Here is a 106,596-nt window from a genome sequence, read left to right as displayed (position 1 = left end):
CCGGATTGAGGTTCTTCGGGCAGGTGTTGGCGCAGTTCATGATCGTGTGGCAGCGGTAGAGCCGGAACGGGTCGTGCAGCCCGTCGAGGCGCTCGCCGGTATTCTCGTCGCGGCTGTCGATCAGCCAGCGATAGGCCTGGAGCAGGGCTGCCGGACCGAGGAACTTGTCGCCGTTCCACCAGTAGCTCGGGCAGCTCGTGGTGCAGCAGGCGCACAGGATGCACTCGTAGAGGCCGTCGAGCCGGGCGCGGTCCTCGGGCGTCTGCTTCCACTCCTTCTCGGGGGCGGGCGTTTCGGTCTGGAGCCAGGGCTCGATCGCCGCGTGCTGCGCGTAGAAGTTGGTCAGGTCCGGCACGAGATCCTTGAGCACCGGCATGTGCGGCAGCGGATAGATCCGCACCGCCCCGTCCTTGTCCTTGCGGGTCAGGAACGGCAGGGCGTTGTCGGGGGTCTTGCACTCGTCGATGCCCATGGTGCAGGCGAGCGCGTTCTGGCCCTCGATGTTCATGGCGCAGGAGCCGCAGATGCCCTCTCGGCAGGAGCGGCGGAAGACGAGCGTCGGATCGACCTTGTTCTTGATCCAGAGCAGGGCGTCGAGGACCATCGGGCCGCAATCGTCGCGATCGACCCGGTAGGTGTCGATGCGCGGGTTCTTCCCGTCATCCGGGTTCCAGCGATAGATCCGGAACACCTGGACGTTCTTGGCGCCGTCCGGTGCGGGCCAGGACTTGCCCTCGGTGACCTGCGAATTCTTGGGAAGGTTGAACTGGGCCATGTCTTGTCCCTGTGCCTTTGGGTGCGGCGGCCTGCGGCGCGCTCCGAGCTTCTGGAAAATCCTATTGCCGGCCGAGCCAGACGGTCATGAACCGTTCGGCCTCCGCCCGCGGCGGCTGCTTCGCGGCCGGACCGGACAGGCGGAACTTCACGAACTTCCCGCGCAGGCCGGTGAGGCAGAGCAGACTCTCGGTGGGGCCGAGGGCCGGGTGATCGATGGTGAAGCCGCGGCAGGCGAGCCGCGCTCCGGCAGGGCCGGGCACCCGCACCGCGCCGCGATCCTCGCTTCCGCGGTAGACGCCCTGCGCCACCGCCGTTCCGATGTCGGTGGCCGCCTGCGCGAGTTGCCCGGTCACCGTCGGCGAGGACGGCCCGTCGGGGATGTTCGCAACGCTGCCGTCGTAGACGTAGATGTCCGCCTTCCAGCGGCCGTTGGTGTAGACCACAGAGTAGCCGAGGCCCGGCGCGCGGGCCTCGTAATCCGTGCGCGGACCGCGGGCGAAGCCGGCGACCTCCGCGGGGAAGTCGAAGTCCGGCCCCCGCGCCGCCGCCGGCAGGGCGAGCAGCAGCGTGGCGAAGGCAGCGAGGGCGATGCGGGCGGGGGCAAAGTGCCGTGAGCCCACCCGACCGGCCGGATGAAGAGATCGGATCATCGTCTAATCGTCTGCGAGGGAACGAAGCCGCAGGCGCCCCGTCTCGACCGTCAAGAGTGCGCCGGTGACAAGTTCGTCTTCCATGCGGGCGATGGCCTGCGCGACGAGTGGTCCGACATGGCTGGACAGGGTGATGTCCGTCCGGAGTTGGACGACGCTCGGCTTCGAGGCTCCGGTACTCACGAGCAAGGTTCCGAAATCGAGATCGTTCGTCAGGATCGTGCGATCCTCGACGCGGGCCCACTCGGCGATGTCCTCGTCGGGCGCGTCCTGTGGACCGACGCTCGACCAGTGAACGGCGTCGTGACCCAATCCCTGCAGGTAAGTCACCCAATCCGTCGACAGGTTCATGTCGATCACGAGCCTCACGCGGCGGATTCGAGTTCGAGTTCGCGCGACTGGGCGAGCCATGCGCCGTATCGCATCGCTTCGAGGACATCCTCCCGTTCGAGGTAGGGATAGCCCTGAAGCAATTCCTCGATGCTCGTTCCTCCGCCGAGATTGCCGAGAATCATGCCGACGGTCACGCGCATCCCGCGGATGCAGGGTTTGCCGCCCATCACCGCAGGATTGACCGTAATCCGCGGAAAGCCCTTGAAGGTCCGTGTCATGAGATCATCCCGCTCAGATATGATCAGGCGGCCTCGTCACCTGCTTCCGATCAGTACACCCGCGCCTTCGGTTCGATATACTGGATGTCGTTCGACATCGTGTAGGTGTGGACGGGGCGGTAATCGATCTCGACGCCGTGCTTGGACTGGTCGAGCCACGCCAGGGTGTGCTTCATCCACTCCTTGTCGTCGCGGTCGGGGAAGTCCTCGCGGGCATGCGCCCCGCGGCTCTCCTTGCGGTTGACCGCCGATTCCATCGTCACGACCGCCTGACCGATCAGGTTGTCGAATTCGAGCGTCTCGAGCAGGTCGGTGTTCCAGACGAGCGAGCGGTCGGTGATCTTGATGTCCGAGACGCCGCGCCAGACGTCGTGGATCAGGCCCTTGCCCTCCTCCAGCACCTCGCCGGTGCGGAAGACCGCGCAGTTGTTCTGCATGGTCCGCTGCATCCGGTCGCGCAGCTGCGCGGTCGGGGTGGAGCCGTCGGCGTAGCGGAAGCGGTCGAGGCGCGAGAGCGCCTTGCCGGCCGAGTCCTTCGGCAGTTCCGGCTGGCGGGCATCGGCCTCGACGATGTCGGCGCAGCGCAGGCCCGCGGCGCGGCCGAACACCACGAGGTCGATCAGCGAGTTCGAGCCGAGACGGTTGGCGCCGTGCACCGAGACGCAGGCCGCCTCGCCCAGCGCCATCAGGCCCGGCACGACGGTGTCGGGGTCGCCGTTCTTGAGGGTCAGAACCTCGCCGTGGAAGTTCGTCGGGATGCCGCCCATGTTGTAGTGGACCGTCGGCAGGACCGGGATCGGCTCCTTGGTCACGTCCACGCCGGCGAAGATCTTGGCCGATTCCGAGATGCCGGGCAGGCGCTCGTGCAGGATCTTCGGGTCGAGATGGTCGAGGTGCAGGAAGATGTGGTCCCCTTCCTTGCCGACGCCGCGGCCGTCGCGGATCTCCATGGTCATGGAGCGGGAGACCACGTCGCGGGAGGCGAGATCCTTGGCCGACGGCGCGTAGCGCTCCATGAAGCGCTCGCCCTCGGAATTCGTCAGGTAGCCGCCCTCGCCCCGCGCGCCCTCGGTGATGAGGCAGCCGGCGCCGTAGATGCCGGTCGGGTGGAACTGCACGAATTCCATGTCCTGCAGCGGCAGGCCGGCGCGCAGCACCATGGCGTTGCCGTCGCCGGTGCAGGTATGGGCCGAGGTTGCCGAGAAGTAGGCGCGGCCGTAGCCGCCGGTGGCCAGGATCGTCTGCTGGGCGCGGAAGCGGTGGATCTCGCCGGTGGCCTGATCTATGGCGATGACGCCGCGGCAGCGGCCCTCCTCGTCCATGATCAGATCGAGGGCGAAATACTCGATGAAGAACTGGGTCTTGTTCTTCACCGCCTGCCCGTAGAGCGTGTGGAGCATGGCGTGGCCGGTGCGGTCGGCCGCGGCGCAGGTGCGCTGCGCGGTGCCCTTGCCGTAATCGGTGGTCATGCCGCCGAACGGGCGCTGGTAGATCTTGCCCTCTTCCGTGCGGGAGAAGGGCACGCCCCAGTGCTCCAGCTCGTACACGGCCGCGGGGGCGTTGCGCACGAGGTACTCGATCGCGTCCTGGTCGCCGAGCCAGTCCGAGCCCTTCACGGTGTCGTACATGTGCCAGCGCCAGTCGTCCGGCCCCATATTGCCGAGCGAGGCGGAGATGCCGCCCTGGGCCGCAACGGTGTGCGACCGGGTCGGGAACACCTTGGTGATGCAGGCGGTGCGAAGCCCGGCCTGCGAGCAGCCGACCGTGGCGCGCAGGCCCGCGCCGCCGGCGCCGACGATCACCACGTCGAAGGTGTGGTCGATGATGGAATAGGCGGGTGCGCCGCCGCTCGTTCCGTTGGAAGCCATGAGCGATGAATCCTCGGTTTCCGTGCCGGCGATCAGGCGAGGCCGCCCAGGCTCACGCGGATGATCGCGTAGAGGCAGGCGGCGGCCACCGCGACCGCGTAGAAGGTGTTGGCGATGAGCGCCGCGAACTTGAGGCCGTGGCTGTGCACGTAGTCCTCGATCACGGTCTGCATCCCGAGACGCATGTGGATCGTCACCGACACCACGGCGAGGATCAGGATGATTGCAACGAGCGGGTGCGACACCAGCGCGACCGCCTGCGGATAGGTCCGCCCGGCCATCAGCGCGATGATCACGACGAAGGCGAGCATCAGCAGCGCGTTCGAGGCGCCGGTCAGGCGCTGCAGCCAGAAATGGCCGGCGCCGTGGCCCGAAGCGCCAAGGCCCTTCACCCGGGCGCGGGGCGTGCGCATCGAGAGCGCGGTGTTCTGGCGGTTGTCGACCTGGGACATGGGTGAGCCTCTCAGCGCACGAGCAGGGCGACCGCCCAGATCACGACGGTCAGGGTGATGGAGCCGATCAGCGTCGCGCGGGCGAGCCCGAGGCGCCGGTCACGGTCGAAGCCGTAGCCGGCATCCCAGATGAAGTGGCGGAGGCCGCCGAGCATGTGGTGCATCAGCACCCAGGTGTAGGCGAACAGGATGGCGCGCCCGATCAGCGAGCCGAAGAACCACGCCACCGTATCGTAGGCGCGCGGACCGGAGGCGAGCGCTACCAGCCAGACCGCGACGAGGAAGGTGCCGCCGTAGAGCGCCGTGCCGGTGATGCGGTGGAACACCGACATCGCCATGGTCCAGGTCCAGCGGTAGATCTGGAGATGGGGCGAGAGCGGCTGGGCGACCGTGGGTCTGACGGTAGGGTTCATCGCGGCTCACGATCCTCGCGTCGAAGACTGGATAAATTCCAGGGAAGGGTTAGGGCGGCGGGCTCCAGCCGGCAATGGCGGTGCTGCAGTGCAGCATTGGTCAAGCTGACGATCGCGCGGATCTGTCTCACGGGCTCTCCTCACGCGAGCCGCCCGATCAACCGAAACCAGAGATAGGCGAGCGGGGTCGCGACGAGGAGCGACGCGACGCCCGTGGCGAGTGTCAGCTTCGTCGCGTCGGCGAGCGACAGGCGTCCGAGATCCATCGTCATGATGATGGGCGGCGCCTGATAGGGCAGGAACAGGGTCGAGTAGCCGACGACCTGCACCATCAGCACGCTCATGAGATCGAAGCCGCTGGCGCGGGAAAACTCCTCCGCCAGCGCCGTATAGAGGGCGGGCGCGCCGTTGGCGGTGGCGGTGAACAGGAAGCCGATCGACAGGCCGGTGAGCGTCGCGAAGTTCTTGGCTGGCGCGCCGGGCTCCAGCGGGGCGACCGAGAGGAGCGCGTGGCCGAGATCGGCGCCGAGCCCGGTCTCGTTGACTACCGCCGTCAGCCCGAACAGGGCGGCGACGTAGAAGCAGGTCCGCAGCGGGATCTCACCGAAACTCTGGGACGACAGGACGCCGATGCGCGGCAGCAGGCAGATCACCGCCGCGGCGAGGCCGATCCAGGCGGGCGGGATGCCGTGCCAGCCGTCGGTGAGCCAGAGCGCCAGCATCACCGCGAGGATCACCGAGAGGCGCCGCTCTGCGCCCGAGGGCGGCGGCAGCGGGGCCAGCTCGGGCCGCTTCCCGTCGAGACGGTCGGGGAAGATCAGCACCGTGCAGGCGACGAGGATCGCGCCCTTCACGAAGCCCAGAACGGGGGCGTGCAGAAAGAGATAGGGCAGATAGTTGAGATGGATCCCGAACAGCGTCTCGGCGGTGCCGGCCATGACGAGGTTCGGCACGTTGGCGGGCAGGATCGCCGCCGAGAGCATCGGCGTCGCCACGCCGAAGGCGAGCAAGGCCCCCGTCCGGCCCGGACGCCCGGCCTCCAGCCCGAAGGCGTCGCAGAGCGCGATCACCACCGGCACCATCAGGGCGATGCGCCCGAGATTGGACGGCATCACGAAGGCGAGGGCGAAGGAGAAGGCGACGAGCCCAGCGACGAAGCCGGGATAGGAGGCCGGCAGCCGGACGGCCAGCGCGCGCGCCAGCCGGTCGCCCAGGCCGGTGCGGTTCATGGCGAGCCCGACCACCATGCCCCCCGTCACCAGCCAGAAGGCGGAGGAGGCAAATCCCGAAAAGACCGTCTGCGCCGGCGCGAGCTTGAGCAGCATGGCGAGCGCGAAGAACATCAGCGCCGTGACGATCTCGGCGACGAGGCCGGTCGCCCACAGCCCCATGCACAGCACGAGCAGGCCCCCGGCCGCGACGACCGTGCCCTGTCCCCCGATGATGCTGGCGGCTGCGGCTCCCATGGGCGCGCTTCAAACGCGAATTGGAACGGTTCGCAATTCGGCTTTGGTGGTGGGTGCCTTCGCCGTTGGCGAAGGCTGGTGCCGTGCTCACGAGGGCGTGATAGGCTGTGCGGCCGGCTCTGGCTCCACGGCGCGCGAAAGCACGTACCTGAGGTTCGAAATCGGGCTCACCCCATGATGCGCTTCGATCTCGTCGATCTGAACCTGTTCCGCCACATCGTCGAGGCGGGCTCGATCACCCACGGGGCGGAGCGGGCGAACCTTGCGCTCGCCGCCGCCTCGGCAAGGGTGCGGGCAATGGAGGAGTCGCTCGGCGCCGCGCTGCTGCTGCGCGGGCGCCAGGGGGTGACGCCGACGCCCGCCGGCCGCGCCCTGCTGGCCCATGCCCGCGAGATTCTGGGCCAGATCGAGCGGCTTCAGGGCGACCTGTCCGTGTTTGCCGGCGGCGCCGTCGGGCAGATCCGGGTCCTGTCGAACACCAACGCGCTCACCGAATTCCTGCCCGAGGCGCTCTCCGCCTATCTGGCGCTCCACACCGGGATCAGCGTCGATATCGAGGAGCGCACCTCCGACGAGATCGTCGGCATGGTGGCCGATGGGGCGGCCGATCTCGGCATCGTCGCGGGCACCGTCGATACCGGCACGCTCCAGACCTTCCCCTTCCGCCACGACCGCTTCGTCGTGGTGGTCGCGACCGGCCACGCGCTGGCCCGCCGCAAGAGCGTCGGCTTCGCCGAGGTGCTGGAGCACGACCTCGTCGGCCTCGACCGGCCAAGCGCGCTGACCCGCTTCCTCGCCGAGAAGGCCTCCCGCATCGGCCGGCCGATGCGGCTGCGGGTGCAGCTGCGCAGCTTCGACGCGGTCTGCCGCCTCGTGGAGTGCGGCGTCGGCCTCGGCATCGTGCCGGAGACCACGGCGCGGCGGGCATGGCGGACGATGGCGATCGCCCTCGTGCCGCTGGAAGATTCTTGGGCCGCACGCGACCTCAAGCTCTGCCTGCGCGATCTCGCGGGCCTGCCGCCCTTCGCGCAGGATTTCGTGACGCATCTGCGCGCCGCCGAGGCATGAGGCGCGGCCGTCAGGCGCCGGTGAGCGTGTCGATCAACAGCTTCACGTTCAGGGTCACGATGATGGCGGCGATCACCCAGGACAGCCCCTTCAGCCAGCCCGGGATCACGAAGGCGCCCATCAGCCGCCGGTCCGAGACGAAGTGCACCAGCGGGATCACTGCGAAGGGCAGCTGCATCGAGAGCACGACCTGGCTCAGCACGAGGAGCCGGGCCGTGCCCTGCTCGCCGTAGAGGGCGGTGACGATCACCACCGGCACGATGGCGATGCCCCGCGTCACCAGCCGCCGGGCGAAGGGCGGCAGGCGCAGCCGCAGGAAGCCCTCCATCACGATCTGGCCGGCGAGCGTCGCCGTCACCGTCGAGTTGAGGCCCGACGCCAGCAGCGCCACGGCGAACAGGGTCGAGGCGAGGCCGACGCCGAGCAGCGGCGAGAGCAGCTCGTAGGCCTGCTCGATCTCCTCGACATCGGTGCGCCCGCCCGCGTGGAACACGGACGCGGCCATGATCAGGATCGCGGCGTTGACGAACAGCGCCAGCATCAGCGCCACGGTTGAATCGGTGACGGCGAAGCGCAGCGCCTCGCGGCGGCCCTCGTCGGTGCGGGGATAGGCCCGCGTCTGCACGATCGAGGAGTGGAGGTAGAGGTTGTGCGGCATCACGGTGGCGCCGATGATGCCGATGGCGATGTAGAGCGCGGCCGGGTTGGTCACGATCTCCCGCGAGGGCACGAAGCCGCCGAGCACCGCCTGGATCGGCGGCGCGGCCATCGCGATCTGCAGGCCGAAGCAGACGAAGATGATCGTCAGGAGGCCGATCACGAAGGCCTCCAGCGCCCGGAATCCCCGGCGCAGGAGCAGCAGCACCACGAACACGTCGAGCGCGGTGATGATGGCGCCCAGCGTCAGCGGGATGCCGAACAGCAGCTTGAGGGCGATCGCCGTGCCGATCACCTCGGCGAGGTCGCAGGCGATGATCGCCGCCTCGCAGATCAGCCACAGGGCGATGCTGACGGGCCGCGAGGTGCGCTCGCGGCAGGCCTGGGCGAGGTCGAGGCCGGTGGCGATGCCGAGCCGTGCGGCGAGTGCCTGCAGCACGATCGCCATCAGGTTCGAGAGCAGGATGACGGAGAGCAGGGTGTAGCCGAACTGGGCGCCGCCGGCGATGTCGGTGGCCCAGTTGCCCGGGTCCATGTAGCCGACCGAGATCATGTAGCCTGGCCCGAGGAAGGCGAAGAGCCGCCACAGCCAGGATCCGCCCGCCCGCACCGGCACGCTGGCGTTGAGCGCGCCGAGGCTCGGCTCCGCGGAGGCTTGTCCGGGCGGGGCCGGCCGAACCTGATCCATCACCGCTTCCATTCGCATCGAGGTGCCCGTTTCCCCCGGCTCCGGTCCGCCGCTCCCCCAGGAGGGCCGACGGGACGGCGCGGCGCGGGAGGTGCGCCCGCTCCCCCGCGCCGGTCGGGACGATACAGTCTTATAGCTTTAGCTATAAAGCTGTGCCGAAGCTGTGATCAAGAGGATCCGGGACCGGGTTCCCGCGCGCGGTGCGCATAGGTTAAACAGGTCGCCACGAACGACCCGCGACACCCGGCGGATCGCCCGCCGGCGCCGCAGCGTGATCCGTGGCGCGTCGCCCGTGCGGCGCGTGTTTCGTGAACCATGTCGATCAGGTGGGGCGCGGGCCAGCCGGGCCGCGCCCGGGAACGGAGGAGCCCGCCGCCTCATGCAGGACGCGTCGCGAGATATGGGGCGAGAGATGAGGCAGAAGCCGGCACCGGAATCGCACCGTGCGGGCGCGGACGCGCCGCTCGTCGATGCGGAGGTCCATGTCGAGAGCTTCCGTCAGGCCCGCGAGGCGCGCCGTCTCGAACTCGTGGAGGATTACGTCGAGCTGATCGCCGACCTGATCGGCGATGGTGGCGAGGCGCGGCAGGTCGACATCGCCGCCCGCCTCGGCGTGGCCCAGCCGACGGTCGCCAAGATGCTCAAGCGCCTCGCCGAGGACGGCCTCGTGCAGCAGCGGCCCTATCGCGGCGTGTTTCTCACCGCGGCCGGGCAGGCCCTGGCCGAGCAGTCGCGGGAGCGTCACCGCATCGTCGAGCGCTTCCTGCGCGCCGTGGGCGTCAGTGCCGAGACGGCGCGGCGCGACGCGGAGGGCATCGAGCACCATGTGAGCGCCGAGACGCTGGAGGCGTTCCGCCGCTTCGCCGACGCGAAGTCGTGAGCGGCGATTCCGACCGCAGGCGCGTTCCGAGGACCCGATACCGATGGACCAGACCCAGCAACTCGCCGCGCTCGCCGCCGTCAGTGCGCGCCACGATGCGGCGGTGACGAACCTCGCCGAGGGGCTCGCCGAACTCGGCGCCAAGCAGGTGGCCCACCAGATGGCGGTGGGCTTCCTGGCAAGCGTGCTGCGTTCGATCGATTCCGACCATTACGACGAGCGCCTCGAGGGCTACCTCGCCATGCTGCGTGACGTGCTGTTCCGAGACGATCCGGACGCGGCGCTCGCCAAGACCGTTCTGGAGACGATCGAGCGCTCCCTGCGCCCCTCGCAGGCCGAGGACGAGGCTTGAGGGACGAGGCCTGAAGGCCGCCCGTCCGCTGCCCGTCCGCCGCGGGCCCGGGGAGGCGCCCGAGGATCGGCGGCAGGCAGCCGGCCGCAAGCAAATGTGAGCCGTTCACGGTGCCGCCGCGCCTTGGTGGAGGTCGAGGGGCATGGCACGATGTCCGGATGCCTGACCGGAACGACCACCCCTACTCCATCGACGTGCGCCCGTGCTGGCGGCGTCCCGGTCGCTTCGTCTGCTCCATCGTCGAGAAGGGCGCGCCCCGGCGCTACGGCCCGCAGAGCTACGGAACCTTCGACGAGGCTCGCCGCGCCGCCCAGGCGCGGCTGCGCCAACTCGTATTCGAGTGGCAGCTCGTCGGCTCCTGATCCCGCCGCCGCACAGACGGGCCGGACGGCCCGAACTTGCGGGGTCAGACCTGGTCGGCGTCGGCGGTCTGGGCGTACTGAACCAGGGCGGCCATCTGGGCCGGCGCCCGGAACACCCGTCCGTCGGTGGTCTCCACGTAGACGTCCGAGGCGCCCATGCTTGCGAAGGTCATGGCCCGCTCGGCGGCCCTCGCTCCGAGCGCGTGCGGCTCCCTCGAAGGGCCTGAAGGCGCGGTCCAATGAACGGTATAGTGCATGGCGTTCTCCTGTTGGGGCTCTCAGCATAGGGCAGCCGGCCGCCGATCGCGAGGGGCCGCCGGAGGTTCGGGGCGACGCCGCCATGCGACCGACGCCGGTGCGGGAAGCGCATTCAGCAACCGCGGACACCTGCGATCCCGTTTCCGGCGACGAGAGGCGCCCCCGCCCCGGCCTCATCAATTCTGCATCATACTGCCGATCAGGCGGCGCCTTGTGGGTTCGCCACGCGTTCTCCGGGCTCGGGGCGCTTTTGCTTCGCGCATGGGAGAACGACATGAGGAAGCCGGAAAAGCCTGGCACGGAGGCCGGCAAGACGCAGGAGGGTGGTGCGCTCGGGAACATCGACGAGCAGACCGGGCATCCCGGCAAGGGCACGCCGGGGGCGACGGTCAAGCCCGACGACAATCCCGACCCTTCGAAGGACCCCAAACCGGAAATGCCGGAAGATCGGAGGCCGAAACGCTGACCGCCCGGCCCTGCCGGTGATGCGGGCGCCGCCGCGATCCGGCGACGCGCTCGACCGAGCGCTCGCCGGCCGAGCCACGTTCGGTGGTGTCCGCACCACGTTGCCGGTCCCGCGGTCGCCTGAGCGAACAGGGCCTCCGACCGGTTTCCCCGGCTCCGCAGGACTTGCCGCAGGGCCCCGCCCCGGCTACTCACGGACGAGCTCTCAACCGTCGTTTCGCGCGCCCGCTCCGGTGCCGGACACCAGCCGGGGGTGAAGTCTGTGACGGATGAGCCGGAGGGCCTGTAGCTCAATGGTTAGAGCCGACCGCTCATAACGGCCGGTTTTTCTATTTTCTTCAATAAAATCAACGACGACTGACGCGCATTATCACGGAACGTTCGTGATCGGTTCACGCCAATCTGTAGCGTTTCTGTGTAGCGCCCATCGCGGACACCGCGGCGCCCATATGATCCGGGTGGTGGTGCGCATAGTGGCGGCGCAGGACCGCCTCCCCCATGCCCGCGAACCCGGCTACCTCCCAGGTCGGCACGCCCTGCTGCATCAGGTGTGTCACGGCCGAATGGCGCAGCGTGTGTGGCGAGACCCCCTCCCCCAGACCGGCGAGCTTCACCGCATTGGCGAAGCCGACCTTCACACGTGACACCGGCTGGCCGCGCCACTCCACGACGAAACCGCTCTCGCTGTTCGTCAGGCGCCGCCACCGGCGCAGGTGAGCCAGGATTGAGCGCGGCAGCCGCACCGGAGGCTGACGCTTGTTCGTCTCGCGCGCGCCCTCGCGCAGCCGGTAGAAGACGCCCTTGTCGAGGTCGATGTAGGAGCGGCCGGCGGCGGCTTCCCAGCTCGCCGTCAGCACGGCGCCGGGCCGGCTCGCCGTTGAGTAGGCGAGCAGCACGAAGCGCGCGAGGTGGTGCATCGTGTGCCGCCCCTCAGTGGTATTGCCGGCCTTCCCGTCCGCCCGGCTGCCCTCGCGGGCCCGCCACATCGTCCAGACCAGCCGGGCGACTTCGGAGCGGGACAGCCAGCGGTCGCGGGCCTCGCCGCGTTTCGGGAGGGCCACCTTCACGATCTCGCGGTGGTAGCCCTCGCGGTGGTGGTGGCCGATCGCGGCCGAGAGGTCCTGCAGATCGCGCCGCGCGCCGCCGGCGTTGCCCCGGTGCGTCGCGTAAGCGCGGCAGGTGGCGCCCGTGACCTGGGCGAGGGTCTTCGGCCCCCACCAGTCCAAGAGCCGGTTCAGGCGCTGCGCGATGCGGTGCCGGTCGGGATGCTGCGCGACGTGGTCGGTCGCGTAAATGTTCAGGACATCCGCGAGCGAGATGTCATCGAGACCACGTTGGCTCCGCGCCGGCCGGTGCGCGGCGCGGAGGTAGTCGGCGAGGGCTTGATGAGCGCCTGCAACGTCGCTTTCGCTGCATCCTGTGCTGAGCATTTTGGCGCCGTCCCGGATGACCCATCGAGAGGCGGTGACGATGCGGCCCTCGGCGTTGCGGCGGGCAGCGACGAGGTAGAGACGGGGGCCTTTGGCTGCGCGCGGCATAGCGTCCTCATGCGCTCGATCGCGGCGAGCGTGGTGTATTCCTTCCCCGCGACGACTTCGGTGACAAGCCGCCCGCGGTCGCGCTCGCGTCGGAGCCCTGAGGCTGTCATCCCGCCATTCGGGAAGGCCAGGGCAGCGGCGTCTGCGAGGCGCAGCGGGGTCGTGCGGGTGATCTCGGGCGCGCCCGGTGCGCTGGCGCTCAGGGCGACGCCGCCCCTCTCTCTACCCACGATCCTCTCTCCCCTTGTCTTCGGTGGTGGGGGTGGGTTGGGATAGGGCGGCGCGCGACTTCATCGAAGCCGAGCTCCTGCGGTAGGAGGAGCGACGCAGATACGTCTGGAGTTCATGCCATGGCCCGCCCTGCGGTCAGCCTCTACCAAGCCGGTGTCTTCGTGCTCGGCTGCATGGTGATCCACGGACTGCGCGCTTACGCCAGGTGGCTGACCCCGGTGCTGATCGTCGTGGTGATAGTTCTGGCCGGCATCTTGGCCGTAGACTGGCTCTCGACCGTCCCGAACGTGTCCGATCCTGACTCTCCCGAGGTCCGGGCGATCACCGGGTTCGAGTGAGGCCAAGTCCGCGCCCTGGTGGGTGGTGGTGGACATGGCGTCAGGCTCCGGGGGTGAGGGTGGAAGCCTGGACCAGCACACCTTCGCGGCGGCCGATCTCCATGAACTTTGCGATCTTCTGGGCTTTGGCCTCCACGACGGCGTTGATCGGATACGGATTGGGGATCACGCCCATGTCGCTCAGGATCGCGGCGACAGAGATCAGGTCGTGAAGCTCGTGCGTGATGCGTGCGGCGTTGCTGTGCGGCTGGCCGGGCTGAACCTCGTCCAAGCCGAAGCGCAGGGCCTTCATGACGCGCTGGCCCACCTCGTCGCATTCCTCCGCGAGGCACAGCAGAAGGTGTTCGGTCTCGGTCATCGCTAGGCTTCCTTCGCGGGAGGGTTGACGGGGGAGAGGGTGCGGGGCTCGTCGGCGGTGAGCCGTTCTCGCCAGCCCTTGGGGGGAGGCCACGGCACGCCCCAGGCCGCGAGTTGCGCCTTCGTCCAGCCGCCCTGAGGGGTACGTGCGGCGAGGACTTGCTCGGCAGAGACCTTCAAGACCGCCCCCCCTTCAGCGAGACCGCCAGGGGTCGGAACAGATCGTTCCGTACCCGTTGCCCCGCCGTTCGCGCTCTGCCCTTCGGAAATGGAAAGGGACACGTTTTGTCCGGAAAGGTCTTTCCGGTCGGGTGCAGTTGGGGCGTCGGATGGGGCGAGGATGGCACGCGCGATGCAGCCGGCAACGACCTCCATCATCTCGGGGGGATTGCTGTCGCCCAGGGCCTCGATCCGCTCGCGCCTCAGCCGGCTCTCGGATCGCTCCATCTCGCCGGCAGAGCGAGCATCCACTCGTAGAGCGCGCAGGACACTCGGGTTCCAAGCACCTCGGGCATCTGCTGCCCGCGCGACGCGCTCAATCTCGGATGGTCCCGCCGACCAGGCGATCTCCAGTCGCGGCAGGCTGGAGCTGGCCAGGATGAACACGCGCCGACGCTCGAAAGGCGCGCCAACGTTTCGAGCCTCAAACTCAAGTCGGGCAGTGTGGTAGCCAGCACCTGCGAGATCGCCAGCGACGTCGGCTTCCCATCGCGCGTTGCCCGGAGGCTGCTCCACGACAACCCATTCCGGGCGAACGTCGAGGCAGATCCGGAGCATGTCGGGCCAGAGGGTGGTGCCTGTCCGGTATCCGTGAACAGCGGCAGCGACGCTGGTGCCCTGGCAGGGCGGCCCGCCGACGATGATGTCGGCTTCGCCTCGCTGTCCGGCATAGGTGCGCACGTCGTCATGGATCGGGATACCCGGGAAGCGGCGCGCGAGGACATCGCGGCGCACGGGGTTGGCCTCCACGAAGGCGGCCGTCTGGAAGCCCGCGCGGTGGAAGCCGATCGCGTGGCAGCCGATGCAGGAGAAAAGGTCGAGCACGCACAAAGGCTCTCTCGCCCCCACAGGCGCTCGTGTCTCGGAGGCGAGGGAGACGGTCATGCTGGGGCTCCGTCATCGAGTGCGGCTGAAAGAATGGAAAATTGTTTTAGCTGCCCGGAGCGCCTGATACCGGCACTTACCTGGCCACATGCATCGTATTTTAATGATCTTGGCATGATGTCGTTAAACGGCCGCACTACAACTTGTTTCACAACAAGAACAGCAGCGGTCGAAGAAATGGATAGGCAAAACATTGACTCTGCCAGATCTGGAGATATCGGCCTGATACTTCCGCATTCTGGAAAAAATATATGGTGCCGCGTAGAAGATCGCGCAGAATTCAGCGCCCGCCTGTCTGTAAACAGCGTCCTCGGGGTTCCTGAGCGGTTCGTGCTCGTTATCGTCGATACCGGCGAACGCTTTTTGGCTGAGACAGTGCGGAAGGAGGCATGGAAACTGTCTGTCCGCCTGCGGGCTGCTCCACTGTTCGGCAGCGGGGTGCCTGAACGAGCGCCGGCCTCGGAAACAATCCATTGAGGCACGGCGCGGCCAGCGAAGCTGTCGACGGTGATGTCGCCGGTCATGCGGCCCCTCCATTGCGAGAGGACGTGAGGGCGGCGAAGGCGCGGGCGATGAGGTTGCGGGCCGAGGGGCTGCGCGCCTCGGTGTGGCTCTCCACCGGCGCCGGCCGGCCGCTCTGCTCATCGCGGGCGAGCCGCCGGACCAGCGCCAGCGCGTGCGCCGTCTGAGCGAGCAACGCCGACTCCCGATCCATCTCGCCGAGATCTTCCTCGACGGCGGGGAAGTCGTGCGGGGCGATGCGGTGCTCACCCTCGGCGACCGGGGCGAAGCGCTGCTGCAGCATCCGCTCGCCCTGGCGCGAGGCCAGCGCCCGGCGGGCGGACAGCGCCAAGAGGCCAGTGGATAGCTTGTCCCAATCGGTGGAGGCGAGATCGGAGGGGTTCAGCATGACGCACGCCTCCCGGCGGTGCGGCGCAGGCCCAGGAGATCACGGATCGCGGCGCGCTCGCTCGGCGGCAGGCTGTGGTAGCCGTCGAGGACACGGCGATCCTCACTGGTGAGTTCGACGGGCGCGGGGTCGCTCAGGCGTGCGGGATCGATGCCGAGCGCTTCGGCGACTTCCTCGCGCCGCTCGAAGGGCATGGGCTCGCGGCCCCGCTCCCATCGGGAGACCGTCGCGGTGGATACGCCCACCTGCCGGGCCACATCGGATAGATGCAGGCCCTTCTTGCGGCGCTCGTAGCGGATCGCAGCGCCCGCGTGCGTCGGGGCTTCTCGGCGGGACACCGGCATGGATCAGCGCTCCACGTAGAGTTGGCGGGGAGGAAGGCGGAGCTTGTCGAGCGGCTTGGAGGCCCGCCGCTGCGGCTCGGCCTTCGGAAAAGGGGGGCTTTGGATCTGACGCCGTGGCGCGGCCCAGATGCCGCGGTGTCTATCTTCGCGGCGCTGCGCCTTCGCGCGGTCGGCCGCGTCCTGCCGGGTCTTGGCCTTGTGGCAGGGGTCGCAGAGCACCTGACAATTCGACAAGATCGGCTCACCGCCCATCCAATCGGGAATGCGGTGGTCGTAGTCGAACTTGCCGGTGGTCAGCTTGCAGCCGCAGCCGTCGCCCTCGCAGCGGCCAGCGGCGCGCACGAAAGCATCGCGGCGAACCTTCTTCGAGAATTCCGTGCGGCTCATGGCGGCCTCAGAGCCACCCATTGATGCGCAGGCAGGCCACGAGGCTCACGCCGCTTCCGAGCAGCAGCACAGCCATGCCGACGGCGACCGAGATGGCGTTGATGTCGAGCGGCTCAGCGGCCGGGCGCTGCGAGGGCATGGCGTGCCTGTTGTCGTTGGAGGATGAGGGAAGGGTCTGCGTCGGCGGCGCGAGGCGCTGGCACCGGCCGAGAAACAGGCGGATGCCGAGGGCGTAGAGGGCGACCGCAACCCCGGCCGCGAGGAAGTCCTGGGCCAGGGCGATCACGGTGGATCAGGCCGCAGCGGGAGAGACGAAGCCGGCCTCGTGCGCAGCGGCATCGACCCGGCGCATCGCGGTGCGATTGATGTTGCGATTGTTCTGCTCGAGGCGGTGCGCCTGTGCCTCCGCGAGATCACTCTCGCTGGCGTAGGTGCCCGACGTGCCGGTGAGCGCATTCCGATGCACCGCCCGCAGGGCGATCACCGCCTCCTCAAACCTGAGGCGGGCCATGTGAGCCGTGTGGCCGCCGCGGGCGCCGAGCTGCGCGCTCGTGGCGTCGTCAATGGCGATCTTGCCGACGATGGCGCTGTAGGCCCGCGCCATCAGGCACAGGTGCTCGACCGCGTCGGCGAGGTCGAGAGACGAGATGGCAGGCTCGGGCTGGTCGGCCTGGCTGAACGGCGCGCACATGGGTGGCCTCGTCGGGCTGGTGTTGCGGGAAGGCGAAAGGGGCGCGCCGAAGCGCGGCGGGCTCAGGCGGCGTGGTCGCTCGGCGGCAGGGCCGGCGCGAGATCGGCGACCACGGCGGCGCGCTCGGACGCGGCATCGGCAAGGCGGTGAATGTGAAACTCGGAGGCGCCCGACGCCTGGGCCAGACGGACCCAAGCCACCGCGTCGGCGGCGGTCTCGATGCTGGCGACGTCAATGGGGGAAGCGAGGCCGGCCTCGTCGCGGCGCACCGCGATCACGACAGCAGGCGCGGCCTCGAGGGCATCGGCCGAACCGACGTCATGGACGCCGACGACGTAGCGCTGAGCAGAGCGGCCGCGCCACGCCGACAAAGCCACTGACGGGCTGCCGCTCATGCCCGCCATCGAGCGCAAACGCTCCTCGCGAACTTCAGGCGGAGCGGCGCGCTCGCCCCGCATCTCGGCGTGCCAGCGCGAGAACGAAGGGGGTGGCTTGTTGGACATCGGCGGCGGCTCCATCGCGGGGTGGCGATGAAGAAACGCTACATGCGGTAGCGATTGTCGTCAATACATGGTGTAGCGATTTTCGCGCGCGGTCTGACCGCGATCACTCGGCCGGATATCCACAGCCATCCACAGGCAACAATTTTGTACTTGTTTCGTTCTAATCGCGGCCTCACGTTGGCGCATCGACTCATGGAGCAAATAGATGCCCTCGACGCCCAGGTACGCAGTGCAAACGTATGTTAAAGATCGTCGAGGCAAGATTTCGGCAAGGCGAGCTATGGCCTGTAAGAATGCTGACGAGGCAAGGTCTCGAGCGCAGCGCCATTGCGAGGGCAAGACAAACGTCGGCGCCGCCGCGTTTCTACTGCACGGGGACGAGCACTTGGGCGATACCGACCCGCCTGAGGCGATCGCAATATTTGGACACGTCCCGCCCGAAGTGGACGAGTCGCTCCCGTTCTGATCGTCACGGATTTGGCGCTGACGCCGCCTTAGAAAGCTGGCGCCAGTGCCGCGCATGGACCGTGCTGATGATGCCAGAGGCCCACCGAAGGCGCGCATCGAGTAGCAGCGGGGCGTTGAAACTTTCCAGGTGGTAGAGGCCCTTTTTGGACCCCTGCAGGATGCGCTTCAGGTAGCGGTCTCCGGCCTTCGTCACAACAGCAGCGTAGGCTCCAACGAGGCGCTCCGGGTTCTCTCCGTGCTTAGAGCACAGGATCACGTCGTCCTCGTCGTATTTCGGGTATCCAGAGTTTCCGGTCACCCGAAAGGCAATAACGCCCTCTTCGACCGGGAAGGGCACTGCGATCTCATAGAGATTGTCGCCCTCGGCGATTTGCTCTGACGCTGTCTCAATGACCCCGCCGGCCGCGATAAGGCCCTTAACGCCGACGGTGCTGGTGCCCGAAACTACTTGCTCGGGTGCGTCGGTGTCGCCGAAGAGAATGCCGCGAGCCGTGACGTCGACCCCATCAAAGCGAAAACGGGAGGCATAGCGCTCCGCATCGTCCTGCCCGATCGTGCGCGTGCCGCCTTCGTGGGCGCGGTATGTGCTCTCCGGCCATTCGTTCTGGAGCGCGGCGTCACGGGCTGACCTATAGCCGGCCGCCTTGCGCGCTGCCTTCAACCTCAGGCCCTGCGCCTGCTTCAGCTTATCGTCTGACATGCTACGCAGTGTAGCGGTCAGAACGCTACGTGCTGTGTTGACAGTTGTCGCTACCTCTTGTAGCGATTGTGGCATGAAGTCATTCGCCGAAGTCATAGACCGGCTCGGGATTGGGCCAACCGCCGAAGCGATCGGCCTGAAGGACAGTCATGTCCGAACGCTGAAGGCTCGCGACAGCATCCCGCCTGCCTACTTCGAGGCTCTGGTTGTCTCTGACGCCGGGAAGAAGCTCGGCCTGACCTACGAGCTTTTGCATCAGCTTTATCGCGGCTGCCGGCGGCCGAAGACTGCCTGCGCTGAGCGCCGGCTGTCGGCATGACCCACGGCTCCCTCCGTCTCTGCGCCATCCTCGGCGCAACCGGCTTGGCCGCGATCACCTGCGCGGCAGTCATGATCGGCGGCGCTGTCTGGCAGGCCGCCCGCCGTGGCGCCCTTGTTACGATGCCGTGGAGCCCGTCATCGCCTCTGCGCTTTGTCGCTGCGGCTGATGTCGCCACCCGTTTCGCAGCAGGCTTTCCAGCCGCTCAAGCGCCTGCGCGTAGTGGTCCCGCGCCTCGGGATCTCGCTGCGCATCTCCCGCTGTCGCGTGGAGGGCGTTGAGAATGGCCTGCGCGTCCCTCATCCGCAGCCGCTCGATCATGACGCCGAGCACCGTCTCGATGGCGGCCAGCCGCGCCTCGGTGGCCTCGTCCTTGTGCGTGTCCATCGCTCGCCCCCCTTCACCCTTCCTGCAGCCAGACGGCATCCTGGCTGCCGGAACCCGCCCGATCCTGTCCTTTGTTCCCGCGTCTGGATCGGGCGCGCCTCAATTCAGCGCCGCCAGCATCGGCCGGGTGCCGATGACGCGGGCGACGACGCTGCTCGCCTCGTGCGCCGCTTCGGCGAGCGCCGGATCCACCTGCACCACGCCGAGCATCGCCTCGACCATGTGTCGGGTGAGGTCGCCGCGCTCGATTTCCCGCCGCACCAGCCACGTCACCATGGCGTGCATCGCCAGGATGGTCGCGGCGCCGTCGGTCTCCGGTGTGTGCTCGTGCATCTTGTTCTCCGTTTCGCGCTTCGGCGCGTCCGTTGCCCCGCTGCGGGGCCTGCCCTCCTTGGGCGTTTCCTCCCAGCACTGCCGGGGCCTTCGTGCCCCGGCCTTTTCTTCCTCGCGCTTCCGCCCATGCCGCCAAGCTCGCGGCGGTCGCGCGTCGATCCGTAGTGTTGCGTCCTCCGCCTCAAGTCTTCGTCCGGCCCCTGGCCTTCCCGAGGTGCAATTCAGCATGTCGGAGTGCTCAGATGCGGACAATTTTTGCCCGGAAACGGACAATGCAGACCGCCGCTAACCTCGCCAATCCGCTGGTCGATGCCCTGGTGCGCCATGCCGAGCGCCGCACAGGCTCGCGGATGCTGGCTTACGAGGCTGTCGGCCGGACGATCGGCACGACCGCGTCCTGGGTGCGCAAGTTCGTCGGCAACCAGCCGGTGCGGCTGGACGCGGACACCTTCCTGCGGATCCGCGCGACCTACCAAGCCAACTGTGACCGCTGGGACGCCCAGGCGGACGAAGATCGAGCCGCGTTCTTCGCGCTCGGAGGGGGAGACGATGCAATGGATCAGGGCACGGGCGCGCGCCTGGAAATGGAAGAAGGCGCGAGCGCTGCGCGAGGCCGGCAGGCCCCTGCCCTGGTGGCTCCGCTGGTGGATCAGAGCGCGCAGTGACTGAGCCTGCTCGCCCCTCGCTGGGCTGAGCAGCACCGCATCCGCTGCCGGGCGGTCTCCGGCACCCCGAACGATGGAGGCGCCTGTGATCGCAGTGCGCGCAAGCAGCGTGTTGCCGACAGGGAAGCATGTGCGCCTCAAGCCCGAGGAGCGCCCGGTCTACGCGCAGCGCCGGATCGTGCCCTTGGTCGAGATCCGCTTTCCGCTCCCGCCGAGCACGAACAGCCTGTTCGCCAACGTCGTCGGCCGCGGGCGCATCAAGACGCCGGCCTATCGTCGGTGGCGCAACAACGCCGTGCTGGCGATCTGCACAGCTCGCCCGGTCCCCGGCCGCATGGCCGGCCCCTGCGATGTTGCGATCTACCTGCCGCCCTTCCGCGGCGACATCGACAACCGGGTGAAGCCCTGTCTCGACGTGGCAGTGGCCGCCGGGATCATCGCCGACGACGGCCAGCGCTACCTGCGCCGCCATCCCACCGTCGAAATCGACAGCGCCGCCACCGACGTCCGCATGGTCTTCACCATGCCGTCGGTCGAAGAGCAGGACCGCGCCGAAATTGAGGTCCGCGCCCGCGAAGGCCAGAGCGTCGCGCACATCGCCGCCGCGCTCGGCCTCGACGAGGGCCACATCCGCACCGTGCTCGCGGAGATCGGACGATGATCGCCGCTCCTGAGCACGATGGACCGACCGTCGAGGAAGAAATCCTCGAACTCTGGTTCGACGGCTTCGACACCGCCGAGATCGCCGCCGGCATGCAGGACGACGCGCCCGGCCTGACGGAGGCCAGGATTGCCAATCTGATCGCCCGGGAGATGGACCGTCGCCACGCCGCGCGCCTGCAGGGAGGCGCCCGTGCCTGATCCCTATCTCGTCGGCAACGGCCGCTGGTGCTCGACCTGCTTCCCGGCCGGCGCACCCCGCTCGTTCATCAACCTGCGCCGCACGCGCAAGGCCCGCGCTGGCTGCAACGAGTGCGCCGGCGCCGGCCGCATACGCTTCACCGCAGAGGAGATCGTCGCCTCGACGGTCGCCGAGGTTCGGGCGCATCGGGAGCGCGCAGCATGAGCCTGTTCGCTGGCCTGCCCCAGCGCCACTACGGCGCCGTCGTCATCGACCCGCCCTGGCGTTTCTCCGCCGGCACCAAGAGCCGGCCGCAGCACTATGACCGCATGACGCTCGCCGAGGTGAAGGCGCTGCCGGTGCGCGGCCTGCTGCGCCCCGAGGGCGGTCGCGTGTTCCTCTGGATTACGGCGCCTCTTCTGCACCGCATCCCGGAGATCGCGAAGGCGTGGCGGCTCCGCTACTCGTCGGCGATCCCCTGGATCAAGCTCTGGCCGTCGGGCGATCCGCTGTTCTTCCATCGCCTCTCGATCGCGCGCGGCACCGGCTTCGAGGTCGCGGGCAACGCCGAGTACGTGGTGATCCTGAAGGCCGGTCGCCCGCACAGCATTAAGGGCAACCCGTTCTCGGGTGTCTGGATTGAGCCTCGGCGCGAGCACAGCCGCAAGCCCCCGAACCTGCACGAGGAGATCGAGGCACGGATTCCCGGTCCGTATCTTGAGGTCTTTGCCCGCGCCTCCCGGCTAGGCTGGGACGTCTGCGGCAACCAGACGACGAAGTTCGATCTGCCGGCCTCGCCGGCCCCAGCCCTCGAAGCCGCGGAGTAGGTGCAGAGATGACCGACAAGTCCGACGGCTACGCAAATTTGGTCCGCCAGACCCTGGAATATGTCTCTGCGGAGATGGGCTACGTGCGCGATTTCGCGGGCGATCATCTCGTTAAGGCCGAGAGCCCCATCGAGGACCTTCTGTTCTCCGCCCTCGTGACGCTCGTACGGTTCTGCGACTGCGAATATCACCACGTCGCGGTGCCGTCGCCGACATGGCCGCTCGGCAAGCTCATGGCGCGCCCCGAACTGCTGACGCTCATTGTCGAGCCTCAGGCGCAGCTTGAGGGCTGGCGAGTCGATTTCCTTGTGCACGCTTGGGAGACGGGCCGCATCAGCGGCAGGGAGCAGTGGCGCCGCCTCATCGTCGAGTGCGACGGCCATGCCTTCCATGAGCGCACGAAGGAGCAGGCGGCCCGTGATCGGTCACGCGATCGGGAGTTCCAGTTGCGGGGCTATACGGTCCTGCGCTTCACGGGCTCTGAGATCCACAACGACCCGCTCGGCTGCGCCCGGCAGATCTCCGATTGGGGGTCGCTTGGATGGTGATCACCCCGGAACTACTGGACGCCATGCTCGCCAACGGCTTGAGCCGTGAGCAAATCGTCGGCCTGATGAAGGCCAGCGTTGAGGCTGACCAGGCACAGGAAGAGGCGAAGAAGGCCGCGCGCCGGGCGAACCAGAACGAGCGGCAGCAGCGTCGTCGTCGTCTTATGTCACACGTTGTCACGCATCAGACGTGTGACAACGTGTGTGACGGCGTGACGGAGCGTGACACCCCCGCCCCCTCCCTTGATGGTCGCCCCCCTTCCCCTGCACCCCAACCCCCCACCCTTTATCCCTCCCCCGCCCCGGGTTCCGATGCTGCCGCATCGGCCGTCGCTGCCGCGCCGCCGGTCGAGCTTTCGGTTTCGGATCGGATCTGGACGAAGTTCCCCGACCTGCTTGTCGGCATGTCGAGCAAATCGGACCGCAGCGTGCGGACTTGGATCGGCAAGCTGCTCTCGAAGTACCGGGCTGAGGACGTGCTGCCCGCCCTGCAGGCCGCGATCGACGCCAGGACCGGCGATCCGTTCGGCTACGCGACCCGCGTCCTGAACCCCGCTCCGACAAAGCAGGCACTGAGGGCGCGTCCGCCATCCGCGCAGGATCTCTGGGCCGCCGACGCCTTCGATGCCTATGAAACCGAACTGAGAGGCCGCGATGAGCACCGCCCTTTCGACCGTGACGGATCAGGATCAGAGACTGCCGGCGATCCGGGATGGCATCCCGCCGGCGCCCCGGCGCACCGCGGCGGTGATCGGCTACCTGAACAACAACTTGGAGCCGATCCCCGGGAACTTCCGCCGCTACGCCTTGTCGGGGGCGGTCGCGCCCACGGATGAGCAGCGCGGGCTGCTGCTGAGCCGCCGGGCGGAGATCGACGCGGGTCTCGTCGGATCTGACCAGACCACGATCCGGAAGAACGTCGGCATCCTTCGGTCGAGCATGGCGACGGCGCAGCTCGGGCCCGAGGCGGTGCAGCTGGCAAAGGAAGGCTTCATCCTCGTGCTCGGGCAGTACCCAGCATGGGCCGTCGCCGAGGCCACCATGCGCTTCCTCAGCGGCAAAGTCGGAAACAAGGTCTATGCGCCTACCGCCGCGGAGATGGCCGAGGTCTGCCGGTCGCTGATTTCCGAGCCCCTGGCCGAGCGGGCGCGCATCAATGCCATCCTCGATGCCGAGGTCTACCACGTCGCGGGCGAGGCCGAGCGCGCTCAGATCGCGGCCATGCACGCCGAGTTCGTGGCCGAGACGACGCGCCGGGCCGCGCCGCCCAAGAGCACTGCGCCGGAGCCGGTGAGCGAGATGCGCGACCCGAACCTCGCAGGGGACCTCGATGTGCGTCGGAAGCGGCGAGAGGCTGCGGAGCGCGAGGCCGCGGCTGCGCAGGAGCAAGCGCCGTGATCTGCCCGAAGTGCAGCGCCGACACCCGCGTCGTGAATAGCCGGCCGCATGCGGAGGATGCCACGGTCATCGTGCGTCGCCGGCAGTGTACCGGCTGCGCGCGCCGCTTCGACACCTTCGAGAGCACTCGGAACGTGGTGAAGCTTCGCAAGAACTCGCGCGCTAGCAAGGCGCAGTGGATCGCAGAGACGCCGCCGGATGTGCTGGCGGAAAAGCGCCGCCTGTATGGCCTGCGCCGAGAGGCCAAGGCCGAGGCCAAGGAGACCGGCCGGCCCGTTACCGACGTCATGCACGCTTGGGGCATCGAGCCGACGGCGGGGCGACGCCCCCTCAAGCTCACCCCGCCGCCTCCCCCAACCCCTCGCCGCAACGAGGGATCGGCGGCCACCCCGAAGCTGGAGACAACGAGATGACCGAGAGCCGCGATAGCATCGTCCTAGCTGAGGCTGCGCACACATACGACGTTGCCATTGTCGAACATGACGGTGACGCGCGACATCACCGAGATGAAGCCGTTCTGGATGGTCTACGGGCTCGGCCAGCGCGAATCGACCTACCAGCACGGCACCGAGGCCCGAGCCCTGCGCGAGGCCGAGGTCCGGCACGGCGTCACCTTCGTGGTGCTCGAAGCAACGCAGGCTGTCCGAACGCGCCGGCTCGACCACTTCGATCTACGAACTGCGCCCCACACAGATGACCGCCGCACTCGACATGATGTCTCAGAAGACGACATACCGTTCTGAGGTTCGTCGACCACAATTCGGCGGGCCCGTTCCCTTTCAGGAGACACTATGCCCGACGACAACTTCGAAGATGCCCCTAGGAATGGCACTGACATCATCGATCTGACGATCGCCATCACGGCAGCCTACGTTGCGAAGAACACGCTGCCGGCGAGAGATCTTCCTGGGCTGGTTACCAGCGTGCATGCTGCGCTTGCCGGTTTGGGTAGCCCCGTCGCCGCTCCTGCCGAGGAAGTGATCGAGAAGCCGACTTCCGCGCAGATCCGCAAGTCCGTCACCCCGGACGCGATCATCAGCTTCATCGACGGCAAGCCCTACAAGACGCTCAAGCGCCATCTGGGCGCCAACGGGCTCGATGCCTACTCGTACCGCGAGCGCTACGGCCTGCCGAGCGATTACCCCATGGTCGCGCCGAACTACGCCGCGCGGCGTTCCGCGTTGGCCAGGTCGGCTGGCCTGGGCCGCGCTGGTGGTCGAACCGACCAAGCTGCCAAGTGATAGGCGCGCCTCCCCTCTGATGTCCGAGTGGTCGGTGCCGAAGTCCCGTTCGGACCGGCACCGACCGCCTCCAAACTCCTCTTGTAGCGTACCGAGGAACAGCCGCCATGCCACGAGGCCAGTTCGGCAAGGGCTACAACACCGCCCAGGCCACGCCCCAACACAACAGCACGATCGCCCAGGACGTGCCGCTGCCGCCCGAGCGCCGTAACAAGGTGCCGAACCTCTATGTGTCGGCTTTGAAGTGGTACGTCTGCACGACGGCGCCGAGCCGGGAGTTGTCGGCGGCAGCCAGCGTCCGACAAGCTCAGCTTCGCGGCCGGCGCGAGGGCGAGACCCCGTTTGCCGCCTACGTCCCGTGCGAGTTCTTCTGGCACCGGGCTGTGCGCTCGAACCTTCGGGTGCCGCGGCGGGAGATCCAGCGCCCCATCCTCCGCCACTACATCATCGTCGGCGTGCTCGGCGGTCTCTGCGATGACACTCTGGCAGCGTTGCGGGAGCGCGACCGCGAAGGCCGGAACGTGCATGGCCTGCTCGGCATCCTCGGTGTGTCCGGGCTCGGCCCCCGGCCCATGAGCGGCGAGGGGCTGCGGTGGCTCCGAACGCAGGGGGCAGACGAGATCGCGGGCGCTACGAACCGGTCAGCCTCCGGCATCATCCAGCCGGGCGAGGACGTCCGGGCCGGCTCTGGCGTGTTCTCTGGGTTCTTAGGCAAGTTCATCGGCACCGCTGAGGGCGGCACGGTCGGGGTCATTGCGCTGGACATGCGCAGCACCAGCTGCGAGGTGCGCCTGCCGATCGAGGACGTGCACAGGGCTGCGTAACTGCCGCCCGCCCCTCAGTCTAAGCGTTTAGGGTCAAAACCCAATTAGCTTGACCATGTGAGGGTCGGCTTGCGACCCTGGCTGTGTCAAAACTCCCATGATGGTATCTTTCTCCGGGTCGACCGGAGGCTGGCATGGGACGGTTTGTTGTCGGTGCCGAGCGTGATCAGACGACGCTGTTTCCGCCGTGTCTTGAAGACTGGATCGCCGAGGACAATCCGGTCCGCGTGGTCGATGCCTTCGTGGATGCGCTGGATCTTGGGGCGCTCGGCTTCGCGGGCGTCGATGCGGCACGGACGGGGCGACCGGGCTACCATCCGGCCGCTCTCCTGAAGCTCTACGTCTACGGATACCTCAACCGGGTCCCGTCGAGCCGGCGTCTGGAGCGTGAAGCGGGCCGCAACGTCGAGGTCATGTGGCTGACGGGTCAGCTGTCGCCCGATCACAAGACCATTGCTGAGTTCCGCCGTCAGAACGGACCGGCCATCGGGCGCGTCTGTGCCCGCTTCGTCGGTTTGTGCCGCGAGATGGGCCTGCTGACCGGCACACGCGTCGCGATCGACGGCTCGAAGTTCAAGGCGGTCAACAACCGCGACCGCAACTTCACGCAAGGCAAGCTCGACCGGCGCCGCCAGCAGATCGAGGAGAGCGTGTCGCGCTACCTCTCGCAGCTCGACACGGCCGATCGTCAGGATCCCACACCCGAACTGGCCGCCAAGGTGGTGCGGCTGAAGGAGAAGATCGCCCGCCTCGGGCAGGAGATGGAGCGGTTGGCCGGCCTGGAGGAGCAGATGAAGGCGGCGCCCGACCGGCAGATCTCGCTGACCGATCCCGACGCGCGATCGATGGCAACCAGCGGGCGCGGGTCGGGCGTGGTGGGCTACAACGTCCAGGTGGCGGTCGAGACCGAGCATCATCTGATCGTGGCGCACGCGGTGACCAATGCCGGCTCGGACCGGGCGCAGCTCCGTGGTATGGCAGTACGGGCCAAGCAGGCTCTGGAGACGGACACGCTCGATGCGGTGGCCGACCGGGGCTATTATTCCGGTGAACAGATTCTGGCTTGCGAACGCGCCGGCATCTCGGTCACGCTGCCCCGGCCGATGACCTCGGGCGCCAAGGCCGCCGGCCGCTTCGGCAAGGAGGATTTTCTCTATCGCCCTCAGGAGAATGCCTACCTGTGCCCGGCGGGCGAGACGCTGCCCCACCGATGCACCACGGTGGAGAACGGCCTGACGCTGCATCGGTACTGGACGAACGTGTGCTCGGCCTGCCCGATGAAGGCGGAATGCACGACGGGCAAGGAGCGCCGGGTGACACGTTGGGAGCACGAGGATGTGCTGGAGACGGTGCAGCGCCGATTGGACGCCGATCCGCTGGCCATGCGGGTCCGGCGTGAGACGGTCGAGCATCCTTTCGGTACGCTGAAGGCGCGGATGGGGGCCACGCACTTCCTCACCAAGACCCTGCCGCGCGTCTCGACCGAGATGGCGCTCCATGTCCTCGCCTACAATCTGACGCGGGTTCTCAACATCCTGGGAAGCCGGAAGCTCCTGGCGGCGATCCCCACCTGAGCGGGAGCATGGATCGCTCGCCGAAGAGGCCGGGAAACCGTCCAGGAGGCGCTTTCAATCAAAAACTGGTCGTCTCCCGACCGCAAAAACCCGTTCGACGCGATGAACAGCCCATTCTCAAGAGACCGGGACGTCACCCGACCGCAAAGTCCCAATCCCAGAGTTTTGACACGGCCTGGACCCTCAGCAGACCCTCAGCAGACCCTCAGCAGACCCTCAGCAGACCCTCAGCGTATCGGGCACGAGGGTCCGCTACTGAATGTTTGGGATGTGTTTGTTCGCAGCAGCTCTAACAGGATTTTTTCTTATAGATATTTCAAGGATGGAAATCCTGCAGCGCCGATGAAAACAACATAGCCAGAGCGCTTTCAGCCTGGATCTTTAGCTTGTTGCACGAGCCTTAGCTTCGCCCAGGCTGCATACGTTCCACTAGAACAAGCATTGCAAGTTGCGTCTCCGTCATCTCTGAGCCGGCGGCATCGGTGATCGTGAACTCGTTGGTTCTCGCATCCCGCAGATCGTAGATCGCCAGCATCGTATCGCTGGCCGTCTCGTGTAGGGAGATCACCGTTCCCCCCGGACCGTCACTGCTGACCCTGTACATGGAGGCTCGAGCTTTCTGTACGCTACCGTACCTAACGCACCTCCATGCCGTTGGTGCCTCTCGGCACGCATTAACCTACAGCAGCTGGACTGATGCGATGGATTGTCCGCTTCCAGACGGTTCGCCCGGTTTGCGCACAATCTTGTCGCCTTCAGCCGCCAATTCTTTATTCGACAGACACCCGTCCCGCCCAGCTCTCGACCGCGCCATTGCCGACCCTATCGTCCTACCAGAACCGTCTGTTGGCCAGCCTGTCAGAGGATGATCGTGCGCTCCTGCGCCCTCATCTTGAGCCAGTCAGCTTGCCCCTTGGGACGGTGCTGATCGAGCCGGGTCGCCCGATCTCCCATGCCCACTTTCCCGAGGATGGCCTCTGCTCCGTCATCGCAAGCTCGCACGACGGCGGCCGGATCGAGATCGGCCTTTTCGGCCGCGATGGGCTAGCCGGCGTGGCGCTGGCGCTCGACTCCGATCAGATCCCCCACCAAATCTTCATGCAAGTCGCCGGACGCTCCCACCGCATCGGCGCCGACGCCCTGCGGCGGGCGATCAACGCCAGCGACTCACTGCGCACCTTGCTCCTACGTTATGCGCAGACGTTTCTGATCCAGACCGCTCAGACGGCCCTTGCCAATGCCAGTGCGCCTGCCGAGGAGCGGCTCGCCCGCTGGCTCGTGATGTACCACGACCGGCTGGACGGTGATGATCTCTCGGTCACCCACGAGTTCTTGTCGATGATGCTGGGTGTGCGTCGGCCCACCGTCACGGTGGCCCTGCAGATGCTCGAAGGCGCAGGCCTCATAAAGGCACGACGCGGTCGCATCGTCGTCCTCAACCGCTCAGGGCTCATCGAGGCCGCGGGTGAAGCTTACGGTCCGGCGGAGGCCGAGTACGAGCGTCTTATCGCACCTCTCCGGCAGACGGCTCAGAGCTCCTCTGCATAGGGCACCTCGATCAGTACCGCTCCGCTCTCATCTGTGATGACGAACACGTTGCGCTGCCACTCGCGCGGTGGGCCGTAGACGTGGGGCAAACGCCGCATCTCACGCAGCGTTTCATGCGCCAGGGCACGTGCTGCCTCGACATCGGCCAGTTCGTCGCCTTCCTCATCGCGGATCAGCACGCCGTTGCGGCGGATGTTGAGGTAGAAGCGCGGCAGGTTCAGCTCTCCCCGAGCAGGCGCTCATACTCGGCTTCGGCCGGTCCGTAGGTGTCGCCCGCCAGCTCCATCAGTTTCTCGCGGTCGAGCACGGTGATCCGACCTCGCTTTGCTCGGATCATCCCCGCTCCCTCAAGGATGTGCACGGCCGTGGTCACGCCGGGGCGACGCACGCTGAGCATCAGCGACAGGAAGTCGTGCGTCAGCGGCAGTTCGTCCCGCTGCAAGCGATCGTCCGTCATGAGGATCCAGCGGGCGAGCCGCGCCTCCAGGTTGGCGTCAGCGTTGGCATAGACGGTCTGCCCCACCTGCACGATCAGGCTCTGCACGTAACGTCCGAACACGTTGCGCAGTGCCGGGCTGACTTGCAGTGCCTCCTGCAATTCTGCCGCGGCAATGCGAAGTGCCGTTCCCTCCGCTTGCATCATTGCCGAATGCGGGCTGCGATCGGTACCGAGCAGGAGCGGAACACCGACAAGGCCGTCATGGCCGACCATGCCGATCTCGACCCGCCCATCGGACGTGTCGGCGATCAGCGAGCACAGGCCGTCCTCGATGAACACGGCGTGGGTGATCGGCTCGTTGGCGGCGATCACAACCTCACGCATGCCGAGTGGCACCGCCTCGAGGGCCGGGGCCAGGCGACTGAAATCGTCCTTGGCCAGAGCTCTGAGCAGCCGGTTGCAAATGGTGGTTTGCTGAAGCTGAGGCATGGCCCTGCTCCCATCCTGGGGCAAGAGCGCACGCTGTCTCCTAGCCGTCCGCGCCCGAACAAGTCGGCAGTCGATATCTTCGATATAAGTGCTGCGTGCATAAAGTACACGGGGGCTTCACGCGGAATGTACGATCCCGGACAGAGGCCACTCTGGTTCGAGAGTACGCTACTGGACCAAGCGTGCCGGCGCTATTCCGTCCGCAGTGTCAACGAGATAGGGTTCATAGATGGTGCATCTGGATCCCATTCAAGCGCGGCCGAACATACGTCTGGGGTCGTCAGGCGAAACCGGTATCGGTCCGCTCTTGCTCCTGATCGAACCGGATCCGGTCGTCGGCCTCGATTTGGCTGATGCGCTTAAGGGGGCTGGTCTACGTGTATTCGGCCCCTTGCCAGATGCGGCATCTGGACTGACATTGCTCCCGCACGTGTCACCTGACTACGTCGTGATCGGACTGCTGCAGGGCGATGAGGCGGGCGCGAATCTGATCGTGTCACTGCGGCTGCGTAGCATCCCTTTCGTCGCTCACGGTTCGCCGGACGCCACAGGCGGGGTGCCGGTGGACGTACTTCTTTACGAGCCGGTCCTAGCACAAGACGTCGTTGCGTCTGTGCTGGCATTGCCGGATGGAAGGGCAGCGTGATGAGCAGCCTGCAGAGCCTGATCAGCGCACCGCTACATCGCTCGTCACCGGAATACGATGGCGCCATCGATCCGTTTGCGGCCCGTCTCACGGCTTTTGCGTCGCTGTCGGGCAACGATCGTGCCGCCTTGGCTGAACTCGTCAGCCGCGCTGCGGCAGTTGCCTCCCACACAGACCTTGTGCGTGACGGCGAGGTGGCGGACGTTGCTTTCCTCGTGCTGGACGGGATCGCCTGCCGGTATTTGCAGAAGGCCTCAGGCGCTCGGCAGATCCTCGCCCTGCTGCTACCGGGAGACCTGTGCGACTCGGACCTGATCCATCTGGAGCGCTGGGATCATGGCATCGCCACTCTTTCGTCCTGCCGAGTGGCGCGAGTGCCGCGCGCGATGCTGGAGGATCTGACCAACACGCATCCCACCATTGAGCTGGCGTTGCGCCGAGCCAGGCTTGAAGCCGAAGCCCGCAGCCGAGGCTGGCTGGCGGCGCTTGGGGTCTGCTCGGCCACCGAGCGTCTAGCACGCCTGTTTTACGAAATTGCTGAACGGCTGCACGCTGTCGGGCATGGGGAGCGACATGCCTGCACATTACGGCTGACGCAACTCGATCTGGCCGAGTGCATCGGTGTGACCACCGTCCATGTCAGCCGCGTTCTGCGGGAACTGCGCCAGTCGGGCGTGATCGAGTTCAAAGGTGGGCAACTACGCCTTCTCGACCGTGCAGGGCTCGCGGCGTTGGCAGCGTCCTAGAGGACCATTTCCAAGTGTGACGCCGAGCCGAGGTAAGAAGCTTCTAAGGCAGCTTCTGATGCGGCAGAGTTGCAAAATGACGGCCTGGATAGGTTAACGACGCCGGCGGTGGAGCGGGGCAGAGTGGCGTCTACGAGACTTGAGGCTGCCATGCTCTTCTACATCGACGTCACTGACGCTGACAGGTTTATGCGTGACGAGGACGGGTTTGAGTTCAGCGACTTAAAAGATGCTTGTGAGGCCGCCGTGGCCCTGCTCCCTGAGCTTGCGCGCGAGGCTTTGCACGGGCCGACTCGCCTCTCTGCGATGATGCAGGCGCGGGAGCGGCACATCGCGGCACAGGTTCGGGATGAGGCTGGGAAGATACATTTCCGTACACGACTGCGGCTCGACATGGAATGACCGGCACCGCGAGGGTCCTGACCTGCACGAGGCCAATCGTTCTGCGGAGCAGCCCACGTGGGCTTACGTCCAGACGCTCGTGCTGTCATTGGCGAACAGCCGCTCCCCACCCTCAGCGGTCTTTCACTGCCCGCTGGTACGCCGTCGGGGTCAGCGAGGATGCGCATAGAGCCGGGCGATACCTATCGCGCCGTTGACTTAGGATAGGCAGCCGCTATTGTTCTGCCTGCGCCAGTCGACGAAGAATATGCACGGGCTGAGCGCGAGAACGGACGTGAGGCCGCCATAGGCCCTGCCGCTTCTCACGATTGGAAAGATGCGCCCCGAGCGGATGACCCGCTGCGGGGCTTTCTCACCAAACTGCTTAGCGGCCCGATCCGCCACCGCCGCCGGTGCTCGTGTTGCCGCCGCCAGCGTTGCTCGGGTTTCCACCGCGCCTCCCATTGTCCTGAGCCAGAGCGGCACCGGTCATAAGGGCGATCGCCAGCGCCGCCGTGATGATCTTCGACATGCTATTCTCCATTTGCCGCAGTCTGGGAGGCGCGGCTTGTGTTGATTTCAGTTCGCCTCTGAGCGGTTAGCGACCGCCACCCGTCCCGCCAGCACCGCTGGTGCCTGCACTACCGCTGGCTCCCATGCTTCCGCCGGCGGTCCCGCCGGCAGCACCCGGAGCCGCCGGCGCCATCTTGTTTCCAGTCGCGGCGCCGGTAGCTGAACCGGTCGAGCGCTCCATGGCCTTCTCGGAATTGCTCTTCACGCTGCCGGGGTTGTTCATGTTGCCTTCGGCGCTCCCTCCGCCGGAAGGCGTCTGAGCTAGAGCGGCACCCGAGAGGGCAAGCGTCAGCGCGGCGGCAAGCGCCAATGTCTTCGATTGCATGACCGTTTCCATCCCTGTTCGTCGTTGAGCAGGAGCAACGCAGGGCTGTCAGCTTCGTTCAGACCACTGACCGTAGCGCCCTAGTGAGCATTCGGCGGAGACGTAGACGGAGTGGTTGGCGCTGCGCATCACCGTGAGGATTGGAATTCCTGCCAATCAGCGGAGGGTGGGAGACTCATCGGGCTTGAGCGGACGATCCTCGCCGTCAGGACCACCGGTCGAGACGTGAGAATTCAGCCGGTCCAAGTGCTCGAAGACGTGCTCCAATGCCCGCGTCACAGCCGTCTCGAAAGACCCGTCCTGTGTGCCCTGAGCAGCCTTCACAGCGCTGAGGAGTTTGTGATGCTTATGGGTGTCGCTCGACATGGCAGACCTCTCTGCCGGCCTCGCGCCGGCTCAAGGAGCCAAGTTTCAGCGTTAAATCCGGTTCCTGACGCGGTCTCTCCTTGAAGTCCCGCCACGGTTGCCGGCGCCGAAGACGCTTCTAAGCACAGACCAAGTCGACGGGCTCAGACCTTGATCGCCTCTTAGCCGGCGCCCGTCTGCTCGATCGAGCCGTTCGACCTCGTAGGCACACCGCTGAAGCGCGTACTCAGCGCCACCTCTCGCCTGCCCCCGCCCCCTGCTCCCCTCCATCTCGAAGCGGAGGCAGGATGCGAGGTCGGCCTTGAGATTGTCGAAGGGAGCGGCCTCGGAGGTCGAGGAGAGGGCCAAGAGAAGCAAGGTGGCACGGACATACACGGGGACGGCTCCTTGGTAGTTGCGCAGCCCCTGACAACGCGTTGATGCGATCTACCGGCTCCCGAAGCCAGTCTGTTCGCGCTCGATGGCCTTCAAGGCGCTCTCATAGGCCTTAGCCTCGCTGGTGAAGGAGCGGTCGGAGCGTTCGGTCAGCTTGCCGTGCTTCCTGAGGGCCCAGCCGAACTGGCCTTCTGGTTTCTTCAGCGGCTCGACCGTGACGGAATAGGGGTGTGGCACTTCGTTGTTCATGGCGCGGTATGGCACGCTAGTTGTCGGGTCACCAACAGCCTCTAGGCGAGGTTTCTAAGGCTGCGGGATCAGCAACTCAGCCCAGACTCCGCTTGTAGGTGTGCTTCGACCTTCCGGATCACGCCGCAAGGATCGTGACCTTTCGCTTCGGCCAAGAGCATCAGGTCAGTGACGAGATCGACGATGTCACACTCTCCGATGACGTCCGACTCTCGTGGATGGCACCAACGTCGGATACCGGAGTGCTCTTGCAGGTAGGCGTCGAGAGCCTTTTGAGCGAGCTCGGCGCGCTTGGCTTTGTCGGGCATGGGTTTTTGCCTCCCATCCCCTGGCGCCGGGCCCGAGGCGAGACGGCCGGCGGGTAGGCCGTTAACTGCAGAATACTGCTTCTGTTCAATCTCAGAGCAGAGAGTGCGCGGGCTGAAGAGCAGTGCTCCGACCCGCGAGCACTCTAGCCCCTACTCCTTTCGGGGGACCCTGAGACGCCCAAATCTATACGGGTGGTCGGGGCCCCGTTCATTTCTAGCGCCAGGGTCCGAAAACCCGTGAACGGTGAACGGTGAACGCAGGGGTGAACGCTTGCCGACCGTGATGAGCCAAGCCGAGTTCGCCCGGCACCGCGGCGTGTCCAAGGCGATCGTCACGAAGTGGAAGGGGCAGGGTCTCCTCTCGCTGACCGATGACGGCAAGGTCGACGTAGACGCCACCGAGTGGAACCTCGACCAGCGTCCGGCGACCTACCGCGGCGGCACCACGCACCGTCCGGTGCGGGCCATTCCGCAAGACGAGGAGCCGGTTGGAAAGCCCGCTCGCCCCGCCGCAGCGCCGCGCCCGGCCCCGGCCGCGCCGCAACCGGTGAACGACGAGGCCGGGTCCGATCCGGTCGAGTTCGATCCGGAGAACCCGAACCTGCCGCTGGCCCAGGCCGCGCAGCGGAAGGAGAACTACCTCGGCCTGCTCCGCAAGCAGGAGCACGCGGTCAAGCAAGGCCTGCTCGTCGACCGCGCCGCCGCCGAGGCCGCGTTCTTCGACGAGGCGCGGGCCATTCGGGACGCCTGGATCGCGTGGCCGGCCCGCGTGGCGATCGAGATGGCCGATGAACTCAAGATCGACGCCCGCGAGCTGACGCAGGTGCTGAGCGACTATGTCAACAAGCACCTCGCCGAACTCGGCGAGCCCACCGACCTCGACCTATCTCGACACCAGCAGTCTTAGGCGTTCCTGGCGCCGGGGCGCGACCCCGCCGCCGAACCTCGACGTGGTGCAGTGGGCCGAGAAGTACCGGCGCCTGAGCAAGGAAAGCTCGAACGGCGGCAAGTTCATCACCGCGAAGGTCGAGGTGGCGCGCGGGCCGATGCTGTGGGCGACCGAGCCCGGCGTCAGCAAGATGACGCTGATGGCGTGCACGCAGTTGCTGAAGACGACCGTGATCGAGAACATCACCGGCCGGTTCATCCACCTCGATCCGTGCCCGATTCTGGCGGTGCTGCCGAAGGACGACGCGGCCGAGACCTTCTCGAAGGACCGGCTGGCGCCGATGATCCGCGACACGAAGGTGCTCCTCGAACTGTTCGGCGAGGCCAAGTTGTTCGCCGGTTCGCGTCAGCTCGTGATGGACAAGGTGGCGAGCACCGCGATCGCCCGCATCGCCTTTGCCATCGCAGGGCGGACCTGGGGGGACATCGCTCAGCGCTCGCTCACCTACACACCCACCGGCGGGCAGACGACGACCGTCGAGACGCTGGCCGTGCGCGCCTTTTCGGACGGCACCACGCCGACCGATGCGCTGCTGTTCGATCTCAGCAACGGCACGGGCGACCTGCGCGCAGGCTCGGCCACGATGGCGTCGGGCACCAGCGTCGATCTCGGCTCGGCGCCAATGAAAAAGGTCGCGATTACAGGCGGGGCCGGGGTCGTCATCAACTCGTTCGGCCCTGGCCGGCACCTGGAGCGCATCGTGCGCTTCACCGACGCCGGCGCGACGCTCGTCCACAGTGCGACGAGCCTTGATCTGCCGGGCGGCGCCAACATCGTCGTGCGCGCCGGCGACCGTCTGCTTGCAACCTCGGACGGGTCGGGCAACTGGCGCGTCGTCGCGTACTGCCGCGCCGATGGGAAGGCGCTTGTGTCTCCGACGCCCGCCGAGGCGGGGGCACAGCCGGCGCTGGGCTTCACGCCCGTGCAACAGGGCGGCGGCCCCGGCCAGCTCTCCAACAAGATTTATGTCGGGTGGAGCGGAGATGCACTTAAAGGCTCAGTCGATGGCGTCGATCTGGGAAATATATGGTCCGACTTCCTTTCTGTAAAAAACTTCACCACAAACGGGTATATCAAGTTTCCGAGCGGATTTATCGTCCAGTGGGGGCGGGCTGTGCCGACGGTTAGCGATTATCTTCAAGTGCTCAACACCAATTATCCGGGCTCTATCCTGGGGGCTATAGCCTACATGGAAGGGGGTACACCGGGAGATCGCGTGTATCTCGTCACTACTGACCAGTTCGGTAACAGCGGCTTTGCCGTCAGAACGCGAATTGCGATCAACGGGGGGACGGTGGCGGCCAACGCCAATCAACCTGTCCGCTGGATCTCGTGGGGGTACTGAAATGAAGTACGGTTTGTTTGACTCCGATGGGTTTCCGGTCGGGTTCTTTGCTGCGGATATTCATGGCCCGCTGATGCTGCCCATCTATGGGCCGGCTCCCGAGCCAAGCGAGGACAATCCTCAGCCGGTTGCCCCCGTCGTCGGAGAGAGGCGAAACCCAGCGATCCCAGATGGTGTGGTCGCAATCACCGACGAGCAGTGGGGCGAGTTCATCAACAACTCTGGCCGGCGACGCTGGAACGGAAAGGGGGTCATTGCCTATGAGCCACCGGTCGGTCCCCCGCCCGTCCCGTCTGTAATCTCGGACCGGCAGTTCGCACAGGCGCTCGCGCTCGCCGGCACCATCACCGAAGCCGAGGCCCTGGCCTGGGCGGCTCGGGGCGAGCTTCCGCAGGCGATGGAGGATGCACTCGACCAGATCCCCGACACGGACGGTCAGCGTTTCGGCGCGCGCATGATGCTGGCAGCCGCCACCTCCTACGAGCGCCACCTCCCGCTCACCGAACAGCTTGGTGCGCTGCTGACGAATCCGGCCACCGGAGATCCCTACGACCCCGCGGCGCTCGATGCGCTGTGGAGCCGCGCTGCTGCCCTCTGAGGAGACCCCGCACATGCTGACCTTCACCAAGGCCGTCACGACGACGGAGACGACGACGCTGGAGACGGCGGCCGACATCGCCAACTACGTGCAAGCCGAGTTCCTGCGGCGCACCGGGGCGGCGCCGTTCAAGGTCGGCGACCGGGTGCGCATCACCCGCCGCGACGGCATCCCGCCCGAGTTCATGGCCGGCGACGTCGGCACGGTGATGTTGTGCGATCCCGAGTTCTCGCCGCTCACGACGCTGATGGGCGTGAACGCCTCCGGCATGACGATCCAGTTCCCGGTGCAGACGGCCAACCTCGAACTCGCCTGATCCCGACCCGCTCGCCGCGCCACCCGGCCCGAGCCCGACAGCTTCCTCAACCGGAGAAGCACTGATGTCCGACACCCGCATTTCCGCGGCCGATCTTCTGCGCCTTGCCGCCATCGCCTCTGTCTCGCCGGAGGGCACCGCCGACGAGGTCGTGGCGATCCTGCAGCGCACCGGGCCCGCCGAGGCATCCGAGGCCCCGGCCGATCCGCCGGGAACGAAGCTGTTCGGCACTGCCGCTGAGGGCGACGACGCCCGTCCCGCGGCCGACACCGCCGATTCCGACAAGCTCGCCAAGCCGGAGTGACCCGCGATGACCGTCCCCGCACCCGCCAAGCGGCTCCTCGACTTCATCGGCTCAAAGGAGGCTCCCCGCGGCTACGACACCGTGTTCGGCAACCGCATGGATCGCATGCCGAAGCCTCTCACCACCATGACGGTCGATGAGGTGATCGCGCAGGGCAAGTGGCGCACCGACACCTTCGGCTCGAGCGCCGCCGGCCGCTACCAGTTCATGCGCAACACCCTGGCGAGCTTGAAGCAGACCGAGCGGCTGACCGGCCGCGAGGTGATGACGCCTGCCCTGCAGGATCGGCTCGGCTATGCCCTGCTACTGCGGCGCGGCTACGCCAAGTTCATGGCCGGGCAACTCTCCGTCGCCGGCTTCGGCCTCGCGCTCGCGCAGGAATGGGCGTCGTTCCCGGTCCTGGCAGCGACGAAGGGCGCGCACCGGCAGGTCCAGCGCGGGCAGACCTACTACCTCGGCGACGGCCTCAACAAGGTGCTGGCGACCGCAGGTGAGGTCGAGGCAGTGCTGAACCAGATGCGGGCGATGCCGGCCGTGGCCGTAGCTGATGCGCCGGTGGTGACCATTCCCGCGCCAACCCTGCCGCAGGTGCAGGATCTCGTCATCCCGGACGAGTCGCGCCTGTCGAAGTGGCTGCGCTGGCTCGGTAAGAAGCCGTCTGCGGCGGCGGTGCCCGCTTCCCGGCCCGGTCTGAAGTCGTCCGGCAGTCCGCAGCTTTCGGACGTGCAGAAGGCGCTCCGCGACCGCGCTTACTACACGAAGGGCTTCCTCGACGGACTGGACGGGCCGTTGACGCAGGAGGCCGTCGCCCAGGCGCGCAAGGACAATGGCCTCGGCGACGGCGGGATCGACGGCGCCTTCATGGCGGCGCTGCCGGCCATGCCGCACCGACCGGTGGCCGCGGAGCGCGCGAAGGTCTCGCTCGGCAAAGCCGCGCAGCACGCGCCCGAGCTGTTCGGGCCGGCGAAGTGGCTCGGCACCTTCGGGGCCGGGCTCCTCGGCCTGGGCGGCGCGGACGGGGCCGGCCTGCTCGACAACGTGCAGGGCACCTTCGTGCGGATCAACGACACCGCCGACAAGGTGCAGACCGGCCTCGGCTACGTGACGTTGATCGTCGGCTTCCTCGTCGAGCACAAGACGCTCGTGTTCATTGGCCTCGGGCTGTTCCTTGTCGTGAAGGCGGCGGGATACGTGCTCGATGCCTGGATCAAAGTGCGGACCGCGTTCTTCTGATGCCGCACAGCCCCTACACGGCCCGCAATCCGAGGCGCGGCAGTCGCATGTTGGTCTATGACCCGGATCCGGACATCAACGACCGGATCCGCCGGGCCGTGCGGTACGGCCAAACCCGCTGGGCGGAGATCTGGCTCTCGCTAATCGCCGTCGGCGTCGGACTGGTGCTGATCGCGCCAACCGAGACCTTCAGCAACGAGAGCTTCCGCGTCATCGCCACCGTCATCAGCGAGTGGAAGGCCGGGGCCCTGTGCCTGTTCTTCGGTTCCGTGCGCCTCCTGGCGCTGTGGGTGAACGGCCGGCGCGGGCGCGAGACCTCGCTCATCCGCACGCTCGGCTGCCTGGGCGGCTTCGCGTTCTGGCTCGCGATCGCCCTTGGCTTCCTGCTCACGGCCCCGCCGATCAGCACCGGCGTCGCCGTCTACACGATCCTCGCCCTCGCCGAGCTGCACGCCTCCGGGCGCGCGGCCAGCGACATGGCGGCGGAAGACACGTTCGGGTTTAGGGCGCGCAGGAGGCAGAACGGTGGCGGCAGTTCCCGATCCTCTTCCGCAGCTTGATTCCTGGCCCGCCATCATCATCGCGGTCAGCGCCGCGGCCGCCGCGCTCCTCGTTCCGCTCACGAGCTTCCTGAAGACCTTCTTCGATTACCGCATCGAGACGCAGAAGGCGGAGGCGCTGAAGCCGGAGGTGGCGCGTGACGTGGCGCAGGTGGGCGGCACGGTGCTGTTCGACAGCATGGCGGTGGCCGATCTCACTTCAGCGATCAAGGATCTGACCGTGGCGATCCGGGCGGACACGGCCTCGGAGGAGGCGCAGCACGCCAGCCAGTTCGCGCAGGTGCTCCAGCGGCTCACCGAGGTGCTGGACACGCACGACCACGACCACGGCCCTCCACCGCGGCGAGGGCGCTGATGCCGGCGCCCTGCTTCATCGCGGTCACCCTGGCCGGCCTGCTCGCCAGCGGGAAGCCAGCCAAGGACGCCCGCGCCTACCTGTTCATCGGGCCGAGCACACGCATCAGCCCGGTGATCAGCGCGCCGGGTGAGCGCCCGCATGCACGGTCCGAGATCACCATTGGGCCGATCGTGACGTTCGCCCGGGAGACGCCAGAGGAGGTGGTGCGGGCGCCGTGCGTAGACCGTTGATCACGCTCTACATCAAAAGCCTAGGGCACGTCTCGCGCCTTCGCCTCTTGATGAAAGTCAAAAATCTGAAGTTTTTTGTTATAGCTAAGAAGAATAGTTTCGCCGCAACTGAGACATCGATACTTAGGCACTGTTGCAAACCATTTGCCGCTCTTCTCATGAATTGCCCCGCAAGCGGGACAATCGCAGCGCATCATGTCTTTATACAAGCCCGGCGACAGTCTCATGGCATCCACCAAATTGATCCGAGAAGTCGAGCGGCGCGGGCTTAGTCAACCAAAAGTAGGAATGGTCGAATTGAATTTTTACCTCAGCACAAGTAGATTAAATTAACAAGCTGACACTCCATAGGTTAGGCACTGTCAGAGCAAGCGTAGCTCGGCAATCAAGCTGTCGCCTCCGTATCATGTGTTGCTGCTCCTCCAGAGAGATGGGACACGCAGGGGTGGCGCCGAGTGAACGGCGTGAGGTGGATCGTCATAGCCTCGGCCCTGTCCGGCTTCACCGACGGACCACACCTCCAGTCCCGCCCGGTCCTGAGGCGATGAGCTTTTAGTTTGCGTGCAATCGATAAGTCTCTTCGATTCTGAGCAGATACGCAGATCAAGTTGCCGAGTTTTAACATAATACTACGATGTTCATGCGCTGTTCTGTTGAACAAATGTGCTTCTTAGGATGATTGCTTAGTCGTATCGTGATCGAAGGACGTCGAATTAGGCTTGCAGGAGGGCCAGCATGCCTCGCTTCTACATAGACACGCACGACCATATCTCTGTCGTTGATGAGGATGGCTACGATCTGCCGAATGAGGCCGCTGTGCGTGCACTCGTTCAGCGCTCGTTGGTGGGGATGGCTGCAGAGGCAGCCCTTGCCCGCTCCGCGTCCCGCATCCGCGCCGATGTCCGCGATGAGACCGGCCAGCGGGTCATGTCCGCAACCGTCTCCGTTGCTATCGAATGGGCAGAGGAGGCAGGAGACGGCAACGGCGTCTTGGAGTGATCCCTGCCCTCTTCTCAAGCTGCGTGCGCGATCGCGCAAACCAGTTGCCTTGGTCGATAGGGCTTCTGAACGAATTGCCCGTCGTCGGGCAGTTGATCGTTGGTGAAGCCCTGCCGCCCCGAGGTCACGACAAGGCGGATGTGCGGCCAGCGCTGTGCGACGTGAGATGCTAAAGTCAGCCCATCCATCTTCCCAGGCATGTTGATGTCGGTGAAGAGCACTGTGATGTCGCCGCGGCTTTCTAGGATCGACAGGGCCTCTTCGGCTGTGGCTGCCGCCAGCACTGTCAATCCCTCATCCTCCAGGATGTCCGTGGCGAGCATTCGCAGAAGCGGTTCGTCCTCGACAACGAGCACGACCAGGGAAAGGGAGGACGGAAGCAGGCTCATGGCCTGCTAACCAGGCCCTTCGCGGCTCAGTTTCGCACCTGCATCCTCACCAGAGATGCGGGACCCTACAGGTTGGCCTGAGGCGGCCCTTTGCAGCCCGGCCTTGCTCTGAGAGTGGTCATTCTACCCACGAACCGTACGATTTCCGACCAAGCCAGAACCGGCCCGCCGAAACGGCGTTCCTCAGGGACTAGCCGTTTGATGAGCGTGAACTTGCCCCGCCGGCACCCGCCGCGCGGGGCTTTTCGTTTCAGCCCTCACGCGCCGCCGCGAGCATCCGCTTCCGCACCTCGGCCATTCGGCCGTCATCGCTGGCGCCGGATGGTTGCGCATCTTCGTTCCGGCTCCCGTGGCGTTTTTCGTTTCAGCGCTCGAAGCTCTTGAGGTGCAGATAGGTTGGGTCGAACTCGGCTGCATCGTAGAGACGCGGCCAGTCATGGATGACCAACTGGCGACGCTCGAAGGTGATGAGCTTGTCGTCGCGCAGCGCTTTCAGCACCCGACTGATATGCACCGTCGTGAGACCCGTTGCGTCAGCGAGATCAGTTCCCCGCAAAGGCATCGGGCATTGAAGATCGGCGGCGAGGCCGACCGCTTCCTGCCGCAGATACAACTCGCAGAACAGGTGCGCGATCCGGCCATAAGCCAAGCGGCGCCCCATCGACGTGATCCAAGTCCGGAAGATCCCGGCATCGACCAGCGTCTCCCGCCAAAGCAGAGCGGCCACGTTGGGGAAAGCCGCCGTCAGCCGCCGCAGGTTCTCGTGCGGAACGAGAGCGAAGGTGCAAGGCGTCAGGGCTCCCACGCCATGGTCGAGCGTGCCCAGATGGAGGCTTTGTAGATCCGGTGTGTCACCCGCGACGTGAAAGGACAGGATCTGCCGGCGTCCTTCGGCCAGCAGCTTGTAGCGGTATGACCAGCCCTCCACGAGAAGGCCGCAGTGTGCCGGTCGCTCGCCGTCCTCTACGAGATCCTGGCTGGGATTGATGTGCCGGATAGTGGCCGGCAGCCGCCGGATCGCTTGCCGCTCCTCCTCCGTGAGGACCGACGTACTCACCAGCTTGCGGATCAGAGCTTCGAGAGCTTCGGCGGAGGCGGACATAACCAGTGTTCTGTGTCCGCGATCTCGATAGTCAAGGAACCCATCCGCTCGTAAGCGTCAGCGCGGCTTCATAGATCCGCTTGCCGGTCTCATCGCGTACGTTCGCCCTGAAGGTATGGTTGTTGCCGTCCGGCAGCTTATCGTTGGCAAGCTGGGCGAGCGTCGCGATCGCCTCCTTCCGGGCATGCTCCCGATCATCGAGAATGACGCCCTCATTGTCGCGCAGATCTTGCACGCCATCATCGATGTCGAAAAAGTAACGAGGCACAGCGTTCTCCCTGGAGTGGTTTAGAAACCCCAAGAGGAACGGGCCGGTTCGTTGCCCGGGTTAGAGATCAATGGTCAGTCTCGTGGATCAGCCTCGTCCAGGCCGAGCCCGCGGGCAAAGCCGAGGAGGCCGCGCAGCTTGGCGGCGGATCGGTCGGTGTCGTTGCTATTCATGCTGCTACCGTACTGCGATCGTGCGCTCGCCAACCACCACCTTCGCCGACTCGGTCGGATGCCGCTCCACGATGCGCTTGATCCCGTAGGGCCGCAGCTTGTCCCAGGCCGCATCACTGCCTGACATCAAGGCGCGGGCGAGCAGGGCGGCCGCCTCCTGCCCGCCGTCCCTGACGGCCGTCGCCCTGTCGTTGTTGATCTCGACGATGGTCCGCATGGTCACGCCGCCTGCAGGCTCTCGGCGAAGTCGTCCGGCACCTCGCCGTACTGGCCGAGGATCGTCGCGCTCTCCAGTTCGCCCGTCTCGTCGTCGGCCACGATCTGGATGGCGGCCGTGCCCAGCATCCGCGCAGCCATCGCCTCGGCCCGCTTCATCGCACCGTTGCTGGACGGTGAGACCTGCCAATCGCTGGAGATGAGCCGCTTCTGCTTCAGCACGAAGGTAACGTTGACCTTGCCGGGGACGGGTGCTCGGTTACGGTTTCGGGCGGTGGGTCGTTGATGTGGTCCGAGATGGCTTTCGTGGCGGCAGACTGTCGGCGCCACAAAACCGAGACATGCCGGCCAGAGCCAGGTTCACACTCAGCTAAGGCACTTCAGTCATCCTGAGCCGGAGCCGCGTTGCGTATTGGCTCTTCGTCGTGTTGACACTACACGTCATGCCCCGCCAGCCCGTGAGCAGATCGGGCGGCGGGGCTGCTCATTGATTGTTAACCATACCGCCCCCATCTCAGGAGTATGCCGATCGCGATCCTATCGCTTGATCGGACGCGGCCACGATGCCGGGATTGGGGTGACGCCGGATGTACGCGCACCCTCGTTCCAGCACCCGTGGCCGTTCGTTTTTCCGACCACCTTAGAAGGCAGCGGCCTGCTTCACCCGGTCATCGGTGGCCGGGACCTTCCACTGGACGGCGCCGGGAAGGGCATAGCCGCCCTGGCGGTGCACCGAGCCGATGTTGGTGGCGAGGCCCTGAGTCTCCAGGGTGAGGGCGCCGACTGTCTTGGTGTTATCGATGCTGCCCGGCTCGCCTGCGAGGGCGGAGGTGGTGAGAAGGGCCAGCGTCAGGCCGGTGACAGCGCGCGAGATGATCTGCTTGGACATCGTGTTCAGCCTCTTCGTCGTTCTTGCGGCGGGTCGCCGTCGCTTCGTGAAGAGGAATGTGCTGGCGCGGGCATCATGAATCAAATGGGCCGATTTCATAATGTGCATCGATGACGTGCATTTCGCTTGTCTCGATCTCAATCTGATCGTGGCGCCAGACGTGACGCAGCCGATAAGATCCTTCTGGCGTTGATGGAGGCTATCCCAGATCGCGGCGGTTGAGCCTCAAGGCTCCCGACCGCGAGCGCGCCGGCTGCCGCGTTCACCCCGTTCGTGAGTGGCCGGCGCGTCCTCTTCAATCCGAGACGCCAATGCGGGGCTCAGCGCTGGCGTTGGACGCGATCGATCTCAGCCTCTTGCAGCCGCGTCAGCGTGCCGATCGACGTTCTCAGCCTCAAAGGGGGACTTGGGAGAAGCGCCGTCAGCGGCCGCCATGAGACGGTGATCCAGATCGGACGCTCGGGGGCTTCGCCGGGCTCTTGATCAACCCAGGTCATTTCGAAGACCCGCATTTCCCCGGGGCCGATCGGTAGCAGGCGCCGAGGATGCGCGTTGCGTCCTACGTCGTCGGATAGAGCCATGCTCCCTTCGCGAACACCGCGAAACTGGACTGCGCCGATCCCTATGGTCCGAGAGCCGGGGTTGTGGATCCGTAAGCAAATCGGGCCATCAACCATCGGCACGCCCACCGGCCGAGCAATCGGGCTGATCGCAATGTGCGGCTCCACCCAGGACCGGGCGCGGAACGCGCGGTCCCATAGCGTGAAGCCGGCCGTTGCCAAGCCTGCGATGCCACCGACCAGCTTGATGCTCTCGACCAGGGCGCTGTCCATCGTTGTTGGTCCAGATCAGGAGTAGGGGCCGCGGAACAGGTCGCCCAGCGCTCGCCGCCGGAACAGCGTCAGCCAGCGTCGGCGGCGGTGCTCGGGCCGGTCGTGCACCATGTGGCAGCGCTGGCAGAAGGCCGCGAGATTGGTCGGGGCATTGTCGGCCGTGTCGTGGTTCCGGTGGGCGGTGGCGAGCACCACCCGCGTCGTCCGCGCTGCCCCGAGCACATCGTCGACATCGACCGCGAGGCAGACGATCTGCCCCGCCCCGTTGCGCCAGGAGGCGGCTTCCTCGTCCCACCAGCGGCCGTCACCGAGGTGGATCACCGTCCGCCCGTGCGGCCGCCCGCAGCCCTCGCGCCGGCCCTTTGGCGCGGCCAAAGCGGATCACCGCCGAGAGCTGCGGCCAGTCGATCGGGTAGAAGAAGCGGTGTTCGCGCCGGATCGGCATGACAGGGCATCAAGGCCAATGGCTACGCTTCTGCGTAGGCGACAAATGGAAAAATGTCATGCAGGATAGGGCTGTTCTGCCAGATTATCGTAACCGCATCCGGAAGACCGTTTCATGATCTGGGTCACTGATCACAAAGGAAATTGCACCTATCTCTCTCCAGAGTGGTACGATCTGACAGGCCAAAAACTTGACGAGGCGCTCGGAGCAGGCTGGACCGAAGCGATACATCCGGACGACAGAGTGGCGATTGTTGATGGCTTCGCTCAAGCCTGCGCTCGTCAGGTCGAGTTCATGCTGCGCTATCGCCTGAGACGCGGCGACGGCAGCTACATCTGGATCCTTGATGCCGCCTCGCCCTCGTTCACGCCGCTAACTCACGAGTTCGTCGGCTTCCTTGGTCTCATCAGCCGGTACAAGGATGATGAGGCGCAGGATCTCACCGCCAAGGCCGAGATCGGCACGTTCAGACCTGGTCGGGCACAGGGTGAGTTTGCTCCACGCAACAAGCTTGACATCGCCGCCGACTACCTCATCGCGGCACGAGCGGTGACTGTAGAGTACGGGGACGAAGTCGCAGCAGCTATCGACAACGCTCTCTATGCGCTCGCCCAGGCACTCAGGCGCGATCGTTCGGAGAAGGGGTCAGCGGACACGCATCATTGACCGACCGGCCCTCGGACGCCTGACACCACATGGCATAGGCATGCTCGCGCACCTCGAAAGCGGTGCGCAGCAGCGTATCTGGCTCGCCGCGCGCCTCCGGCAGCAGGATGAGCCCGAGGTCGTTGGGCTTGCAGTTGAGCACCTTAGCGGCCTCGCACCGCCATGTCGCATCGGCGGCGACGAAGAGAAGTTCAAGCCCGGACATATACATCTGGCTCACCGATGCCTCGCACCACGATAGAACATTATACAGAGTGCGATTTATGATTGTGCGCAATCGATCTGCGAGAGGTAAATCGCGCGAACTCGGCTGTTTGTCGAGATGGCAGGTTCGGCAAAGCGCCGGGCTCACCGCCTTTTGAATGCATTATCCAACAGGGCTTATCCTACATCGCGCCGGGCAGGAACGCCGCCCTACACTTGAATGCATGATATACACGGTGCGTAGAAAATTGTTGTCCGGAAACCACTGCATCATAGCAAATTCTGCCTAGCAAAAGTGAAAAACACTTTTTCATCGATAGGCAGCTAGTGCTACAATTCTGTGTTGTTTTTGACCTGCTTGAGTAAGCAGTTTTCCGCTACCTGCAAGGATCTGGAGCCCCGGTGGCGGCTCTGATGGGTGCAACAGGGAGGCTTGCCCCGGCTGTCGGAAGATCCCCTCACGGCGCGAAGAGGGGTTCCAGAGACCTAGCGGTCAAAAAAGTTCTCAAGATGACGGTCAGGAGCGCGCGACAGACATATGCCAAATGCACAGATGCTGCGTGACATGGCCCTCTTCGTCGAGGTGGCCAAACAGAAAAGCTTCAGCAAAGCCGCGGTCACTCTGGGCATGCCGATCTCGTCGCTGTCGCGGCGGATTTCTCACTTCGAACAGATGGTGGGCCTGCGCCTGCTCGACCGCACCACCCGGCGCCTTGTCCTGACGCCTTACGGTGAAGCCTATCTCGCTCAGGCAGGCCGCCTCGTCGACGAGGCGCAGCAGGCCCTCGACGATCTCGTGGCCGAGGCGAAGGGGCCGAGCGGCTTGCTCAAGATCGCCGCGCCGCCAGACTTCTGGGTGCTGCATCACCTCTCGCGGTTCATCACGGAATTCTCCGCTGCGTACGAGCACATCCGCGTGCATGTCGATCTGAAGCCCAGCGCCATCGATCTCCTGGGCGACAACTACGATCTGGCGGTGACCATCGAGGAGCCGCGCGAAACCTCGCTGATCATGCGCAAGGTCGCCGAAATCGGAAACGGCCTGTTTGCCGCGCCGGCCTACCTCGACGAACGGGGATGGCCCGCAAAGCCTCACGAGCTGACGGATCACAGCGCCATCGTCTCCAGCCCGGGCGCCGGCACGACGTGGTCTCTCGATCGCAACGGCGAGGTCGTCTCCGTCGCCGTGGGCGGGGCGCTCTCCTGCAACTCACCGAACCTTGCTCGCAAGTTCGCGCTGGCAGGCCAGGGCATCATCAGCACGCACCGCCTCAGCGTCGAGCGTGATGTGGCCAATGGCCGACTGGAGCAGGTGCTGCCGGAGTGGGACCTGCCGCCGACGCCGGTCTACATCGTCACGACCTCACGCCTGCTGCCGGCCAAGACGCGTCGCTTCATCGAGTTCGCGATGCAGCAGCTGCCCAGCATGCTGGCGGCGGGAACCGGTGGTGAGGCATGGAGCAAGTTGAGGACGGACCATACGGGTGTCAGGCTCATTTCACCCTGAGAGGTGAGCGACTCAGTTCCCGATAGGCAGACAGGCAGGACCTACGATCGTTTTCGACATCGCGTATCCCGCGTCACACCTAGCGGTTGGATACAGGACCTGCACCAGCGCGACGATCAGGACGACGGCAATGGCCGCCATAACCTGCTTCGTCCCCAAGCTCACCGTGTATCCGTACCTTTCGCTTCAGTGCCGACCCGACGGCTTACGAGCACTGGCTCTGCCGGATCCACGTCGGCGAGCTGTGGGGCGTCGGTCGTGCCTCGCTGCCAAAACTGAAGGTGATGGGCATCGACACTGTGGCAGACCTGCGCGACATCGATCCGCGGCCAGTACGAAAAGCGCTGACGGTGGTCGGCGAGCGCATGATCCACGAGCTGCGCGGCGTGTCCTGCCTCGGGCTCGAACTGGTGCCGGCGCGGCGCAAGGGCTGCGCGGTGACGCGCTCGTTCTCCGGCCGAGTGACGGAGCGGGCCGAACTGGAGCAGGCGGTAGCCGCGCACGCGACGCGGCTCGGCGAGAAGCTGCTGCGCGAAGGCCTCGGCACCGACCACATCACCGTCTTCTACCACACGAGCGAGCATGACCGCGGCGAGCCGATGCGCTCGGTCTCTACGGTGGTGACGCTGCCGGAGGCGACCAACGACACGTTGGCGCTGATCCCGGCGGCGCTGCACGGCGTAGCCCGCACCTGGCGCGAGCAAGGAAGCCCGCCCTGGCGCTACTCGAAGGCGGGCGTGCGTGGTGACGGTCGACCTCGTGCCGCTGGCCGCCTCGCAGCGGGCGCTGATCGGCCGGCTCGACCGCGACAGGGCCGGCCGGCTCATGGACGCGATGGACGCCTGCAACGCCCGCTTCGGCCGCGGCAGCGTGGTGCCGGCGCGGGCCGGGCTGGCGCAGCAGCGTCGAGCCTGGACGACGAAGTTCGAGATGCGGACGCCGCGCTACACGACACAGGTCGATGAACTGCCGACGGCGCACGCCTGACGTCCTTGATCACTTTCTGAGCGCGAACTCCCAGATCGGGATGCCGACCGGCGCCCCGGGCACGTTCCGGTAGCCGGTCAGATTGCCGAACGGGATTCGGTCCGAGGTGATGCCGATCGCCTTGCGCCCGCCGATCATCATCACCCCGCACCAGTCGACCCGCAACGTGCCGTGCTCCGGGTGGACCCCGAAGAGCTGCGGTGCCGTCCAGCCCAGGCGCACGGCATCGGCGCCGAATCGCTCGATGAAATCGGTGCAGGCCTCGTGGATGTTCGTCCAGGCCGTAGGGTTGAGGTAGCGGCAGGGCGGGCTGGTAGGGCGGAGTTTGCTGAAGGCATTGCGCCACTCGGCGGCTTCGGGCGGGAGCGGATCGGACGCGACTTCGGGAAGGAGCATTGCGGCTGCCGGCTGATGACGGGGCCGACGGCATAGAGGGGCCGGGTTGCCTCAGGCTTACCGGCTGGTCGCTCTCACGCCTTCTCCGCGCGCGCCAGCAGCACCGCCGTCCGAACCGCGTTTCGCCGCGCGCCGGGCTTGCTTGTCTCGTCGGCCAGGACAGAGGTTGCGAACAGGCTCGCCTTCACGGCCGCAGCGACGTCGAGCGCGTAGCCCTCGGCGAGTTCGGCCCGCTCGTCGAGCTTCCCAGCGAGCACCGCATCGACCAGGGCACTCACCTGCTCGTCGGTGACGGCCTTGGCCTTGAAGAGTTCGCCGACGCTGGGGGAGGGATCAGCCATGGCGCAAGCCTATCCCGAGGGCTCGCCGTGAGCCAGGGCGGTGGCCTGCCACACTTGCCGGAAACCCCCTCCCCGGCTACTCAGATCGAGGGTTTCTGTGGGGATTTCTGTAGAGCAATCTGTTGCAGAGGCCCGGAGGCAAGTCTAAGTATCTGACCGGAAACGGTTAGGGCCTGTAGCTCAATGGTTAGAGCCGACCGCTCATAACGGTCTGGTTGCAGGTTCGAGTCCTGCCGGGCCCACCACTCCTTCTCGCGCAAAGTCTCGGCCTGGAACGCGCCTCGATGCGATGGCCTGCGGCCGGTGCCACGGATACCCGGTTGAGGCATGGTAATGTCACCGGGGGCAGGCGTGGTCGTCGCGCGTGCGAAGGCGTCCCCTTGCCGGCACTCGACGGCGCGCCGCACTTGCCAGGCGATCCGAGTCGACGCACTCTCAGCTTAGCAGTTCGAAGAGCGGGTGCGTGCCGGGGCCTCTCGCCATCCGGCTGCGGGATAGGGAAAGCCCAGACTCATGAAGATGGATGGTGGGCGCGCCGGGATCGGCGGCTCCGACGAGACCGCTCTGCACGGGTGCCGGGCCCGGGTTCTCGACCGCCGCTCGTTTCTGTTCGGCTCGGCGGCCGCCATGGGTGCGCTCGGGCTCGGCGGCTGCGTCACGTCCGACGGGACGCTGCTCGCCGAGGCGGCGAAGGTCTATGGGCCGATGCCGGACGAACGGTTTCCGATCCCGGCGGTCGATATCAGCAAGGTCGATCCGAAGTATTACCGTCGGACGGTTCGGTACGAGACGAGGGAGGCGCCCGGAACCATCGTCGTCGATCCGCGCAACTACTATGTCTACCGCGTCGAGGGCGACGGTTCCGCCACCCGCTACGGCGCCAATGTCGGACGCGACGGGTTCCTGTGGAGCGGTGACGCTTATGTCGGCCGGAAGTCCGAGTGGGCCACTTGGACGCCGCCCAAAGAGATGATCCGGCGGCAGCCCGAGGCCGCCAAATACGCCCGTGGGATGCCGGGTGGCCTCGACAATCCGCTCGGCGCCCGCACTCTGCATCTCTACCAGAACGGCGCCTATACGCTCTACACGATCTACGCCAGCAGCGACCCCGAATCGATCGGCAGCGGCATCACGAGTGGCTGCGTCGGCCTGCTCAGTCAGGACATGATCCACCTCTACGCCCGCACCCCGGTCAAGACGAAGGTGGTGGTCCTCCCGGCATAGCCCGGCGGCCGCGATACCGCTCCACGCGGGTTCGCCGCGGCGTGGTTCGCGCGTCGCCGGAAACAGGCCTCCTTCGCCTGCTGCGAGCGCCAAGGTTCACCGCGAGCGTCGGAACGAAGGCCGGGGCGGCCCTGACGGCGTCCTAGGCGGATGACGGGCCGGTGCCGTGCTCTACGATCTCCAGGGCGCGCAGGATGGCCATGGCGGTCGCATCGGCATCGACCCGCCCCTCGTCGGTCGGTGGCATCACGGCCACGGCTTCGACCACATTCCGAGCGGCTGAGCCGACCACCACCTTGAGAGCGCGTCCTTCCGGTCCGCGCGTGTCCTCCATCAGCGCCACAACGTGGCCGGCCGCCGTTCCGTACAGATGGAGCGGCTGCGAGGCGTCGCCATCGCTTGTCGATTCGGGCGCTTCGGCGTCCCGGCGACGGCCGCCGAAATCCGGGCGGATGATGTTCGTCATGCGGGGCAGTCTACCACGCTTCGAGCAGGCGGCCGATGTGCCACATCGCGTCGCGCCGCCCGGAGGATCGGGCTGTTTGGCGAGGGCCTATCGGGATGGCCGAACAGGTTTGCCGAAAATACCCGGTCAGAATTGCCGAATTTGCTGACAAAGCGTTGGGGGCAAATGCAATTTGTTGCCCGCGGGCCACGGCGTTTTGAAATGAATCATTCTTCCGGTGTCTCCCGGATTAAAGCGCCATGAGAACCGTTGTGCCGGTCTTCTCGATTGCGCACAGGATTGGGGCCCTGCCCTTCGGCGGCAGCAAGAAACTCGAACGCGGGTCTGGACATTCGATGCGAGCGCTTCGCAGCGGCCTCGTTGCCTCGGTCGCCCTTCTGCCTGGCAGCGCGTTCGCGCAGGAGGCCGTGAGTCTGGATGAAATCAGCGTCGTTGCGACCACGCCCGTCGGCGCGGCCGGCTCCGGTGCACGTCGGGGCGCGCCGTCCTTCGGTGCGGTGCCGTCCGGTGTCGCGGCACCACGCCTGCGGGGCGGCGACCAACCGCTCTTCAAGATCCCCAGCACCGTCGAGACGGTCACGGCGGCCGATCTCGACGTCGACCGGGGCACCTTCAACGCGGTCGCGACCCTGGCCCGCCGGGTCCCCGGCTTGAACCTGAGCGACTCGCAGGGCAGCGCGGGTCGCGTCGACATCACCTATCGCGGTTTCACCGCCTCGCCGGTCCAGGGCGTGCCGCAGGGGCTCGCCGTCTACCAGAACGGCGTGCGCATCAACGAGGCGTTCGGCGACGTCGTCAATTTCGACCTGATCCCGCCGGTCGCGATCCAGCGCATCGACGTCGTGACCGGCAACCCGATCTTCGGCCTGAACGCGCTGGGCGGCGCGGTCAACATCCAGATGAAGAACGGCTTCACGTGGCAGGGCACCGAGATCAGCGCGCTCGGCGGCTCCGACGGGCGGATCGCCGGCTCGCTCCAGTACGGCAAGATGGTCGGCCCGTGGAGCTTCTATTTCGCCGGTGACGGCCTCAACGATCGCGGGTGGCGCTTCGAATCCCCGAGCACGATCGGCCGCATCTACACCGATATCGGCTATCGCTCACAGGATTCCGAGTTCCACCTGATCGGTCAATTCGCGCGGACCTTCTTCGGGGCCGCGGCGGCGGCGCCGGTCGATTTCACCCGTGTCGACGATCGGGCCATCTTCACCTACCCGCAGACCACGACGCAGCAGGTCGGCACGCTCCAGATGACCGGGCGCGTCGATGTCTCGCCGAGTTGGGATCTGGCCGGGAATGCCTATTTCCGCCGCTTCAGCAACCAGTACGTCGACGGCAACGACGGGAATTTCGAGAACTGCAGCACCCGGTCCAGCTTCCGCGGCCGGCTCTGCTTCGAGGATGATGGCTTCTCCCCCTCGGCCGGACAGTCGCAACTCGCCTTCCGCGATCAGTTCCTGATCCTCGGGCGCGGGCTCAACGCGCCGGGCATCCCGTTCACGGGGGGCGTGCCCTACGGCACCCTGGATGTGACCAAGACCGAGGCGACGGGCTACGGCGGCTCGCTTCAGGCGGCCAACCGCGACCGCGTCCTCGACCACGGCAACAGCTTCGTCGTCGGCGGCAGCATCGATGTCGCCGATTACAGCTTCAAATCGTCGAGCACGCTGGGGGTCATCAATCCCGACCTCTCGGTCACGACCGACCCGAACAACCCCTTCTACGGAACCATCCCGGGCCTCGGCACGCAGCAGATCCGCACGGCCGGCGCGCTCGGCATCGCCCCGAGCCAGGTGATCGGCTCGAACCTCTACATGGGCCTTTATGCCAGCGACACCTTCGACGTCACCGATCAGCTCTCGCTGACCGCCGGCGCGCGCCTGAACTTCGCCCGCATCTCCACGCAGGACCTGACCGGCTTCTCGCCGGACGTGACGGGCACCCACTACTTCACCAAGGTGAACCCGGTCGCGGGCCTGACCTATCGCTTCACCCCCGAGCTGTCGCTCTATGGCGGGTACTCGGAATCGAACCGGGCGCCGACGCCGCTCGAGCTCGCCTGCGCCAATCCCGACCGGCCCTGCCTCCTGCCGAACTCGCTCGTGGCCGACCCGCCGCTCAAGCAGGTCACGGCGCAGACCTACGAGGTGGGCGTGCGCGGCCTCGTGCCGAACGTCTACGAGGGCGGCCTGCTCAGCTACAAGCTCGGCGCCTTCCGCACCGACCTGACCAACGACATCATCCAGCTCGCCACGCCCGGCAACGCGGCCCGCGGCTACTACGTCAACGTTCCGGCGACGCGGCGACAGGGGATCGAGGTCGCGGCGGAGTACACGCGCGGCGATCTCTCGCTCTACGCGAACTACGCTTTGATCGACGCCACCTACCGGTTCAACGGCACCCTGTCTTCGCCCAACAACCCGCTCTCCGACGATGGCGCGATCTTCGTCACGCCGGGCAAGAAGGTGCCGCTGGTGCCCGAGCATCAGATCAAGGCCGGCTTCGACTACCTGCTCCTGCCGGGCTGGCGCCTCGGGCTGAACGTCCAGGCTTTCTCTTCGTCCTTCTACCGCGGCGACGACTCGAACCTGAACCGCAAGCTTCCGGCCTATTACGTGCTCAATCTGAACACGAGCTACCAAGTCAACAAGAACCTCGAAGTGTTCGGTCTGATCACCAACCTGACCAACAACCGGTACACCACCTTCGGCACCTTCTTCGAGCCCGGTCTGGTCGCCGGACGCTACCCGGTCAACGATCCGCGCACCACGACCCTCGCGCAGCCGCTCTCGATCTACGGCGGCGTCCGCTACGTCTTCGACGCCGATGTCGTGCCGGCGCCGGTGGAGCCGCTCGTCCGCAAATTCTGAGAACGCGGAAACGCCGAGTTGCGGGGGAGCGCGACCTTCCCGTCGGGAAGTCGTGCTCGTTGTCTGCCCCCGATATGGCCCGATATGGAATGCATCCATGGCGAGTTTTGCCGTCCGATCGTGAGATGGGCCGGCGGACGGTCTCGGGCTGAGAGTATCCAACAGAATCGGTCAGTCCGGTTGGGGGATGCGGCTGGTGAAAGCTTTGTCGATGTCGGCCCGTCGCTCGTTGCGGATGGGTAGAGGGCGGAAGCGGTTGAACCGAGCGTAAGTCCGTTCAATCACCCAGCGGTCGCGTCCGAGCCTCTCACTGCTTTCGATGTCGTTGCGGGTGATGCGTGACACCATCCCGCGCGCCCGGCACTCCTGTCGGCGCGCCTTGGCGTCATAGGCCTTGTCGGTGTGGCGTCCATCGGGGCTGCGGCGCGGCTGTCGCCGTTCGGGCGGGGCCGAGGCGGCAGAAGCAGGGCGATCTCGCGCCAGAGATCTTTCGGAAGCAGGGGGGCGAGCCATACCGAGCCGACGCCCCTTCAGTCCCCAAGGACCATCCTGTCGGGCGCTTTTCGGCGAAAACTGAGCCTGACCTGATGTCTTGCCAAGAAATCCTGGAGGGGATGGGGAAATTTGGCATGTTGCGCAACAATCACATCGAGCGTTTTCAAATCTATCGAAGCGTAGGACACGCGAATTTCAGCGAAAGGCAGCATTTATCCACTTTCTCTGTGCCCGAATTGTAATTACCCCTTATTTTGCTGATCGGCCTTTTCGGCCGCCCCGGCAGCCTACTTCTTGGGAGAGATGGTCTGAATGGAGCCGCTTGTGCGGCACCAATCCTGTCCTCGCGTCCCTATCAGAGTCGTGCCGAATTCGAGGTGGTCAGGCACTTCTCTAAAAATGTCATCACCTCGATTTCGGGAGGGCTCAGGCAATGGCGATTACTTTCAACAATACGGTGTATCAGCCGGGTTTCTTCGGAACCGATGACGGCGGTGTGCCGGCCAGCGGCAGCTTCCGGATCGACGACGTCTACAGCTTCCCTGTGACCGTGAACGGGACGGTGACCAATGCCGGCGACCCGGTCACGTTGACCTACACGCTGCCCGGCAGCACGACGCCCACCTCGCAGACGCTGACCGCGACGGCGCTCGACAATTCCAACATGATCCTGTTCACCGGCGGCAGCGTGCCGGGCAGCCTGGCGGGGGGCACGAACCGCTTCGTGTTCTCCAACACGCAGCTGTTCGGCAGCGGAGATCCGAACCGGACCACCTTCGCGGACGATGGCAACCGAACGCTGGGCGCCTATGCGCCGGTCTGCTTCACCACCGGAACCCTGATCCGCACGAGCCGCGGCGACGTGGCCGTCGAGGATCTCCAAGTCGGCGACATCGCTGTGACCGCCTCCGGCGGACTTCGTCCGATCACCTGGATCGGCCACCGCGCGATGAAGGCTGCGGGGGCGGCTCTCCCGTTCCATCAGCAGCCGGTGCGCGTCCGCGCGGGCGCCTTCGGCGGCGGCCTGCCGACGCGCGACCTCAGCCTCTCGCCCGGCCACCCGGTGCTGGTCGGGGCCGATGCCGGCAACGAGGGTGGCGTGCTCGTGCCCGTCATGTGCCTGATCAACGGCACCACCATCACCCGCGAGCCGGTGACGAGCGTCACCTACTGGCACGTCGAACTCGACGGCCACGACATCCTGCTGGCCGAGGGCCTGCCGGCGGAGAGCTACATCGATGGTGGCGACCGCGCCTTCTTCTCGGAAGCCTCCGACCACGCCCTTCACAATCCGGACTTCGTGCCCGCGGGCTGGAACGCCCGCTGCCGCCCGGTCGCGGTCGATGGTCCGTCCGTCGAGGCGGAGCGGCAGCGCCTCGACGCGGTGTTCGCCGGTGCCCTGAGCGAGCAGTGCGCGTGGGACGCCGAGAGCGGCTGGGCTGCCTGACGATCGACAGCATGCGGTGATGGCAAAGAGAGGGGCGGCAGGATCCCTGCCGCCCCTCTCTCCATTTCACGTCCTCGCCTGCGGATTGTCGCCGCCGCGAAGGGCTCAGTCCTTGAGGTCGGCGGGCACCTTGCCGCCGTTCTCCTCGAGCTTCTTGATAACCTGCTTGTGCAGCCAGACGTTCATCGAGGCCGAATCGTTCTTGTCGCCGGTGTAGTGCAGCTCGTCCGCGAGCTGCTGGCGGGCGTGCAGGCTCGAATCGAGGTCGAGCAGCTTCATCAGGTCGACGATCGAGGTGCGCCAGTTCAGCTTCTGCGGGTTCTTCGCGGCGAGGTCGTTGAGCACGGCCTCGACATCGACCGATCCGCCCGAGGTCGTGCCGCCGCTCGTGGCGGTGGAGGCCGGGGCGCTCCCGCCGCCGGAGGATGGTTGGGCCTGGCTCTCGGACGGCTTGGAGGACGACGTGCCGGCCTCGGCGGCCTGCGCCTCCGACGAGCCGAACGGGTGGAGGATCTTGCTGACGATGCTGCCGATGAGGCTCATGGCGTAAGGTATCCTATCGTCTGTCCCACGGCGCGGATGCCGCTTTCGGCTGGATAAACGGCAGGAGGAACGGGCCGTTCCGTCACAGGCCGGCAAAGCGTCGCCGCTCGGACGGCCGTCACCCCGGTCCGCCGCGGCCGGCGACAGGGCGGACGCGCGATCGAAGCGTATCGGGAAGCGCGTTTGGAAGATCGCGCCTGCTGTGCCATGGGGAACGCCGACCGGCTCCCTGGAATCCGTATCGATGCGCAATCTGTTCAAGGCCTTCGCCCTGATCGCGGGGCTTCTCGCCCTTCCCGTCCCGCTGGCCGCCCCGCTCGCCGCCCAGACCGTGCCCGTGCGCATCGGCGTGATCCCGGTGATCGGCGCCGCGCCCGTCTTCGTCGCCAACGGCGAGGGCTGGCTGAAGGAGGCCGGGCTGGCGCCGGCCTTCACCACCTTCGAGTCGGGGCCGAACATGATCCAGGCCCTGGCCTCGGGCACCATCGACGTCTACGTCGCCGGCATCGCGCCGCTCGCCGTCGCCCGCACCAAGGGCATCGACGTGCGGGTCGTGGCCGCCACCGCCATCGAGGAGATGGTGTTCGTGGCCGCGCCCAAGCTCGCGCCCTACTTCGCCTCCGCCCCGAGCAAGGCCGAGGCCTTCAAGCAGTTCAAGGCCAAGGAGGGCCGCCCCGCCCGGCTCGCGACGCAGCCGCCGGGCTCGGTGCCGAACACCACCCTCCAGCACTGGCTCTGGCAGGTGGCGAAGGCCGACAAGGCCGATGTCGAGATCGTCGCCATGGGCATCGACGCCACCCAGCAGGCGCTGCTCGCCGGTGCCGTCGACGGCGCCTCGATCCGCGAGCCGGCGCTCACCATCGTCCAGGCCCGCAACCCGAAGATCACGCTGATCGCCACCGGCGGTGAGATGTTCCCCGATCAGCCGGGCACCGTGGTCGCCGTCTACGGCAAGTTCGCCGACGCCAACCCGAAGGCGGTGGAAGGCCTCGTCTCGGCGCTCGTGAAGGCGACCGACCTGCTGAAGAAGGACCCGGCCCGGGCCGCCCCGCCGGTCGAGGCGGCGCTGGGCAAGGGCATCACGGATGTCGCCACGATCCAGAAGGCGCTCTCCTCGCCGGCGGCGAAGTTCGTCGCCGACCCGCGCACGATCATCGAGGCGACGAAGCAGATGCAGGCCTATCAGGTCTCAATCGGCACCCTCGACAAGGAGGCGCCGACCGACGGCCTGTTCGACGCCAAGCCGTTCGACGCGGTCAAGAAGCCCTGATCCTCCTCACGACCCTGACGCCATGACTTCGTTCCGCTCGGTCGCCCTGGCGGCCGTCGGGCTCGCCGCCTTCCTCGCCCTGTGGGAGGCGGCGCCCCGGCTCGACCTCGTCAACCCGGCCTTCCTTCCGCCGCCCTCCTCCCTCCCGACGGCGTTCGCGCGGGAGATCGCGAGCGGCGCGTGGCTGCGCGCGGTCGCCGAGAGCCTGAGCCACTACGTGGTCGGGCTCGGCGTCGGCGCCGGTGCCGGCATTGCGCTGGGTCTCCTCTCCGGCATGTTCCGCTGGTTCGAGAGCCTGACCGCCTGGATCGTGCGGCTGCTGCGCCCCATTCCCGGCCTCGCCTGGGTGCCGTTCGCGATCATCTGGTTCGGCGTCCAGCCCTCGGCGGCCGTGTTCATCATCGCCATCGGCGTGTTCTGGATCGTGTTCTTTGCGACCCAAGGCGCGGTGCGCGGGGTCGATCGCGACCTGATCGAGGTGGCTCAGGCCTTCGGCTTTCGCGGGCCGTTCGCGCGGCTCACCAAGATCCTGCTGCCGGCGGCCACTCCCGGCATCCTCGTCGGCCTGCGCACGGCGCTCGGCCAGGCCTGGATGGCGGTGGTCGCCGCCGAGATCTTCGGGGTGCCCGGCATTGGCGCGCGGATGATGCAGGCCTCCTCGCTCCTCTCCACCGACATCGTCGTGGTCTACATGCTCACCATGGCCGGGCTGTACGGCCTGTTCGATACCGGCTTCGTCGCCCTGCAGGGCTGGCTGCTGCGGTGGCGCGCATGAGTCCGGCGATGAATTCAACGGATTCGACGCAAGCGCCGATCATCGACATCCGGGGCCTGAGCCTCGCCTACGAGCGCGACGGGCGTCGCACGGAAATCCTCTCCGCCCTCGATCTCGCGGTGCCGCGCGGGCAGTTCCTCGTCATCGTCGGCGAGTCCGGCGTCGGGAAATCGACCCTCCTGCGCGTGCTGATCGATCTGGCCAAGCCCAGCACCGGCACGGTCCATCTCGGCACCGACCCCGAGAGAACCCGCACGCCGATGGCGCTGGTGTTCCAGGATGCGCGGCTGCTGCCCTGGCGGCGGGTGATCGACAACGTCGCCTTCGGCCTGGAGCGGCACGGCCTTTCCCGGTCCGAGCGGCGGGAGCGGGCGGCGGCGATGCTCAAGCTCGTCGGGCTGTCCGACCTCGCCGGCCGCTGGCCGCACCAGCTCTCCGGCGGGCAGCGCCAGCGCATCGCCATCGCCCGCGCGCTCGCGGTCGAGCCCGAGGTGCTGTTGATGGACGAGCCGTTCTCGGCCCTCGACAGCTTCACCCGCGAGGGGCTTCAGGACGAGATTCAGCGCATCAAGGCGCAGACGGGCAAGACGGTGCTGTTCGTCACCCACGACATCGACGAGGCGGTCTACCTCGCCGACCGGGTCGTAGTGCTGGCCGGCAGCCCCGGCCGGATCGCGGCGGACGTCACCATTACCCCGCCCCGCCCGCGCCAGCGCCGGGACGCCGCCCTGGTCGAGGCGGCGCGCCACCTGCGGGCGGAACTGTCGCGGCGCTCGGCGGAACTGTGAGGCATCCGTCAAGCTTGCCATCTTGACGGTTCGCGGCCCGCGTTGGAACCATCACGGCGCGGCGCCGTGCGCCTGGGGGAGTGCAAGATGGGGTTTTTTCAAGATGCCCTCATCCGTTTCAACCGGGTGGTGATGTCCTACGCGGGCGATGCCGCGTTCATGCACGCGGCGGTCTCCGCTGCGGCCAACGTGATCGTGGCCGACGGCGATACCGACGAGGAGGAGATCGAGGCGGCCCTCGTCAGCATGCGGGCCAACCCCATCCTCCAGAAATCCTACGACACGCTCTCCCTCGAGCAAGCGCTGTTCGAGGCGCTCGCCCGCGCGGAGTTGCGCGCCGGGCGCCTGGAGAACAGCCAGCACGTCGCGGCCATCGCCGACCGCCCCCTGGAGCAGCGCCAGCACGTCTTCCTGATCGCGGCGGATGTGGCCGACAAGGGCGGCATCACGGAGAGCGAGCACCGGGTGCTCGACGATCTGGCCCAGGCGCTCGACGTGGACAAGGCGACGCTGCTCGGCTGAGCCGGCGCACGAAGCCCCGCTCCACCTGCCCCCTACTCCCCCACGGCACCGAGCCTATCTCAAGGCTCGGACAGGAGGACGGCCATGTACAAGGTGACGGGAACGGATCCCTCCGGCCGCACCCTGGCTTTCGCCTGCGGCACGGACGAGCAGGCGCTCGAAAAGACCTGGGAACTCGCCGGACGCGGCTTTCGCAACATCTCCGTCGCTGATCCGAAGGGACGCGAGATGAGCGCCATCGCCTTCGAGCGCTCGCTCGATCTCGACTACGACTGAGCCGCCGGCGCTTCGGGGAAGGCCGCGAACGGCCGCCCGAGGCTTCGGCCGGTCGGCTCACGCCGCCCGCTTCTGGTAGTCCTTCACGTCCGTGAACCGGATCTTCTCCCAGCGCTCCTCCTCGTAGCGCAGCGAGAAGGCGGTGGTGGCCATGAAGACCGGCGCGCCATCGAGGTCGCTCGCCATCGCCGAGCCGTGGGCGTTGACGAATTTGTCGATCTCGGCGTCCGACTCCGACTCGATCCAGCGGCAGACCGAGAACCGGCTCGTCTCGAAGTCGATCGGCAGGCCGTACTCGGCCTGGAGCCGCTCCTTCAGCACGTCGAGCTGGAGCGCGCCGACGACGCCGACGAGGGCGGGCGAGCCGTCCTGCGGGATGAAGACCTGCACCACGCCCTCCTCGCCCATCTGCTGGAGGGCCTCTTTCAGCTTCTTGGCCTTCATCGCATCGGTGAGTTTGATCCGCCGCATGATCTCGGGGGCGAAGCTCGGCACGCCGCGGAAGACGATCTCCTCGCCCTCGGTAAGCGTGTCGCCGATGCGCAGCGTCCCGTGGTTGGGGATGCCGACCACGTCGCCGGCATACGCCTCGTCGGCGATCGCCCGGTCCTGGGCGAAGAAGAATTGCGGCGCCGAGAGCGACATCGGCTTGCCGGTGCGCACGAGCTTGGCCTTCATGCCGCGCCGGAGCATCCCTGAGCAGACCCGCATGAAGGCGATGCGGTCGCGGTGGTTGGGATCCATGTTCGCCTGGATCTTGAACACGAAGCCCGTCATCTTCGGCTCGGTCGGCTCCACCGCGCGCTTGTCCGCCTCCTGGCCGCGCGGGGGCGGGGCGAAGCGGGCGAGCCCGTCGATGAGGTCGCGCACCCCGAAATTCCGCAGCGCCGAGCCGAAGAAGACCGGCGTGAGGTGCCCCTCGCGGAAGGCGGCGAGATCGAAGGTCTTGAGCCCGCCCTCAGCCAGTTCCACCTCCTCGCGCCACGCATCGGCCGCGCCGTTCTCGGTCAGCAGCTCGTCGAAGAGCGGATCGGCAAAGCCCGAGACGGGGATCGTGCCGGCATCGTCCGCCGCGTCGAGCCGGCGCACCCGGTTGCCGCCGAGTTCGTAGGTGCCGGCGAAGTTGCGCCCGAGCCCGATCGGCCAGGTGATCGGCGCCACGTCGAGGGCGAGCGTCTTCTCGATCTCGTCGAGCGTCTCGAACGGGTCGCGCGCCTCGCGGTCGAGCTTGTTCACGAAGGTGACGATCGGGATGTCCCGCAGCCGGCACACCTCGAACAGTTTACGCGTTCTGGCCTCGATGCCCTTGGCGGCGTCGATGACCATCACGGCCGAGTCGACCGCCGTCAGCGTGCGGTAGGTGTCCTCGGAAAAGTCCTCGTGGCCCGGCGTGTCGAGCAGGTTGAAGACGCAGTCGCCGTACTCGAAGGTCATCACCGAGGTGACGACCGAGATGCCGCGCTCCTTCTCGATGCCCATCCAGTCGGAGCGGGTGGAGACGCGGTTGCGCTTGGCCTTGACCTCGCCCGCGAGCTGGATCGCGCCGCCGAACAGCAGGAGTTTTTCCGTCAGCGTGGTCTTGCCGGCGTCCGGGTGCGAGATGATCGCGAAGGTGCGCCGCCGCGCGACCGGGTCGGCTTTCGGGTCGGCGGGCTTGGGATCGGTCTGCATCAGCATGGCGGGCACCGGCCGCCCCGTTGCGGGCGGCCGCTCGTCTCAAAGGGGGCCGGGCGGTGATCCGCTCTCTACGCGTTCCGCGCGGCCGACGCAAAGCCGCTCCCCTACCCTCGCCCGACAAACGGCATGCCCGTGGCCATCACGGTCATGAACAGCACGTTGGCCGAGAGCGGCAGCCCGGCCATGTAGACGACGGCCTCGGCGACATGCGCCGCGTCCATGTACGGTTCCGGCCGGATCGAACCGTCGGCCTGCCGCGCCCCCTGTCCGAAGCTCCGCGTCATCTCGGTCTCGGCATTGCCGACATCGATCTGTCCGCAGGCGATGTCGAAGGGCCGTCCGTCGAGCGCCGTCGCCCGGGTCAGCCCGGTGATGGCGTGCTTGGTGGCCGCGTAGGGCGCCGACATCGGCCGCGGCGCGTAGGCCGCGATCGAGCCGTTGTTGATGATGCGCCCGCCCCGCGGCTGCTGCCGGCGCATCATTCCGAAGGCGGCGCGGGTGCAGAGGAAGGCGCCGGTGAGATTGACGTTGACGCTGGCGAGCCAATCCTCGATCGCGACCTCGTCCACCGTCGCGGCGGGCGTGAAGATCCCGGCATTGTTGAACAGCAGATCGAGCCGTCCGAAACGCTCGCAAACGGCGGCGAACAGCGCCTCGACGGCGCGCGGATCGGACACGTCGGTCGGCACGCACAGCGCCTCACCCGGCAGCTCCGCCGCGACCCGCTCCAGCGCATCCCCCCGCCGTCCGGCCAGCACCAGCCGCCACCCGGCCCCCGCCAATCCGAGCGCGACGGCCCGCCCGATGCCGGACCCCGCCCCGGTCACCACCGCCACCCGATCATCCATCGCCATCACGCTCCTCCCGTTCGGCGGGAGCATAGGGCGTCCCGCCAATCCGGAGCAGAGGGATTTGCCTTGAGAGAGTCTCGGCCCGGCTCCAAACCCTCAGGACAAAAACAGCGCGGGTTGACGGCGGATCCCTTCAACCCGGTTGCCAGTTCTGCCCGGCCCGTCTAGAGAACCGGCGGCTTGGAGCCGATGGGGCGTCGCCAAGTGGTAAGGCAGCGGTTTTTGGTACCGCCATTCCCAGGTTCGAATCCTGGCGCCCCAGCCAACTTTCCCTAGGGGAACCGGCACTTAGCGGCTCGTACTTCTCGGACAGAAAAGAACAAACGTCGGACGACGCCGGCACAAGAGTCGGCACATTCGTCGGCGGGCGTTTCGGTTCGTTCCCTCCCGCGAATGTGAGGGCCGGTGCATGACCGAAGCTCCTGCGATTGGCCCGCTTGGCTGGCGGCTCCAGCAACTCTTCACAGGCCGTCCAGGCCCGTTCGGGCCGCGCTCCCCGTGGCACAGTGCATACTACCTGCATGGAGCGATGCTGGACGGCGGCGTGAAGATGCGTCTCTGCCGCATCCCGGCCGAACATGTCGCCGAGGCCATGATCCAGCGGCCGGATGGCGAGGCGAGGGAGTCGGCTGAACACCGCCAGATGAAGCGCGCCTGCCTGCTGTGGATGCGGGCGCTCGGCACCAAGGACGCTGCAGAGGAGCAGGACTACTGCGCCGGCATTGCCGACGTGCTGAGCGTTGACTTAAATTGGGTCGTGGAGTGCGGGTACACGGGCATCGATAAGCCGCAGACACTTATGCTCGCCGATCACGACCATGCTCATGCACTCGTCAGGAGAGTGGATGCGCTCGACGCTGCACATGCCGGTCGTGAAGCGTGATCCGCAGGGCGTCGGCTCTGCAATCACCTACGGCCTCCGCTAAGCCCTGATGGCGGTCCTCGGCGTCCCGCCGACCGACGACGATGATGCTGAGCGGGCGATGCCGGGTCGCGGCTCGGGATCTTAGGGCCGACCATCTGGCAATGGGCGTGTCGAAGTCACCAGTGGCGCGAAGTCGGCCGAGCCTTCGTCATCGCAAGACCGATGCTCGGGGGCGCGCATCGTGAGGCATTCGCAGCACAGCCAAGCCATCCGCACGGTCTCGCGCGAAGGTCGTGGGCTGACAAGCCTGGTAAAATTATGCCGGGCAACGGATTGACTCGCATTTCCATCATATGTTGGCATGTTGGCTGCATAGTGGATTGGCGCCGCATCGAAGCGAAGTGGCGAGGAAGGGGTGGTGGAATGATGTTTTTTGGCTGTGCCGTGCAGAAAACAAAAAATCTGTAGAGCCAAACAAATTTAACGGTTTTGTCTTCTATACTTACCGTAAAATCTAGCTACGCTGCTTTGGTTTTTGAATAAATTACAAAACGCATTGTCCATGCGAAAGCGTTGAGCAGAGTATCTGCCTGCTTCTGTCTTGAACGCGAAGCAGATGCGAGCACGGGGGTATGAATGGCAAGCGTTGTTGTCGGTCGGAACTCTAGGCTAATCGAGACCCTGTTCCGGGAGCACTCCTCCTGGCTCGGATCCTGGTTGGCGCGTCAGCCCTGGACCGTTCACGCCCCCGAAGACATCGTCTCGGACGTCTTCGTGTCGCTCCTGACGCTTCCGCATGTGGAGAGCGTGCGCGAGCCGCGCGCCATGATGACCACGATCGCCAAGCGCATCATCTTCGAGGCGCGTCGCCGCAAGAAGCTTCAGAACGCCTACGAGGATGCGCTCCTGGCCGTTCCGGAGGCATTGGACGTTTCGCCGGAAGAACGGCTCATCATCATTCAGGCGCTTCAGATGATCGATGCGGTGCTTGCGAAACTGTCTCCGCGAGCCCGGACGGCGTTCCTCATGAGTCAGATCGATGGTAGGTCGAACAAGGACATCGCCCAGGAACTCAACGTCTCGCTCAGTGCCGTGAGCAAGTACATGACCCAGGGATTTGCGGCCGTCTATCTGACGCGGTTGGAAAGCTGAGGGAATGGCGAAGGCTCGTCGGCAAGCCGACATCAACGATTCCCGGATCGATGAGAGCGGTCGGGCGGCCATCAAGTGGATGGTCGCGCTGAGCGGCGGACATATGACCGAACGCCAACTGCGTGAGTTCGATCTCTGGCACAATGCCACGCCCAACAATGCCGAAGCCTGGAACCGCATATCGGGCGGCCTTCAGCCGTTCGATGTCTTGGCTCGTTCGGGGCTTCCGCGCGGCACCGTCTCCCAGATCCGAGGGCAGATGGCGCAGCGCAATCGCAGGGCCGTCCTGGGCGGCTTGGTCGGCCTCGTCGCAGCGGGCGGCGTCGGTACGACCTCGCTGCAGCGCTTCGTCCCGCTCCAGGATCTGCTGAACGATCGATATACCCGCACGGCGGAGCACGACCGGTTTGAACTCTCCGACGGCAGCAAGGTCGTGCTGGCACCGCGCTCGTCGATCAACGTCTCGCTCCAGCCGAACGAGCGGCGTATCGAGTTCGTCGCCGGCCGGATGATGCTCAACGTGTCCGAGCGTGACCCGCGCCCTTTCGTGGTTGATCTCGGCTCGATCCGCCTCGATGCGTCGCCGGGCACCTTCGTTCTCGACCGGCGCGACGCGCGCTTGGCTGTCTCCGGGCTGAAAGGCAGCGGCATCCTCCAGGGAGGCGGGCGTCAGCTGAACTTCCGCATGAACGAACGTCTCAGCTACGATGGTGCCGGCTTCGTTCGCAGCAAGATTGATTCCGATGCGGAAGCGTCCTGGACAACCGGTTTCGCTGTCTTCGACGATGAGTCCGTCGCGAACATCGTCGAGCTGATCCGCCCCTACTATGCCGGGTTCATCCGCCTCAGCCCCGAAGTGACGGAGCGACGCGTGACGGGCGTCTTCAATCTGTTCGAGCCCATCGTCGCTCTCGACACGCTCGCCCGGTCTATTGGTCTGAAAATGACCCAGACCGCAGGGATCTGGATCAAGATCGAGGCTTGAGCCGCGCGCCCGGGTTCGGCGTTCCCTGCAATTCCATCCAAGCAATCGGCATGACTGCCGAATTCGATGCCAAATTTTGACTCGCGCACGTCCTACCGGGGGCGAGCCGGTCGCGCGGCCCCGGCGCGCGGACCTTCCCCCGTCTCCCGCTTGCCCCGCTCCATCACCGGGACGCGTTCTGATCCCGGCGAGCCCGGGGTGCAAACGCGTGCGGGCGATTGCGGACTTTGGAATGGAGGCTCCTTCGCAAGGCTGACGATCGCTCTTCTGCAGAAGCGAAGCCTCCTCATCCGCCGCCCGAACGGACGATCCTTGCCCCGAACCGAGGGCTGTTCAGCGAGCAAGGTCGCCGCCGGCTTGCTGTAGTGCGTTTAACTTCCAGTCAGGCGATGCATAATAATGTCTCAATCTGACGTATTTGATAGCATTACTGCAGTGCAGCAACGATTTTTGACGCTAAACTTCCACCTATGTCGGCTTCCGGGCAAAAAGCGTCGCAGCCGTGCAAGCCCCCGGGCCCGCTGCCGCTAGCCTCCCATCATAGATCAAACCATGCACCGCCGCAGCGCCGGACAGCGATGAGCGGAATGCGCGACTCTAAGAGGTCGGAAGCACATGGGCCGCATCACCTTAGAGAGCGTCAGCAAGATCTTCGGCGCAAATCATGTCGAAGCTGTCGATCTGATTTCGCAAGGAAAGCGCAAGGCTGACATCGCCGAGGCCTGCGGTGCGGTCGTCGGCCTGTGCAACATCTCCTTCGAGGTGCATGAGGGCGAGATCCTCATCCTCATGGGTCTGTCCGGCTCGGGCAAGTCGACGCTCCTGCGGTGCATGAACCGGCTCGTCGAGCCGACCTGCGGCCGGATTCTTGTCGATGACGTCGATGTGACGAAGCTCGGCCGCAAGGAACTGCTGGCGTTCCGCCAAAAGACCTTCGGCATGGTGTTTCAGCACTTCGCGCTGCTTCCCAATCGCACCATCCTGTCGAATGTCGGCTTCGGGCTCGAGATCAGGAACGTTCCGGCCAAGCAGCGCACCGATTGCGCGATGCGGGCAATCGAACTCGTCGGCCTGAAAGGCTGGGAGAGCAAGTATCCGCACGAGCTGTCCGGCGGCATGCAGCAGCGGGCGGGCCTGGCGCGGGCGCTGGCGGCGGATGCAGACATCCTGCTGATGGACGAAGCCTTCAGCGCCCTCGATCCGCTGATCCGACGCGACATGCAGGCGGAGCTGCGCGAATTGCAGCGCAAGCTCAAGAAGACCATCGTCTTCGTCTCGCACGACCTCGACGAGGCCGTGGCGCTCGGCGGCCGCATCGTCCTGATGAAGGATGGCGAGGTGGTGCAGATCGGCCAGCCCGAGGAGGTCGTGGCCCGCCCGGCGACCGAGTACGTCCGCCGTTTCGTGGAGCATATCGATCTTGCGGCCGTGATGCGGGCCGAGCACGTCGCGGATCGCACCGCGACCGTGCTCTCGCCGACGCAGACCGTGGCCGAGGCACGGGTCCGGACCGCGCAGGCCGGGGGCGAGGCGTGGCTCGTCGCCGACCGCGACGGCCGTTTCGTCGGCCGCGTCCGCGCCGACCGCGTCGCCGCCGCCCGCCCCGGCGACGTGCTGACCGGCCTGCTCGATCTGGAGCCCGGCATCGTCGAGGCAGACGCCCGCCTCGAGACGGTTCTGGGCCGGATCGCCACCGAGGGGGCCGTCGCGGTCGTCGCGTCGGACGGGCGCCTGATCGGCCCGATCACGAGCCGGGACGTCGTGCGGGCCCTGGCCTCGCGCCCGGGCGGGCACGGGTCGCAGGGCGGCCTCCTCTCGTCACAATCCAAGCCGGCAGGAGCGGAGCGATGGACTGGAACGTCCCCAAATTTCCCCTCGACACGCTCAGCGACGACGCCCTCGACTGGCTCACCGAGCATGGCTCTTGGCTGACGCGCGCGGTCAGCCGCACCGTCTCCGACTGGATCGAGACGCTGACCACCGGCCTCGTCGCGGTGCCGCCCTGGCTGGCGATCGCGGCGGCCGCGCTCGTCACCGCCAAGATCGGCGGCCGTAAGGTCGGGCTGCTGACCCTCGCGGGGCTGCTGTTCCTCTGGAACCTGCGGCTCTGGCAGGCAACGGTCGAGACCCTGGTGCTCGTCACCCTGGCGACCCTGGCGGCGCTGGTCATCGGCATCCCGGTCGGGATCTGGTTCGCGCTGAGCCGACGGGCGTGGCGGATGTTCTCGCCGGTGCTCGACATGATGCAGACGCTGCCGAGCTTCGTCTACCTGATCCCTGCCCTGCCCTTCTTCGGGCTCGGCGCGGTCTCGGCCTGCTTCGCGACCATCGTGTTCTCCGTGCCGCCGGTGATCCGGCTGACGGCCCTCGGCATCCGCAACGTGCCCTCGGAACTCGTCGAGGCCTCGGATGCCTTCGGCGGCTCGGCGACGCAGAAACTGTTCAAGGTCCAGCTGCCGCTGGCCTTGCCGACCATCATGGCCGGCGTGAACCAGACCATGATGCTCGCCCTCTCGATGGTGGTCATCGCCGCCATGATCGGAGCCGGCGGCCTCGGCCGCGCGGTCTGGCAATCGATCCAGCGCCTCGAGGCCGGCGCCGGGTTCGAGGCGGGCATCGGCATCGTGATTGTGGCCGTCATCCTCGACCGGGCGACCCAGGCGCTCGCGGCCCGCGCCCGCCCGCACGGCGCGGCCTGACGATCACGAATTCGGTCGGAGAAGCGATGCCCTCGTGTTTCTCCGGCCGGGGCTGAAAGTATGTAGAATAATTTCGAGTCTACGCTGAATTGATTCAAATTTGCTGACTTGCGGCAGGGTTCTGAACCGAACTGGTTCAGTTCTCGGTCGCTGTGCGCCCTCAATCTCCATGAAAGGTCTCGTCGATGCGCGCTCCGATGCTTGGGGTGATGGCCTGCCTTGCCCTGATCCAGACGCCGGCGGAGGCGGCGGGCAAGCAGGTTCGACTCGCATACGTGGAATGGGCCGACGCCGTGGTGGCGACCAACATCCTCAAGCTCGCGCTGGAGGAGAAGGGCTACCAGGTGAAGACGATCCCGCTCGCGGCCGCCGCGATGTGGCAGGCGGTGGCGACGGGTGATGCGGATGCGAGCGTCGCGGCCTGGCTGCCCGTCACGCAGGGCGCCTATTACGAGAAGCTCAAGAACCGCCTCGACCTGATCGGCCCGAACGTCACGGGAGCCCGGATCGGCTGGGCCGTGCCCGCCTATTCGCCGCTCAACTCGATCGAGGATCTTGCGATCAAGGCGTCCGAGGTCGACGGCAAGGTGATCGGCATCGATCCGGGTGCCGGCGTGATGAAGAGCTCCGAAGCGGCGATCAAGGCCTACGGCCTCAAGGTCAAGCTGCTCGACGGCAGCGACGCCACGATGACCAGCGCTCTCAAAGACGCCATCCGGCAGAAGAAGGACGTCGTCGTCACGGCCTGGACGCCGCACTGGATGTTCGCGCGCTACGACCTGAAATACCTCGCCGACCCCAAGAAGAGCTTCGGTGAGGCCGAGAGCGTGAACACGCTGGCCCGCAAGGGGCTCAAGGAAGACATGCCTGAAGTCTACGGCGTCCTGCAGAAGTTCAAGCTCACCATCAAGGACGAAGAGGCCGTGATGGCGGAGAACGAGGAGAAGGGCGCCAAGCCGGAAGACACCGCCGCGAAGTGGATCGCGCAGAACCGCGCGACAGTCGACGGCTGGCTGAAGTAGCGGCGCCGGCCGCGACATAACACTGGTGGGAAACGGCTCGGAAGGCGGCGGGAAGTCAAGAGAAGGGGTCGGGGGACATGACGGCGAACGGTTTGGCGGCGGCCCTGATGGCCTGTGCCGCGGGGGTGATGCTGTGCCCGCCCACGGCCACGGCGCAGGATCAGGGCACGGTCGAGGTCAATGCCGAGCCCAGTCAGGTCAACCGTGAGCAGCCGGTCGCCGTCCCCGATCCCCGCTACAGCCCCGATCCCCTCGGCAATTTCGATCTGGCCTCCCCGAAGGGCAAGACCGATTCAGGGACCTTCACCTTCGGCGGCGCCATCCGCGCCCGCTACGACTGGCGCTTCGACGATGCCAGCCGCGGCGGCGTCCGCAAGGCGCGGGAGAACTTCGACTTCGACACCCTCGCACTCAAGGCCACCTACGATTCCGACACGATCTTCGGCTCGGCGCAGTACCGGTTCTACGGCGGCAGCTCGATCTACGGGCCGCGCAACGGCTATCGCGGCAATCCGGGCGAGGTTCACTTCCCGATGTGGGCCTATGTCGGCTACAAGTTTACTCCCGAGGACAGTCTCACCTTCGGACTCAACCAGTCCCCCTTCGGCCTGACCCCGTATTTCGGGACGAGCTTTCTCGAAACGCTCGGTTTCACCATGGGGCTGGAAGAGGTCTATAATTTCGGCGTCAAGTTCTCCCACGTCGAGCCGGACTTCAACTATCAGGTCGGGTTCTATCCCGGCGCCAACCCGAACGCCTTCGGGCTGATACCAGACCTCGTTGAGCGCGACTCACGACGGGTAGCGCCGCTGTCTCGGCCGTGATTCTGTCCTCGGGTTTGGGGCCTGAGGAGGATGCGATGGCCGCTCCCGTACCGCTGCGGTCGGACTTCGATGCCGGATCCTTACGTGCCCTGGCCAAGGGTTCACGCGATCCGGCCCAGACCCGCCGCTTGCTGGCGCTGTCGGTGATCTCGGCGGGCGGCTCGCGCTCGGAGGCGGCCGAGATCGGCGGGGTCGGGCTGCAGACGGTGCGCGACTGGGTCCTGGCCTTCAACGCCGATGGCCCGGACGGGCTGATCGACGGCAAGGCCCCTGGGGCCCGTCCGCGCCTGAACGCCGATCAGCGGGACGTCCTCAAGGCGCTGGTCGAACAGGGGCCGGTTCCCGCCGCTCACGGCGTGGTACGCTGGCGGCTCTGCGATCTGGCCCAGATCCTGTCCGAGGATCACGGCGTGTCGGTTTCCGAGCAGACCCTGAGCCGGGTCTTGCGGGCGATGGGCTACCGCAAGCTCTCGGCCCGTCCGCGCCATCACGCCCAGGACCCGGAGGCCGCGGCCATTTTTAAAAAGACTTCCCCGACCGTCTGGCGGAGATCGCGCAAGCTGTCGGCGGCAAGCCGATAGAGGTCTGGTTCTGCGACGAGGCCCGTGTCGGCCAGAAGAACACGCTGACCCGGCGCTGGGCCAAGCGCGGGACACGCCCCTCAGCCCCAAAGGATCAGCGCACACAGTCGGCCTACATCTTCGGGGCGATCTGCCCGGCCCGGGGCGTCGGCGCGGGTTTGGTCATGCCCCGCTGCACCACCGAGGCGATGGCCCACCACCTCGAAGAGATCTCAGGGACCGTGGCTCCCGGTGCCCACGCCGTGCTCCTCCTCGATCAGGCCGGCTGGCACACGACCAAGAAGCTGCCGGTCCCCGACAACATCACCCTTCTGCCGCTGCCGGCGCGTAGTCCCGAACTCAACCCCGTCGAGAACCTGTGGCAGTTCCTTCGCGACAACTGGCTCGGCAACCGGATCTTCAAATCCTACGCCGATATCCTCGATCACTGCTGCGACGCCTGGAACAAGCTCATCGACCAGCCCTGGCGCATCATGTCCATCGGACTACGCCAATGGACACATGGGTTCTGATCAATGAGGATTGGTATGAGTCTCGACAGCGCGCGCTACTCGACGAACATCGTCCGCGCCGACCCCTACGTCACGAACGGGACCAGCAACGCCGAACAGAACATGTTCATCGGCCGGGCGGAGTACTTCGTCCTCAAGAACGACACCGCCTCGCTCGCCTTCGGCGCCTCGATCTGGCACTCGGAAATCTACAATTTCGACACGCGCCAGACCGGCACCAAGCAGCTCGAAGGCCTGCACGCGCTGGGCACCTACGGCCCTTGGGGCTTCAAGGCGATCTACGTGCGGCAGGACATCGATCCGAAGAACCCCTTCCGCAACGATCTCGTCACGGTGGGCGGCTTCGACTTCTCGTACAATCTCGCCGCGCGCGGAAACTTCGTCTCGGCGGAGGTGACCTACAAGGTCCCCGATCCGATCGGCCCGTTCACCGTGGTGCCCTTCGTCGGCTACAGCGCCTTCTACAAGGACAAGGCGAGCTTCAAGGCGAGCGAGCGCTTCACCCTCGGCGGGGCCTGGACCCTGACCGCCGACCCGAACCTCATCATCTACACCGAGGCCGCCATCGGCCGGAACGACCCCTATGTCGGCGCCGGCGAGTTCAACAACGGCCTCGCCCAGGGCGGCGAGAACCGCTGGAAGTCGCGCTTCATCATGAATATCGGCTACTATTTCTAGGTCGATCCCGCGACAGCGCCCGCTGCGCCGCCGACGCGAGACGGATACGGTCGCCGACCCGGGCGTCTCGTGAGACGATCGCGATGGCCTGCCCCCGCGGGCCTGACCCTGCGCGGGGGAGCGTATGCCCGAGCGGGCCGACCGTCACCCGCCGATGCGGCACCAGTCGCGCGTGGCGAGGCTCCAGGCATGCTCGTCGTTGTGGCCGACCGCGACGCCGTTGTGACTGATCATGCGCGCGAGCATGACCCGCGTGCCGAGCGCGGTGATGCGGATCACCGTCGGCCCGAAACCGGCATCGCCGATCAGCCGCGTCCCGACGCCCCAGCCATTCTCCCGGCAGATCTCGGCCGCATGGCGGTGGTCGTGGCGGGTCCCGCCCGTCACCGGCGGGGGCCTCGACCGGCCGGCTGGGACCGGGCCCGGCTCCCGGGCGGGCAGCCGAGCGAGCGGCCCAGCCCCTCGGCCGCCATCGCTGCCGCCGCCCCGTAGACGAGATGGGCGACGACGCCGCGGAGACGGGTGAAGGTCGGATAGTGGTGGCAGGGGGCACTGAGGCCGAGGGCCGGCACCAGGGCCTCGTCCAGGATCAGGGACATCGCGGACCCGCTGGCCAACGCCGCGCTGAACGGCCGTAGCCCCCCGTATCGGCGCAGCAGACCGTAGACCGGTCCCCAGCCCATGCCGACGGCGAGGTGGATCGCCTTGCCCCACCGCGCATCCCGCTCCTGCGAGGGAGGGACGTCGAGAATCTCGGCAAGCTTCCGGGCCGCGACCAGCGACGAGGATGCGCCGGGTCGAACCTTCTCTTCATGCCGATCGACGCGTTCGGGGGTCGCGCGCCTCAGGGGGCCTTGTGCGAGGTTCGTCACCTGCGTCGCCACCCATCCGGCGAGCAGGCCGACGGCGATGTCGGACCAGACCGAGTGTCCGGGCACGGACTTCATCATGGACATTGCCTCGCACCTCACCGCGCCCGTCACCGCGACAGCGCCGGGGCGGACCCGCCGGCGCCGATCGTAGACTGACGATGTCCGGTCCTTCGCAAGACGGCGGCTCCGCCGCGTGCCGGCCGCCGGATCGCCGAGCGGAGGGGCGAGCCCTACGCCCCTCGAGATCGCGGCACCGGGGGTCTCCCGATGCGGCATCGTCAGACTGAAGAACCCCCGGTGACGGACGCCGTGTCCCGGGAGCGATGTCGCAGGGACCGGGCAACGCTCGGAGGCGGTCGCAGCCATCAGGCTCGGCGGCGAAGGCCGGGCCGCGTTTCCGGTGCTCTTGATGGGCCGCCGGGGCAGCCCTCGCGGCCGGTGCGGCGCCTTTGATCGCTGCGGCTCTCAGATCATCGCGGCGCCGGGAACGCCGCGCGCTGCCGCGAAAGGCTCAGGCGCGCGCGCCCTGCGCCTGCACGATCTTCCGCTCCGCGCTCGGCGGCTGCCCGAAGCAGTCGAGATAGGCCTTCGAGAAGTGCGAGGCCGAGGTGAAGCCGCACTCGAACGCCACCGAGAGCAGCGGCATCGCCGTCTGCCGGATCAGGGTGCGGGCGTGTTCCAGGCGGATGCGCAGGTAGTGCTTGGCCGGCGAGCGGCCGAGATACTTCAGGAACAGCCGCTCGAGTTGGCGGGTCGAGAGCTGCACCGCGTCGGCGAGTTCCTGGCTGCCGAGCGGCTCGGCGAGGGACGTCTCCATCAGCCCCACCACACGCAGCAGCTTGGGATGCGAGACGCCGAGGCGCATGCGCAGATCCATCCGCTGGCGCTCGCCGGATTCGCGGATGCGGTGGTGGATGAGCTGGTCGGCGACCTCCGAGGCCACGCTCGGCCCGTGGTCGCGCATGATCAGCGACAGCATCATGTCGGCCGCCGCGGTTCCGCCGGCGCAGGTGAAGCGGTTGCGGTCGATCTCGAACAGCTCCGAGCCGATCTCCAGCCCGTCATGCTCGGAGACGAGGCCCGGCAGGTTCTCCCAATGGATCGTCGCCCGGTATCCGTCGAGCAGACCGGCCTTGGCCAGCACGTAGGTGCCCGTGCAGACCGCCCCGACCGCCGCCCCGCGGGCGCTGCACCGGCGCAGGGCCGAATGCAGCGCGCGGTGGTCCGGCCTCTGGATGTCGATGCCGCCGCACACGACCATCATGTCGAAATCCTGCGCGTCGCAGAAGCGACCCGCGACCTTGACCTCGATCCCGTTCGAGGCGGTGCACTTGCTCCCGTCCTCCGACCACAGCGAGAAACGGTAGAGGTCGCGTCCGACCGCGCGGTTGGCGAGCCGCAGGGGCTCGATCGCCGAGGAGAAGGCGATCATCGAGAAGCGGTCGACCAGCATGAAGCCGACGGAGAGGGCTCTCCCCGCGACCGCCTCGTTCGCGGTCAGCCCATTGGCCGGGCCCGTCTCCCCGGCGGCTATCGTCATTTCCATCCCGACCACCGTTTGTCGGCCTCGCGCCGCGGCTTGGTGGGCAATTCACGTGCCGCGCCGACCCTTGCGCCGGCTGGGGAGCGATTCAGGATCGCCCCGACCGTGACCGGCGCCGTCGATCGAACGGGGCGCGTCCGCCGAGGCGGCGCCCACACCGGAACTTAATCTCCGATCGTCTGGCGTATGCAATAGAATAATTCTTGTTCGACCGCCCGCTCACGGCCGCGTGATCGACGTGACCTCGAATCTATCGAGCGGATGGCAGGCCGAAGTCTTTCGCCGAACATCGGCTGTCGAGCCGGCTGCGGGCCGGGCGGAGAGGAGATGCGGGGACATCGATCGAAGTCGGGAATCCCAAACTCCCGGTCGCCACCGATCAAGCCCCGCCGCGGCGCGCGGACCATGATCCGTCAACACCGCGAGGTCGACCGATGCGCCGCTTCTCCCTCACGTCGCTGCTCTCCGAATCCCTGCGGGGCCATACCGGCTGGGGTCGCCAGTGGCGCGCCCCCGAGCCCAAGCCCCGTTACGACGTCGTCATCGTCGGCGGCGGCGGCCATGGGCTGGCGACCGCCTATTATCTCGCCACGGTGCACGGCATCACCAACGTGGCGGTGCTGGAGAAGGGCTGGATCGGCGGCGGCAATACCGGCCGCAACACCACGATCATCCGCTCCAACTACCTCTACGACGAGAGCGCGGCGATGTACGAGCACGCGCTCAAGCTCTGGGAGGGACTGTCCCAGGAGCTGAACTACAACATCATGTTCTCCCAGCGCGGCGTGTTGATGCTCGCGCACAACATCCACGACGTCCAGAGCTTCAAGCGCCACGTCTACGCCAACCGTCTCAACGGCATCGACAACGAGTGGCTCTCGAAGGAGGAGTGCAAGGCGTTCTGTCCGCCGCTCGATATCTCGGGCTCCTTGCGCTACCCGGTGCTCGGCGGGGCGCTCCAGCGCCGGGCCGGCACCGCCCGCCACGACGCGGTGGCCTGGGGCTATGCCCGCGGCGCCGACGACCGCGGCGTCGACATCATCCAGAACTGCGAGGTCACCGGCATCCGCCGTGACGCCTTCGGCAGGGCGGTCGGCGTCGAGACCACGCGCGGCTTCATCGGCGCCGGCCGGATCGGCGTGGTCGCCGCCGGCCACACCTCGACCCTGATGTCCATGGCCGGCGTGTCGATGCCGCTGGAGAGCTACCCGCTCCAGGCGCTGGTCTCCGAGCCGGTCAAGCCGTGCTTCCCCTGCGTGGTGATGTCGAACGCGGTGCACGCCTACCTGTCGCAATCCGACAAGGGCGAACTGGTGATCGGCGCCGGCACCGACCAGTACACCTCCTACAGCCAGCAGGGCGGCCTCCACATCACCACCCACACGCTCGACGCGATCTGCGAGCTCTTTCCGCAATTCACCCGGATGCGGATGCTGCGCTCCTGGGGCGGCATCGTCGACGTGACGCCCGACCGCTCGCCGATCATCGGCAAGACCCCGGTCGAGAACCTGTTCGTCAATTGCGGCTGGGGCACCGGCGGCTTCAAGGCGACCCCGGGCTCGGGCCACGTCTTCGCCCATACGCTCGCGACGGGCACGCCGCACGCGATCAACGCGCCCTTCACCCTCGACCGGTTCCGCACCGGCCGCCTCATCGACGAGGCCGCCGCCGCGGCCGTCGCGCACTGATCGCCCGGAGGCCGAACCATGCTGCTGATCGCCTGCCCCCATTGCGGCAAACGGCCCGAGACCGAGTTCCGGTGCGGCGGCCAAGCCCATATCGCCCGGCCCGCCGACCCGATGACCGTCGATGACGGCGCCTGGAGCGAGCACCTGTTCGTGCGCGCCAACCCCAAGGGCGTGCATGCCGAGCGCTGGTGCCACGTCCACGGCTGCGGCCGCTGGTTCAATGCGCTCCGCGACACGATCAGCGACCGCTTCATCGAGACCTATCCGATGGGGGCGAAGCCCACCCAATCCCCCCAGAGCGAGACGAGGGCGTGAGATGGCACAGCCGTTCAGATTGTCCCGCGGCGGACGCATCGACCGCACCCGCCCCATCGTCTTCGCGTTCAACGGCAAGCCGGTCCACGGATTTGCCGGCGACACCGTCGCCTCGGCGCTCATCGCCAACGGCATCCACCTCGTCGGGCGCTCGTTCAAGTACCACCGCCCCCGCGGCATCCTGAGCCACGGCCCCGACGAGCCGAGCGCGCTGCTCTCGGTCGATCGCGGCCCCGGCCGGGTCGATCCGAACAACCGCGCCTCCGTGGTCGAGGCACGCTCGGGCCTGCGCACGACCTCGCAGAACCACTGGCCCTCGCTCGACTTCGATGTCGGCGCGGTCAACGACCTGTTGTCGCCGGTCTTCGTCGCGGGCTTCTACTACAAGACCTTCATGTGGCCGCGGAGGTTCTGGGACCGGGTCTACGAGCCCTTCATCCGTGCCGCCGCCGGTCTCGGCAAGGCGCCGACGGTGGCCGATCCCGACCGCTACGCCAACCGCCACGCCCATTGCGACGTGCTGATCGTCGGCGCCGGCCCGGCGGGGCTCGCCGCGGCGCTTGCCGCCGCGCGCACCGGCAAGCGGGTCATCCTCGCCGACGAGGGCGCGGAGCCCGGCGGCTCGCTCCTGCACGACACCACCTCGCAGATCGACGGCCGCCCGGCGGCGGCCTGGCTCGCCGAGACGCTGGCCGACCTCGATGGCCGCGAGAACGTCATCCTGCTGCCCCGCACCACCGCCTTCGGCTATTACAACCACAACCACGTGGCGATGACCGAGCGCGTCACCGACCACCTCACCTCCGCCGCGGGCCAGGCGCCCCGCGAGCGCCTGTGGCAGGTGCGCGCCGAGCAGGTGGTGCTCGCCGGCGGCTCGCACGAGCGCCCGCTCGTCTTCGCCGACAACGACCGGCCGGGCATCCTGCTCGCCGAGAGCGTGCGGGTGTTCCTCAACCGCTACGGCGTGGCGCCGGGCCGCCGGCTCGTCTTCGCCACCAGCGGCGCCTCCGCCTACCGGGCCGCGCTCGATGCGCGCGCGGCGGGCCTCGACGTCACCCTCGTCGATCTGCGCCTGGAAGCGGATTGCGGTCCGGAGCTGGCGCAGCTGCGCGGGGCCGGGGCCGAGGTGTTGACCGGCCACACCGTGGTCGGATCGAAGGGCCGGAAGCGCGTCACGGGTCTCATTGTGGCGCCTGTCGGGAGCGACGGCCGGTGCGGCGGCCGTCGCCTTCTCGCTTGCGACTGCGTCGGCATGTCCGGCGGCTGGACGCCCGCCGTCCACCTGTTCTCGCAGTCGCGCGGCAAGCTGCGCTACGACGACGCCATCGATGCCTTCGTGCCGAACATCTCGGCTCAAGGAGAGCGCTCGGCCGGCGCGGCCCGCGGCACCTACGATCTCGCCGCCTGCGTCAACGAAGGTTTCGCCGCCGGCGCCGCCGCCGCGGGCTCCGACGAGCGGCAGGAGGTCCGGGCGACGCCGACGCTGACCGGCTTCCAGCCGGTGCGGATCATGCCGACCGATGCGAACCCGACCAAGGTGCGCGCCTTCGTCGACTACCAGAACGACGTCACCGCCAAGGACATCAAGCTCGCGGTCCGCGAGGGCTTCCAGTCGATCGAGCACGTCAAGCGCTACACCACGACCGGCATGGCGACCGACCAGGGCAAGACCTCGAACATGAACGCGCTCGGCATCGTCGCCGGGCAGCTCGACAAGGCCCTGCCGGCAGTCGGCACCACCACCTTCCGCCCGCCCTACACCCCGGTGACCTTCGGCGCGCTGGTGGGGCCCGCCCGCCATGCCCTATTCGATCCGATCCGCACCACGCCGATCCACGAATGGGCCGAGGCCCACGGCGCCCTGTTCGAGAACGTCGCCCTGTGGCGGCGCGCCTGGTACTTCCCAAAGGCCGGCGAGGACCTTCACGCGGCGGTCGCCCGCGAGTGCAAGGCGGTGCGCGAGGGGGTCGGCATCTTCGACGCCTCGACGCTGGGCAAGATCGAGATCGTCGGCCGGGACGCGGCCGAGTTCATGAACCGCCTCTACATCAACCCCTGGACCAAGCTCGCCCCCGGGCGCTGCCGCTACGGGCTGATGCTGAAGGAGGACGGCTACATCCTCGACGACGGCGTCGTCGCCCGCGTCTCGGATGAATGCTTCCACGTCACCACGACGACCGGCGGCGCCGCACGGGTGCTGGCCCACATGGAGGACTATCTCCAGACCGAGTGGCCGGAGCTCGAGGTCTTCCTGACCTCGACCACCGAGCAATGGGCGGTGATCGCGCTCCAGGGCCCGAAGGCGCGCGACGTGATCGCCCCGCTGGTCGACGGCATCGACCTTTCGCCGGAGGCCTTCCCGCACATGGCGATGCGCTCGGGCACGATCTGCGGCGTGCCGACCCGGCTGTTCCGGGTCTCGTTCACCGGCGAACTCGGCTTCGAGATCAACGTGCCCGCCGACCATGCCCGCGCGGTCTGGGAGGCGGTGTTCGAGGCGGGCCGGACCCACGGCATCACGCCCTACGGCACCGAGACGATGCACGTCCTGCGCGCCGAGAAGGGCTACATCATCGTCGGCCAGGAGACTGACGGCACGGTGACCCCGGACGATGTCGGCATGGCCGGGATGATCCCGAAGGCCAAGGGCGACTTCGTCGGCAAGCGCTCCCTGGCGCGCCCCGACGTGGTGGCCTCGGGCCGCAAGCAGCTCGTCGGGCTCGTGACCGACGATCCGGGGCTCGTCCTCGACGAGGGCGCGCAGATCGTCACCGACCCGAACCAGCCGATCCCGATGCGCATGCTCGGCCACGTCACGTCGAGCTACTGGAGCGCCAATTGCGGCCGCTCCATCGCGCTCGCCCTGGTCGAGGGCGGCCGCGAGCGGATGAACGGCCACCTCCACGTCACCACGCCGGACGGCTTCACCCGCGTCACCGTCTGCGAACCGGTCTTCTTCGACGTCAAGGGGGAGCGCATCAATGCTTGAGACCCGCTACCGCGCCGCCCGCGCCCTGCCGCTCGGCGCCGTCGCCCGCCCCGCCGCCACCGGTTCGGGCGTCTCGGTCCGGCCCGCCGGCGCCGAGACGCGCTTCTCCCTGAGGGTGCGCCTCGCCGCCGGCACCGCTCCGAAGGTGGCCGGGATCGCGCTCGGTGCGCCGATCAACACCGTCGGCAGCGACGGCGAGGTCTGGATCGCCCGCCTCGGACCCGACGAGTGGCTCGTCGGCGGCTCGGAAGCCGATGCCGACCTGCTGCAGGGGCGGATCGGCGACGCGCTCGCCGGGCGGCCGCATTCCCTGGTCGACGTCTCCCACCGCAATGTCGGCATCGACGTCTCGGGCCGGCAGGCGGCGGCGGTGCTCAATGCCGGCTGCCCGCTCGACCTGTCCGAGGCCGCCTTCCCGCCGGGCAGCGCCACCCGCACCCTGCTCGGCAAGGCCGAGATCGTGCTGATCCGCGCGAGCGCCGCGCCGCTCTACCGCGTCGAGTGCTGGCGCTCGTTCTCGACCTACGTCCACGGCTTCCTCAATGAGGCCGTGTTCGGGGCCGAAGGCTCCGCCGCGCCGTGATACGGGATTGATACGGGATTGATACACGCTGACGGCGAGACCATCTCCTCGCCGATAGCCCCGCGCGAAATCCCGCCCCCGTCGTGACGCGCGTCTTCCCCTGAGCTTGCATCCGCTCGCGGGCGAGGCGCCTTTCTGGAGAGCAACGGACCCGATGATCAGCACCTTCGATCTGTTCAAGATCGGGATCGGTCCGTCGAGTTCCCACACCGTCGGGCCGATGGTCGCCGCCCGCCGGTTCCGCGAGACCGTGCTGGCCCGCGGCGGCGCCGCCCGGATCAGCGCCGAGATCTACGGCTCGCTGGCCTGGACCGGCCGCGGCCATAGCACCGACGTGGCGATCCTGCTCGGGCTCCTGGGCCACGCGCCCGCCACCATCGATCCGGATCTCACCACATCGCTCTCCGAGGCCCTGCGCCAGACCGGCGATCTCGGCATTACGGGCGTCCATTTCGAGCCTGAGCGCGATCTCGTCTTCAACTTCAAGGACATCCTGCCGCTGCACACCAACGGCATGCGCTTTCGCGCCTACGATGCCGCGGACGCGCTCCTTGAAGACCAGATCTTCTACTCGGTCGGCGGCGGCTTCGTCGTCACCGCCGCGGAAGCCGAGGCCGCCTCGGCCGGGGATGCGGGAGCGGAGCCGCCGCCGCTCGCCTTCGGCAGCGGGCGCGAACTCCTCGACCTGACCCTGCGCACCGGGCTGACGATCCCGCAGATCCAGCTCGCCAACGAACTGACCCTGCGCCCGCGCGATGAGATCGATGCCGGCCTCGACGCGATCCGCGACGCAATGTTCGCCTGTATCGAGCGCGGCCTGCGCATGGACGGCGAGTTGCCCGGCGGCCTGCGGGTGCGGCGGCGTGCCAAGCGTCTCTACGAGTCGCTGGAGGCGACGAAACTCGCCAACAGCCGTCCGGCCCACGAGATCATGGACTGGATCAGCCTCTACGCGCTCGCCGTCAACGAGGAGAACGCGTCGGGCGGCCGGGTGGTGACGGCGCCGACCAACGGCGCGGCCGGCATCGTCCCCGCGGTTTTGCGCTACACCCGCGACTTCTGCCCCGACTGGAACGACGAGCGCGGGCGCGACTTCCTGCTCACCGCCGCCGCCATCGGCGGCCTGATCAAGGCCCGCGCCTCGATCTCGGGGGCGGAGGTCGGTTGCCAGGGCGAGGTCGGCTCGGCGGCGGCGATGGCGGCGGCAGGTCTGACCGCGGCGCTCGGCGGCTCCGCCTTCCAGATCGAGAACGCCGCCGAGATCGCCATGGAGCACCATCTCGGCATGACCTGCGACCCGATCGCCGGCCTCGTCCAGGTGCCCTGCATCGAGCGCAACGCCTTCGGCGCCAACAAGGCGGTGGTGGCGGCCTCGCTCTCGCTCCGCGGCGACGGCCAGCACCGGGTGAGCCTCGATGAGGTGATCGAGACCATGCGCCAGACCGGCCACGACATGCAGGCCAAGTACAAGGAAACCTCGCTCGGCGGGCTCGCCGTCAACGTCGCCGCCTGCTGAGGACACGCTCGGGTTTTCACCCCGCGAAGCGACCGATCGGCCATGGCCGGGCCGTCCCCGATCAATTCGGCCGTGACCGATCCCGCACCCCCTCTTCCGACCCCGGGAGAGGGGTTTTTCGTGTCGCGGGGGCGGATTCTCTCCGGCGCCGCTGCCGGCTGACGATCTACCGAGCGGAGAGTTCATGCATAATAGGCGAGCAAGCTGCTAAAAGATGGACTTTCATGCGCAATGCATGCACATCGAGCAGAGCTGATCCCAAGCATCCGCGCTCCTCCGAGAACTGAAGACGGGTCATAGGAGTGCCGAAGCGGGCCGCCCTCGTCTTGATCAGCGGCGGCACGATCGAGGCTCATCTCATGTTCGGCAAGGTTTTCGAAAGTGTTCGCGCCCGGCTCCGCGCCCGGGCGGAGGAAGAAGTTTTGGCGAACCTCAGCGATGCGGCTCTGGCCGATATCGGCTTGACCCGCGCCGCGCTGCCGGGTCGGCGCTCGCGCCTCGAGCCGGCGCCGCTCGACGCGAAGGCCGGCGAGCCGCTGTTCATGACCTTCGCCTTGCCGATGGCGCTTCAGCGCGCCTGAGCGCCGGCTCGGCCTGACCGATCGGACGCCTCTCGCGAGATGCCCGCGGCGCGACCGGTCATTCGGTGAGGCACTTCTACGCGATCCCATCCGCGACCTCATCCTGAGGTGCTCGCGTCAGCGAGCCTCGAAGGAGGCTTTCAGGGATCGCGGCGCTTTCTGGAGCCCTCCTTCGAGACCTCCGCTTCGCTCCGGCACCTCAGGACGAGGGCGCAGGGCGCAGATAGGCCATCGCCCTCAAACAGGCTCCGAGACCGCTCAGGCTGCCGCGCTCTCCGGCAGGGCCACGGCCGCGGGCTCGTGCCCTTCCGCTCGCAGAACCTCCACGAGATCCGCCGGGACGAGGGAGAGGGTACGCGTGCTGACGAGCGGGTGGATGTTGACCCGCGTCGCGTCCAGCAGGCTGTCCTGGATGAACACCCGCACGCTGCCCGGCGCGGCGTTGAGCGCGGCGAGCGGCGACACCGCCCCGCTCTCGACACCGAGAATCTCCCGCAGCGCCTCGGGGCTCGCGAAGGAGAGGCCGCCCCGCGCGCCGAGCACCGCACGGAACGCCTTCAGATCGACCTGGGCGTCGTGCTGGAGGGTGACGAGGAAGTAGGTCTTCTTCCCGTCGCGCAGGAACAGGTTCTTGGTGTGCGCGCCGGCGATGTCGCCGCAGACCGCCATCATCGCCTCGACGGTAAGGACCGGCGGATGCTCATAGAGCTTGTAGGCGATGCCGCGCTCGCGCAGGCGGGTCAGGAGGTCGTCCGGGCTCAGGGGCATGGAGTGTTGTTCCGCTTGGCTCAGGTCTTCGGTGCCGCCGGCGCGGCGAGGACGCCGATCTGCCGGAGATAGGCCAGGATCTCGCGCGCCGCGTCCTCGGGATCGGGCTGGATCAGGAGCCGGCCGCTCGCGGCCGCACCGGACTCGCCGGTGGCCGCCCTCAGCCGCTCCGCCGCCGAGCCGCCCGCGGGCGCGCCCTTCACGATCTTGGGCCGGCGGCGATAGGGCCGCTCCTCCACCGCGAGGACGGGCCCCGGGATCGCGGCCGGCGCGACCGCAAATGCCGCGACTCGGCCGCGGCGGGCCCGGCCGTAGGCATAGGCAAGCGGGGCGGGGGCGTCCGGGTGGCAGGTGACGACGACCGGCCCTTGCATCAACACACGGCGCAGGGCGCCGCGGCCGAGGCTCTGGTCCAAGCGCAGGGCGCCGTCGACCTCGCGCGCCGCCGCGACCACGTCGGACACCAGGGGGCGCGCGAGGGCGCGGGCCAGGGCGTAGGGCACGAGGCCGCTCTCCTCGCCGCCCTGGCTGCGCCGCCCGGCCAGGACGATGTCGGGGGCGCACGCCGCGAGCCGCGCGGCGAGCGCCGGCACCGGATCGTCGCCGGCCGCGACGGCGATGTGCTCGATGCGCTCGAGGCCCTGGCCCAGCGCCTCGGCGATTGCGGCGGCGTCCGGCCCGGCATGCAGGCCGAAGACTTCGGAGACGTCGCCGAGGCCGGCGGCCATTCGGATCGCCTGCGCCTCGATCCGCGGCAGCACCGGCGCTCCGGAGACGGGATGAAGCCCGGCGGAGAGAAGGACCGCGATCTTCATGACGTTCCCCCGGCCTCCCGACCCGCTTCCGCGGCGAGCAGCCGGAGCAGGGCCGGCATCACCGCCTGCGCGTCCTGCACCACGGCCAGCCCCGCCCGCTCGATCATCGCCGCGTGCAGATCGGTGTTGACCGCCACCACGTGCTCGCAGCCGGCGACGCCCTGGAGGTGCTGCGGCGCGCCGGAGATGCCCAGCGCGAAATAGCAGGTCGCCGCGAGCACCGTGCCCGAGGCGCCGACCTGGGTCTGGCGCGGCATCAGGCCGGCATCGCACAGCACGCGGCTCGCGCCCGGCGTCGCGTGGAGCGCGCTCACCACCTGCCGGAAGGTGTCGAGATCGGTCAGACCGTTGCCGGCCGACACCACGAATTCGGCGAGCGACAGCGGCACCGTCGCCGGGTCGGCCGGGATGCGCGTCGACGACACGATGGTTTTCGGCGTTTCCGGCGGCGTCACCCCCTCGAAGGGGACGGCGCGGGCCTCCCGCGGCGGGCCGGCATAGTCGGCGACCGCGTCCGGCGCCACGGTGGCAAGGCGGGGTGGTGCGAGGCTCTGCTCGACCCGGCGGCCCCGGGCCGGGCGGACGAGCCCCTTCGCGGTCACCACCTCGGCATGGGTGAAAAGCGCCTCATCCAGGCTCACCGCGATGCGCCGGGCGAGATCGCCGCCGTCGAGGGATTCCGGGAACAGGGCGTGGCGCGCTCCCAGGCTCGCGAGCGCCGTCTCGATCCTGGCGGCCCGGCCCGCCGGATCGTAGCTCTCCGCGGGCTCGAGCCGGAGCACCCGGTCGGTGCCCGCCGCGCCGAGTCCCTCGCAGGCGCCTTCCACGATGACCGCGACGGCGCCCTCGCGGCCGGCGAGCGCCCGGGCCGCGCCGAGCACCTGCCGGTCGTGGCCCGAGAGGCGGCCGCCGGGCGCGTCCGGCACCACCGCGACAAGGAAGGCGGGCGTCTCGACGACGACGGTCTTCGGCGCCTCGGCGACGGGCGCGGACCGGGGTGCGGCGGTGACGGCCTCGCCGACCGGGCGGCCGATCTGGCTGAGGTCGTAGCGCAGCCGGACCCCGGCGCCGACGCGCTGCGCCGCGCGCTCGGCCCGCGGATCGCGGCGCGGCCGGCCGGAACCGGTCGCCCGGCGCGTGCGGTCGTAGCGGGGACGGGGGCCCTCGCCGGCGAGGAAGGCGGCCGCCCGCTCGGCCCGCGGGTCGCGGCGGGGGCGGCTCATCGGCCCGCCTCCACCGCCTGGAGCAGGAGTTCGGCCACGTCGCGGATCTCCGCCTTGCGGTCGGTCACGCCCTCCAGCATCGCCGTGCAGGAGGGGCAGGCCACCGCCACGATCCCGGCGCCGGTCTCGTCGGCCTGGGCCATGCGGAGGTCGGGGATGCGGCGCTCGCCCGGCACGTCGCTCACCGGCGCGCCGCCGCCGCCGCCGCAGCACATCGCCCGGCGCCCGGAGCGGGTCATCTCGCTGCGGGCGACGCCGATCGCGTCGAGGACGGCGCGGGGCGCCTCGGTCTCCCCATTGTAGCGGGCGAGGTAGCAGGGGTCGTGATAGGTCACCGAGAGGTCCGGCAGGCGGCCGGGGTTGAGCTTGCCCGCCCGGATCAGCTCCAGCAGGAAGGCGGTGTGGTGCACGACCGTGTAACGGCCGCCGAGCGCCGGGTACTCGTTGCGGAGCGCATGCAGCGCGTGCGGGTCGGCGGTGACGATCCGCTCGAACCGGTATTTCGCGAGCGTCGCGATGTTCTCCCGCGCCAGCGCCTGGAAGGTTGCCTCGTCGCCGAGCCGCCGGGCGAGGTCGCCGGTGTCGCGCTCCTCCGGGCCGAGCACCGCGAAATCGACCTTCGCCTCGCGCAGCAGCCGCACCAGGGCCCGGAGCGAGCGGCCGTAGCGCAGATCGTAGGCGCCCTCGCCGAGCCAGAGCAGGATCTCGGCCTGCCCACGATCGGCGATGCGCGGCAGCGCGACGCCGGCGGCGAAATCGGTGCGGGAGGCCAGCGGCCGGCCGCCGGGGTCGCCGGCCTGGCGCAGTTCGGTGACCGGCCCAACCGCCTTCTCGGGCAGCGCCCCCTGCTCCAGGGTCTGGTGACGGCGCAAGCTCACCACGGCGTCGACATGCTCGATCATCATCGGGCATTCCTCGACGCAGGCGCGGCAGGTGGTGCAGGACCACAAAGTGTCCGGGTGGATGCGCGCGTCCGGCCCGATCAGCCGGGCCAGCGCCCCGCGCTCGCCTTGCCCCGCCCGGCCGCCGGGATAGGGGTTGCCGGCATAGGCCGGCTCGGCCGGGGAGAGGCCGGCGACGAGATCCTGAATCAGCTTCTTCGGGTTCAGCGGCTGGCCGGCGGCGAAGGCCGGGCAGGCGATCTCGCAGCGCCCGCAAGACACGCAGGCGTCGTAGGAGAGCAGTCGGTTCCAGGTGAAGTCGGCGGGCATCTCCGAGCCGAGCCGGGGCGCGTCGAGGTCGAGGGGCTGGAGCGCGGTGTCGGGCCGGCCCTCGAACCGGCCGGGCCGGGGATGGGCGACGAGGTGAAGCGCGCCGGCCGCCGCGTGGCGCATCGGCCCGTGGCGCACCTCGAAGGCCAGGCCGAGGCCGCCCGCCGCCGCCAGCGCCAGGGCGAGGGAGCCGAACAGGCCGCCGCCGCCGAAGGCCAGCAGCAGCGCGGTCAGCGTGCCGCCGACGGCGTAGGCGACGAGGAGGAACGGCAGGATCTGGAAGCGCCCGGCGGAAAGGCGCTTCTGTCTCAATGGATAGCGCCGCGCGCCGACGAGCAGGGAGCCCACCGCCGTCACGCCGAAGGCTAAAGCCACGAGGAACCAGTAGGGCCGGAAGTTGGCGATCGGCGGCAGGATCGCGAGCGCCGTCAGGATCGAGGCCGCGAGCAGGCCGCCGGCCACGACCGCGTGCATGCGCGAGGCGTAAGGATCGCGGGCCACGACGTGGTGGACATCGACGAGGTAGCGCTGGGGCAGTTTGGCGAGCCCGTCGAGCCACGCCACCGGCGCCGACGCGCCGACGCGCCAGAGCGCGGCCCGGCGCGAGACCTGAACCAGGGCGAGCGCCGCCATCAGCCAGACGAGGCCGGGAAACACCGTGGTCAGGGGGGCGACGCTGGTCATGACGGTGGGCCTAAGGGCTGGGCGACAGTTCCGGACGAGGCTTACGCGGACCGTGCATCCCCTCTCCCCGCACGCGGGGAGAGGGTCGCGACGACCCTGTCGTCGGCGCGACGAGGCGGCAGCCGAGGGTGAGGGGGCCTATCCGGAGGAGGCTCATCCTGGGACGCCCCCTCACCGCCGCTTCGGCTTCGCCTCCGCTTCCGGCCTGCACGACAAGGTGCAGGCCGGCCTCTCCCCGCGTGCGGGGAGAGGGGGGATCCCGCTGCGGCCGGATCAAAGATCCTTGCACAACCGCAGGGCGTCGTAGATCGCCGCGTGGATGTTGCGGCCCGAGACCGCATCGCCGATGCGGTAGAGGGCGTAGCCCTTCGACAGGTCGTAGGGCTGCGGCTCGCCGCGCAGGACCGCGTCCTGATCGGTCTGGCCCTGGTTGACGGAAGGCCCCTTCAAGCCGTGGTAGAGCGCATCCACCGGCAGCGTGCCGTGATCGACCACCACGCGGTCGACGACCCGCTCCTCCTCGGCATCGGTCATGGTGTTGCGAAGCGCCGCCACCAGCCGGTTGCCCTCCGGATAGATCTCGATCAGCTCCATGTTCGGCGTCATCACCACGCCGAGCTTGTACAATTCGCGCAGATGGATCGGCTGGTTCGTGGTGCCGACCTCCTCTGCCACCATGCGGTCGTGGGTGGCGATCTCGACGAGGCAGCCGCGCTTGGCCAGTTGCTCGGCCACCGAGGCCGCGTTGTGCTGACCCATCTCGTCGTAGAGCAGGACCGAGCCGGTGGGCTCGACGGCGCCGGTCAGCACCTCGGCGGTGGTCACCGCGTGCTGCGCGGCGCCCTTGGCGTGGCCGCGGAACGGGGTGCCGCCGGTGGCGACGATGACCACGTCGGGCTTTTCCGCCAGCACCGCCTCTTCCGTCGCCTCGGTGTTGAGGCGCAGTTCAACGCCGAGCTTGGTCACCTGGGCCACCAGCCAGCGGGTGATGCCCGACATCGCCTCGCGCCAGCCGGCCTTGGCCGCGATGCCGATCTGGCCGCCGGCAACCGCGCTCTTCTCGAACAGCACCACCGCGTGGCCGCGCTCGGCGCAGACGCGGGCCGCCTCCAGCCCGCCGGGGCCAGCGCCGATCACCACCACGCGGCGGCGCACATCCGCCTTACGGATCTCGTGGGGCATGCTCGCCTCGCGGCCGGTGGCGGCGTTCTGGATGCAGAGCGCGTCGCCGCCGACATAGATCCGGTCGATGCAGTAGCCCGCGCCGACGCATTGCCGGATGTCGTCGGCCCGGCCCTCGGAGAGCTTCCTGACCAGATGTGGGTCGGCGATGTGGGCGCGGGTCATCGCCACCATGTCGACATGGCCTTCCGCGACGGCGCGGGCGGCGGTGGCGAGATCGGTGATGCGCTGGGCGTGGAAGACCGGCACGTCGACCTCGCGCTTGATCGCGCTCGGCAGGAACAGGAACGGCGCCACGGGGAAGGACATGTTCGGCAGCGAGATCGCGTGGGCGATGTGGTCGCGCGCCTGGCCGCCGAGGATGTTGAGGAAGTCCACCAGTCCACGCTTGGCGTATTCGGCGGCGATCGTCAGGCAATCCTCCTGGCTGAGGCCGTCGGCGATCATCTCGTCGCCGGACATCCGGATGCCGATGACGTAGTCGTCGCCCGCTTCCGCGCGCATCGCCTCCAGCACCTCGATGCCGAAGCGCATCCGGTTCTCCAGGCTGCCGCCGTACTTGTCGGTGCGCTGGTTGACGGACGGCGACCAGAACTGGTCGATCAGGTGGCCGTGGGCGGCCGAGACCTCGCAGCCGTCGAGCCCGCCCTCGCGGCAGCGGCGCGCGGCTTGCGCAAAGCTCTTGACGATGCGGGCAATGTCCTCCGCCTCCATCTCCTTCGGGATGGTGCGGGAGGCGGGCTCGCGCCGGGGCGAGGGCGAGACGGTGGGGAGCCAGTGCTCGGTGTCCCACTTGGTGCGCCGGCCCATATGGGTGAGCTGGATCATCAGCTTGCCGCCGTGGGCGTGCACCCGGTCGGAGAATCGCTGGAAGAACGGAATCACCGAGTCGTCGGCGACCGAGATCTGGTTCCAGGGCGCGGCCGGGCTGTCGACGGCGACCGAGGAGGAACCGCCGAACATGGTGAGCCCGATGCCGCCCTTGGCCTTTTCGGCGTGGTAGAGCTGGTAGCGCTCCTGCGGCTTGCCGTCCCGGCCGTAGCCGGGGGCGTGGCTCGTGGACATCACCCGGTTGCGGATGGTGAGGCCCTTGATGGTCAGCGGCTTCAAGAGCGCGTCGGCATTGGCGATCACGGGACGACTCCCGAAGGTTTTTTGGAGCGAGTCTTTGGGTTCGGACGCGCCGTCGGCGCGCTCTAGAGCATCATCCCGAAAGGTGGTTTGCGGCTTTCGGAAAAAGATGATGCAAAAACAGAAGCCTAGCGCTCGACGACGAGGTCGCTCGTCGGCTTGGAGCAGCAGAGCAGCGCCATACCGGCATCGATCTCGCGCTGGCGGATGCCGCCCGCATGGGTCATCGCGACGGTGCCCTTGGTGAGCTTCGACTTGCAGGTGCCGCACAGGCCCTTGGCGCAGGACGAGGGCAGCCGGATGCCGGCCTTGCGGGCGGCGTCGAGCACGGTCTCGTTCTCGGGGCATTCGAGCACGCGCCGGGTCTTGGCGAACTCGACCCGGAAGGTGCGCACGCCGCCCGCGGGCGCGGCCTCGGCATCGAGTTCCTTCTCGGCTTCCTCCGCCGCCGCCTGCTCAGGCTGCGACAGCTCGCCGAAGTCGAAGCTCTCCTGATGGTGCCGGGCCATGTCGAAGCCGGCATCGTTCAGCATCGCTCGCACAGCGTCCATGTAGGGCTTGGGGCCGCAGACGAAGATTTCCCGGTCGGGGAAGTCCGGCACCACTTGGCGCAGGATGTCGAGCGAGAGCCGGCCCTTCGGCCCCGTCCAGGTATCGCCGGCGGAATCGGCCTCGCAGACCGCGTGGAAGCCAAAGCCCTTGTCGAGCCGCGCCATCGTCTCGAGTTCTTGGCGGAACACGATGTCGGCGGGCGAGCGGGCGGAGTGGACGAAGGCCACGTCGCGGGGCTCGGCCAAATCGTGAAACGTGCGCGCCATCGACATCATCGGCGTGACGCCGCTGCCGCCGGACAGGAGCAGGTATTTTTTGGCCGGATGGGTGAAGCAGGAGAACTCGCCCATCGGCCCGAGCGCGCGGACGGTGTCGCCGGGCCTCAGATTGTCGTGCAGCCAGTTCGAGACCGGGCCGCCGGGCACGCGCTTGACCGTGAACGAGACCGCGTGCGGCCGGGTCGGTGCCGAGGAGACCGTGTAGCAGCGGTGGAGGGTCTCGCCGCCGATCTCGAACGAGAAGGTCAGGAACTGGCCCGGGGCGTAGGCGAACAGCCGCGGCTCACGCGGCGCCAGCACGAAGGTCTTCACGTCGTGCGTCTCGTCGCGCACGGCGAGGCAGACCAGTCGGTCGTCGGCCTCCGCATCCCAGGGCGCGGAGGCCGCGAGCCGCGCGGCGGCCGGTTCGGAGGAGGCCGGGGCCATGGCTCAGCGCCCCAGATGCGCGGCCATGCGGCCGACATACCAGTTGCAGAACTTCTCCACGAGCATCTCGGTGTGCGGCGAGTAGGGGCCGGGCTCGTAGGCCGGGCTCGCCACGCCCTGCTGGCAGATGCCGACGAGCTCGCTGTCCTGATCGTTGGTGGCCTCCCAGACGCCGGTGAGGTTGGCCAGATCGTAATCGACGCCCTCGACCGCGTCCTTGTGCACGAGCCACTTGGTGCGCAGGAGCGAGCGCTCGGCATCGAGCGGCAGCACCGAGAAGGTGACGATGTGGTCACCGAGGAAGTGGTGCCAGGAATTCGGCTGCGTCCAGACCGAGAGGCCGCCGAGCTTGGCGTTGGTGAAGTTGCCGAGCAGCTTCCTGCAGGCGGCCTTTGTGTCGAGGGTGTGGGACTCGCCCTCGCCGTCGAGCGGCAGCCGCTCGGTGCGGAAGCCGCTGATCATGGTGTCGAGCTCGTCGATCTCCTTCGAGGGCAGCCCTTCCGCCTCCCACTCGCCGTGGCGGGTCTTGAGCAGGCAGCCGTAGCGCTCGGCCTGGGCCCGGTCGTGCTCGTCCATCTCCTCGGGGGCGAAGCCGAAACCGTAGGCGAAGAGCGGCACGGTCAATTCGGGATGGTTGGCCCCGCAATGGTAGCACTCGCGGTTGTTCTCCATCGTCAGCTTCCAGTTGCCGGGCTCGATGATGTCCTTCTGGAAGGCGACCTTGGTCTCGCGCACGTTGTGCGGCTCGATATACGACCCGAGCTTCGCGGCCATCTCGTCGAAATCGGCCGGGGGCTGGTCGGCGAGGCAGATGAACAGCAGACCCGCGAGCGAGCGGATGTGCACGGGCTTGAGGCCGTGGCAGCTTCGTCTGAAGTCCGGACCCATATGCTCGGCGTGGATCAGGTTGCCGGTGAGGTCGTAGGTCCAGGAATGGTAGCGGCAGACGAGATTGCCGACCGTGGACTTCTCGTCGTGGACGAGCCGGGCGCCGCGGTGGCGGCAGACATTGTGGAAGGCGCGGATCGCGTTGTCGTCGTCGCGCACGATCGCGACCGAGGTCTTGCCGATCTCGACGACCATCACGTCGCCGGCCTCCGGCACGTCGGGCTCGACGCCGACATAGATCCAGTGCCGCCCGAAGATGATCTCCATGTCGGCCTCGAACACCTCGGGGCTGAGATAGAACGGAGCGGCGAGGGTGTAGCCGGGGCGACGCTCGCGCAGCAGGCGCTGAAGCGGGGTGGGCGTCACATCGAGCATGGGGACCTCCCGAGCCGTATCTGGGCCTCAGGACTATCGCGGCTCGCTGTTCAGCCCGCTGCCATGGCAGCGACACTCCCTTGGCTCGCCGCGACGTCCCCCGCCCGCGCGCGATCCCCGGGTCCATCGACGCGCCCCGCGGATTGTCCGGGCCGCCCGGATCGTCGACATCGTCAAATGCGGCGCGATTGATCACCATCGTCGCAAGTCAACGCGCGGTCGATGGAGCGTTGCCGGCAGATGACGGCGCGGGGTTGCCGGTCTCGCCAAAATCGATCATTCGCGGGCGGGCGTTCACAACCAGTTGATGAGCCGAACACCCTCGCAAAATCCGCAGCGGGCGCTTGAGATCGCCGGACGGCACAGTCTTCCCGATTGGATTCACGGAGCATAAAGGCGCGTGGCCTTAACTGCTCGAGCGAGCACGTCTCGTATCGGGGAAGAACCCCAGCGGTGCTGAGACCGCGGGGAAGCGGCATCGACGAAGACCAAACCCTTGAAAGCCTCTCGGCTCCTCCAGCATTTCCGGCGCTTCTCAGCATCAGGTGTTCTGAGGTCTCGGTTCGCCCGTAACGTCGACGGCGTCGCCGCGGTCGAGCTTTCACTCGTCATCCTGCCGCTTTTCGTCCTTGTGCTGGTGATCATGGAGGCCTCGATCCTCGCATTCGCCCAGCACCAGCTCGACGTCTCGGTACAGCGGGCGGCGCGCCTCGTCCGCACGGGGGCCTTTCAGGAAGATGCGGGCGGCACCGATGTCGCGCAGCAGCTGCGCGGCCTCCTCTGCGGTTCGGGCCTTCGATTCTATCAATGCGACGAGATGCGGTTCGATCTCGTGCGCTCCGCCACCTTCGCCATCAAGCAGATCTCACCGGCCTACGATGCCGGCCGCGGCGACTGGGCCGCCGGATTCGGCAGCCAGTTCGACTGTCCGGTGGGCGGGGCTGTCCACGTTCTGCGCGCGGCCGTGCCGATGCTGCGGCCGTTCCGATTTCTCGATTACACCGGCCAGCGGATGCCCGGCGGCAGGCAGCTCCTCATGTCGACGGCGGTCTTCCGGGCGGAAAGCTATGCGGAAGGGTCGTGTCCATGAGGCTGCGCCGGCCCTTCCCGGCGCGAGGGCGCGCCGTCGCGGCGGAGCATCCGCTCACGCGGACTCTCGTCCGCTTCGGCCGGGCTCAGGGCGGGGCGAGCGCCGTCGAGTTCGCTTTCATCGCCCCCGTCCTCCTGCTCCTGTTCGTGGCCACGATCGAGATCCCGCGGGCCATCGCCACCAACAATCGTCTCGCCCAGGCCACGATCACGATGGCCGACCTCGCCTCCAAGAGCGATTACAGTGACATCAACGACGTGTTCTCGGCCGCTCAGGTCGTGGCGTCCCCCTACAGCTTGGCCGGCATCGGCATCGTGCTGACGGCGGGCGGGGTCTATCAGGCCGGGAACGACTTCGTGGCCAGGGTCTGCTCCAGTGTCCAGCAGGGAGACCAGGCCCGCGCCGTCGGCTCCGATATCGGTCCTCCGCCGGCGGGAACGGCGTCCAAAGGAGACCGCTTCGTCATGGCTGAGACACGGCTGTCCTATCGGCCGCTGTTCTCCTTCTTCCCGTTCCTCAACGGTCTGACGTTCACGGCGAAGACCGTGTGGCCGGTGCGCGAGGGCATCGCGAAAAACGGGCAGGTCGAAGTCGTCCTGCCGGGCGGGAGCCCCTGTCCGGCGTGACGTCAGCACGAGGATTTGGATCCTACTGTCCGAGGACTAGCGACGACGGCACGTGGTGATCGTCGGCTGAACATCGTCATTGTAAATCGTGCGTAAACCGTAAGGTAGCTGCACTGCCGAGGCCAAGTATGTCCTATTAACTCGGGAGAATTACTCCTGAGGAGGGTACGACGGGCGATGGGGCAAAAGTCACGATGGTGACGTGTGGCGCGAAGGAGAAGGCGAAACGCACGATCCGGTGGAACAAGCCTCTGGCGAGCCTGTATCGGGAGACGGACGGCGCGGTTGCGGTGATCTTCGGGCTGGCGGCCTCCACCCTGATCGCCCTGGTCGGAGGCGCGATCGACTACGCGAAGGTCGTCTCCGCCCGCACGCATCTGCAGGGCGCGGTCGATGCCGGCGTCCTGGCCGGCGGCAATGCGCTCAAGCTCGTCGTTTCGAGCACCGAATCCATCGTCGGTCTGACGACACAGACGATCCAGGCCGAGGCGAAGGCCGGCGCCGATGCGCCGGTCTCCCTCCAAGTCACCGTCGCCTCCGACAAGACGAGCGTCGAGGCGCGCGCCGAACAGGTCATCAAGCTCACCTTCGGAACGTTCGTCGGCATGGGATCGATGCCGGTCGCGGTGCGGGCACGGGCGAGCGTCGTCGGCCGGATGCGCCTGTGCATGCTGGCCCTCGACCCGGCTGCGTCCGGTGCGTTCAACCTGGAGCGCAACGCTCAGGTCACGGCCTACGACTGTGCCCTCTACTCGAACTCCACCAGCAGCTCGGGGATGGTCGGTCGCGACGGCGCGCTCGCGCGGGCACAGACGATCTGCTCCGCGGGCGGATTCAAGGACGACCGCGCGAACTTCACGCCCAACCCTCAGACGAGCTGCCCCGTCATCCAGGATCCGCTCCGTAACCGGCCGGCCCCACCGGTCGGGAGCTGTGTGAACCTTCCCGAGGTCCTGCGCCTCGCCGATGCGCTCACGGGCAAGAGCAAGGGCAGCAACGTCGTCTCGGACTCGGTCACGCTCGATCCGGGCACGTATTGCGGTGGCTTGCACATTACCAAGAATGCCGTCGTCACCCTGCGGCCGGGCATCTACGTCATGAAGGACGGTCCGCTCATCGTGGACAAGAAGGCGACGATGACGGGCAAGGACGTCGGCTTCTACTTCAGCGGAAACAACAGCGGCTTGCTCTTCGACAAGAAGACGACGGTCGATCTGTCGGCGCCGACGACGGGCGTAATGGCGGGCCTCCTGATGACCGAGGATCCCTCCGTCACCCTGCCGATCGATCCGGCGCTCGCCGTCGATTCGCTTCTCGGCGACCTGATCACGCTGACGCCCCCGCCGCTCGGCGCGAGCAAGCCGATGCGGATCTACCGCATCATCAGCGACAACGCCCGAACCATGCTCGGGACCATCTATCTGCCCGCTGGCCGTCTCGTGATCGACTCGAAGCGGCCGGTGGCGGACCTTTCCGCCTACACCGTTGTCGTGGCCCAGCAGATCAACCTCTACGAGGGCCCGAACCTCTACCTTAACGCGGATTACAACCGCTCGAGCGTCCCGGTCCCGAAAGGTGTCGGCCCGATCTCAGGGCGGCTCGTCATCAGCCAGTAGCCTTATCAGCCAGTCGCCTTCGCGATCCGTGCCGGAGCCCCGATCCGCTCCAGTGCGAGACCCTTCCCGCGAGAGACATCCCGTGCGCAGCCCGTTCACGAACCCGATCCGCTCGCTGTCCGGACGGCTCGCGCTCGCCGTGGCCAGCGCCGTGGCGATCGCCCTCCTCCTCCTGACCGGCCTCTCGACCTGGCGCGAGGTCGAGCGCTACGCCGCCGCCAAGCGCGAAGCCCTGCGGATGACCGCGCAGATCCTGGCCGCCAGCGCCGCGCAGGCGACGGCGCAGGGCGATGAGGCGGCGGCGCTGAGCACGCTGCGGGCGATCGCCCACGGGCAGGCCCTGGTCTACGCCTCGGTCGAGCGGGCCGACGGCGAGATCCTCGCCGAGCAGGGCATCGGCCTGCGGCTCTCGGACGACATCGACCTCGATCGGGGCTCGGTCTCGCCCCTCGATCTCATGACGACGCGGACCCTGCGCGTCTCGGTCCCGATCCTGGAGAACGCCCGCCCGATCGGGCGCGTCGTCCTGGTCTCGGACAACCGCGACCTGGCCGAGCGCATCGCCGAGGTCGGCCTCACGGCGGTGCTTGCCGGGCTGCTCGCCCTCGCGCTCGGGCTCGCCGTCTCGATGGGGCTGCAGCGCAGCGTCACCCGACCGCTGGCGGCACTCGCCCGGACCATGGACGGGGTGCGCCTCGGCCACGACTACTCGAAGCGCGCGGAGGCCGGCAGCGGCGAGGTCGGCGCGCTGGCCGAGAGCTTCAACGACCTTCTGCGGGCGGTCAACGAGCGCGACCGGGCGATCGCGCGCTACAATGCGGGCCTGGAGGAGGAGATCCGGCTGCGGACCCACGACCTGATCGAGGCCAAGCAATCCGCCGACGAGGCCAACGCGGCCAAGTCCGTCTTTCTCGCGACCATGAGCCACGAGATCCGCACGCCGATGAACGGCATGCTGGTGATGGCGGAACTCCTGGCCTCGGCCGATCTGCCGCCGCGCCAGCAGCGCTACGCCAGGGTCATCGCCCGTTCCGGCCAATCCCTGCTCGCCATCATCAACGACATCCTCGATTTCGCGAAGGTGGAAGCCGGCCGCCTGGAGGTGGAACGCATCCCCTTGAGCCCGCGCGACGTCGCCGACACCGTCGTGACCCTGTTCGCCGAACGCGCGGCGTCCGCGGGGCTCGACCTCGCGGCGCAGATCGATGGCGACGTGCCGCGCACGCTCCTTGGCGATCCGGTACGGCTTGGGCAGGTGCTCGGCAATTTCGTCTCGAACGCGCTGAAGTTCACTGCCGCCGGCCACGTCCTGGTGCGGATGGCGATGGAGCGGGAGGCGTCCGGTCCGGTCCTGCGCATCGCCGTGTCCGACACCGGCATCGGCATCCCGCAGGACCGGCTGGCGGGGATCTTCACCGCCTTCACCCAGGCCGACCAGTCGATCGCCCGCCGCTTCGGCGGCACCGGGCTGGGGCTGTCGATCGCCGAGCGCCTGATCGTCGCCATGGGCGGCCGCGTCGGCGTCGAGAGCCGCCTCGGCGAGGGCTCGACGTTCTGGGCGCGCATCCCGGTCGAGGGGGCGGAGAGCGCCGGGCCGACCGTCCGCCGTGCCTCCGCGGTGCCCGCCGCGATCCGCTTCGGCGCGGTCGGCGCGGCGACGCGCGCCGCTCTGACGGCCGATCTGCGGGCCGCCGGTTTCCGACCCGCGCCGTCCGGCGACGGCCACTGGATCCTCGAGGCGTCAGAGCTACGGGAAAGCGGCCGCCCGGAGGGCGCGGGCCGGGTCGTCGCGCTGGTGCCGATCGGCGACGGCTCCGGTCCCGGTCTCGTCAGAGACGGTCTGGCCGATGCCGTGCTGCGCCGTCCCCTCGCCCAGGCCGAATGGCGCCCGCTCCTGGCTGCCCTTGCCGAAGGCGCCCCCCTCGCCGTCGAGGCTCCCGAGGTGGACGAGAGCCCGGCCGCCGCCCTGCCCTCCTTCGCCGGCGCACGGGTGCTCCTGGCCGACGACAGCGCCGTCAACCGCGAGGTCGCGGCCGAAGCGCTCGGCCGTTTCGGGGTGCGCGACATCGTCTGCGTCGAGGACGGCCAAGCCGCGGTGGAGGCCGCCGCCGCGAACCGCTTCGATCTCGTCCTGATGGACGGAAGCATGCCGGTGCTGGACGGCTTCAGCGCGGCCGCCGCGATCCGCGCCCGGGAGGCGCGCGACGGGGCGGAGCGGGTGCCGATCGTGGCGCTCACCGCCCATGTCGTCGGTGACGGGGCCGAATCCTGGCAGGCGGCGGGCATGGACGGCCTGCTCGCCAAGCCGTTCACCCTAGCGCAGCTCGGCGCGCTGCTGGCACGGCACCTGCCCGGCGTGATCCGCGACGATCCCGCGGAGGCCGTGCCGCCATCGATGCCGATTCCGGCAATGTCGGAGGTGGCGCTGCTCGACGAGCCGACCATCGCCAACCTGGAGGAACTCGGCGACCGGGATTTCCTGGAACGCATTCTCCACCTCTACGTCGCTCAGGCGCCTCAGGCGCTCCTGGCGCTCGAAGACGCCCTCGCCCGTGACGACGCCCCGGACGTGGCCCGTGCCGCCCACGGCCTCAAATCGATGAGCGCCAATATCGGTGCGGCCCAGGTGAAGGATCGCGCCGGTGCGATCGAGCGGGCGGCCCGCGACGGCAACCTGGCCAGCCTCGCCGATGGGGCGTCCGGCCTGGACGATCTGCTCGCCCGCACCGTGAGCGCGCTTCATCTCCGTCTCGGGCTGCGCGCCGAAAGGGGGCCGGACGAGACCGCTCGCGGGCAAGGCGCGCTCGAACGCTGCTGAGGATTGCGTGAGGGGCGAGCGGGGCCGGTCCGGTTGTCCGGCCCCCGCCGCTCGTGGGAAGGCCGGCTCAGGCGGCCTGCGTCTCGGAGGCGGTGTCGTCGCGGCCGAGGGTGAGGAAGGCCTGGACGGCGGTCCAGCGGCTCAGGAATGCCTCGACGACGCTCGGGTCGAAGTGGGAGCCGGCGTTCTCCTGCAGAAAGGCGCGGGCCCGCTCCGGCGACCAGGCTTGCTTGTAGGGCCGCTCGGTCGTCAGCGCGTCGAACACGTCGGCCACCGCGACGATGCGGCCGGCTTGGGGGATGGCCTCGCCCTTCAGGCCGTGCGGGTAGCCGGCCCCGTCCCAGCGCTCGTGGTGGCTGCCCGCGATCTCGGCCGCGAGCCGCATGACGGGCGATTCGCTGCCGCCCAGGATGCGCCGGCCCCGATCGGCGTGCTTCTCCATCTCCCAGCGCTCCTCGGGCGTGAGAGCGCCCGGCTTCAGCAGGATGGCGTCCGGCACGGCGATCTTGCCGACGTCGTGCATGGTCGCGGCCAGGGATATCTGCCGGATGTCGGCGGCGGACAGGCCCATCGCCTCGGCGATCAGCCCGACATAGGCGGAGACGCGCGCGATGTGGTCGCCGGTGTCGGAATCCCGGTGCTCGGCCGCGCGCATGAGCGTCGAGACGATCTCGCGCTCGCGCTCCTCGACAAGGGCCACGGCCGCCGCGACCTCGCGGGCGAGCTGCGCGGCGTGGTCGCGCTGCGCCCGGTGGGCCTCGGAGAGGGCGAGCAGGTTCGTGACGCGGGCACGGATCTCGACCGCGTCGGCCGGCTTGGTGAGAAAGTCGGTGGCGCCCGCCTCCAGCGCCTCGCGGCGCAGGCTGCGCTGATCGTGGCTCGTGACCATGACCGTGGGAACGGCGGCGAGACCGGGGATGCGCCTCACGGCCCTGATGAATTCGATGCCGTTCATGCCCGGCATCTCGTAGTCGGTGATGACGATCCCGATGTCGCCGGCGTGGGTCTCCGCGAAGGCGAGCGCCTCCGCCGGCACGGTGAAGGCATGCGGTACGCATCCGGCGAGCGGCCGCAGGGAGGCCACCATCACCAGGTTGTTCATCTCGGCGTCGTCGAGGACGAGAGCGAGCATCGAGCGGTGTCCCAGGCCGGTTCGGCCCCCGTGCCCAGCCGGGTGCTCTGGCGGCAGCCCTGCCCTAGACAGAGCCACTAACACCGCCGCCCATTGCCGAAAGGTGAAGGCGGCGTCGGTTCTCCACGGGAGGTCGCCGCCGCGCGCCGCAAAGCGCGCGGAAGAGGGTTCCGGCCCGGGCGTTCAGCGCGACAGGAACAGCGGGACGGGGCAGCTCCGCAGCAGCGAGCGCGTCACGCCGCCGAAGAAGAACTGGCGTGCGCGGGAATGGCGGTAGGCGCCCATCACGATCATGTCGGCCCGGAACAAGCCGGCCTGGGAGCGCAGGGTGTCACCGATGGAGGCGGAAACGGGCAGGTGATTGACGATGACGTTCACCCCGTGCCGGGCGAGATGGGGGGCGAATTCGGCACCGGGCACCGAGTCGCGGATCTCCGCGGCGTGGCCGACGGAGACGATCTCCACCGCCTCGGCTGCGCGCAGGAGCGGCAGCGCGTCGTTGGCGGCCCGCGCCGCCTGGGCGCTGCCGTCCCAGGCGACGATGATCCGGCGACCGGCGAAGCTCGCGTGCCCCGGCGGCACCGCGATGACCGGGCGACCGCTCTTGAACAGAGTCGATTCGAGCGCTTCGCGGTCGAGGTCGCAGGTCCAGATCTCGGCATCCAGAACCGTCAGATCATGCAGGCGCGCCTGTTCCGCCAGCCGGTGGATGACGGCCGGATAGGGCAAGCTCGGCGTCTCCGTCGTGCAGACGACGCCCGCCATCATCGCGTCGCCCGCGGTGCGGTCAGCGATGGCGCGGGCGAGGGTGTCGAGGCGGCGATCGATTTCCGCGACGCTGCCGTCGTCGAAACCGCTGATCCAGCGGTCGTCGCCCGAGAGACGCCACGAGGCCGACTGAAGGGTCAGGTGGGCGCCCGCGGCCTTCGCCAGCGTCAGGCCGTAGCCGACGGCGGCTGAGGCTGTCTCGCCCTCGTTCTCCACGGCGATGCCAACGAGGATGTCGCGAAGGCCCTTGAGCGCGGATGAGGCAGGGTGGGACATGATTGGGACTCCGGTCTGAACGTCCGTCGCGAGCATCCCGCTGTCCGGTCATCGCCGGAGCGTGAACGGCCGGGGACGGGGGCTGGGGCAACGCTCCGAACCGCACCATCGTTGAAGGGGCCGGAGCGGGTCGGCCTTGATCCAACGCAAAATCGGCTGTGCGGTCCCGACGCGGACGCGGATCAATCCATGTGCGGGCTTGGACTTTGCCTATCCGCATAGCAAAGGTTGTGAAAATCGCATGAAATTCTGAAACATAAACTGTTTTGCCTCATATGTTGCCTTTGCATACAAGCAAAAATTGCGTACCCTTCATCAAAGAAGGTTCTGTCTTTGTGAATGATAAAGGAAGGTTCTGGGAATTTTTATCAAATGAGATGATTGATGCTGTGATCGTGTGCCAATGATCTTTGGTTCCCATACGGCGACTTCCGGAGTGGCATCGATGACGCTCCCCTTTGCGGCGTCGGGTACGGCTCAGGGTGTGGATGAAGGGCTCACCGTCGAGGATTTCCGGCAGACCCTCCACGAGGTCGGTGTCTGCATCTGGTCGCTGGACATTGCGACGGGCCGTGTCAGCGTCTCGCAGGGCTGTGCCGCCCTGTTCGGTGTCCCGTCCGATCAATTGACGAGCTTCGCCGCCACCCAGGATCTGGTGCATCCGGATGACCGCCAGGCCCGCGCCGATGCGATCGAGCGGGTGCTGCGCGCCGGCGGCAGCTACGAGGTCGATTACCGTGTCAGGCCGCCGAACGGGCGGAGTGGCTGGCTGCGTTCGCGCGGACAGGTGAATCTCGATGACGAGGGACGTCCCGGGCGGCACCGGGGCGTCGTCTTCAGCATCGACGAGCAGAAGCAGGTGGAGGCGGAGCTCCGGGCCCGCGAGGCGCATCTTCGCTCGATCCTCGACACCGTGCCGGAGGCGATGGTGGTCATCGACGAGGCGGGCGTGATCCACTCGTTCAATCCGGCGGCCGAACGCCTGTTCGGATACGCCGCCGACGAGGCGATCGGGCAGGATGTCGGCATCCTGATGCCGGAGCCGATGCGGGATCGGCACGATGCCGATCTCGCGCGCTATCATCAAACGCGCTGGCGGACGATCATCGGCACCACTCGGACGGTCATGGGGCGCCGACGTGACGGCTCGACCTTCCCGATGGAGCTCGCCATCGGCGAAATGAACTCGGGCGAGCGCGTCTTCTTCACCGGCTTCATCAACGACCTCACCGAACAGCGGCGGACGGAGGTACGTCTCCAGGAACTGCGATCGGAGCTGGGACACGTCTCCCGCCTGAGTGCCATGGGCGAGATGGCAACGACCCTCGCCCACGAACTGAATCAGCCGCTCGGCGCCATCAGCAACTACACCAACGGCTGCCGCCGCCTGCTGGCGCAGCCCAGTCCCGAGACCATCGCCAGGGCGCAGGAGGTTCTCGACAAGGCGGCCGAGCAGGCGCTGTGAGCCCGACAGATCATTGCCCGCCTGCGCGAGTTCGTCACCCGGGGCGAGACCGAGAAACGGGTCGAGCCGGTTGCGACGATGATCGAGGAGGCCGGCGCCCTGACCCTGCCCGGCGCCGACGAGCAGGGGATCACGGCGCGGGTCGTGCTGGATCCGCAGGTCGCATCGGTCCTCGCCGACCGGGTGCAGGTGCAGCAGGTTCTGGTCAATCTGCTGCGCAACGCCCGCGAGGCGATGCAGCGGAGCCACCGGCGCGAACTGACAATCGAGACGCGGCGGGTCTCGCCGGAGCTTGCCGAGATCGCGGTGTCGGATACCGGCACCGGTATTGCCGAGGACGTGGCGGACCGCCTGTTCCAGCCCTTCGTCACCACCAAGGCCGGTGGAATGGGGGTCGGACTCTCGATCTGCCGCACCATCATCGAGGCGCATGGCGGCCGCCTGTGGGCCGAGGGCAACGCTGCCGGCGGGGCGACCTTCCGCCTGACGCTACCCGTCGCGCCCGAGGGAGATCAGTAATCGATGGCGCCTGCCCTCGTGCATGTGGTGGACGACGATCCCGCGATGCGGGACTCGGTCGCCTTCCTCCTCGACACGGCCGGCTTCGAAGTTCGGCTCTACGAGGCGGGAGCGATCCTGCTGAGGCGGCTCGCTCCGCCGATCAGCGGCTGCATCCTGACCGATATCCGCATGCCCGGCCTCGATGGGCTGGAACTGTTCCGCCGCCTCCGGTCGGCCGGTCACACGCTGCCCGTCGTGATGATGACGGGGCATGGCGACGTGCCGCTCGCGGTCGAGGCGATGAAGCTCGGTGCCTGCGACTTCATCGAGAAGCCGTTCGGCGGCGAGGCGCTCCTGCAGGCGCTGCATTCCGCCCTGGAGCGGGGCGGTCACAGCGGGGTGATCGACCCGAGCCTTCAGGAGTTCGTCCGGCGGCTGCTGACTCTGAGCGAGCGCGAGCGTCAGGTTCTCGACCATCTGGTGGCCGGCGGCACCAGCAAGGAGATCGGGCGCCTGCTCGACATCTCTCCGCGAACGGTCGAGATCTACCGGGCCAAGGTCATGGCCAAGACGCGGGCGGGAAACCTGCAGGAACTGGTGCGCTGGGCGGTGCTGGCCGGTTTCGCGTGATGTCGGCGTGAGGCCGGCTTGAGATCGATCAAGGTGCGCGGCGGAGCGGAGCCCATGATGGCATCTCGCCCCGAATGATTCTCGTGGCCCCTCAGGCCGACCGACGCCTCCCATGCCGCTCTCTCCATCGAGCCTCATCTACGTCGTGGACGACGACCCGGCGGTCCTGCACTCGACCTGCTTCCTCTTCGAGAGCGCAGGGCACCGGCCCGTGGCCTTCGCGAGTGGGGAAGCGTGCCTGACGGCCTTCCCCGGCCCGAGCCCGGCCGTCGTGCTGATCGATCAGGTCATGCCGGGCCTGGACGGCATCGAGGTGTTCGTCCGCCTGCGGGACCTCGATGCCCGGGTGCCCGTCATCCTGATCACCGGGCACCCGAACCCGTGCATCCGCAGGCGGGCCCACGCGGCCGGAATCTCCCTGGTCGAGAAGCCCCTTGCCCTCGACGACCTGCCGGGGCTGATCGCCGCCGGGCGGAACGCCCCGGGAGCGAGTCCGGGCGCGAGTCCGGGAGCCGTTTCGGGAGCGGCCCTTGCCGGGTGACGAACAGCCCGCCGCGGGACTTCGCGGGCGCGGCGGCTTGCGCGGATCGGCCCAGGGCGCAACGTGGGGGGACACGGCGTGCGCCTTCCCTGCTCCGGCTGATCGCGAAGGCTGACAGGGGATGCTCCGCACGGCGTTGATCTCGCACAATCCCGGACCAGCAAGGTCCGGACCCGCCGCGAATTCCGCGTCCGGCGGTCGCTCCCGCGCCCCGCCGGACCCCGGCCGGCCGATCCGTTCAGGTCGGGCGAACCGGGATGACGAGCGGCAGGAGCCGAGCCGCATCTCTACGTAGTTCTCCTTAAGCAGAGCCACTTAAGAGAGCGTCCGGAATATCGTCGGCGCGACACTGCGGCCACTCTCGCTCCATCCAGACGGATGAGGAGCGACCCGATGGGCACCAAGCCGACGCCGAGATCCGCCCTTGCCGCCGCGCGTTCCCGCACGCCGCCGCGGAGCCTCCCGGGAAGCGGCCACCGTACCGGCCTCTTCGCCGACTGCCCCGACCTGATCGGCACGCCCTTCTCCTACGCCCGCGAGGAGGAGATCTACGGCGAGGGCGAGGAGGCGGAGTTCGTCTACCGCGTCGTCGAGGGGGCCGTGCGCGTCCACAAGGTGCTGAGCGACGGGCGGCGCCAGATCACCGGCTTCCACCTGGCCGGAAGCCTGTTCGGCTTCGAGCAGGGCGACGTCCACTGGCATACGGCGGAAGCGCTCTCGGACACCCGGGTGCTGATCTTCCAGCGGCGGCCGATCGAGCGCGCCGCCACCCACAGCGCCGAGGTCGCCTGCCAGCTCTGGAGCATGGCCACGGCCAACCTGCGCGATGCCCAGGATCTCACGCTCCTGCTCGGCCGCCGCTCCGCCCAGGAGCGTCTCGCGGCTTTCCTGGTCGAGGTCGACGGACGGTTCGGCGGGACCGGGACCTTCGCCCTGCCGATGACCCGGCGCGACATCGCCGACTATCTCGGTCTCACCATCGAGACCGTTTCGCGCACCTTCTCCCAGCTCGAGGAGGACGGAGCGCTGCGGCGCTCGAGCGGCCGGCAGATCACGCTCCACCGGGCCCGCCTGCGCCGCGTGGTCGAGAACTGACACGGCCACCGCTCTATCCGGTGACCGTATCGGCGCCTGCCCACGCGGCCGCGAAGGCCGCCTCGGCGGTCAATGGGCGAGGAACAGCGGCACCGGCGAGCGTGTCAGGAGGGCGTGCGTCACGCCGCCGAGAAACCACTCCTTCAGCCGCGAATGGCGGTAGGCGCCCATCACCAGCATCTCCGCTCCGGACAGCCCGACCTGACGTCTCAGCGTCTCCGCGGCGTCGCCCGCGACCGGTACGTTGGTCACCGACACGTTCACGCCGTGGCGGGCGAGGTGCGGCGCGAATTCCACGCCCGCGACCGAGGTCGAGAGATCCTTCTCGCCGACCACGGAGACGATCTCGACCGACTCCGCCGCGCGCAGGAACGGCAGGGCGTCGTTGGCGGCCCTCGCGGCCTGGGCGCTGCCATCCCAGGCGACGATGATCCTTCGCGCCGCGAACGTGTCCCAGCCCGCGGGCACCACGAGGAGCGGCCGACCGCTTCCGAACAGGACCCCGTCGATCAGGTCGCGGTCGAGATCGACCTCCCGCGCTTCGGCGTCCAGAAGGGTCAGATCCGCGAGCCGGGCGCGGGCGGTGAGCCGTCCGACCAGTTCCGGATAGGCCAGGGCGGGCACCTCGATCGAGCAGGTCACCCCCTCGAGCGTGGCCTCGGTCGCGGCGCGCTCGGCGATGGCCCGCGCCCGGGCGCTCAGGCGCCGGTTCTCCTGTGCGACGAGGTCGTTGACGAAGCCCCACCCCGATCCGCCGACCAGGGTCAGGCGGCGGGCGGCCGATTGGACGGTGAGGTGGGCGCCGGTCACGCCGGCGAGCGACAGGGCAACGCCGAGCGCGCTCGCCGTCTCGTCGCCGCGGCCCTCTTCGGTCAGACCGACGAGGATGTCGCGCAGGCCCACGAGGGCGGCGGACGGTGGGTTCGGCATCGACTTCCTCCGAGATGACATCGATCCGGAGAGTGCCGCACCGCGGCTGGGTCGCCTTGATCCAGCGCAAGTCCGGGATTCGCGACGGATACGGGCGGAGGCCGTCCGCCGGCGCCGGGCCTCGACGCATCCGGTGCGGCCACTCCGGACTATTCGCAGGTTCGGCTCCCCGCGGGGCGAAGGTGCCGCGGGCGGGCTGCGGCAGCCTTGAGGTGGATCAAGGCATCGTCCGCCGGGCGCGGCAGGATGCCCCGGTCAGTCAAGGACGGGAGCGAGCGATGAGTGTGGTGCTTCAAACCATCGACATCGAGACGGTGCGCTACGTGCGGGTTCCGGCCGGATCGGTGCCGCACGATGCGGCCTCCAGGGCCGGCACGCGGGCGGCGGGCGTCGTCACGGATCTCGCGCGCTATCAAACCCTCCCCAGTCTGCAGGCGCTCGCCCTGGCCATCGTCGCCGCTGTGGCGACGACGGGGCTGATCCTCCTGGGGCTCTGACCGTTCGAGGCTGCGAAGCGAGGAGGCGGGAGATGGACGACGTCATCGTGCGTCAGCACGTTCTCGACGAACTGGAGCTCGCGCCGATGATCGACGCGGCGCAGATCGGGGTCACGGTCGAGAACGGCGTCGTGACCCTTAGCGGGCATGTGCGGAACTATGCCGAGAAGGGGATCGTCGAACGGGTCGCCTTGCGGGTTCGCGGCGTCCGCGCCGTCGTCGAGCAGATCGAGGTCCGCTATCCGGACAACCCGCGGATCGGCGACGAGGCCCTGGCCGACCGCTGCGCCCGGGTGCTGGAATGGGATGTGCAGATCCCCGAGCGATCCGTCTCGCTCAAGGTCGAGCGCGGCTGCGTCACGCTCCAGGGCAGCGTGCCGCACTACTATCAGAAGGCGGCCGTGGACAAGGCGCTGCGCCGCCTCGCCGGCGTCACCGACATCGTCAACCTCATCGCGGTGACGCCGCCGGCCCAGGCCACCGAGGTCGAGGCCCGGATCCGCGAGGCCCTGAAGCGGAGCGCGAAGACACCCGACACGATCCGGGTTCAGGTCGAGGGCGGCAAGGTGACCCTCGACGGCTGCGTCGATGTCTGGCGCGAGCGCGAATTGGCCGAGCGGGCGGCCTGGTCGGTCCCGGGCGTGTCCGCCGTCGAGGATCGTCTGACGATCGCCTGAGGCCGGCGTCGGATGCGGGCGGCTCCGGCGGCCCGTCCCGCGAGGCCGGCGCTTGCGATGGATCAAGGTTCGGACCCCGGCGGCGGCGCAGGATGCCCACCGGGCCGGGGCCAGGAAGCGGGAGATGTTCATGACGATCCGCACCATCACGGTCTCGGTCGATCTCGGCGCCGCGGCCGCGGATCGTGTCCAACTCGCCGCCGGGCTCGCCGAGCGCCTGCGGGCCTGCCTGATCGGGGTCGGCGCATGCCGGGTCCCCAGCTACCTTCCGGTGGGCGACATGCTCGCGGTCGAGCGGATCTACGAGGACGAGGAGAGGCGGGCACGGGAGCAGCTCGACCAGGTCAGGGCCCTGTTCGAGCGGGAGGCGGGGACGATGCCGCGGACGGAGTGGCGCTCGGCGCTGACCGACCCCCTCGCCTATCACGCGGAGCAGGCCCGGGAAGCCGATCTCGTCGTCGTCGGCCGGCAGGGACCGGCGGATGGCGATCCGGGACCGACCGCGGTGCCGACCGGCGCGCTGCTGATGGCGGTCGGCCGGCCC

General features: G+C 67.7%; 124 protein-coding genes, 2 tRNA genes and 6 pseudogenes (2 of these 132 running past the window's edge). 74 read left to right on the top strand and 58 right to left on the bottom strand.

What is annotated here, in order from left to right:
• The 8 genes from MPPM_RS19335 to MPPM_RS19300 form a co-directional block, all read right to left on the bottom strand.
• Positions 1–775, bottom strand: the 5' portion of a protein-coding gene (locus MPPM_RS19335; RefSeq protein ID WP_096486451.1) for a succinate dehydrogenase iron-sulfur subunit. It extends 50 nt beyond the left edge of the window; the window shows 775 of its 825 coding nt (coding positions 1–775); the start codon lies at positions 773–775; its stop codon lies off the left edge, out of view.
• 61 nt (positions 776–836) lie between these two features.
• A complete protein-coding gene (locus MPPM_RS19330) occupies positions 837–1,427 on the bottom strand; it encodes a hypothetical protein (protein ID WP_244573354.1) in 591 nt (196 codons plus the stop codon).
• 3 nt (positions 1,428–1,430) lie between these two features.
• On the bottom strand, positions 1,431–1,787 hold the full coding sequence (locus tag MPPM_RS19325) for a DUF5615 family PIN-like protein (protein WP_280176334.1): 357 nt from the start codon (positions 1,785–1,787) through the stop codon (positions 1,431–1,433).
• 5 nt (positions 1,788–1,792) lie between these two features.
• The gene (locus MPPM_RS19320; RefSeq protein WP_096486449.1) at positions 1,793–2,038 is read right to left on the bottom strand and encodes a DUF433 domain-containing protein; all 246 of its coding nucleotides are present in this window, start codon (positions 2,036–2,038) and stop codon (positions 1,793–1,795) included.
• A 50-nt stretch (positions 2,039–2,088) separates the two neighbouring features.
• Complete coding sequence (gene sdhA, locus MPPM_RS19315) at positions 2,089–3,906, bottom strand: succinate dehydrogenase flavoprotein subunit (protein ID WP_096486448.1); 1,818 nt, start codon at positions 3,904–3,906, stop codon at positions 2,089–2,091.
• A gap of 32 nt (positions 3,907–3,938) precedes the next feature.
• A complete protein-coding gene (gene sdhD / locus MPPM_RS19310; RefSeq protein WP_096486447.1) occupies positions 3,939–4,358 on the bottom strand; it encodes a succinate dehydrogenase, hydrophobic membrane anchor protein in 420 nt (139 codons plus the stop codon).
• An 11-nt stretch (positions 4,359–4,369) separates the two neighbouring features.
• Entirely contained in the window at positions 4,370–4,771 is a 402-nt protein-coding gene (gene sdhC / locus MPPM_RS19305) for a succinate dehydrogenase, cytochrome b556 subunit (RefSeq protein WP_096486446.1), read from the bottom strand.
• 140 nt (positions 4,772–4,911) lie between these two features.
• Positions 4,912–6,237, bottom strand: a complete 1,326-nt coding sequence (locus tag MPPM_RS19300) for an SLC13 family permease (protein ID WP_096486445.1) — start codon at positions 6,235–6,237, stop codon at positions 4,912–4,914.
• 174 nt (positions 6,238–6,411) lie between these two features.
• On the opposite strand from MPPM_RS19300, the gene MPPM_RS19295 reads away from it, so the two are divergent.
• Entirely contained in the window at positions 6,412–7,305 is an 894-nt protein-coding gene (locus MPPM_RS19295; RefSeq protein WP_432419822.1) for a LysR family transcriptional regulator, read from the top strand.
• Positions 7,306–7,315: 10 nt separating this feature from the next.
• On the opposite strand, the gene MPPM_RS19290 is transcribed toward MPPM_RS19295, so the two are convergent.
• Positions 7,316–8,650: an Nramp family divalent metal transporter gene (locus MPPM_RS19290; protein WP_096487929.1), complete on the bottom strand. Its 1,335-nt coding sequence runs from the start codon at positions 8,648–8,650 to the stop codon at positions 7,316–7,318.
• A 412-nt stretch (positions 8,651–9,062) separates the two neighbouring features.
• Here MPPM_RS19290 and mntR point away from each other — a divergent pair, with 412 nt between their 5' ends.
• The 3 genes from mntR to MPPM_RS19275 all read left to right on the top strand — a co-directional run bounded on the left by mntR (position 9,063) and on the right by MPPM_RS19275 (position 10,244).
• Complete coding sequence (gene mntR, locus MPPM_RS19285) at positions 9,063–9,530, top strand: manganese-binding transcriptional regulator MntR (RefSeq protein WP_096486444.1); 468 nt, start codon at positions 9,063–9,065, stop codon at positions 9,528–9,530.
• 43 nt (positions 9,531–9,573) lie between these two features.
• Complete coding sequence (locus MPPM_RS19280) at positions 9,574–9,882, top strand: hypothetical protein (RefSeq protein ID WP_096486443.1); 309 nt, start codon at positions 9,574–9,576, stop codon at positions 9,880–9,882.
• A gap of 158 nt (positions 9,883–10,040) precedes the next feature.
• A complete protein-coding gene (locus MPPM_RS19275) occupies positions 10,041–10,244 on the top strand; it encodes a hypothetical protein (protein ID WP_096486442.1) in 204 nt (67 codons plus the stop codon).
• Positions 10,245–10,288: 44 nt separating this feature from the next.
• Here MPPM_RS19275 and MPPM_RS29365 read toward each other — a convergent pair whose 3' ends face one another.
• Complete coding sequence (locus MPPM_RS29365; RefSeq protein ID WP_017484515.1) at positions 10,289–10,501, bottom strand: hypothetical protein; 213 nt, start codon at positions 10,499–10,501, stop codon at positions 10,289–10,291.
• A 275-nt stretch (positions 10,502–10,776) separates the two neighbouring features.
• On the opposite strand from MPPM_RS29365, the gene MPPM_RS19265 reads away from it, so the two are divergent.
• Positions 10,777–10,968, top strand: coding sequence for a hypothetical protein (locus tag MPPM_RS19265; protein ID WP_096486441.1), 192 nt, complete (start codon positions 10,777–10,779; stop codon positions 10,966–10,968).
• A 391-nt stretch (positions 10,969–11,359) separates the two neighbouring features.
• On the opposite strand, the gene MPPM_RS19260 is transcribed toward MPPM_RS19265, so the two are convergent.
• Positions 11,360–12,505 (bottom strand): tyrosine-type recombinase/integrase, encoded by a 1,146-nt coding sequence (locus MPPM_RS19260; RefSeq protein ID WP_157914212.1) that lies wholly within the window; start codon positions 12,503–12,505, stop codon positions 11,360–11,362.
• Positions 12,506–12,855: 350 nt separating this feature from the next.
• Between MPPM_RS19260 and MPPM_RS19250 the strand changes: the two genes are divergently transcribed.
• Positions 12,856–13,074, top strand: a complete 219-nt coding sequence (locus MPPM_RS19250) for a hypothetical protein (protein ID WP_096486439.1) — start codon at positions 12,856–12,858, stop codon at positions 13,072–13,074.
• 40 nt (positions 13,075–13,114) lie between these two features.
• Here MPPM_RS19250 and MPPM_RS19245 read toward each other — a convergent pair whose 3' ends face one another.
• Both MPPM_RS19245 and MPPM_RS19240 read right to left on the bottom strand, forming a co-directional pair.
• Positions 13,115–13,432 carry a hypothetical protein gene (locus MPPM_RS19245; protein WP_096486438.1) on the bottom strand — a complete coding sequence of 106 codons (318 nt, stop codon included), beginning with the start codon at positions 13,430–13,432 and terminating at the stop codon, positions 13,115–13,117.
• Positions 13,433–13,434: 2 nt separating this feature from the next.
• On the bottom strand, positions 13,435–14,475 hold the full coding sequence (locus tag MPPM_RS19240; protein ID WP_157914211.1) for a DNA cytosine methyltransferase: 1,041 nt from the start codon (positions 14,473–14,475) through the stop codon (positions 13,435–13,437).
• Positions 14,476–14,649: 174 nt separating this feature from the next.
• Between MPPM_RS19240 and MPPM_RS28405 the strand changes: the two genes are divergently transcribed.
• On the top strand, positions 14,650–15,012 hold the full coding sequence (locus tag MPPM_RS28405; protein WP_162296273.1) for a hypothetical protein: 363 nt from the start codon (positions 14,650–14,652) through the stop codon (positions 15,010–15,012).
• A gap of 43 nt (positions 15,013–15,055) precedes the next feature.
• Here the strand turns inward: MPPM_RS28405 and MPPM_RS19235 are convergent, their stop codons facing one another.
• From MPPM_RS19235 to MPPM_RS19205, 7 genes are all read right to left on the bottom strand, one after another.
• Entirely contained in the window at positions 15,056–15,445 is a 390-nt protein-coding gene (locus MPPM_RS19235) for a valine--tRNA ligase (RefSeq protein WP_096486436.1), read from the bottom strand.
• Complete coding sequence (locus MPPM_RS19230; protein ID WP_096486435.1) at positions 15,439–15,789, bottom strand: helix-turn-helix domain-containing protein; 351 nt, start codon at positions 15,787–15,789, stop codon at positions 15,439–15,441. Before MPPM_RS19230 ends, MPPM_RS19235 begins: the two co-directional genes overlap by 7 nt.
• 3 nt (positions 15,790–15,792) lie before the next feature.
• Positions 15,793–16,176, bottom strand: coding sequence for an HNH endonuclease (locus tag MPPM_RS28070; RefSeq protein ID WP_157914209.1), 384 nt, complete (start codon positions 16,174–16,176; stop codon positions 15,793–15,795).
• A gap of 7 nt (positions 16,177–16,183) precedes the next feature.
• Positions 16,184–16,462, bottom strand: a complete 279-nt coding sequence (locus MPPM_RS19220; RefSeq protein ID WP_096486434.1) for a hypothetical protein — start codon at positions 16,460–16,462, stop codon at positions 16,184–16,186.
• Positions 16,463–16,468: 6 nt separating this feature from the next.
• Positions 16,469–16,867: a hypothetical protein gene (locus tag MPPM_RS19215; protein WP_197705055.1), complete on the bottom strand. Its 399-nt coding sequence runs from the start codon at positions 16,865–16,867 to the stop codon at positions 16,469–16,471.
• Between the two features lie 62 nt (positions 16,868–16,929).
• On the bottom strand, positions 16,930–17,271 hold the full coding sequence (locus MPPM_RS19210) for a hypothetical protein (RefSeq protein ID WP_096487928.1): 342 nt from the start codon (positions 17,269–17,271) through the stop codon (positions 16,930–16,932).
• Positions 17,272–17,839: 568 nt separating this feature from the next.
• Positions 17,840–18,538, bottom strand: a complete 699-nt coding sequence (locus tag MPPM_RS19205) for a S24 family peptidase (protein WP_096486433.1) — start codon at positions 18,536–18,538, stop codon at positions 17,840–17,842.
• A 73-nt stretch (positions 18,539–18,611) separates the two neighbouring features.
• On the opposite strand from MPPM_RS19205, the gene MPPM_RS19200 reads away from it, so the two are divergent.
• Positions 18,612–18,857: a hypothetical protein gene (locus tag MPPM_RS19200; protein WP_096486432.1), complete on the top strand. Its 246-nt coding sequence runs from the start codon at positions 18,612–18,614 to the stop codon at positions 18,855–18,857.
• A 117-nt stretch (positions 18,858–18,974) separates the two neighbouring features.
• On the opposite strand, the gene MPPM_RS28065 is transcribed toward MPPM_RS19200, so the two are convergent.
• Both MPPM_RS28065 and MPPM_RS19190 read right to left on the bottom strand, forming a co-directional pair.
• On the bottom strand, positions 18,975–19,244 hold the full coding sequence (locus tag MPPM_RS28065) for a hypothetical protein (RefSeq protein WP_157914208.1): 270 nt from the start codon (positions 19,242–19,244) through the stop codon (positions 18,975–18,977).
• A 99-nt stretch (positions 19,245–19,343) separates the two neighbouring features.
• Positions 19,344–19,577: a hypothetical protein gene (locus tag MPPM_RS19190; protein WP_096486430.1), complete on the bottom strand. Its 234-nt coding sequence runs from the start codon at positions 19,575–19,577 to the stop codon at positions 19,344–19,346.
• Between the two features lie 272 nt (positions 19,578–19,849).
• On the opposite strand from MPPM_RS19190, the gene MPPM_RS19185 reads away from it, so the two are divergent.
• The 14 genes from MPPM_RS19185 to MPPM_RS19120 all read left to right on the top strand — a co-directional run bounded on the left by MPPM_RS19185 (position 19,850) and on the right by MPPM_RS19120 (position 29,043).
• Positions 19,850–20,242, top strand: coding sequence for a hypothetical protein (locus tag MPPM_RS19185; protein WP_244573353.1), 393 nt, complete (start codon positions 19,850–19,852; stop codon positions 20,240–20,242).
• Positions 20,243–20,372: 130 nt separating this feature from the next.
• Positions 20,373–20,903 (top strand): RusA family crossover junction endodeoxyribonuclease, encoded by a 531-nt coding sequence (locus tag MPPM_RS19180; RefSeq protein ID WP_244573352.1) that lies wholly within the window; start codon positions 20,373–20,375, stop codon positions 20,901–20,903.
• Positions 20,900–21,103, top strand: a complete 204-nt coding sequence (locus MPPM_RS19175) for a hypothetical protein (protein WP_096486428.1) — start codon at positions 20,900–20,902, stop codon at positions 21,101–21,103. Before MPPM_RS19180 ends, MPPM_RS19175 begins: the two co-directional genes overlap by 4 nt.
• Entirely contained in the window at positions 21,096–21,308 is a 213-nt protein-coding gene (locus MPPM_RS19170; RefSeq protein ID WP_096486427.1) for a hypothetical protein, read from the top strand. The genes MPPM_RS19175 and MPPM_RS19170 overlap by 8 nt, the downstream gene beginning before the upstream one ends.
• Positions 21,305–21,910: an MT-A70 family methyltransferase gene (locus MPPM_RS19165; protein WP_096486426.1), complete on the top strand. Its 606-nt coding sequence runs from the start codon at positions 21,305–21,307 to the stop codon at positions 21,908–21,910. Before MPPM_RS19170 ends, MPPM_RS19165 begins: the two co-directional genes overlap by 4 nt.
• A gap of 8 nt (positions 21,911–21,918) precedes the next feature.
• On the top strand, positions 21,919–22,458 hold the full coding sequence (locus MPPM_RS19160; protein ID WP_096486425.1) for an endonuclease domain-containing protein: 540 nt from the start codon (positions 21,919–21,921) through the stop codon (positions 22,456–22,458).
• The gene (locus tag MPPM_RS28060; RefSeq protein ID WP_157914207.1) at positions 22,452–23,294 is read left to right on the top strand and encodes a hypothetical protein; all 843 of its coding nucleotides are present in this window, start codon (positions 22,452–22,454) and stop codon (positions 23,292–23,294) included. The genes MPPM_RS19160 and MPPM_RS28060 overlap by 7 nt, the downstream gene beginning before the upstream one ends.
• On the top strand, positions 23,230–23,856 hold the full coding sequence (locus MPPM_RS19155) for a hypothetical protein (RefSeq protein ID WP_162296272.1): 627 nt from the start codon (positions 23,230–23,232) through the stop codon (positions 23,854–23,856). The genes MPPM_RS28060 and MPPM_RS19155 overlap by 65 nt, the downstream gene beginning before the upstream one ends.
• Positions 23,853–24,269 (top strand): NrdR family transcriptional regulator, encoded by a 417-nt coding sequence (locus MPPM_RS19150; protein WP_096486423.1) that lies wholly within the window; start codon positions 23,853–23,855, stop codon positions 24,267–24,269. Before MPPM_RS19155 ends, MPPM_RS19150 begins: the two co-directional genes overlap by 4 nt.
• A gap of 66 nt (positions 24,270–24,335) precedes the next feature.
• Positions 24,336–24,599, top strand: coding sequence for a hypothetical protein (locus MPPM_RS19145; protein WP_096486422.1), 264 nt, complete (start codon positions 24,336–24,338; stop codon positions 24,597–24,599).
• Between the two features lie 48 nt (positions 24,600–24,647).
• A complete protein-coding gene (locus MPPM_RS19140; protein ID WP_096486421.1) occupies positions 24,648–25,097 on the top strand; it encodes a Ros/MucR family transcriptional regulator in 450 nt (149 codons plus the stop codon).
• Positions 25,098–25,204: 107 nt separating this feature from the next.
• Positions 25,205–25,921, top strand: a complete 717-nt coding sequence (gene nusG, locus MPPM_RS19135; protein WP_096486420.1) for a transcription termination/antitermination protein NusG — start codon at positions 25,205–25,207, stop codon at positions 25,919–25,921.
• Positions 25,922–26,055: 134 nt separating this feature from the next.
• Complete coding sequence (locus MPPM_RS19130; RefSeq protein WP_096486419.1) at positions 26,056–27,495, top strand: IS1182 family transposase; 1,440 nt, start codon at positions 26,056–26,058, stop codon at positions 27,493–27,495.
• Between the two features lie 846 nt (positions 27,496–28,341).
• The gene (locus MPPM_RS19120; protein ID WP_244573351.1) at positions 28,342–29,043 is read left to right on the top strand and encodes a Crp/Fnr family transcriptional regulator; all 702 of its coding nucleotides are present in this window, start codon (positions 28,342–28,344) and stop codon (positions 29,041–29,043) included.
• Here the strand turns inward: MPPM_RS19120 and MPPM_RS19115 are convergent.
• Both MPPM_RS19115 and MPPM_RS19110 read right to left on the bottom strand, forming a co-directional pair.
• Entirely contained in the window at positions 29,025–29,222 is a 198-nt protein-coding gene (locus MPPM_RS19115; RefSeq protein ID WP_096486416.1) for a DUF6894 family protein, read from the bottom strand. The two genes, MPPM_RS19120 and MPPM_RS19115, sit on opposite strands and share 19 nt — an antisense overlap.
• A 38-nt stretch (positions 29,223–29,260) precedes the next feature.
• Complete coding sequence (locus tag MPPM_RS19110; RefSeq protein ID WP_096486415.1) at positions 29,261–29,971, bottom strand: Crp/Fnr family transcriptional regulator; 711 nt, start codon at positions 29,969–29,971, stop codon at positions 29,261–29,263.
• 229 nt (positions 29,972–30,200) lie between these two features.
• Between MPPM_RS19110 and MPPM_RS28055 the strand changes: the two genes are divergently transcribed.
• From MPPM_RS28055 to MPPM_RS19100, 3 genes are all read left to right on the top strand, one after another.
• Complete coding sequence (locus tag MPPM_RS28055) at positions 30,201–30,617, top strand: hypothetical protein (protein ID WP_157914204.1); 417 nt, start codon at positions 30,201–30,203, stop codon at positions 30,615–30,617.
• On the top strand, positions 30,617–31,363 hold the full coding sequence (locus MPPM_RS19105) for a Crp/Fnr family transcriptional regulator (RefSeq protein ID WP_096486414.1): 747 nt from the start codon (positions 30,617–30,619) through the stop codon (positions 31,361–31,363). Before MPPM_RS28055 ends, MPPM_RS19105 begins: the two co-directional genes overlap by 1 nt.
• Positions 31,364–31,513: 150 nt before the next feature.
• Positions 31,514–31,765 (top strand): DUF6894 family protein, encoded by a 252-nt coding sequence (locus tag MPPM_RS19100; RefSeq protein WP_096486413.1) that lies wholly within the window; start codon positions 31,514–31,516, stop codon positions 31,763–31,765.
• Positions 31,766–32,129: 364 nt separating this feature from the next.
• On the opposite strand, the gene MPPM_RS28050 is transcribed toward MPPM_RS19100, so the two are convergent.
• The 5 genes from MPPM_RS28050 to MPPM_RS19075 form a co-directional block, all read right to left on the bottom strand.
• On the bottom strand, positions 32,130–32,276 hold the full coding sequence (locus MPPM_RS28050; protein WP_157914203.1) for a hypothetical protein: 147 nt from the start codon (positions 32,274–32,276) through the stop codon (positions 32,130–32,132).
• A 66-nt stretch (positions 32,277–32,342) separates the two neighbouring features.
• Entirely contained in the window at positions 32,343–32,642 is a 300-nt protein-coding gene (locus MPPM_RS19095) for a hypothetical protein (RefSeq protein ID WP_096487926.1), read from the bottom strand.
• A 156-nt stretch (positions 32,643–32,798) separates the two neighbouring features.
• Entirely contained in the window at positions 32,799–33,008 is a 210-nt protein-coding gene (locus MPPM_RS19090; RefSeq protein WP_096486412.1) for a hypothetical protein, read from the bottom strand.
• 426 nt (positions 33,009–33,434) lie between these two features.
• Positions 33,435–33,632, bottom strand: coding sequence for a hypothetical protein (locus MPPM_RS19080; protein WP_096486410.1), 198 nt, complete (start codon positions 33,630–33,632; stop codon positions 33,435–33,437).
• A gap of 68 nt (positions 33,633–33,700) precedes the next feature.
• Entirely contained in the window at positions 33,701–33,940 is a 240-nt protein-coding gene (locus MPPM_RS19075) for a hypothetical protein (protein ID WP_096486409.1), read from the bottom strand.
• A 283-nt stretch (positions 33,941–34,223) separates the two neighbouring features.
• Here MPPM_RS19075 and MPPM_RS19070 point away from each other — a divergent pair, with 283 nt between their 5' ends.
• The 10 genes from MPPM_RS19070 (at position 34,224) to MPPM_RS19025 (ending at position 40,832) form a co-directional block, all read left to right on the top strand.
• On the top strand, positions 34,224–34,847 hold the full coding sequence (locus tag MPPM_RS19070; protein ID WP_096487925.1) for a hypothetical protein: 624 nt from the start codon (positions 34,224–34,226) through the stop codon (positions 34,845–34,847).
• A gap of 43 nt (positions 34,848–34,890) precedes the next feature.
• Positions 34,891–36,234 carry a phage terminase large subunit family protein gene (locus MPPM_RS28980; protein WP_244573350.1) on the top strand — a complete coding sequence of 448 codons (1,344 nt, stop codon included), beginning with the start codon at positions 34,891–34,893 and terminating at the stop codon, positions 36,232–36,234.
• A 1-nt stretch (position 36,235) separates the two neighbouring features.
• Positions 36,236–36,832 (top strand): hypothetical protein, encoded by a 597-nt coding sequence (locus MPPM_RS19060; RefSeq protein WP_096486408.1) that lies wholly within the window; start codon positions 36,236–36,238, stop codon positions 36,830–36,832.
• A gap of 13 nt (positions 36,833–36,845) precedes the next feature.
• Positions 36,846–37,148 carry a hypothetical protein gene (locus tag MPPM_RS19055; protein ID WP_096486407.1) on the top strand — a complete coding sequence of 101 codons (303 nt, stop codon included), beginning with the start codon at positions 36,846–36,848 and terminating at the stop codon, positions 37,146–37,148.
• A 64-nt stretch (positions 37,149–37,212) separates the two neighbouring features.
• On the top strand, positions 37,213–37,452 hold the full coding sequence (locus MPPM_RS19050; protein WP_096486406.1) for a hypothetical protein: 240 nt from the start codon (positions 37,213–37,215) through the stop codon (positions 37,450–37,452).
• 6 nt (positions 37,453–37,458) lie between these two features.
• Positions 37,459–38,685 (top strand): hypothetical protein, encoded by a 1,227-nt coding sequence (locus MPPM_RS19045; protein WP_096486405.1) that lies wholly within the window; start codon positions 37,459–37,461, stop codon positions 38,683–38,685.
• A 47-nt stretch (positions 38,686–38,732) separates the two neighbouring features.
• Positions 38,733–39,245 carry a hypothetical protein gene (locus tag MPPM_RS28575; RefSeq protein ID WP_244573349.1) on the top strand — a complete coding sequence of 171 codons (513 nt, stop codon included), beginning with the start codon at positions 38,733–38,735 and terminating at the stop codon, positions 39,243–39,245.
• The gene (locus MPPM_RS19035) at positions 39,211–39,600 is read left to right on the top strand and encodes a hypothetical protein (protein ID WP_096486404.1); all 390 of its coding nucleotides are present in this window, start codon (positions 39,211–39,213) and stop codon (positions 39,598–39,600) included. The genes MPPM_RS28575 and MPPM_RS19035 overlap by 35 nt, the downstream gene beginning before the upstream one ends.
• Positions 39,600–39,833, top strand: coding sequence for a hypothetical protein (locus tag MPPM_RS19030; RefSeq protein ID WP_173807858.1), 234 nt, complete (start codon positions 39,600–39,602; stop codon positions 39,831–39,833). The genes MPPM_RS19035 and MPPM_RS19030 overlap by 1 nt, the downstream gene beginning before the upstream one ends.
• A gap of 735 nt (positions 39,834–40,568) precedes the next feature.
• Positions 40,569–40,832 carry a DUF6894 family protein gene (locus MPPM_RS19025; protein ID WP_096486403.1) on the top strand — a complete coding sequence of 88 codons (264 nt, stop codon included), beginning with the start codon at positions 40,569–40,571 and terminating at the stop codon, positions 40,830–40,832.
• Positions 40,833–40,846: 14 nt separating this feature from the next.
• On the opposite strand, the gene MPPM_RS19020 is transcribed toward MPPM_RS19025, so the two are convergent.
• The 8 genes and pseudogenes from MPPM_RS19020 to MPPM_RS18985 all read right to left on the bottom strand — a co-directional run bounded on the left by MPPM_RS19020 (position 40,847) and on the right by MPPM_RS18985 (position 45,147).
• Positions 40,847–41,221 (bottom strand): response regulator, encoded by a 375-nt coding sequence (locus MPPM_RS19020; protein ID WP_096486402.1) that lies wholly within the window; start codon positions 41,219–41,221, stop codon positions 40,847–40,849.
• 364 nt (positions 41,222–41,585) lie between these two features.
• Entirely contained in the window at positions 41,586–42,323 is a 738-nt protein-coding gene (locus MPPM_RS19015) for a Crp/Fnr family transcriptional regulator (RefSeq protein ID WP_096486401.1), read from the bottom strand.
• A 31-nt stretch (positions 42,324–42,354) separates the two neighbouring features.
• A complete protein-coding gene (locus MPPM_RS19010) occupies positions 42,355–42,591 on the bottom strand; it encodes a DUF6894 family protein (protein WP_096486400.1) in 237 nt (78 codons plus the stop codon).
• Between the two features lie 177 nt (positions 42,592–42,768).
• Complete coding sequence (locus tag MPPM_RS19005; RefSeq protein WP_096486399.1) at positions 42,769–42,981, bottom strand: hypothetical protein; 213 nt, start codon at positions 42,979–42,981, stop codon at positions 42,769–42,771.
• Positions 42,982–42,983: 2 nt separating this feature from the next.
• Positions 42,984–43,202, bottom strand: a complete 219-nt coding sequence (locus MPPM_RS19000; RefSeq protein WP_096486398.1) for a hypothetical protein — start codon at positions 43,200–43,202, stop codon at positions 42,984–42,986.
• Between the two features lie 418 nt (positions 43,203–43,620).
• On the bottom strand, positions 43,621–43,869 hold the full coding sequence (locus MPPM_RS18995; RefSeq protein WP_096486397.1) for a hypothetical protein: 249 nt from the start codon (positions 43,867–43,869) through the stop codon (positions 43,621–43,623).
• Between the two features lie 320 nt (positions 43,870–44,189).
• The gene (locus MPPM_RS18990; protein ID WP_096486396.1) at positions 44,190–44,702 is read right to left on the bottom strand and encodes a hypothetical protein; all 513 of its coding nucleotides are present in this window, start codon (positions 44,700–44,702) and stop codon (positions 44,190–44,192) included.
• A gap of 15 nt (positions 44,703–44,717) precedes the next feature.
• Positions 44,718–45,147: pseudogene (locus tag MPPM_RS18985) on the bottom strand (hypothetical protein).
• Between the two features lie 114 nt (positions 45,148–45,261).
• On the opposite strand from MPPM_RS18985, the gene MPPM_RS18980 reads away from it, so the two are divergent.
• Entirely contained in the window at positions 45,262–45,813 is a 552-nt protein-coding gene (locus MPPM_RS18980) for a PAS domain-containing protein (RefSeq protein ID WP_096486395.1), read from the top strand.
• Here MPPM_RS18980 and MPPM_RS18975 read toward each other — a convergent pair.
• A complete protein-coding gene (locus tag MPPM_RS18975; RefSeq protein WP_096486394.1) occupies positions 45,767–46,024 on the bottom strand; it encodes a hypothetical protein in 258 nt (85 codons plus the stop codon). The genes MPPM_RS18980 and MPPM_RS18975 overlap by 47 nt on opposite strands.
• 558 nt (positions 46,025–46,582) lie before the next feature.
• On the opposite strand from MPPM_RS18975, the gene MPPM_RS18970 reads away from it, so the two are divergent.
• Both MPPM_RS18970 and MPPM_RS28975 read left to right on the top strand, forming a co-directional pair.
• Positions 46,583–47,524 (top strand): LysR family transcriptional regulator, encoded by a 942-nt coding sequence (locus MPPM_RS18970; protein WP_244573348.1) that lies wholly within the window; start codon positions 46,583–46,585, stop codon positions 47,522–47,524.
• Between the two features lie 194 nt (positions 47,525–47,718).
• Positions 47,719–48,511: pseudogene (locus tag MPPM_RS28975) on the top strand (DUF4113 domain-containing protein); the annotation flags it as partial.
• 9 nt (positions 48,512–48,520) lie between these two features.
• Here MPPM_RS28975 and MPPM_RS18960 read toward each other — a convergent pair.
• Positions 48,521–48,907 carry a hypothetical protein gene (locus MPPM_RS18960; protein ID WP_096486392.1) on the bottom strand — a complete coding sequence of 129 codons (387 nt, stop codon included), beginning with the start codon at positions 48,905–48,907 and terminating at the stop codon, positions 48,521–48,523.
• 74 nt (positions 48,908–48,981) lie between these two features.
• The gene (locus MPPM_RS18955) at positions 48,982–49,248 is read right to left on the bottom strand and encodes a hypothetical protein (RefSeq protein WP_096486391.1); all 267 of its coding nucleotides are present in this window, start codon (positions 49,246–49,248) and stop codon (positions 48,982–48,984) included.
• A gap of 169 nt (positions 49,249–49,417) precedes the next feature.
• On the opposite strand from MPPM_RS18955, the gene MPPM_RS18950 reads away from it, so the two are divergent.
• A tRNA-Ile gene (locus tag MPPM_RS18950) sits at positions 49,418–49,493 on the top strand.
• A 268-nt stretch (positions 49,494–49,761) separates the two neighbouring features.
• A complete protein-coding gene (locus tag MPPM_RS18945) occupies positions 49,762–50,472 on the top strand; it encodes a L,D-transpeptidase family protein (protein ID WP_096486390.1) in 711 nt (236 codons plus the stop codon).
• Positions 50,473–50,614: 142 nt separating this feature from the next.
• Here the strand turns inward: MPPM_RS18945 and MPPM_RS18940 are convergent, their stop codons facing one another.
• Entirely contained in the window at positions 50,615–50,938 is a 324-nt protein-coding gene (locus tag MPPM_RS18940; RefSeq protein ID WP_096486389.1) for a hypothetical protein, read from the bottom strand.
• Positions 50,939–51,273: 335 nt separating this feature from the next.
• On the opposite strand from MPPM_RS18940, the gene MPPM_RS18935 reads away from it, so the two are divergent.
• Positions 51,274–53,808, top strand: a complete 2,535-nt coding sequence (locus MPPM_RS18935) for a TonB-dependent receptor (protein ID WP_096486388.1) — start codon at positions 51,274–51,276, stop codon at positions 53,806–53,808.
• A gap of 171 nt (positions 53,809–53,979) precedes the next feature.
• Here the strand turns inward: MPPM_RS18935 and MPPM_RS18930 are convergent.
• A pseudogene (locus MPPM_RS18930) lies at positions 53,980–54,246 on the bottom strand (IS5/IS1182 family transposase); the annotation flags it as partial.
• 490 nt (positions 54,247–54,736) lie between these two features.
• Between MPPM_RS18930 and MPPM_RS18925 the strand changes: the two are divergent.
• The gene (locus tag MPPM_RS18925; protein ID WP_096486387.1) at positions 54,737–55,750 is read left to right on the top strand and encodes a Hint domain-containing protein; all 1,014 of its coding nucleotides are present in this window, start codon (positions 54,737–54,739) and stop codon (positions 55,748–55,750) included.
• Positions 55,751–55,855: 105 nt separating this feature from the next.
• On the opposite strand, the gene MPPM_RS18920 is transcribed toward MPPM_RS18925, so the two are convergent.
• Positions 55,856–56,293 carry a DUF3597 domain-containing protein gene (locus MPPM_RS18920; RefSeq protein WP_096486386.1) on the bottom strand — a complete coding sequence of 146 codons (438 nt, stop codon included), beginning with the start codon at positions 56,291–56,293 and terminating at the stop codon, positions 55,856–55,858.
• A gap of 244 nt (positions 56,294–56,537) precedes the next feature.
• Between MPPM_RS18920 and MPPM_RS18915 the strand changes: the two genes are divergently transcribed.
• The 5 genes from MPPM_RS18915 to MPPM_RS18895 all read left to right on the top strand — a co-directional run bounded on the left by MPPM_RS18915 (position 56,538) and on the right by MPPM_RS18895 (position 59,924).
• Positions 56,538–57,563 carry an ABC transporter substrate-binding protein gene (locus MPPM_RS18915; RefSeq protein WP_096486385.1) on the top strand — a complete coding sequence of 342 codons (1,026 nt, stop codon included), beginning with the start codon at positions 56,538–56,540 and terminating at the stop codon, positions 57,561–57,563.
• Positions 57,564–57,585: 22 nt separating this feature from the next.
• Entirely contained in the window at positions 57,586–58,338 is a 753-nt protein-coding gene (locus MPPM_RS18910) for an ABC transporter permease (protein WP_096486384.1), read from the top strand.
• 8 nt (positions 58,339–58,346) lie between these two features.
• On the top strand, positions 58,347–59,126 hold the full coding sequence (locus tag MPPM_RS18905) for an ABC transporter ATP-binding protein (protein WP_096487922.1): 780 nt from the start codon (positions 58,347–58,349) through the stop codon (positions 59,124–59,126).
• An 87-nt stretch (positions 59,127–59,213) separates the two neighbouring features.
• Positions 59,214–59,648, top strand: a complete 435-nt coding sequence (locus tag MPPM_RS18900) for a tellurite resistance TerB family protein (RefSeq protein WP_096486383.1) — start codon at positions 59,214–59,216, stop codon at positions 59,646–59,648.
• Between the two features lie 84 nt (positions 59,649–59,732).
• Entirely contained in the window at positions 59,733–59,924 is a 192-nt protein-coding gene (locus tag MPPM_RS18895) for a hypothetical protein (RefSeq protein ID WP_017484606.1), read from the top strand.
• Between the two features lie 57 nt (positions 59,925–59,981).
• Here the strand turns inward: MPPM_RS18895 and MPPM_RS18890 are convergent, their stop codons facing one another.
• Both MPPM_RS18890 and MPPM_RS18885 read right to left on the bottom strand, forming a co-directional pair.
• On the bottom strand, positions 59,982–61,601 hold the full coding sequence (locus MPPM_RS18890; protein ID WP_096486382.1) for a peptide chain release factor 3: 1,620 nt from the start codon (positions 61,599–61,601) through the stop codon (positions 59,982–59,984).
• 104 nt (positions 61,602–61,705) lie between these two features.
• Positions 61,706–62,455 carry an SDR family oxidoreductase gene (locus tag MPPM_RS18885; RefSeq protein WP_096486381.1) on the bottom strand — a complete coding sequence of 250 codons (750 nt, stop codon included), beginning with the start codon at positions 62,453–62,455 and terminating at the stop codon, positions 61,706–61,708.
• A 187-nt stretch (positions 62,456–62,642) separates the two neighbouring features.
• Here MPPM_RS18885 and MPPM_RS18880 point away from each other — a divergent pair.
• From MPPM_RS18880 to MPPM_RS18835, 10 genes and pseudogenes are all read left to right on the top strand, one after another.
• Positions 62,643–62,717: transfer RNA gene (locus MPPM_RS18880), tRNA-Gln, on the top strand.
• A gap of 144 nt (positions 62,718–62,861) precedes the next feature.
• Positions 62,862–63,335, top strand: coding sequence for a hypothetical protein (locus tag MPPM_RS18875; RefSeq protein ID WP_157914202.1), 474 nt, complete (start codon positions 62,862–62,864; stop codon positions 63,333–63,335).
• Between the two features lie 618 nt (positions 63,336–63,953).
• Positions 63,954–64,469: a sigma-70 family RNA polymerase sigma factor gene (locus MPPM_RS18870; RefSeq protein WP_096486379.1), complete on the top strand. Its 516-nt coding sequence runs from the start codon at positions 63,954–63,956 to the stop codon at positions 64,467–64,469.
• Between the two features lie 4 nt (positions 64,470–64,473).
• Entirely contained in the window at positions 64,474–65,454 is a 981-nt protein-coding gene (locus MPPM_RS18865; protein WP_096486378.1) for a FecR family protein, read from the top strand.
• Between the two features lie 615 nt (positions 65,455–66,069).
• Positions 66,070–67,386: a quaternary amine ABC transporter ATP-binding protein gene (locus MPPM_RS18860; RefSeq protein ID WP_096486377.1), complete on the top strand. Its 1,317-nt coding sequence runs from the start codon at positions 66,070–66,072 to the stop codon at positions 67,384–67,386.
• Positions 67,302–68,153 carry an ABC transporter permease gene (locus tag MPPM_RS18855; protein WP_096486376.1) on the top strand — a complete coding sequence of 284 codons (852 nt, stop codon included), beginning with the start codon at positions 67,302–67,304 and terminating at the stop codon, positions 68,151–68,153. The genes MPPM_RS18860 and MPPM_RS18855 overlap by 85 nt, the downstream gene beginning before the upstream one ends.
• A gap of 185 nt (positions 68,154–68,338) precedes the next feature.
• Positions 68,339–69,175, top strand: coding sequence for a glycine betaine ABC transporter substrate-binding protein (locus MPPM_RS18850; RefSeq protein ID WP_096486375.1), 837 nt, complete (start codon positions 68,339–68,341; stop codon positions 69,173–69,175).
• A 77-nt stretch (positions 69,176–69,252) separates the two neighbouring features.
• Positions 69,253–69,951 (top strand): annotated as a pseudogene (locus MPPM_RS18845) (hypothetical protein); the annotation flags it as partial.
• An 83-nt stretch (positions 69,952–70,034) separates the two neighbouring features.
• A protein-coding gene (locus tag MPPM_RS18840; RefSeq protein ID WP_173807913.1) for an IS630 family transposase occupies positions 70,035–71,092 on the top strand; the annotation gives its coding sequence in 2 pieces (ribosomal slippage) (positions 70,035–70,527 and positions 70,527–71,092; 1,059 coding nt in all).
• A 12-nt stretch (positions 71,093–71,104) separates the two neighbouring features.
• Positions 71,105–71,770 (top strand): annotated as a pseudogene (locus MPPM_RS18835) (hypothetical protein); the annotation flags it as partial.
• Between the two features lie 144 nt (positions 71,771–71,914).
• Here the strand turns inward: MPPM_RS18835 and MPPM_RS18830 are convergent.
• From MPPM_RS18830 to MPPM_RS18820, 3 genes are all read right to left on the bottom strand, one after another.
• Complete coding sequence (locus MPPM_RS18830; protein WP_096486374.1) at positions 71,915–72,157, bottom strand: DUF7241 domain-containing protein; 243 nt, start codon at positions 72,155–72,157, stop codon at positions 71,915–71,917.
• Entirely contained in the window at positions 72,154–72,720 is a 567-nt protein-coding gene (locus MPPM_RS18825) for a hypothetical protein (RefSeq protein ID WP_244573344.1), read from the bottom strand. The genes MPPM_RS18830 and MPPM_RS18825 overlap by 4 nt, the downstream gene beginning before the upstream one ends.
• 433 nt (positions 72,721–73,153) lie before the next feature.
• Complete coding sequence (locus MPPM_RS18820; protein WP_096486372.1) at positions 73,154–74,182, bottom strand: GlxA family transcriptional regulator; 1,029 nt, start codon at positions 74,180–74,182, stop codon at positions 73,154–73,156.
• A 437-nt stretch (positions 74,183–74,619) separates the two neighbouring features.
• On the opposite strand from MPPM_RS18820, the gene MPPM_RS18815 reads away from it, so the two are divergent.
• From MPPM_RS18815 to MPPM_RS18790, 6 genes are all read left to right on the top strand, one after another.
• A complete protein-coding gene (locus tag MPPM_RS18815; RefSeq protein ID WP_096486371.1) occupies positions 74,620–75,873 on the top strand; it encodes a sarcosine oxidase subunit beta family protein in 1,254 nt (417 codons plus the stop codon).
• Between the two features lie 18 nt (positions 75,874–75,891).
• A complete protein-coding gene (locus tag MPPM_RS18810) occupies positions 75,892–76,188 on the top strand; it encodes a sarcosine oxidase subunit delta (protein WP_096486370.1) in 297 nt (98 codons plus the stop codon).
• Position 76,189: 1 nt separating this feature from the next.
• Positions 76,190–79,177, top strand: coding sequence for a sarcosine oxidase subunit alpha family protein (locus MPPM_RS18805; RefSeq protein WP_096486369.1), 2,988 nt, complete (start codon positions 76,190–76,192; stop codon positions 79,175–79,177).
• Positions 79,170–79,760 carry a sarcosine oxidase subunit gamma gene (locus tag MPPM_RS18800; RefSeq protein WP_096486368.1) on the top strand — a complete coding sequence of 197 codons (591 nt, stop codon included), beginning with the start codon at positions 79,170–79,172 and terminating at the stop codon, positions 79,758–79,760. Before MPPM_RS18805 ends, MPPM_RS18800 begins: the two co-directional genes overlap by 8 nt.
• Positions 79,761–79,914: 154 nt before the next feature.
• Entirely contained in the window at positions 79,915–81,276 is a 1,362-nt protein-coding gene (locus tag MPPM_RS18795; RefSeq protein ID WP_096486367.1) for an L-serine ammonia-lyase, read from the top strand.
• A gap of 326 nt (positions 81,277–81,602) precedes the next feature.
• Entirely contained in the window at positions 81,603–81,857 is a 255-nt protein-coding gene (locus MPPM_RS18790) for a YjiS-like domain-containing protein (protein ID WP_244573343.1), read from the top strand.
• Between the two features lie 258 nt (positions 81,858–82,115).
• On the opposite strand, the gene MPPM_RS18780 is transcribed toward MPPM_RS18790, so the two are convergent.
• From MPPM_RS18780 to MPPM_RS18750, 7 genes are all read right to left on the bottom strand, one after another.
• On the bottom strand, positions 82,116–82,625 hold the full coding sequence (locus tag MPPM_RS18780; protein ID WP_096486366.1) for a prolyl-tRNA synthetase associated domain-containing protein: 510 nt from the start codon (positions 82,623–82,625) through the stop codon (positions 82,116–82,118).
• Positions 82,626–82,645: 20 nt separating this feature from the next.
• Positions 82,646–83,440 (bottom strand): adenine nucleotide alpha hydrolase family protein, encoded by a 795-nt coding sequence (locus tag MPPM_RS18775; RefSeq protein WP_096486365.1) that lies wholly within the window; start codon positions 83,438–83,440, stop codon positions 82,646–82,648.
• Positions 83,437–84,663 (bottom strand): electron transfer flavoprotein subunit alpha/FixB family protein, encoded by a 1,227-nt coding sequence (locus MPPM_RS18770; RefSeq protein ID WP_096486364.1) that lies wholly within the window; start codon positions 84,661–84,663, stop codon positions 83,437–83,439. The genes MPPM_RS18775 and MPPM_RS18770 overlap by 4 nt, the downstream gene beginning before the upstream one ends.
• Positions 84,660–86,558, bottom strand: coding sequence for a DUF3483 domain-containing protein (locus MPPM_RS18765; protein WP_096486363.1), 1,899 nt, complete (start codon positions 86,556–86,558; stop codon positions 84,660–84,662). Before MPPM_RS18765 ends, MPPM_RS18770 begins: the two co-directional genes overlap by 4 nt.
• A 273-nt stretch (positions 86,559–86,831) precedes the next feature.
• On the bottom strand, positions 86,832–88,874 hold the full coding sequence (locus tag MPPM_RS18760) for an NADH:flavin oxidoreductase (protein WP_096486362.1): 2,043 nt from the start codon (positions 88,872–88,874) through the stop codon (positions 86,832–86,834).
• 125 nt (positions 88,875–88,999) lie between these two features.
• Entirely contained in the window at positions 89,000–90,127 is a 1,128-nt protein-coding gene (locus tag MPPM_RS18755; RefSeq protein ID WP_096486361.1) for an FAD-binding oxidoreductase, read from the bottom strand.
• A 3-nt stretch (positions 90,128–90,130) separates the two neighbouring features.
• Entirely contained in the window at positions 90,131–91,390 is a 1,260-nt protein-coding gene (locus tag MPPM_RS18750; protein WP_096486360.1) for an aromatic ring-hydroxylating oxygenase subunit alpha, read from the bottom strand.
• A gap of 496 nt (positions 91,391–91,886) precedes the next feature.
• Between MPPM_RS18750 and MPPM_RS18745 the strand changes: the two genes are divergently transcribed.
• From MPPM_RS18745 to MPPM_RS18730, 4 genes are all read left to right on the top strand, one after another.
• Positions 91,887–92,480 (top strand): TadE/TadG family type IV pilus assembly protein, encoded by a 594-nt coding sequence (locus tag MPPM_RS18745; protein WP_244573342.1) that lies wholly within the window; start codon positions 91,887–91,889, stop codon positions 92,478–92,480.
• A complete protein-coding gene (locus MPPM_RS18740) occupies positions 92,477–93,106 on the top strand; it encodes a TadE/TadG family type IV pilus assembly protein (protein ID WP_096486359.1) in 630 nt (209 codons plus the stop codon). Before MPPM_RS18745 ends, MPPM_RS18740 begins: the two co-directional genes overlap by 4 nt.
• A gap of 194 nt (positions 93,107–93,300) precedes the next feature.
• On the top strand, positions 93,301–94,722 hold the full coding sequence (locus MPPM_RS18735; protein WP_173807925.1) for a TadE/TadG family type IV pilus assembly protein: 1,422 nt from the start codon (positions 93,301–93,303) through the stop codon (positions 94,720–94,722).
• A gap of 82 nt (positions 94,723–94,804) precedes the next feature.
• On the top strand, positions 94,805–97,540 hold the full coding sequence (locus MPPM_RS18730) for a hybrid sensor histidine kinase/response regulator (protein ID WP_096486358.1): 2,736 nt from the start codon (positions 94,805–94,807) through the stop codon (positions 97,538–97,540).
• A 67-nt stretch (positions 97,541–97,607) separates the two neighbouring features.
• Here MPPM_RS18730 and MPPM_RS18725 read toward each other — a convergent pair whose 3' ends face one another.
• Together MPPM_RS18725 and MPPM_RS18720 are read right to left on the bottom strand one after the other, a co-directional pair.
• On the bottom strand, positions 97,608–98,672 hold the full coding sequence (locus MPPM_RS18725) for an HD-GYP domain-containing protein (protein ID WP_096486357.1): 1,065 nt from the start codon (positions 98,670–98,672) through the stop codon (positions 97,608–97,610).
• A 183-nt stretch (positions 98,673–98,855) separates the two neighbouring features.
• Positions 98,856–99,716 (bottom strand): universal stress protein, encoded by an 861-nt coding sequence (locus tag MPPM_RS18720; protein ID WP_096487918.1) that lies wholly within the window; start codon positions 99,714–99,716, stop codon positions 98,856–98,858.
• Positions 99,717–100,161: 445 nt separating this feature from the next.
• On the opposite strand from MPPM_RS18720, the pseudogene MPPM_RS18715 reads away from it, so the two are divergent.
• From MPPM_RS18715 to MPPM_RS18700, 4 genes and pseudogenes are all read left to right on the top strand, one after another.
• Positions 100,162–101,700: pseudogene (locus MPPM_RS18715) on the top strand (sensor histidine kinase).
• A 3-nt stretch (positions 101,701–101,703) separates the two neighbouring features.
• On the top strand, positions 101,704–102,312 hold the full coding sequence (fixJ, locus tag MPPM_RS18710; protein WP_096486356.1) for a response regulator FixJ: 609 nt from the start codon (positions 101,704–101,706) through the stop codon (positions 102,310–102,312).
• Between the two features lie 112 nt (positions 102,313–102,424).
• Positions 102,425–102,853, top strand: coding sequence for a response regulator transcription factor (locus tag MPPM_RS18705; protein WP_096486355.1), 429 nt, complete (start codon positions 102,425–102,427; stop codon positions 102,851–102,853).
• A 393-nt stretch (positions 102,854–103,246) separates the two neighbouring features.
• Entirely contained in the window at positions 103,247–103,948 is a 702-nt protein-coding gene (locus MPPM_RS18700; RefSeq protein ID WP_096486354.1) for a helix-turn-helix domain-containing protein, read from the top strand.
• 69 nt (positions 103,949–104,017) lie between these two features.
• On the opposite strand, the gene MPPM_RS18695 is transcribed toward MPPM_RS18700, so the two are convergent.
• Entirely contained in the window at positions 104,018–104,878 is an 861-nt protein-coding gene (locus tag MPPM_RS18695; RefSeq protein ID WP_096486353.1) for a universal stress protein, read from the bottom strand.
• A gap of 278 nt (positions 104,879–105,156) precedes the next feature.
• Here MPPM_RS18695 and MPPM_RS18690 point away from each other — a divergent pair, with 278 nt between their 5' ends.
• The 3 genes from MPPM_RS18690 to MPPM_RS18680 all read left to right on the top strand — a co-directional run.
• Entirely contained in the window at positions 105,157–105,375 is a 219-nt protein-coding gene (locus MPPM_RS18690; RefSeq protein WP_096486352.1) for a hypothetical protein, read from the top strand.
• Between the two features lie 32 nt (positions 105,376–105,407).
• Positions 105,408–106,052: a BON domain-containing protein gene (locus MPPM_RS18685; protein WP_096486351.1), complete on the top strand. Its 645-nt coding sequence runs from the start codon at positions 105,408–105,410 to the stop codon at positions 106,050–106,052.
• A 130-nt stretch (positions 106,053–106,182) separates the two neighbouring features.
• On the top strand, positions 106,183–106,596 hold the 5' portion of the coding sequence (locus tag MPPM_RS18680) for a universal stress protein (protein WP_096487917.1). 405 nt of this gene lie beyond the right edge of the window; 414 of the gene's 819 nt are visible here — the first part of the coding sequence; the start codon lies at positions 106,183–106,185; the stop codon falls past the right edge of the window.

It is taken from the genome of Methylorubrum populi, assembly GCF_002355515.1.
Lineage (GTDB): Bacteria > Pseudomonadota > Alphaproteobacteria > Rhizobiales > Beijerinckiaceae > Methylobacterium > Methylobacterium populi_A.
This window is presented reverse-complemented; position numbering and strand designations above follow the sequence as displayed.

What these genes read in the sequence shown, in the direction of transcription:
- MPPM_RS19005 (WP_096486399.1), bottom strand. Translation starts at nt 42,981, where the DNA reads ATGCGGACCATCGTCGAGATCAACAACGACAGGGCGACGGCCGTCAGG.
- MPPM_RS18735 (WP_173807925.1), top strand. Translation starts at nt 93,301, where the DNA reads ATGGTGACGTGTGGCGCGAAGGAGAAGGCGAAACGCACGATCCGGTGG.
- MPPM_RS19260 (WP_157914212.1), bottom strand. Translation starts at nt 12,505, where the DNA reads ATGCCGCGCGCAGCCAAAGGCCCCCGTCTCTACCTCGTCGCTGCCCGC.
- MPPM_RS18850 (WP_096486375.1), top strand. Translation starts at nt 68,339, where the DNA reads ATGCGCGCTCCGATGCTTGGGGTGATGGCCTGCCTTGCCCTGATCCAG.
- MPPM_RS18705 (WP_096486355.1), top strand. Translation starts at nt 102,425, where the DNA reads ATGCCGCTCTCTCCATCGAGCCTCATCTACGTCGTGGACGACGACCCG.
- MPPM_RS19210 (WP_096487928.1), bottom strand. Translation starts at nt 17,271, where the DNA reads ATGGCGGGCATGAGCGGCAGCCCGTCAGTGGCTTTGTCGGCGTGGCGC.
- MPPM_RS18885 (WP_096486381.1), bottom strand. Translation starts at nt 62,455, where the DNA reads ATGGCGATGGATGATCGGGTGGCGGTGGTGACCGGGGCGGGGTCCGGC.
- MPPM_RS19095 (WP_096487926.1), bottom strand. Translation starts at nt 32,642, where the DNA reads ATGCAATCGAAGACATTGGCGCTTGCCGCCGCGCTGACGCTTGCCCTC.
- MPPM_RS19330 (WP_244573354.1), bottom strand. Translation starts at nt 1,427, where the DNA reads ATGATCCGATCTCTTCATCCGGCCGGTCGGGTGGGCTCACGGCACTTT.
- MPPM_RS18800 (WP_096486368.1), top strand. Translation starts at nt 79,170, where the DNA reads ATGCTTGAGACCCGCTACCGCGCCGCCCGCGCCCTGCCGCTCGGCGCC.
- MPPM_RS18990 (WP_096486396.1), bottom strand. Translation starts at nt 44,702, where the DNA reads ATGGACAGCGCCCTGGTCGAGAGCATCAAGCTGGTCGGTGGCATCGCA.
- MPPM_RS19025 (WP_096486403.1), top strand. Translation starts at nt 40,569, where the DNA reads ATGCCTCGCTTCTACATAGACACGCACGACCATATCTCTGTCGTTGAT.
- MPPM_RS18795 (WP_096486367.1), top strand. Translation starts at nt 79,915, where the DNA reads ATGATCAGCACCTTCGATCTGTTCAAGATCGGGATCGGTCCGTCGAGT.
- MPPM_RS18775 (WP_096486365.1), bottom strand. Translation starts at nt 83,440, where the DNA reads ATGAAGATCGCGGTCCTTCTCTCCGCCGGGCTTCATCCCGTCTCCGGA.
- MPPM_RS19140 (WP_096486421.1), top strand. Translation starts at nt 24,648, where the DNA reads ATGCCCGACGACAACTTCGAAGATGCCCCTAGGAATGGCACTGACATC.
- MPPM_RS28405 (WP_162296273.1), top strand. Translation starts at nt 14,650, where the DNA reads ATGATGTCGTTAAACGGCCGCACTACAACTTGTTTCACAACAAGAACA.
- MPPM_RS18900 (WP_096486383.1), top strand. Translation starts at nt 59,214, where the DNA reads ATGGGGTTTTTTCAAGATGCCCTCATCCGTTTCAACCGGGTGGTGATG.
- MPPM_RS18955 (WP_096486391.1), bottom strand. Translation starts at nt 49,248, where the DNA reads ATGGCTGATCCCTCCCCCAGCGTCGGCGAACTCTTCAAGGCCAAGGCC.
- MPPM_RS18770 (WP_096486364.1), bottom strand. Translation starts at nt 84,663, where the DNA reads ATGAGCCGCCCCCGCCGCGACCCGCGGGCCGAGCGGGCGGCCGCCTTC.
- MPPM_RS18895 (WP_017484606.1), top strand. Translation starts at nt 59,733, where the DNA reads ATGTACAAGGTGACGGGAACGGATCCCTCCGGCCGCACCCTGGCTTTC.
- nusG (WP_096486420.1), top strand. Translation starts at nt 25,205, where the DNA reads ATGCCACGAGGCCAGTTCGGCAAGGGCTACAACACCGCCCAGGCCACG.
- sdhD (WP_096486447.1), bottom strand. Translation starts at nt 4,358, where the DNA reads ATGTCCCAGGTCGACAACCGCCAGAACACCGCGCTCTCGATGCGCACG.
- MPPM_RS19235 (WP_096486436.1), bottom strand. Translation starts at nt 15,445, where the DNA reads ATGCTGAACCCCTCCGATCTCGCCTCCACCGATTGGGACAAGCTATCC.
- MPPM_RS28575 (WP_244573349.1), top strand. Translation starts at nt 38,733, where the DNA reads ATGTTGGTCTATGACCCGGATCCGGACATCAACGACCGGATCCGCCGG.
- MPPM_RS18870 (WP_096486379.1), top strand. Translation starts at nt 63,954, where the DNA reads ATGGCAAGCGTTGTTGTCGGTCGGAACTCTAGGCTAATCGAGACCCTG.
- MPPM_RS19055 (WP_096486407.1), top strand. Translation starts at nt 36,846, where the DNA reads ATGCTGACCTTCACCAAGGCCGTCACGACGACGGAGACGACGACGCTG.
- MPPM_RS18685 (WP_096486351.1), top strand. Translation starts at nt 105,408, where the DNA reads ATGGACGACGTCATCGTGCGTCAGCACGTTCTCGACGAACTGGAGCTC.
- MPPM_RS18855 (WP_096486376.1), top strand. Translation starts at nt 67,302, where the DNA reads ATGGACTGGAACGTCCCCAAATTTCCCCTCGACACGCTCAGCGACGAC.
- MPPM_RS19295 (WP_432419822.1), top strand. Translation starts at nt 6,412, where the DNA reads ATGATGCGCTTCGATCTCGTCGATCTGAACCTGTTCCGCCACATCGTC.
- MPPM_RS19190 (WP_096486430.1), bottom strand. Translation starts at nt 19,577, where the DNA reads ATGCACGAGCACACACCGGAGACCGACGGCGCCGCGACCATCCTGGCG.
- MPPM_RS18700 (WP_096486354.1), top strand. Translation starts at nt 103,247, where the DNA reads ATGGGCACCAAGCCGACGCCGAGATCCGCCCTTGCCGCCGCGCGTTCC.
- MPPM_RS19205 (WP_096486433.1), bottom strand. Translation starts at nt 18,538, where the DNA reads ATGTCAGACGATAAGCTGAAGCAGGCGCAGGGCCTGAGGTTGAAGGCA.
- MPPM_RS18695 (WP_096486353.1), bottom strand. Translation starts at nt 104,878, where the DNA reads ATGCCGAACCCACCGTCCGCCGCCCTCGTGGGCCTGCGCGACATCCTC.
- MPPM_RS18725 (WP_096486357.1), bottom strand. Translation starts at nt 98,672, where the DNA reads ATGCTCGCTCTCGTCCTCGACGACGCCGAGATGAACAACCTGGTGATG.
- MPPM_RS18780 (WP_096486366.1), bottom strand. Translation starts at nt 82,625, where the DNA reads ATGCCCCTGAGCCCGGACGACCTCCTGACCCGCCTGCGCGAGCGCGGC.
- MPPM_RS18740 (WP_096486359.1), top strand. Translation starts at nt 92,477, where the DNA reads ATGAGGCTGCGCCGGCCCTTCCCGGCGCGAGGGCGCGCCGTCGCGGCG.
- MPPM_RS19320 (WP_096486449.1), bottom strand. Translation starts at nt 2,038, where the DNA reads ATGACACGGACCTTCAAGGGCTTTCCGCGGATTACGGTCAATCCTGCG.
- MPPM_RS19145 (WP_096486422.1), top strand. Translation starts at nt 24,336, where the DNA reads ATGACGGTGACGCGCGACATCACCGAGATGAAGCCGTTCTGGATGGTC.
- MPPM_RS28070 (WP_157914209.1), bottom strand. Translation starts at nt 16,176, where the DNA reads ATGAGCCGCACGGAATTCTCGAAGAAGGTTCGCCGCGATGCTTTCGTG.
- MPPM_RS19160 (WP_096486425.1), top strand. Translation starts at nt 21,919, where the DNA reads ATGACCGACAAGTCCGACGGCTACGCAAATTTGGTCCGCCAGACCCTG.
- MPPM_RS18820 (WP_096486372.1), bottom strand. Translation starts at nt 74,182, where the DNA reads ATGACGATAGCCGCCGGGGAGACGGGCCCGGCCAATGGGCTGACCGCG.
- MPPM_RS19290 (WP_096487929.1), bottom strand. Translation starts at nt 8,650, where the DNA reads ATGGATCAGGTTCGGCCGGCCCCGCCCGGACAAGCCTCCGCGGAGCCG.
- MPPM_RS18765 (WP_096486363.1), bottom strand. Translation starts at nt 86,558, where the DNA reads ATGACCAGCGTCGCCCCCCTGACCACGGTGTTTCCCGGCCTCGTCTGG.
- MPPM_RS18720 (WP_096487918.1), bottom strand. Translation starts at nt 99,716, where the DNA reads ATGTCCCACCCTGCCTCATCCGCGCTCAAGGGCCTTCGCGACATCCTC.
- MPPM_RS18690 (WP_096486352.1), top strand. Translation starts at nt 105,157, where the DNA reads ATGAGTGTGGTGCTTCAAACCATCGACATCGAGACGGTGCGCTACGTG.
- MPPM_RS19105 (WP_096486414.1), top strand. Translation starts at nt 30,617, where the DNA reads ATGAGCAGCCTGCAGAGCCTGATCAGCGCACCGCTACATCGCTCGTCA.
- MPPM_RS19130 (WP_096486419.1), top strand. Translation starts at nt 26,056, where the DNA reads ATGGGACGGTTTGTTGTCGGTGCCGAGCGTGATCAGACGACGCTGTTT.
- MPPM_RS18860 (WP_096486377.1), top strand. Translation starts at nt 66,070, where the DNA reads ATGGGCCGCATCACCTTAGAGAGCGTCAGCAAGATCTTCGGCGCAAAT.
- MPPM_RS18980 (WP_096486395.1), top strand. Translation starts at nt 45,262, where the DNA reads ATGATCTGGGTCACTGATCACAAAGGAAATTGCACCTATCTCTCTCCA.
- MPPM_RS19275 (WP_096486442.1), top strand. Translation starts at nt 10,041, where the DNA reads ATGCCTGACCGGAACGACCACCCCTACTCCATCGACGTGCGCCCGTGC.
- MPPM_RS18750 (WP_096486360.1), bottom strand. Translation starts at nt 91,390, where the DNA reads ATGCTCGATGTGACGCCCACCCCGCTTCAGCGCCTGCTGCGCGAGCGT.
- MPPM_RS19175 (WP_096486428.1), top strand. Translation starts at nt 20,900, where the DNA reads ATGATCGCCGCTCCTGAGCACGATGGACCGACCGTCGAGGAAGAAATC.
- MPPM_RS18920 (WP_096486386.1), bottom strand. Translation starts at nt 56,293, where the DNA reads ATGAGCCTCATCGGCAGCATCGTCAGCAAGATCCTCCACCCGTTCGGC.
- MPPM_RS19090 (WP_096486412.1), bottom strand. Translation starts at nt 33,008, where the DNA reads ATGTCGAGCGACACCCATAAGCATCACAAACTCCTCAGCGCTGTGAAG.
- MPPM_RS19245 (WP_096486438.1), bottom strand. Translation starts at nt 13,432, where the DNA reads ATGACCGAGACCGAACACCTTCTGCTGTGCCTCGCGGAGGAATGCGAC.
- MPPM_RS29365 (WP_017484515.1), bottom strand. Translation starts at nt 10,501, where the DNA reads ATGCACTATACCGTTCATTGGACCGCGCCTTCAGGCCCTTCGAGGGAG.
- MPPM_RS19300 (WP_096486445.1), bottom strand. Translation starts at nt 6,237, where the DNA reads ATGGGAGCCGCAGCCGCCAGCATCATCGGGGGACAGGGCACGGTCGTC.
- MPPM_RS19280 (WP_096486443.1), top strand. Translation starts at nt 9,574, where the DNA reads ATGGACCAGACCCAGCAACTCGCCGCGCTCGCCGCCGTCAGTGCGCGC.
- MPPM_RS19070 (WP_096487925.1), top strand. Translation starts at nt 34,224, where the DNA reads ATGAGCCAAGCCGAGTTCGCCCGGCACCGCGGCGTGTCCAAGGCGATC.
- MPPM_RS18975 (WP_096486394.1), bottom strand. Translation starts at nt 46,024, where the DNA reads ATGTATATGTCCGGGCTTGAACTTCTCTTCGTCGCCGCCGATGCGACA.
- MPPM_RS19200 (WP_096486432.1), top strand. Translation starts at nt 18,612, where the DNA reads ATGAAGTCATTCGCCGAAGTCATAGACCGGCTCGGGATTGGGCCAACC.
- MPPM_RS18825 (WP_244573344.1), bottom strand. Translation starts at nt 72,720, where the DNA reads ATGATGAAGTCCGTGCCCGGACACTCGGTCTGGTCCGACATCGCCGTC.
- fixJ (WP_096486356.1), top strand. Translation starts at nt 101,704, where the DNA reads ATGGCGCCTGCCCTCGTGCATGTGGTGGACGACGATCCCGCGATGCGG.
- MPPM_RS19185 (WP_244573353.1), top strand. Translation starts at nt 19,850, where the DNA reads ATGCAGACCGCCGCTAACCTCGCCAATCCGCTGGTCGATGCCCTGGTG.
- MPPM_RS18755 (WP_096486361.1), bottom strand. Translation starts at nt 90,127, where the DNA reads ATGGCCCCGGCCTCCTCCGAACCGGCCGCCGCGCGGCTCGCGGCCTCC.
- MPPM_RS28065 (WP_157914208.1), bottom strand. Translation starts at nt 19,244, where the DNA reads ATGGACACGCACAAGGACGAGGCCACCGAGGCGCGGCTGGCCGCCATC.
- MPPM_RS19015 (WP_096486401.1), bottom strand. Translation starts at nt 42,323, where the DNA reads ATGTCCGCCTCCGCCGAAGCTCTCGAAGCTCTGATCCGCAAGCTGGTG.
- MPPM_RS19215 (WP_197705055.1), bottom strand. Translation starts at nt 16,867, where the DNA reads ATGTGCGCGCCGTTCAGCCAGGCCGACCAGCCCGAGCCTGCCATCTCG.
- sdhC (WP_096486446.1), bottom strand. Translation starts at nt 4,771, where the DNA reads ATGAACCCTACCGTCAGACCCACGGTCGCCCAGCCGCTCTCGCCCCAT.
- MPPM_RS18875 (WP_157914202.1), top strand. Translation starts at nt 62,862, where the DNA reads ATGACCGAAGCTCCTGCGATTGGCCCGCTTGGCTGGCGGCTCCAGCAA.
- MPPM_RS18960 (WP_096486392.1), bottom strand. Translation starts at nt 48,907, where the DNA reads ATGCTCCTTCCCGAAGTCGCGTCCGATCCGCTCCCGCCCGAAGCCGCC.
- MPPM_RS19100 (WP_096486413.1), top strand. Translation starts at nt 31,514, where the DNA reads ATGCTCTTCTACATCGACGTCACTGACGCTGACAGGTTTATGCGTGAC.
- MPPM_RS28055 (WP_157914204.1), top strand. Translation starts at nt 30,201, where the DNA reads ATGGTGCATCTGGATCCCATTCAAGCGCGGCCGAACATACGTCTGGGG.
- sdhA (WP_096486448.1), bottom strand. Translation starts at nt 3,906, where the DNA reads ATGGCTTCCAACGGAACGAGCGGCGGCGCACCCGCCTATTCCATCATC.
- MPPM_RS18910 (WP_096486384.1), top strand. Translation starts at nt 57,586, where the DNA reads ATGACTTCGTTCCGCTCGGTCGCCCTGGCGGCCGTCGGGCTCGCCGCC.
- MPPM_RS18815 (WP_096486371.1), top strand. Translation starts at nt 74,620, where the DNA reads ATGCGCCGCTTCTCCCTCACGTCGCTGCTCTCCGAATCCCTGCGGGGC.
- MPPM_RS18935 (WP_096486388.1), top strand. Translation starts at nt 51,274, where the DNA reads ATGCGAGCGCTTCGCAGCGGCCTCGTTGCCTCGGTCGCCCTTCTGCCT.
- MPPM_RS28060 (WP_157914207.1), top strand. Translation starts at nt 22,452, where the DNA reads ATGGTGATCACCCCGGAACTACTGGACGCCATGCTCGCCAACGGCTTG.
- MPPM_RS18810 (WP_096486370.1), top strand. Translation starts at nt 75,892, where the DNA reads ATGCTGCTGATCGCCTGCCCCCATTGCGGCAAACGGCCCGAGACCGAG.
- MPPM_RS18945 (WP_096486390.1), top strand. Translation starts at nt 49,762, where the DNA reads ATGAAGATGGATGGTGGGCGCGCCGGGATCGGCGGCTCCGACGAGACC.
- MPPM_RS19020 (WP_096486402.1), bottom strand. Translation starts at nt 41,221, where the DNA reads ATGAGCCTGCTTCCGTCCTCCCTTTCCCTGGTCGTGCTCGTTGTCGAG.
- MPPM_RS18995 (WP_096486397.1), bottom strand. Translation starts at nt 43,869, where the DNA reads ATGTCCAAGCAGATCATCTCGCGCGCTGTCACCGGCCTGACGCTGGCC.
- MPPM_RS18970 (WP_244573348.1), top strand. Translation starts at nt 46,583, where the DNA reads ATGGCCCTCTTCGTCGAGGTGGCCAAACAGAAAAGCTTCAGCAAAGCC.
- MPPM_RS18905 (WP_096487922.1), top strand. Translation starts at nt 58,347, where the DNA reads ATGAATTCAACGGATTCGACGCAAGCGCCGATCATCGACATCCGGGGC.
- MPPM_RS19165 (WP_096486426.1), top strand. Translation starts at nt 21,305, where the DNA reads ATGAGCCTGTTCGCTGGCCTGCCCCAGCGCCACTACGGCGCCGTCGTC.
- MPPM_RS19080 (WP_096486410.1), bottom strand. Translation starts at nt 33,632, where the DNA reads ATGAACAACGAAGTGCCACACCCCTATTCCGTCACGGTCGAGCCGCTG.
- MPPM_RS28050 (WP_157914203.1), bottom strand. Translation starts at nt 32,276, where the DNA reads ATGTCGAAGATCATCACGGCGGCGCTGGCGATCGCCCTTATGACCGGT.
- MPPM_RS19075 (WP_096486409.1), bottom strand. Translation starts at nt 33,940, where the DNA reads ATGCCCGACAAAGCCAAGCGCGCCGAGCTCGCTCAAAAGGCTCTCGAC.
- MPPM_RS19110 (WP_096486415.1), bottom strand. Translation starts at nt 29,971, where the DNA reads ATGCCTCAGCTTCAGCAAACCACCATTTGCAACCGGCTGCTCAGAGCT.
- MPPM_RS18925 (WP_096486387.1), top strand. Translation starts at nt 54,737, where the DNA reads ATGGCGATTACTTTCAACAATACGGTGTATCAGCCGGGTTTCTTCGGA.
- MPPM_RS18940 (WP_096486389.1), bottom strand. Translation starts at nt 50,938, where the DNA reads ATGACGAACATCATCCGCCCGGATTTCGGCGGCCGTCGCCGGGACGCC.
- MPPM_RS19030 (WP_173807858.1), top strand. Translation starts at nt 39,600, where the DNA reads ATGCCGGCGCCCTGCTTCATCGCGGTCACCCTGGCCGGCCTGCTCGCC.
- MPPM_RS19045 (WP_096486405.1), top strand. Translation starts at nt 37,459, where the DNA reads ATGACCGTCCCCGCACCCGCCAAGCGGCTCCTCGACTTCATCGGCTCA.
- MPPM_RS18865 (WP_096486378.1), top strand. Translation starts at nt 64,474, where the DNA reads ATGGCGAAGGCTCGTCGGCAAGCCGACATCAACGATTCCCGGATCGAT.
- MPPM_RS18915 (WP_096486385.1), top strand. Translation starts at nt 56,538, where the DNA reads ATGCGCAATCTGTTCAAGGCCTTCGCCCTGATCGCGGGGCTTCTCGCC.
- mntR (WP_096486444.1), top strand. Translation starts at nt 9,063, where the DNA reads ATGAGGCAGAAGCCGGCACCGGAATCGCACCGTGCGGGCGCGGACGCG.
- MPPM_RS19050 (WP_096486406.1), top strand. Translation starts at nt 37,213, where the DNA reads ATGTCCGACACCCGCATTTCCGCGGCCGATCTTCTGCGCCTTGCCGCC.
- MPPM_RS19250 (WP_096486439.1), top strand. Translation starts at nt 12,856, where the DNA reads ATGGCCCGCCCTGCGGTCAGCCTCTACCAAGCCGGTGTCTTCGTGCTC.
- MPPM_RS18890 (WP_096486382.1), bottom strand. Translation starts at nt 61,601, where the DNA reads ATGCTGATGCAGACCGATCCCAAGCCCGCCGACCCGAAAGCCGACCCG.
- MPPM_RS19060 (WP_096486408.1), top strand. Translation starts at nt 36,236, where the DNA reads ATGAAGTACGGTTTGTTTGACTCCGATGGGTTTCCGGTCGGGTTCTTT.
- MPPM_RS19230 (WP_096486435.1), bottom strand. Translation starts at nt 15,789, where the DNA reads ATGCCGGTGTCCCGCCGAGAAGCCCCGACGCACGCGGGCGCTGCGATC.
- MPPM_RS18805 (WP_096486369.1), top strand. Translation starts at nt 76,190, where the DNA reads ATGGCACAGCCGTTCAGATTGTCCCGCGGCGGACGCATCGACCGCACC.
- MPPM_RS19265 (WP_096486441.1), top strand. Translation starts at nt 10,777, where the DNA reads ATGAGGAAGCCGGAAAAGCCTGGCACGGAGGCCGGCAAGACGCAGGAG.